The organism is Limnohabitans sp. MMS-10A-192 (genome assembly GCF_003063335.1).
Lineage (GTDB): Bacteria > Pseudomonadota > Gammaproteobacteria > Burkholderiales > Burkholderiaceae_C > Limnohabitans_A.
The window spans coordinates 56,251-170,153 of record NZ_NERX01000002.1 but is presented as its reverse complement, the minus strand read 5'-3'; the positions used below and the strand labels follow the sequence as shown (position 1 = coordinate 170,153).

Sequence of the window (113,903 nt, the reverse complement as noted above, 5' to 3'; positions counted from 1 at the left end):
CCAGCGCTTGGGCATCTTTGATCAAGATGCCGTGCTTGGCCGCCACGCCCGTGCCCGCCATGATGGCCACAGGGGTGGCCAAGCCCAAAGCACAGGGGCAAGCGATCACCAACACAGCTACCGCATGGATGAGTGCCGTTTCAAAAATTGCCCCCATGAACAGCCACACGGCCAAGGTCAACAAAGCCACCAACAGCACCACCGGTACAAAAATTTCGGCCACCTTGTCCACCAGCCGCTGGATGGGTGCCTTGGCCGCTTGCGCGTCTTCCACCAGCCGGATGATGCGCGAGAGCACGGTTTCGTGACCGACCGCTGTGACGCGCATCAGCACACGGCCATCGCCATTGATGGAGCCACCGGTCAGGGCGGCGCCCATGGTTTTGCTCACAGGCAAGGGTTCACCGGTCAACATGGATTCGTCCACCTGTGTTTGCCCTTCGATGAGTTCTCCGTCCAGCGGAAAACGCTCACCGGGCCGCACCGCCACCCTGTCGCCCACCAGAATTTCGGCCACCGGCACATCCACCTCGCCGTCGTCGCTGATCCAATGGGCCTTGTCGGGACGCAAAGCGTGCAGCGCTCGGATGGCTTCGGTGGTTTGGCGCTTGGCCCGCGCTTCGAGCCATTTGCCAAGCAAGACCAAGGTGATGACGACGGCCGAGCCTTCAAAGTACAAATGCGGTGCATGGCCTTCATGTGCGTTGAGCCACAGCCAAACCGAAAGCAACCAACCTGCGGTGGTGCCCAAAGACACCAGCAAATCCATGTTGCCCGTGAAGGCCTTCAGGGCATGCCAACCGGCTTTGTAGAAGCGGGCACCCAGGACGAATTGCACCGGCGTGGCCAAGGCAAATTGCAACCACGACGGCAGCATCCAATGTTGACCCCACAAGTCGCCCAACATGGGCAAAACCAGTGGTGCCGACAAGAACAAACCGAACGCCACGGGCGCAAAACCGGCCCAGGCCGAGACTTGATCGGCCATTTCTGCCGCTTCGGGCGTCAAGGGTTCATAACCTGCATCACGGATCGCCCGTCTCAATCGGGCATCGGTGACCTGCGCGGATTGCACAACAATGCGTGCCGATTCCGTAGCCAGGTTCACGGTGGCCGATTCGACGCCGGGCATTTTGTTCAAAGCCTTTTCAACACGCGCCACACATGATGCACAGGTCATACCGCCAATGCCGATGTCAATGGTTTCGGTTTGTGGATTGATGTGTGTCATGTCGGGCGTTGATTTTTGAACTATGCTTTGAGCAGCCCCAGGAGGGTTTCTCTGAAAGGGACATCATGAACCAAATTTTCACCGTTGAGGGCATGACGTGTGGCCACTGCGAAAAAGCCGTGACCAAGGCTTTGCTGGCTGTGGATTCGAATGCCAAAATCGTGATCGACCGCACACACAACAAAGTTGAAGTGGATTCCGACACAACACGCGAAGCCTTGGCACAAGCCATTGCCGAAGAAGGCTACCGCGTCGCGGCCTGATTTTTAAACCCAAAGGAGTTCTCATGACCACAAACATTGGCGGTATGGAGCGCATTCTGCGCATCGTGATCGGTTTGGTCCTGATCGGATTGGCTGCTACGGGACAAGTCGGCGTCTGGGGTTGGATAGGCCTTGTGCCTCTGGCCACGGGCTTGATCGGCTGGTGCCCGCCTTATAGCTTGCTAGGCATCAACACCTGCAAAAACCGCAAGGTCTGAACCACAATCCCCGCATGCAGCGGGGATTGTTTTTGCGGCATCATCCGGGGCATGACTTCTTTTGCCCCCTTTCAAAATCCACGTTCTGTAGAGGCCTTGGTCGCCGGTCGTGCCACACGCGACGGTGCAGGTGTGCGTTTGACCCGTGTGCTCACGGGTGAATTGCAGCAACGCCTGGATCCTTTCCTGATGCTTGACCAATTTGGCAGCAACGACCCCAAGGATTACGGTGCCGGTTTCCCCGACCATCCGCACCGCGGCTTTGAAACCGTGACCTACATGATTGCCGGCCGCATGCGTCACCGTGACAGCGCAGGTCATGAAGGTTTGCTGCAAAACGGTGGCGTGCAATGGATGACGGCAGGCCGTGGTCTGGTGCACAGCGAAATGCCCGAACAGGAAGAAGGCTTGATGGAAGGTTTTCAGCTTTGGCTGAACCTGCCCTCGCATCAAAAGATGTGCACCCCTTGGTACCGCGACATCCAGAGCGATAGCATCCCGGAAGTGCACACCGAGAGTGGCGTTTTGGTGCGTGTGATCTCAGGCCAAAGCCATGGTGTGCAAGGCGCCATGCACAGACCTGCAAAAGACTATCCGACCGATCCTCTTTATTTGGACATCCATTTCAGCGCAGACCAAACGTTCACGCAAAACATTTCGGTCAGCCACAACGCTTTTGTTTATGTTTACCGTGGATCGCTCGCTGTGCAAAGCCATCAAGGCGCTGAAACCGTGCCCCTTCAACGCATGGCCATTTTGAGCCATGGTGGTGACGGCGTGGTGCTGCAGGCTCAGGCGGGCACGCGCGCCTTGCTGATCTCAGGCCAACCTTTGCACGAACCCATCGCGCAGTACGGCCCCTTTGTCATGAACACCCGCGATGAATTGATGCAAGCCGTGGAAGACTTTCAGGCTGGACGTTTGGGTCAATGAACGATGCAGCTTGTTTGCCGAACTTTACAGTGGCACTGCAAACAAGGAACAGGCCAGACACATGGCCACAGCACACTGGAGACATCCCATCACTGAAAGGATGTTTTCCATGAAATTGATTCGCAACACCTTGATCGCCGCGTCTTTGCTAGCAGGTTTGTCCACTTTGAGTTTTGCCCAAATGGGCCCTGCTGCTGGCGGCGAACACATGGCCAAGATGCATGAACACATGTCGCAGCGACATGCCCAGCATCTGACCGATCTGAAAACGCAGTTGAAATTGCAAAACGAGCAAGAAGCGGCTTGGGCCACATTCACGCAAGCGGTGCAAATTCCTGCTCAAGCGCCTGCAAGGCCTGATCGCGCCGCGTTCGACAAAATGAGCACTCCTGAGCGCTTGGATGAAATGCAGGCACATCGGGCCAAAATGGACGTGCAAATGCAAAAGCATGCAGAAGCGACCAAGCTTTTCTACGGGGTTCTGAATACCGAGCAAAAGAAAGTGTTTGACAGCGAAAGCTTGCGATTCATGCATGGCATGCGCAAGGCCTCACACCGTCAACACTGATCAATACTTGTGTATCTGTACCAAGGCAGCCCTCCGGGCTGCCTTTTTGTCTTGACTTGCATCAAATTCAAGCACAGCCATGACCGTTAAGCTCGGCGAATGTTCGAGCCACCAACCCCATCCAAACGTCAAGACAGTTCCACTGTCTTTTTACCGCCCGTCTTGCCCATCGTCTTTGACCAACCTTTGCAATGGTTGGCACTGGGCTTCAAGGATTTCGCACGATCTCCATGGCTGAGCACTTTGCACGGCTTACTCATCAGCCTGTGGGGCTTCATCATCACTTGGGTGGCGCACGATCAATTTTGGTTGTTGGCAGGTTGTTTGTCCGGGTTTTTGGTGATTGCACCTGTATTGGCCACAAGTCTGTACGCTATGAGTCGGGCCATGGAGCGGGGAGAGGTTGTTGACTTCCAGTTGCTGGTCAATACCTGGACTCAATGGCATTTGCGCTTGCGCCATCAGCCAGACAGCTATTGGAGTCTGATCCGTTTTGGCTTACTTTTGGCATTGGCCGCTGTCGGCTGGGTGATCACGTCTGCGGCTTTGATCACCTTGCTGGCGCCAGCACCCATTCACACGCCCATGGATTTTGTGCACCACGTCGTGCTCAGTCCCAACCATTTCTTGTTCGAATTTTGGCTCGGCTTGGGGGGTTTGATGGCGGCTCCGGTTTTTGCTTCGAGCGTGATTTCCATGCCATTGTTACTGGACCGCCAAGTGAGTGTCTTGCAAGCTGTCTTGACCAGCTGGAAAACCGTACTGACCCACCCCCTGCAGATGGCTTTTTGGGCCTTGCTCATCATGGGGTTTTGCTTGCTGGGTATTTTTTCACTGTTTCTGGGACTGATCTTGGTCATCCCAATGCTGGGTCACGCCAGTTGGCACGCTTACCGTCAACTGATCGATGTTTCCAGTCTTGAAGAACGCATGTCAGGACAAGGTGGGCACTGATGTGGGGATTCACTGAAGAACAGTTCGCCTGGTTTGGGCTGACGATTGGCGTCGGTGCCTTCATGCTCTACATGTTGTTCATCATTGGACAACTGGCCTGGGAATCTAAAGCTGGAAAATTTGGCACCTTTGTCATTTTTCTAGGTCTGGCTTTTGGCATGTTGGGTTTTGTGGCCAAAGGTATCATCCAATGGCTCATTGGGAGCTGAGATGGTTGTTGCATAAAGCTGTGGATAAGAAAAGAGCAAAGCATCAGTTATCCACAGATACATGGATTTTTCAGAAGTTGTTCATGTCCGCGTGCTTTTGCAAAACCAGAGTGACACACAAGCACTCAAACGCTCTAAGTGTTTGTTATTAATAGGAAAAATTGGCTTATCCACAAGTACGGGATCGCCTTATCTACTACTACTAATTTAAAATCTAAATCTATAGAAAACTAACAAATAACAAGTGCGCTGGTAAGATTTGCATCTTTTCCCCCATCTCGGCACCATGGCCTTCGATTCAGACGCTCCTTCCTCACTGTGTTACGACATCAAAAGCGCTGATTTGCCATTGGTTGCTTTGTTGCTCAAAACATCCAGCATTGATGCCGTCTCAGCGGCTCTGAGTCAGCAATTGTCTGACAGCCCCGGGTTCTTTGATCACGATCCTGTTGTCATTGATGTCTCTTTACTGTCTTCAGATTTACCAGCTTCTGAATTTGATTTAGCAAAACTTTTATCAGTCCTTCGTCAACATGGCTTGGTTCCCTTGGCCATCAAAGGGGCAAGCAACGAGGTATTGCTTGTTGCACAAGGGTTAGGGTTGGTTGACGCCTCAGATGCCCGCATACGCCGTTCTGTGCCCCTTGCTGAGCCTTCAAGACCAACACCCGAGATGATTGCGCCAGTGGCATCCCCCATTTTGGGTGCGATGGTGATTGATAAGCCGCTCCGCTCTGGTCAGCAGGTTTATGCCAAGGGCCGGGATTTGGTGGTTTTGGCAGTGGTCAATCCTGGTGCTGAAGTCATTGCCGATGGATCTATCCACATTTACAGCAGTTTGCGTGGTAAAGCGATTGCTGGCGCGCGCGGTAACACCAACGCAATGATCTTTGCTCATTCGATGTCGCCCGAATTGATTTCAATTGCAGGTGTGTACCGCACCAGCGAAAATCCTTTACCTGCCGAGGTTGCTGGCTTGCCTGCTCAGGTTTGTTTGCAATCAGGCCTTGATGGCGACAAATTGTTGATTTCGCCTCTGATATCCTGAATCCGCTTTTTATCTCTGTCCCTAGAAAGAAAACCCCATGGCAAAAATCGTCGTAGTGACTTCCGGCAAAGGCGGCGTTGGCAAAACCACGACCAGCGCCAGTTTCGCCACCGGCTTGGCTTTGAAAGGCTTTAAAACAGCTGTGATCGACTTTGATGTGGGTCTGCGCAACCTGGACTTGATCATGGGTTGCGAGCGCCGTGTGGTGTACGACCTGATCAACGTGATCCAAGGTGAGGCCAATTTGAACCAAGCCCTGATCAAGGACAAGCAGTGCAGCAACTTGTTTGTGTTGGCGGCCTCTCAAACCCGCGACAAGGAAGCTTTGTCGCAAGAAGGCGTTGCAAAAGTGCTCAACGATTTGAGCGACATGGGTTTTGAATACATCGTGTGCGATTCGCCCGCCGGCATCGAAACGGGTGCTTTGATGGCCATGCATTTCGCCGACGAGGCCTTGGTCGTGACCAACCCCGAAGTGTCTTCGGTACGTGATTCGGACCGTATTTTGGGCATGTTGGGCAGCAAGACCAAGCGCGCGATTGAGGGCTTGGAGCCGATCAAAGAGCATTTGCTCATCACCCGTTACAACCCCAATCGCGTGGAAGACGGTCAGATGTTGTCTTTGCAAGACATCCAGGACATCTTGCGCATCAAGCTGCTGGGTGTGATCCCTGAGAGCGAAAACGTTTTGCAAGCTTCGAACCAGGGCACGCCTGCGATCCACATGGCTAACAGCGATGTGTCGGAAGCTTACAAAGATGTGATCGATCGTTTCCTGGGTGAAGAAAAGCCGATGCGTTTCACCGAAGCCGAAAAACCTGGTTTCCTGAAACGTCTTTTCGGAGGCAAATAAACCATGTCCTTTCTTTCCTTCCTGCTGGGCGAAAAGAAGAAAACCGCCAATGTGGCCAAAGAACGCTTGCAGATCATCTTGGCGCATGAGCGCAGTGGTCGCAATGCAGCCGAGCCAGATTACCTGCCTGACTTGCAGCGCGAGTTGGTCGCCGTGATCAGCAAATACATCAAGATCAATCAGGACGACATCAAGGTCAATCTGGAACGCCAGGATAACCTGGAAGTTCTGGAAGTGAAGATCGAGTTGCCCGACGCACGATGATCTTTCATTCGATCCACCTTGTGGGTGAATCGAATCCATCACCAAAGGCCACCGCAAGGTGGCCTTTGTTTTTCAGGCTTTGCTCAGCGATGTCCAAAGACTGCGTGCAGCTTGGATGTTGCGTTCCTTGACGTGACCAAAACCCTTGATGTTTTCTGGCACACGCGCCACGTCCACCGCATGTGCATGGGTCTGCGCATTAAGCCCTTGCAGCGCTGCTTCGACATGCTGCAGGTATTCACCGATCAACGCACGTTCGGTTTTTCTTTCTTCACTGCGCCCGAGAATATCCAAAGGGGTACCTCGTAAACTTTTGAGTTTGGACAGCAACTTGAAACCCGTCAGCATGGTCGGGCCAAACTTTTGTTTGATCAATTCGCCCTTGGCATTGCGTTTGGCCAACAGAGGAGGTGCCAGGTGGTAATGGACTTTGAAGTCGCCTTCAAAACTGTCCTTGATGCGTGACAGAAAACCTGACTGGGTGTGCAGGCGCGCCACTTCGTATTCGTCTTTGTAGGCCATCAACTTGTAAAGCTGGCGTGCGACGGTTTCACTCAGCAAAGTTTTACCCAGGGGTGCTTCTGCCGTTTTGACACGTTCCACGAAAACGCGGTAACGCTCGGCGTAAGCGCTGTTTTGGTAGTCGGTCAACCGCACCATGCGGTTTTGCACCAGATCGTCCAATGTTTCACGCTTTTTGAAGTGCATCGTTTGTGCAGGTTGCATCTTCTGCATCAACACATCCAAATGGTGTGCAGCATGACGGCCCCATTCAAAAGCCGTCAGATTGTTTTGGACAGCGACTTCGTTGAGTTCGATGGCACGGATCAGCGATTCACGGTGCATCGGTATCCAGCCCTTTTGCCACGCATAGCCCAAGATCATGGGGTTGACGTAAATCGTGTCTCCCATCAATTGTTTGGCCAGCAGATCCGCATCAAAAGCGCTGACGCCGGTGCTGCCCACTTGCTTGGAAATTTCAGCAAGGCATTGCTCTGCCGGGTTCTGCCAATTGCTGTTTTTCACGAAAGCGGCTGTGGGCGTGCTGCTGCTGTTGAGTGCCACATGGGTGCGGCCTTCGCGCATGCGCAGCAGGGTTTCCTTGGAAGCCGTCACGATGGGATCGCACCCCAAAATCACATCGGCTGCGGCCATGCTCACGCGTGTGGTGCGGATGTCATTTTGAGAATCGGCGACCAGGATGTGGCTCCAAGTGGCGCCACCTTTTTGGGCCAGGCCTGCTGCGTCTTGTGTGACGATCCCCTTGCCTTCGATGTGTGCGGCCATGCCCAGCAATTGGCCAATGGTGATGACGCCCGTGCCGCCAACACCCGCCACTACCGTGCCCCAAGGATGGGAGGTGTCGGGCAATGTGGGCTCAGGCAGGGCCCCCAATTCTGAGGGCGACAGCGTGCTTGTGGCTTTGCCCGTCTTTTTCTTGAACTGGCCACCTTCTACGGTTACAAAGCTGGGGCAAAAGCCCTTGAGGCAACTGGTGTCCTTGTTGCAAGTGCTTTGGTTGATGGTGCGTTTGCGGCCGAGTTCTGTCTCCAGAGGTTCGACCGAAAGACAGTTCGATTGCACACCACAGTCGCCACAACCTTCGCAGACTTCTTCGTTGATCATCACGCGCACAGCCGGGTCCACCATGGTGCCGCGTTTGCGCCGGCGGCGTTTTTCGGTGGCACAGGTTTGGTCATAAATGATGACGGTGGTGCCTTTGATCTCGCGCATTTCCCGCTGGATGCGGTCGAGTTCGTCGCGGTGGAACACGCCCACGCCTTCGGCCAAAGCCACGCCATCGTATTTTTCGGGCTCGTCGGTGACGACCGCGATGCGCCCAGCACCTTCTGCCCGCATGCTCATGGCGATTTGCACCACACTGTGGCCTTCGGGGCGTTCGCCCACTTGCTGGCCACCGGTCATGGCCACGGCATCGTTGTACAAAATTTTGTAGGTGATGTTGACACCTGAAGCCACGCTTTGGCGCACCGCCAGGATGCCGCTGTGGAAGTAGGTGCCGTCACCGATGTTGGCAAAGATGTGCTGATCGGTGCTGAAGGGTTGTTGCCCCGACCATGGCACACCTTCACCGCCCATTTGGGTGAAGCCCACGGTGCTGCGGTCCATCCAGATGCTCATGAAATGGCAGCCAATGCCCGCCATGGCGCGTGAGCCTTCGGGCACCTTGGTGGAGGTGTTGTGCGGGCAGCCTGAGCAGAACCAGGGCTGACGATCAGCGCTTGCACCCAGTGTCAAAGCCTGCATGTGTTGTTCTTTGCCATCGAGCACCGCCAGATGCGCGTCGATCAGTGCAGTGGTGTCGCTGTCGATGCCCAGTTTTTTCAGCCGTTTGGCAATGGCCCTGGCGATGATGGCGGGCGTCAAATCGGCATTGGCGCGCAAGAGCTTGCGATCGCTCGGATTGGGAATGGACCATTCCCCACCCGACACATCGCCTTCGCTTTCGTCAAATTTGCCCAGGATGTTGGGACGGACATCGTCGCGCCAGTTGTACAGCTCTTCCTTGAGCTGGTATTCGATGACCTGGCGTTTTTCCTCGACAACCAAAATCTCGCGCAGACCGGTGGCAAATTCACGTGTGGTTTGGGCTTCCAGGGGCCAAACCACGTTCACTTTGTGCAAACGTATGCCCAATTGTCGGCATCGGTCGTCATCCAGGCCCAAGTCCAGCAGGGCTTGACGGGTGTCGTTGTAGGCTTTGCCGCTGGCGATCAGGCCAAAGCGGTCGTTGGCGCTGGCGATCACGTTGTGGTTGAGGCGGTTGGCGCGGATGTAGGCCAAAGCGGCATACCACTTGTAATCGAACAAGCGGGCCTCTTGTTCCAAGGCCGTGTCCGGCCAGCGGATGTGAACGCCGCCGGGTGGCATCACGAATTCGGGCAAGACGATTTGCACACGTTCAGGGTCGATGTGTGCCGTGGCGCTGGATTCGACAATCTCCTGGATGGTTTTCATGCCCGACCAGATACCCGCAAAGCGGCTCATGGCCAGTGCATGGAGGCCTTGGTCGAGGATGTCTTGCACGCTGGCCGGAAAGAACACCGGCAGGCCACAGGCCTTGAAGATGTGGTCGCTCTGGTGCGCCGCCGTGGAGCTTTTGGCCACATGGTCGTCGCCGGCCACGGCCAGCACACCACCCCAAGGGGTGGTGCCTGCCATGTTGGCGTGCTTGAACACGTCCGAACAGCGGTCCACGCCAGGGCCTTTGCCGTACCATATGCCGAACACGCCATCGAACTTGTTGGTGCCGGGTGGTGCAAAGCCCAGTTGCTGTGTCCCCCACAGGGCGGTGGCGGCCAGCTCTTCGTTCACGCCCGGCTGGAAGACGATGTTTTGGGCCTTCAGGTGGTCTTTGGCTTTCCACAGCGACTGGTCGTAATTGCCCAGCGGCGAGCCCCGATAGCCACTGATGAAGCCAGCGGTGTTTTTGCCTTGCAGCGCATCGCGTTGGCGTTGCAGCATGGGCAACTTGACCAGGGCTTGCACGCCGCTCATGAAGGCACGGCCGACATCCAGGCTGTATTTGTCGTCGAGCGTCACCGTCTCAAGAGCTTGGCGAATCGAGTCGGGCAAAGGGGCGTTCATGGCGGAGTCCTGCAAGTGGAAATTCACAGTCAGTGTAGAGCGGGCGAGCCGACAGGTGCTTGCTTTATGCGACAGGATTTCCCCTATGATTTGAAAGAATCTTGCTCAAAAGGATAAATTATGGAAACACTGGACAAATTTGATTGGGCGATTTTGAATGAACTTCAAAATGACGGTCGCTTGACCAATGCTGAACTTGCCCAGCGCGTGGGTTTGTCGGCGGCGCCATGTTGGCGACGGGTTCGCGCACTGGAGGAGTCGGGCGTCATCAAAGGGTACCGTGCCGAGATCGATCGTCAAAAGGTCGGGCTGGATGTATTCGCATTCGTCCGGCTTGATGCCGAGCGCAATCGCGGTGATGTGACGCGTCAATTGGAAGAGGCCATTCTCAAGATCCCGGAAGTGATTTCCTGTCATTACATCAGCGGCACAGGCACCTTTGAATTGCAGGTCGTCAGCAAAGACTTGAACACCTTCAGCCAGTTTGCCCGGGATGTCCTCATCAATTTGCCCAATGTGAAAGACCTGCACACGAGTTTTTCATTGGGTGAAGTCAAGGCCGCGGGTGCTTTGCCCTTGAAGACCTGAGCATGGTGACGATTCAGGGTGTGCCTGTAAAATAAGCAACTTCAGCCGATCCCGTGGCAGGGCGGCCCACGGCGCAGGCGGCGCCCATTTTTTGGCCTCGACCAGAGGCAGACATTCATGCTTTACCCTCAAGAATTCGATGTGATCGTGGTCGGTGGTGGCCATGCCGGAACAGAGGCCGCGTTGGCCGCTGCGCGCATGGGTTGCAAGACCTTGCTCCTGTCGCACAACATCGAGACGCTGGGTCAGATGAGCTGCAACCCCAGCATTGGCGGCATCGGCAAGGGTCACTTGGTCAAGGAAGTCGACGCGCTTGGCGGTGCCATGGCCTTGGCCACCGACGAAGGCGGCATCCAGTTTCGCATCTTGAACTCATCCAAGGGTCCGGCTGTGCGCGCGACCCGCGCCCAAGCCGACCGCATCCTCTACAAAGCAGCCATCCGCCGCATCCTGGAAAACCAGCCGAACTTGTGGCTGTTTCAACAGGCGGTGGACGATCTGATGGTGGAAGGGGACCGGGTGGTGGGGGCGGTCACGCAGGTGGGCATCCGTTTCCGTTCGCGCACCGTGGTGCTGACGGCGGGCACATTCCTGGACGGCAAGATCCACGTGGGCTTGCAAAACTATGCGGCTGGTCGGGCAGGGGATCCGCCTGCCGTCAGCTTGTCGGCTCGTCTGAAAGAGTTGAAGTTGCCGCAAGGTCGTTTGAAGACGGGCACTCCGCCGCGCCTGGATGGTCGAACCATCGATTTCAGCCAATGTTTTGAGCAGCCTGGCGATGGCATGCCAGGTGGCATGAATCCGGACGATGGTGTGCCGGTGTTCAGCTTCATGGGCCGTGCCGACATGCACCCGCAGCAGATGCCATGCTGGATCACCCACACCAACGAACGAACGCACGAGATCATCCGCTCCGGCTTTGACCGCAGCCCCATGTTCACCGGCAAGATCGAGGGCGTGGGCCCGCGTTACTGCCCGAGTGTGGAAGACAAGATCAACCGCTTTGCCGACAAGGACAGTCACCAGATTTTTCTGGAGCCCGAAGGTCTGACGACGAACGAGTATTACCCCAACGGCATCTCGACCAGCCTGCCGTTCGACATCCAGTACGACCTCGTGCGCTCGATGAAGGGCCTGGAAAATTGCCACATCCTGCGCCCCGGCTACGCGATCGAATACGACTATTTCGACCCCCGGGCGCTGAAGAACAGTTTCGAGACCCGACAGATCAACGGTTTGTTTTTCGCGGGCCAGATCAATGGCACCACCGGTTACGAAGAGGCTGCGGCGCAGGGCTTGTTCGCTGGCATCAACGCCGCGCTGCAATGCCGGGGTGAAGCGGCCTGGACGCCCGCACGCGACCAGGCCTATTTGGGCGTGCTGGTCGACGATCTGGTCACGCAAGGCGTGACCGAGCCATACCGCATGTTCACCAGCCGAGCCGAGTTCCGTTTGCAGCTGCGCGAAGACAATGCCGATGCCCGCTTGACCGAAGTGGGCCGTCAGATGGGCTTGGTCGATGACGCGCGTTGGGATGCCTTCAGCCGCAAGCGCGATGCTGTTTCACGTGAAACAGAGCGCCTCAAGTCCACCTGGGTGAACCCGCGCAACCTGCCTGCCGAAGAGTCGGTGCGGGTTTTGGGCAAAGCCATTGAGCATGAACACAATCTGTTTGACTTGTTGCGCCGTCCAAATGTGACCTATCAGGCTTTGATGTCCCTGGACGAAGGCCGCATGGCCAGCGCCGATGTTTCACGTGAAACGTTGGGCGACTTGAGTGCCCCGGTGATCGAGCAGGTTGAGATTGCGGCCAAGTATTCCGGCTACATCGACCGCCAAAAAGGGGAGGTGGAGCGCGCTGCTTTTTATGAACACCTGCGCTTGCCCGATAGTCTGGATTACATGCAGGTGTCGGCCTTGTCGATTGAGGCCCGTCAAAAGTTGGCCAAGCACCGGCCCGAAACTTTGGGGCAGGCCTCGCGCATCTCGGGCATCACGCCCGCCAGCGTGTCGTTGCTGTTGATCCACCTGAAGAAGGGCGGCTTCAAGGGCTTCATGCATCCCGCCGAAGAAAGCCAGTCCGCATGAGCACGAACCTGGCCGAGGGCTTGCGTGCGGGTATCCAAGCCTTGGGCTTGGACCTGTCTGCTGAACAGCAACAACGCCTGCTGGATTACATGGCATTGATTCAAAAATGGACCAAGGTGTACAACTTGACCGCTGTGCGCGATCCTGCGGAGATGCTGACGCACCACCTGCTGGACAGCTTGACGGCGATTGCGCCATTGACGCGGCACACACTGGGCCAGCCGATCCGTGTGCTGGATGTGGGTTCGGGCGGCGGTTTGCCCGGCGTGGTGTTGGCCATTTGCATGCCCGAATTGAATGTGACCTGTGTGGACACCGTGGCCAAAAAGGCCGCCTTTGTGCAGCAGGTGGCCGTGAGCTTGAAGCTTTCCAACCTGCGTGGGCTCCATGCCCGGGTGGAAACTTTGACCGACCCGTATCAGGTCATTTGTTCCCGTGCCTTTGCCTCCTTGCCCGACTTCGTGACCTGGTCTCGCTCGGCCTTGGCAGAAGGGGGCGTCTGGATGGCCATGAAGGGCAAGCACCCCCAAGATGAGATTGAGGCCTTGCCAGTGGACGTGAAAGTGTTTCACGTGGAACCATTGACGGTGCCAGGCCTGGATGTGGAGCGCTGCATGGTCTGGATGCGCCCGAACGCCGGCGCGGCTTGATCGGAGTTGTCAGGCCATGTCGCCTGGCAATGGCCTCAAAACAGGCGTGTCTTCCGCTTGATCACGAGGGCTGCGATCAACGTGTTTCACGTGAAACCGGTTTGCTTGACGCTGGATTTGTGACCCCATCACTTACACTCGCCATATTCCCCCAAAAAGAGTGCCCATGTTTTTCGGTATTTCGGATTACGGTTCGTTTGTTGCGGCGATTGTTTTGTTCCTGGCCATACCCGGACCGGGCAATCTGGCGCTCATTACCTCGACCAGCAAAGGTGGCATGGCTGGCGGCTTGGGCGCAACTTTGGGGGTGATCGCCGGGGACCAGGTGCTGATGTGGTTGGCCGTGGCCGGTGTGGCGGCGGTCTTGTCCACTTATCCCGCGGCATTCGCGGCGGTGCAGTGGCTGGGTGCCGTCTATCTGGCCTGGTTGGGCTGGAAGATGCTGTCGGCCAAGCCCGGTGATGCGCCTGTGCTCAACATCCGTCCGCGCCATTATTTCCAGCAGGCCTTGGCCATCACTTTGCTCAACCCCAAGGCCATCGTTTTTTACATGGCGTTTTTCCCTTTGTTCGTGGACCCCAAGCACCATCTGGGCCTGCTCAGTTTTGGCGTGATGGCGGCCACCATAGCCTGCCTGACATTTCTTTATGGTCTGGGTATGACCTTGTTGACCCACCATCTGGCCGAGCGCATGCGGGCCAATCCACGCATCGGACGCTGGCTGGAAAAGCTGGCGGGCGTTTTCCTCATTGGCTTTGGCGTCAAGCTGGCCATCTCCAAATAAACCGGACGTTTCACCATGGCCAAGATTTTCTGCATTGCCAACCAAAAGGGTGGTGTCGGCAAAACCACCACCACCGTCAACTTGGCCGCGGGCCTGGCCAAAGTCGGTCAGCGTGTGCTGTTGGTGGATTTGGACCCCCAAGGCAATGCCACCATGGGTTCGGGCATCGACAAACGCAATGTCGAACTCAGCGTGTACGACGTGTTGCTCGAGTCCGCCTCGATCAAAGAGGCCGCCGTGAAAGCCGACAAGTGCGGCTATGACGTGCTCAGTGCCAACCGCGAATTGGCGGGGGCTGAGGTGGAGTTGGTCGATCTGGAGCACCGCGACCAGCGGCTCAAGATGGCCTTGGCTGCAGTCGATGCAGACTACGACTTTGTCCTGATCGACTGCCCGCCATCCCTGTCGATGCTGACCCTCAATGGCCTGTGTTCAGCCCACGGCGTGATCGTGCCGATGCAGTGCGAATACTTTGCTTTGGAAGGTTTGACGGATCTGGTCAACACCATCAAGCAGGTGCATGCCAACCTGAACAAGGACCTCAAGATCATCGGCCTCTTGCGCGTCATGTTCGACCCGCGCATCACTTTGCAGCTGCAAGTGAGTGAGCAGCTCAAGGCCCACTTTGGCGACAAGGTGTTTGACGCCGTGATCCCGCGCAACGTGCGCCTGGCCGAAGCGCCCAGTTATGGCTTGCCCGGCGTGGTGTTTGACCCATCGGCCAAGGGCAGCCAGGCCTATGTGGAATTTGCCCGCGAACTGGTGCAACGCGCGCCCACCCTCTGAGCATGAGCGGCACTGTATTGATCTTGCCCGGTTGGCAGGGCAGTGGACCCGGGCATTGGCAAATGCATTGGGTGCGCCGTTATGGCTATGCCGTGGTCGAGCAAAACGATTGGCTGCGGCCAAGGCGTGGCGATTGGCTGGCTCGCCTGGACGAGGTGGTGGTCGACACGCCAGGCCCTTTGGTGCTGGCTGCTCACAGTTTGGGCTGTCTGCAGGTGGCGGCTTGGGCCGCTTTTTCTCGTCACGTCGGGCGCGTGCGTGGCGCTTTGTTGGTGGCGCCGGGAGATGTGGAAGCCCCTGAGCTGAAAGAACAATTGCCGGGCTGGTCGCCCATCGTGCGCCAGCCTTTGCCGTTCAAGAGCATCCTGGTGGGCAGCCAGAACGATCCGTATTGCACCGCAGCCCGCGCCCAAGGGCTGGCCCATGACTGGGCCGCTCAATGGGTGGATCTGGGCGAAGCCGGACACATCAACGCAGAAACATCGCTGGGCGATTGGCCTGAGGGCCACGCGCTTTTGCAAACTCTTTTGAAGGAATGACCATGGTCACCAAAAAACCCAAAGGCCTGGGCCGCGGACTCGAAGCCCTGTTGGGCCCCAAAGTCGCTGATGTGCCCGCCGCTGTTGCAAACGCTGAAACCGGCTTGCCCAGCCAGTTGAATGTGGACCAGATGGTGGCCGGTGTTTACCAGCCACGCACCCGCATGGACGAGGGCGCTTTGTACGAATTGGCCGAGTCCATCAAGGCACAGGGCATCATGCAGCCCATTTTGGTGCGCCAGCTCAGCGATGGCCCAAACGCGGGCAAATACGAAATCATTGCCGGTGAGCGGCGCTTCAGAGCCTCCAAATTGGCCGGCCTCAACGTGGTTCCCGTGTTGGTGCGCGATGTGCCCAATGAAGCTGCTGCGGCCATGGCGCTGATCGAAAACATCCAGCGCGAAGACCTGAACCCGCTGGAAGAGGCTCAGGGTTTACAACGCTTGGTGCGAGAGTTTGGGCTCACTCACGAAGCGGCGGCGCAAGCCGTTGGGCGCTCGCGCAGCGCCGCCAGCAATCTTTTGCGTCTGCTGAATCTGGCCGAGCCGGTGCAGACCATGTTGATGGCCGGCGACCTGGACATGGGCCACGCCCGCGCCTTGTTGGCCCTGGACAAAGCAGCCCAAATCACAGCGGCCAACCAGATCGCCGCCAAAAAGCTGTCGGTCCGCGAGGCCGAAAGCCTGGTCAAGAAACTCAGCGCTGAATTCAACCTGGTGCACCAAAAACCCAAGAAAGAAAAGTCACGCGACATCCGCCGAGTGGAAGAGGAGTTGTCCGACTTGCTGATGGCCGAAGTCGAAGTGCGCGTCAAAAAACGCGTCAAGCGCATGGGCAAGATCGAAGAAATGGGTGAACTCAGCATCCAGTTTGGCTCACTCGATGAGCTCAACGGCCTGATTGATAAATTGCGCGCCTAAGAGACATCGCAATGAGCCGCTTGGAAGCGCTGACGTGGCGTGGGGACGCGCGATCACCGCGTGTGTCGATTTTTGAGAGCAAAAACCTGCTGGCGATTTATTTGCTGGCCATTGGTTTGAACTCCTGCGTCTTCTATGTTTTTCCTTCCGGCTATTACGACCGCAACGTCAACCTGGCTTTCAGCCTGACGTGTTTCGGATTGCTGCCATTCACCAGGGTCGAGAAGCTGTTTTCCACCGTTCTTCATCTGGCTTCTTTGCTGTGCGTGGTCCTGGTGGGCTATGTCGCGATGAATTCAGGTGGCGTCAATTCAACGGTGCTGGTCTGGTTGAATCTGGTGTCCTTGCCGGTGTTGATGCTGCTGGGACCGGCCCCCGCGATCAAATGGATTGGCGTTGTTCTGGCCGTCATCTGGGGTCTTTGTCAGGCCACCGAAAGCGGCTGGATCAGCGGGCATGCCATGGTCAGTCCTCAAGCGGTGCCTTGGGCGGTGATGCAGAACGTGATGGGCCTGGGCAGTTTGATGCTCTGCGTCTGGTTGTTTGATCAGCTGCACGACAAACAGCTGCAGCAACTGGATCTGCGCAACAAGGAACTCCAAGCGACCCATGAAGCCTTGCTCAAGGCACAAGCGCACAAAGACGAATTTTTGGCTGCGGTGGGCCACGAACTGCGCACCCCCATGAATGCGATCTTGGGCTTCAACGGCGTGCTGCGAGAAGAGCTGTCCAGCGAACCCGAGGAGGTCGAGGTCGTCGACCACATTCGCCGTTCGACCCAGCACTTGCTCCAGGTGGTCAACGACATTTTGGATTTTTCGCAGCTACAAGCCAACAAGCTGGCACTTTTCAATGTGGATTTCTCACTTGCAGAGTTGATGGAAGATGCTTTGCAGCCCTTGAGGGCGCGGGCGCATGAAAAGGGCATTGAATGGCTCGGAGAGCTCGATCCGCATTTGCCCGCGCGCATCCATGGCGACCCACAGCGCTTGCGACAAATCTTGAGCAAATTGCTGGACAACGCCTTGAAGTTCACCGCATCGGGTGCCGTGCGTTTGCGCATACAGGCTCAAGGCGAAGACATCTTGTTCCAAGTGAGCGATGCCGGTCGCGGCATTGCGCTGGCACAGCAGGTCAACATCTTTCGGCGTTTTGAGCACGCCGATGTGCAGACCACACGCACCTACGGCGGCACGGGTCTGGGCCTGTCGATTTGTGAAAAGCTGGTGCTGTTGCACGGCGGCCAAATTGGGGTGAACAGTCAAGAAGGACAGGGCGCCACATTCTGGTTCCGCATACCGAGGGTGGATGCCAAAGTGGCGCAGCCGGAGCAACCCCTTGTCATTCCAGCGGACCAGGCGCTGCGGATTTTGGTGGTGGACGACAACGCCCTGAACTTGATGGTAGCCCGCATGCAATTGCAAAAATGCTGGCCCAAAGCGCAGATCGTCACGGCCGATGGCGCTGCACAAGCGCTGGTCTTGCTCGATGCGCAAAGTTTTGATGTGGCGCTGATCGACATGGTCATGCCGGAGATGGATGGCATGGCCTTGACCCAGCAAATTCGCCGACAGTTTCCCGCCATGACGCAAGCCATGCCCATCATTGCTTTGACGGCCAACACCAACCCGGTGGACCGACAACGCTGCCTGGATGCCGGCATGGACGATGTGATGGACAAGCCCATGGACCTGGATCGACTGACCCGCTGCGTCAGCCAGCATTTGCAAAGAATGCGGGGTTAAGACGATGCGCGCCTTGAGCCAATTCCGCCAGCTGCGACAGCTGAGGCCTGTGCACCTGAAAAATGGGTGGATGCAACAAGTGCAATGGTTGGTGCGCCATTTTCCGCGTGCTTTCAGGCAGGGCAAGATGCCCTACATCTTTTTCTTTGTCACCGTGATCATCGCGGTGTTGTTGATCTACTCCGCGGTCAGCCCCTACCGCAATGCCGCCGTCTTGTTCAACTCCATGGCAGTCTGGCTGGCGCTTTTACTGGTCTTCATCAACCGCGGCATGCCGCTGAATTGGGCCGTCCATCTGGGGACCGTTGCAGGGGCCTTGGTGCTTTTTTATGCAGCGTTCAGTGCTGGCGGCGTTTTTTCCCCGCGCTTTTCCTGGCTGCTGATTTTGCCCTTGACCCCCTTTTTTGTGGTCAGCCGCAAGGCTGGAGCCTGTTGGTTGGCGATCGTTTTCACGCTGCAGGCTGTGATGGCTTATGCAAGTTACAACACCTTGTTGCCCGCTTTCGAAATGGGCCAGGTGCATGCCACGACATCATGGCTGACATTCAGCCTTATCACGGGCATTTTGATGATCGTGCCGATGATTTATGCGCGGCTGCACCGAGAGGCTTTGCAAGAGAGCTTGCACAACCAAAGTCAGCTCGAGGCCAAGCGGCAAGAGCTGGAGCAGACCATGCAAATGCGTGAGCAATTCATCGCCACGGTCAGCCATGAATTGCGCACGCCCATGAATGCCATTTTGGGTTTCAATGCCTTGCTCTTGTCGCGTGTCGAAAACAAACCCGCTGCGCTCAAGGTGCTCAACCACACGCGTCAGTCGGCCGAACACCTGATGACGGTGATCAATGACATCCTGGACTATTCGCAATTGCAGGCCGGGCATCTGATCATCCAACCCGAAGACTTTGAACTGCGGCGTGTGGTGGAACACGCGTTTGAATTGTTCAGCCCCCGGGTCAACAGCATGGAGCTCGATTACCGCTTGGAGGTCGATGCCACATTGCCGCAATGGGTGCACACCGACCGGCACCGTTTGATGCAGGTGCTGGTGAACTTGCTGGGCAATGCCCTGAAGTTCACACACGAGGGTTCGGTGGTGTTGCGTGTGAAATGGGCCCCGCCCAACGTGTTGTTTGAAGTCGAAGACACCGGAATTGGCATTGCCAAGGACCGGCAGGCCAAAATCTTCCAGCGCTTCAGTCAGGCCGATGGCGACATCCACGCCATCTATGGTGGCAATGGACTGGGCTTGGCCATTTCTCAAAAACTGACGGATTTGCTGGGCGGCCAGATGGGCTTTGAAAGCGAGCTGGGCAAGGGTTCACGCTTTTGGTTGCGCTTGCCGGTGGTCGCAACGGCTGCGCCTGCGGCAAAAACGCCATCGACCAGCCTCGAAGTGAAAACGGCCGACAAAGCCTGGCGCTTCCTGGTGGTCGACGATCATCCATTGAACCGTTTGCTGGTCAGGCAAGTGCTTCAGAACGCTTGGCCAAGCTGTCAGGTGCTGGAAGCCGTCGATGGCCAAAAAGCGCTGGAGGTCTTGGCCGCGCAAGCCGTGGATTTGGTCTTGATGGACATGGTCATGCCGGTGATGGATGGCATTGCGGCCACGGCAGCGATACGGCAAAACGCGTCCGAACGACTTCAAGACTTGCCCATTTTGGGCCTGACGGCCAACGTCACGCCGCAAGATTTGGAGCGCTTTGAGTCGGCGGGTCTCAGTGACCTCATGCTCAAGCCGTTTGAGCCCGCACAACTGTGCGACAAGGTTGAAGCCTTGCTGCGACAGTCTGCTGTTTTGACGCCTGCGATCTGAACGGCGCGGTTTTTCCGCGACCATTCACATCGAGAAAATCTTCCCCGGATTCATGATGTTGTGCGGGTCCAGCGCCCGCTTGATGGTGCGCATCATGTCGACTGCGCCTTCGCCGGTTTCGGTGCGCAAGAAGTCCATTTTGTGCAGGCCAATGCCGTGCTCACCGGTGCAGGTGCCACCCAAGCGCAGGGCGCGGGTGACCAGTTGCTGGTTCAGTGCTTCGGCGGTGGCGCATTCCTGCGGGTTGTTCGGGTCGATCAAATAACCAAAGTGGAAGTTGCCGTCGCCCACATGGCCGACCAAAAAGTAAGGAATGCCGCTGGCATCGGTTTCGGTGATCGAGTCCAGCAGGCAGTCGGCCAGGCGGCTGATGGGCACGCAGGTGTCGGTGCTGATGGCGCGGCAGCCGGGACGGCTTTGCACGGCGGCAAAGTAGGCGTTATGCCGTGCGGTCCACAGGCGCGTGCGCTCTTCAGGCGTCGTGGCCCATTCGAACGCATTGCCACCGAATTCGCTGGCGATTTCTTGCACCGTCTCGGCTTGTTCTTTCACGCCCGCAGGCGAGCCGTGGAACTCCATCAGCAGCAGCGCTTCTTCGCGCAGGCCCAGCTTGGCATAGGCATTGACCATGCGCACGGTGTTGTGGTCGATCAGCTCCACGCGGGCAATCGGCACGCCCAGCTGGATGGTCTGGATCACGGTGCGTACAGCGGCTTCGATGCTCGGGAAGGAGCAAATGGCAGCAGAGATGGCTTCGGGCAGCGGGTACAGGCGCACGGTGATTTCGGTCATCACGCCCAGCGTGCCTTCACTGCCCACCATCAGGCGCGTCAGGTCGTAACCGGCGCTCGACTTTTTGGCGCGGGTGCCGGTGCGGATGATTTCGCCCGACGAGGTGACCACTTCCAGGGCCAGCACGTTCTCGCGCATGGTGCCGTAGCGCACGGCGTTGGTGCCGCTGGCGCGTGTGGCGCTCATGCCGCCAATGGTGGCGTCCGCGCCCGGGTCGATCGGGAAGAACAGGCCCGTGGACTTGATCTCTTCATTGAGTTGCTTGCGCGTCACACCCGGTTGCACCGTCACCGTCAGGTCTTCGGCGTTGATGGCCAGCACCTTGTTCATGCGCATCAGGTCGATGCTGATGCCGCCTTGTACCGCCAGCAAATGGCCTTCGAGTGACGAACCCACGCCAAAGGGAATGACCGGCACTTTGTGCTCGGCGCACAACTTGACGGCGTCGGCCACGTCTTGCGTGCATTCCGCAAACACCACCGCAGCCGGTGGCGGCACATGGGTGAAGGCCGATTCGTCGCGGCCATGCTGCTCGCGCACCACCAAGGCGGTGGAGCAGTTGTCGCCAAAGCGGGCTTTGAGGGCCGTCAAAAAAGCATCGGGCACAGCGCGTTGCGCGATTTCGGGGGCCAGGTGGGCGGCAGCGGTGGGGGCGTTCATGGGGTGTCTCCTGGTCAGCGGATCAAAGCCGCCAAACTGATGAAGACGCAGTTTACGCCGCTTGTCGCACCGGGCTTGTCCTGTGTCAGACAAGCCAAGGGAACATGGTCGACAATCGTCAGCCAGAATACGAGACCGAACAGAGGACGCATCCATGGGCAACCGACTCACACAAATCGCCACCCGCACCGGCGACAACGGCACCACCGGCTTGGGCAACAACCAGCGCGTGTCCAAAAACAGCTTGCGCGTGCACGCCATGGGCGAGGTGGACGAGCTTAATTCCAACATCGGCGTTTTGCTGTGCGAAGACATGCCCGTTGATGTGCGCGATGTGCTGGTCGAGGTGCAGCACCAGCTGTTCAACCTGGGCGGCGAGCTGTCCATTCCCGGTTTTGAATTGCTCAAGGAAGAGGCTGTGGCCGCGCTCGACGACGCCTTGGCCACCTACAACGCCCAGTTGCCCAAGCTCGAAGAATTCATCTTGCCCGCAGGCACCCGTGGCGCAGCCCATGCCCATGTGTGCCGCACCGTGGCGCGCCGGGCCGAGCGTGCCTGCGTGGCCCTGGGCAACGAAGAGTCGATCAACGACACGCCGCGCCAATACCTCAACCGCTTGTCAGATTTGATGTTCGTGCTGGCCCGTGTGCTCAACCGCATGAACGGCGGCGACGATGTGTATTGGAAAAGCCAACGCATGAAGCAAGGCTGAGCGTTCGCAGTTTTCACGCACCTGTCACCTAGGTGCATGTTTTCAGGGTTGTCGGTCGTGACAGCTGGGCATTGGCGCTGATACCCTCATTCCCATGAACACTGCGACCTCGACCCCAGCACCCTATGTGCCCCAGATCCGTCTGTACCAAAACTGGCTGCGCGATCAATGCGGCCTGAGCTTTGAGCACTACAACGACCTTTGGCAATGGTCGGTGTCCGATCTGGAAGGCTTTTGGCAAAGCATGTGGGATTACTTCGAGATGGAGTCCCCCACGCCGCACAAGGCGGCCATCTCCCAAAACGTCATGCCCGGTGCCGTGTGGTTCGAAGGCGCCAAGACCAATTACGCGCACCAGGTGATGCGCCATGTGCAGCCGGCCGATGCGGCAGGGTTCCCGGCGGTCATCAGCCTCAATGAAAAAGGCCTGCGCCGCGAAATGAGCTGGCCCGAGCTGCGTCGCCAAGTGGCCGCCTTGGCCTTGCACCTGCAAGCGCAAGGCCTGCAGCCCGGTGACCGGGTGGCGGCCTATTTGCCCAACATTCCAGAGGCCATGGTGGCGTTTTTGGCCACGGTCAGTGTGGGCGGCGTGTGGAGCATTTGCGCGCCCGACATGGGCACCAACGCCGTGCTGGACCGCTTCAAGCAGATCGAGCCGAAGATCCTGATCGCCGTCGACGGCGTGAGCTACGGCGGCCGTGACTTCGACCGCATGACCGTGGTGCAGGAACTCAGGGACGCGTTGCCCAGCTTGCAGCACGTCATCATCCACGACAACCTGGGCACGGTGGACATCGCCCAATGCGATGTGGCCGCCAGCACGCCTTTGTCGGTCATCACGGCGCGTGACGATGCCGAGGTGCAGGCCTTCGAGCCGCTGTGGCTGCCCTTTGACCACCCGCTGTGGATTGTGTATTCGAGCGGCACCACCGGCCTGCCCAAGCCCATCGTGCACGGGCACGGCGGCACCGTGATCGTGGCGCTGGCCAACAAAATTTTGCACAACGACGTGGGCTGCAGCTACCACCCCAACAGCTTTGGCGAGCGCTTTCACTGGTACAGCTCCACCGGCTGGGTCATGTGGAACGCCCAAGTGGCGGGCTTGCTCAACGGCGTGACCTGCGTGATCTACGACGGCAACCCCGGCGGCAGCAAAGACAACCCCGACTGGGGCATCTTGTGGCGCATGGCCTCCGAAGAAAATGTCACCTTCTTTGGCGCCGGTGCGGCCTTCTTCGCCAACTGCCACAAGGCTGGTTTGGACATTTCCCGCTGCGGCGATCTGTCGCGGGTGCGCGCTCTGGGCACCACCGGCTCGCCCCTGTCGCCCGAGACGCAAAGCTGGGGCACCGAGCAATTCAAAAACATCGGCACCGACATCTGGTGGTGCAACATTTCGGGCGGCACCGACTTTGCGGGCGCCTTTGTGGGGGGCCACCGCGAGCTGCCGCAAGAGCCCGGCGTCATGCAATGCCGCATGCTGGGTGCGGCCGTCGAGTCGTGGAACGAGGCGGGTTTGCCGGTCAAAGGCGAAGTGGGCGAGCTGGTCTGCACACAACCCATCCCGTCCATGCCGCTCTTCTTTTGGGGCGACAAAGAGAATGCCCGTTACCTCAGCAGTTATTTTGAGATGTACCCTGCAGGCCATGGCCGCATGCCCGGTGGCGGCGACGGCCCGGCCAGCATGGGCGGCGTCTGGCGGCACGGCGACTGGCTGCGCATCGGCAACGGGAACCCGGAAACAAAGGGCGAGGGCGAAGGCTGCGTGATCTTTGGCCGCAGCGACGCCACCATCAACCGCCACGGCCTGCGCATGGGCACCAGCGAGCTGTACAGCGCTGTGGAGGCCCTGCCCGAAGTGATGGACTCCATGGTCGTGGACCTGGAGTACCTAGGCAAGGAAAGCTACATGCCGCTGTTTGTGGTGCTGCGCCCGGGCACAGCGTTTGACGACGCGCTCCAGGCCAAGCTCAACAACGCCATCAAGGTGGCATTGAGCCCCCGCTTCATCCCCAACGAAATTTTCCAGGTCGCTGAGATCCCGCGCACCCTGTCCGGCAAAAAGCAGGAGCTGCCGATCAAAAAACTCATGCTCGGTCAGCCCCTGGAAAAAGTGGTCAACAAAGACGCCATGGCCAACCCCGGCTGCCTGGACTGGTACGTGGAGCTGGCCAAGCAGCATTTGGCCAAAGCCTGAGGGCCCGCGCATGAGCGAAGATAAATTGCTTGAACAGGCGGCTTTTTCTGAAAAAAGCTTTTGGGACAAGCTCAAGCACTTTGCCAAGGCGGCAGGCCAAGATGTGGTCGAACGCGCCCTGTGCCTGTACTACGCCGCCCAAAAACCCGACACCCCGCTGTGGGCCAAGACCGTCATCTATGGCGCCTTGACTTACTTCATCTCGCCCATCGACGCGGTGCCCGACATCACGCCGGTGTTGGGTTATTCGGACGACCTGGGCGTGCTGGTTTCGGCCGTGTTGACGGTCGCCATGTACGTGACAGATGAGGTCAAACAGCAAGCCCGTGACAAGGTGGGCAGCTGGTTTGCCTGAGCGTTTCAACTTTGCAGGCATCGCGCATCTCGATTGATTCGATCAACCGCGTTGACTTCCGCCCTTTCTGCTGTGGTCCAACGAGTCACCTTGCCTTTAAAAACCATTCAATCATTTCTGCAAATTGGGAATTTGTAGAATAAATTCTTTGAATGACAATAACTTGGGCGTCTTGTATCATTGAAATATCTATTCAGATATCCATTCAGTGAACACCTCTGACCCCTTGATCGCAGCCTTGCGACGCTACAACGGCCATGCCAGCAGCCCCCAGCTACAGGCGCAGCTGGATGTGAGCCAACCCACCGTCTCGCGCTTGCTCGCGCCCTTGTTGGCTTCAGGGGCGGTGGTGAAGGTGGGCGCTGCCCGCGCGCAGCGATATCTGTTGCCACGCGATGTGCCGGGTGTGGGGCGGCAGGTGCTCATTCACCAGGTGCTGCCCAGTGGTGAGCTGCAAAGCTTTGGCACGATGTACCCGCTGGCCGGAGGCGGCTTCTGGATGGAAGAAGCCGACAAGGCCCATGGCCGCAGTGAGTTTCACCACAGCTTGCCTTGGTTTTTGATGGACACCCGCCCCCAGGGTTTTCTGGGGCGGGCTTTTCCACAAGCCCATGCCGAGTTGGCCTTGCCCCCGCATCTGGCGCACTGGAGCGATGACCACATCCTGCTGGCGCTGGTGCGTGCCGGTGAAGACCTGCCTGGCAACCTGTTGGTGGGTGCTACGGCCTTGGACCGTTACCTGACCTTACCGCCCAACCGCAGCGCCGCACCGGCAGTGACCGACCCTGAGCAGGACTACCCCCGTTTGGCCTTGCAATCCTTGGGCAGCGCAGCCCCTGGCTCCAGCGCGGGCGGTGAGCAACCCAAGTTTTGCGCGGTGACGGATGGCGTGCCCGTGCTGGTCAAGTTTTCGCCCGCAGGCGATGCCCCAGCCGACCAGCGCTGGCGCGATCTGCTGGTGTGCGAGGCACTGGCCCTGCACACCTTGCAAGCCGCAGGCATTGCCGCCGCGCACACCGACATCGTGCAGGCCGGTGGCCGCGTCTTTTTGCAAAGCCGCCGATTTGACCGCACGCATCAGGGCCGCGTGGGCATGGTGTCTTTGGAGATGTACGACGCGCATTACATCGGCATCGGCTCGCAATGGGCCGCCACCGCCATGCAGACCGGCCGCGCAGGGGCCGAAAGCCTGAGCGCTGCCGACATTCAGACCCTGTGCCTGCTCGACGCCTTTGGTGCCCTGATTGCCAACACCGACCGCCACCACGGCAATGTGTCGCTGCTGCTGCACCAACACCGCTGGCAACTGGCCCCCGTTTACGACATGCTGCCCATGTATTACGCCCCGGTGGCAGGCGAGGTGGTGGCGCGAGACTGGTCCAGCCAGCTGCCGCGCCCCAATGCCCATACCTTGGGCGTCTGGCCGCAAGCGCGGGCATTGGCGATGCAGTTTTGGCAACGCGCTGCGGCGGATGAGCGCATCAGCGATGCGTTTCGTGCGGTGGCACGGGTCAATGGCGACTTGACCCAAGCGCTTTGAGCCGCCTGCAAAGGCACGCTGCGGGGGCGGAATTCAGACATGGCGCCATTGCCGTCAAAAGGCTTCTTGTCCCCCGATAAACTCAATCCATTTTTGGGTCTGGGAGTCGGTCATGAAAAAATCCGCATGGATTGCTTGTTTGTTGATGGCGCACGGGTGTGCCGCCTTGGCTGCCGACGAAAAGGCCAAAGGCTCGCAGCCCGCCAAACCCAGCCTGACGGTGACGGTGGCCACGCCTCAAACGGCCAGCCTGGCTCAAAAAATCAGCGCCAACGGCAGCTTGGCCGCTTGGCAAGAAGCCATCATCGGCGCTGAGGCCAATGGCCTGAAGATCACCGAAGTGCGGGTGAATGTGGGCGACCGGGTGCAGCGCGGCGATGTGTTGGCAACTTTGCAGTCCGACACCCTGCGTGCGGAATTGGCGCAGGCCGAAGCGGCCCTCGCCGAAGCAACGGCCAGTGCGCAAGAAGCCAAAGCCCAATCTGACCGCGCCCGCAGCTTGCAGCAGCAGGGCTTTTTCAGCAACGCGCAACTGAGCCAGACCTTGGCCGCCGATGCTTCGGCGCAAGCGCGTGTGCAATCGGCCCGTGCCATGGTGCAGTTGCAAACCGTGCGCTTGTCGCAAACCCAAGTGCGTGCGCCCGATGCGGGCGTGATCTCGGCGCGGCAAGCCACCGTGGGCAGCGTGGTGGGCGCAGGCACCGAGTTGTTTCGCTTGATTCGCCAGGGCCGCATCGAGTGGCGGGCTGAAGTGACCGCCGCCGAGATTGGCCGCATCCAGGTGGGCGCGCCGGTGCAGATCAAAGCCGCCAGCGGCCAGCAGCTGCAAGGCAAGGTGCGCATGGTCGCGCCTTCGGTGGACGCGCAAACCCGCAACGCCATCGTGTATGTGGATTTGCCCGCCGTCACCGGCAGCGCCCGTGCCGGCATGTACGCCCAAGGCGAGATCGCGCTGGGCCAAAGCCAGGCGCTCACCGTGCCGCAAAGCGCCGTGGTGGTGCGCGATGGCTTCAGCTACGTTTACACCGTGGGGGCCGACCAAAAAGTCAGCCAACTCAAGGTGCAAACCGGACGCCAAAACGGTGACCGTGTGGAGGTGACCAGTGGCCTGAAAGCCGATGCCCGCGTGGTGGCCAGCGGCGGTGCATTTTTGAACCACGGCGACACGGTGCGTGTGGTCGATGCGCCTGCCGCTCAAGCTGCTCCCGCCGCCGCCACCAAATAAAAGGGACGCCATGCTCAACGTCTCTTCCTGGTCGATCCGCAACCCCATTCCTGCCGTCATGCTGTTTGTGCTGCTGACGGTGGCCGGCTTCATCGCCTTTGGGTCCATGAAAGTGCAGAACTTTCCGGATCTGGACGTGCCCACCATCAGCGTCACCGCCAGCTTGCCCGGCGCTGCGCCTTCGCAGCTCGAAACCGATGTGGCCCGCAAGCTCGAAAACGCGCTGGCCCCACTGCAGGGCTTGAAGCACATCACCACCAAAGTGCAAGACGGCGTGGTGTCAATCACCGCCGAGTTCCGCATGGAAAAGCCCACGCAAGAAGCGGTGGACGATGTGCGTTCCGCCATTCAGGGCGTGCGCGCCGACCTGCCCGGCGACCTGCGCGACCCGGTGGTGCAAAAGCTCAACTTGGCCGGCTCGCCCGTGCTGGCTTACACCGTGCGTTCTTCGCGCATGGACGACGAGGCGCTGTCGTGGTTGGTGGACAAAGACATCACCCGCAAGCTCTTGTCGCTGCGCGGCGTGGGCGCCGTCAACCGCGTGGGCGGTGTGACGCGCGAGGTGCGCGTCGCTTTGGATGTGAACCGTTTGCAGTCGCTGGGCATCACGGCGGCCGAGGTGTCGCGCCAGCTCCAGCAGGTGCAGCGTGAAGGCTCGGGCGGCCGCATGGACATTGGTGCCGGTGAGCAACCTGTGCGCACGCTGGCCACCGTCAAGACGGCGCAAGAAGTGGGTCAAATCGAGTTGTCCACCTCGCGTGGTGGGCGTGTGCGGCTGGACCAAGTGGCCACGGTGAGCGACACCCTGGCCGATGCCCGCTCGGCCGCCACCTTGGACGGTGTGCCCGTGGTGGGTTTTGAGGTGGTGCGCAGCAAAGGCGAAAGCGAAGTCGCTGTCGGCCGCTTGGTGCGCCAGGCCTTGGCCGACTACCGCTTGCAAAACCCGGACATCGAGATCACCGAATCCTTTGACTTTGTGACCCCGGTGGAAGAGGAATACAACGGCTCATTGGTGCTGCTCTACGAGGGCGCAATTTTGGCGGTGCTGGTGGTGTGGCTGTTTTTGCGCGACTGGCGGGCCACTTTTGTGTCAGCCGTGGCGCTGCCGCTGTCGGTGATCCCGGCTTTCATTGGCATGGCCTATCTGGGCTTTTCCATCAACGTGGTGACTTTGCTGGCGCTGTCTTTGGTGATTGGTGTGCTGGTGGACGACGCGATCGTGGAGGTGGAAAACATCGTGCGCCATTTGCGCATGGGCAAGTCGCCTTATCAGGCGGCGATGGAAGCGGCCGACGAGATTGGTTTGGCCGTGATCGCCACCACCTTCACCCTGATCGCGGTGTTTTTGCCCACGGCTTTCATGAGCGGCATTCCGGGCAAGTTCTTCAAGCAGTTTGGCTGGACGGCGTCGCTGGCGGTGTTCGCCTCGCTGGTGGTGGCGCGGGTGCTCACGCCCATGATGGCGGCCTACATCCTCAAGCCCATCGTCACGGCCGCGCACGAACCCGGCTGGCTCAAGCGCTACATGGTCTGGGCCACTTGGTGCATGAAGCACCGTTTGGTCACCATGGTCTTGGCCACGCTGTTTTTCATCGGCTCCATCATGCTGGTGCCTTTGTTGCCCAAGGGCTTCATTCCGCCGGACGACAACTCACAAACCCAGGTGTATGTGGAGCTGCCCCCAGGTTCGACCTTGGCGCAAACCCAGGCCAGTGCCGAACACGCCCGCATGTTGCTCATGGCGGTGAACGACGTGAAAAGCGTCTACACCACCATTGGCGGCGGCAGCGCGGGCAGTGACCCGTTTGCCGGTGGTGGCGCGGCCGAAGTGCGCAAGGCAACGCTCACCATTCAGCTGACCGAGCGTGGTCAGCGCCAACGCAAGCAGGCGATTGAAAACGACATCCGCACCGCGCTGCAGCAATTGCCCGGCGTGCGCAGCAAAGTGGGTTTGGGCGGCTCGGGCGAGAAATACGTGCTGGTGCTCACGGGCCAAGACCCGCAGGCCCTGCAAACCGTGGCCATGGCCGTCGAGCGTGACTTGCGCACCATTTCTGGTCTGGGATCGATTGCGTCCACCGCCAGCTTGGTGCGCCCCGAAATCGCGGTGCGCCCCGACTTTGCCAAAGCCGCCGATTTGGGCGTGACCAGCGCCGCCATCAGCGACACCTTGCGCGTGGCCACCTTGGGTGACTATGACGCGGCCTTGCCCAAACTCAACCTGTCCGAGCGGCAAGTGCCCATCGTCGTCAAGCTGGGCGACGAGTCCCGGCATGACCTGGCCACGCTCGAGCGGCTGATGGTGCCCGGCAGCCGTGGCCCTGTCATGCTGGGCCAGGTGGCCAGCATCGAGGTGGCGGGTGGCCCTGCGGTGATCGACCGCTACGACCGCCAGCGCAACATCAACTTCGAAATCGAACTCTCGGGCATGCCCTTGGGCGACGTGACAGCGGCGGTGCAAAAACTGCCTGCGCTGCAAAGCTTGCCGCCGGGTGTGAAGGTGGTGGAGGTGGGCGACGCCGAAGTCATGGGCGAACTGTTTGCCAGCTTCGGCTTGGCCATGCTGATTGGCGTGATGTGCATCTACATCGTGCTGGTGTTGTTGTTCAAAGGCTTCTTGCACCCGATCACCATTTTGGCGGCGCTGCCGCTGTCTTTGGGTGGCGCGTTTGTGGGCTTGTTGATTGCGCAAAAGAACTTCTCGATGCCCTCGCTTATTGGCCTGATCATGCTCATGGGCATCGCCACCAAAAACTCGATCTTGTTGGTCGAATACGCCATCGAAGCGCGGCGCGGCAAACCCGCCGAGGGCGACCATCCTGCCGTGCCACCCATGAGCCGTTGGGACGCGATCTTGGACGCTTGCCACAAGCGCGCCCGGCCGATTGTCATGACGACGATTGCCATGGGCGCGGGCATGCTGCCCATTGCCATGGGCTGGGGCGCGGCCGACGCGAGCTTCCGCTCGCCCATGGCCATTGCCGTGATCGGCGGCTTGCTCACCAGCACGGTGCTCAGCTTGCTGGTCATCCCGGTGGTGTTCACCTACCTCGATGATTTGGGGCAGTGGTCGGGGCGGCTGTGGGGGCGTTTGACGCGGCGGCCGAGGTGATGCGGGAAATCGCTGACTTCGCCCAAAGCCTGGACCGTGCCCGTAAGAATGGGCAAAAAATGGGGCGCAGCGAGAAGTGGATTCAGCAGCGCATGACCGGGCAAGCGGCGCGCAACAAGCTCACCGATGATTGGCAGACGCGCCAAACATAAAAAACGGCGTGCCGCTCACGCGTGCACGCCGTTGTCTTTAGACAAGAATCAAAAATCAGTTCTTGTGCAGCTCAGCGTTCAGCTCGCCCCAGCTCTTGTTGCGTGGAATGGCATGCAGCGCGCCCGACTGTGAATCGCGGCGGAACAGGATGCCGTTTTTGCCGGACAGTTCTTTGGCTTTCATCAGGCTGCCGTCGGGCAGCTGCACGCGGCTGCCGCCGGTGATGTAGCAGCCCGCTTCGACCACGCAGTCGTCGCCCAGCGAGATGCCGATGCCGGCGTTCGCGCCCAGCAGGCAGCGCTTGCCGACCTTGATGACTTCTTTGCCGCCACCCGACAGCGTGCCCATGATGGACGCGCCGCCGCCGATGTCGCTGGCGTCATCGACCACCACGCCTGCGCTGATGCGGCCTTCAACCATGCTGGCGCCCAAGGTGCCCGCGTTGAAGTTGCAAAAGCCTTCGTGCATGACGGTGGTGCCGCTGGCCAGGTGCGCGCCCAGGCGCACGCGGTCGGCGTTGGCGATGCGCACGCCCGACGGGATCACGTAGTCGGTCATCTGCGGGAACTTGTCCACGCCTTTGACTTCCAGCACGCGGCCGCTGGCGCGGGCTTTCATGCGGGCGGCGGGTACATCGGCCACGGCGCAAGGGCCGAAGTTGGTCCAGGCCACATTGGCCAGCAGGCCAAAGATGCCGGTCATATTCGCGCCGTGTGGCTGAACCAAGCGGTGGCTCAGCAGGTGCAGGCGCAGGTACGCGTCGTGGGTGTCGGCGGGCGCGTCGGCCAGGCTTTTGATTTCGGTGCGCACAGCCACCACGGTGGTGCCACGCACAGCGCAGGCACTCAGGGCCTTGGCCACGTCAGCGCCCAGGGCGGCGACGGCCTCGGCTTCGGTCAGGCGGGTGCTGCCGCTGGCGGCAACGCCTTCGGCCAGTTCGGGGGCTGGGAACCAGGTGTCCAGCACGGTGCCGTCAGCGGCCAAGGTGGCCAGGCCCGTGGCGCGTGCGCCGGTGGTTTGGAAAGTGCTCATGTTCTTCTCCGTAAATGGTCAAGCCACCTTGGTGGCTGTAGCTGAAAAATCAAAACCTCGATTATCTGCGAGATACCCAATAGCCCGGACTGGGAGGCATGTTCGCTGCTGGTTTGAGTCAGTGCCCCGAGTTGTTTACAGCTCATGCCAATGAGGCCTCGATCGATCACATCAGAGCCAGACCTGGGTTCGACTTGGGCGTGTCGCCTGCACGCTTGCAGCTGGCTGCAGAACAGGACACGATGTATTTGATGCGCTCAGCATTTAGCGATTGATGTTGATGAAACAGTGAAAGGACAGAGGCGCGACTGCTGACAAGGTCACACAGACGCATTCAAACACCCGCAATCCCAGAGTTCGGCAATCCGAAAGACCCGCTTCAGCATTTGAAGATTGTTCAGAATCACTGAACGCCGCAAGATACATCAACCCCCAGTGGGGTGACGCTGGCCCGCCAGACGTTCGCCCCACGACCTGAAGGAGAAAAAATGAGCAAAGCCCGATTGGTAGAAGACAAAGTCGTCGTGGTCACCGGCGCTGGCGGCGGCATTGGCCGCGACATCGCGTTGGCCATGGCACGCGAAGGCGCCAAAGTGGTGGTCAATGACATCGGCGCGTCCGTGTCGGGCGAAGGCCAGGACGCAGGCCCCGCGCAAAAAGTCGTGGACGAAATCAAAGCCATGGGCGGCCAAGCCGCGGCCAACACCGACAGCGTGTCCGACGCCGCAGGCGCAGCCCGCATCATCCAGACGGCCATCGACAGCTTTGGCCGCATCGACGTGGTGGTCAACAACGCGGGCATCTTGCGTGACCGCTTCTTCCACAAGATGAGCATGGACGAGTGGGACGCGGTGCTCAAGGTGCACCTGTATGGCGCGTTTTACGTCAGCCGCGCCGCAGCCACGCACTTCAAGGAACAAGAAAGCGGCAACTACATCCACATGACGTCGACCTCGGGCTTGGTGGGCAACTTTGGTCAGGCCAACTACTCGGCGGCCAAGCTGGGTGTGACCGCGCTGTCCAAGTCGATCGCGCTTGACATGCAAAAGTTCAAGGTGCGCTCGAACTGCATTTCGCCCTTTGCCTGGAGCCGCATGATCGGCTCGATCCCGACCGAGACACCCGAAGAGCAGGCCCGCGTGGAACGCATCAAGCAGATGACGCCCGCCAAGATAGCGCCCATGGCCGTGGCCCTGGCCAGTGACGCCTCGGCCCATGTGAACGGCCAGGTCTTTGCCGTGCGCAACAACGAAATCTTCTTGATGAGCCAGCCGCGCCCCATCCGCTCGGTGCATCGCAGCGAGGGTTGGACGCCGCAGTCGGTGCTGGACCAAGCCATGCCCGCGCTCAAGTCGAGCTTCTTTGACTTGGAGCGTTCGGGCGATGTGTTCAGCTGGGACCCGATCTGAGGAAAACACGATGAGCGACAACTCAAAAGGGGTGCTCGCGCAGCACCAAGCCGCCCTCGATGAAGGCCGCTTCATGGTCCAGCAGTGCAAGGGCTGTGACCAACACATTTACTTCCCGCGTGAGGTCTGCCCGCATTGCGGCAGCGACGACCTCGCGCTGGTGGCCCCCACGGGTTTGGGCACGGTGTATTCCGTGACCACTGTGCGCCGCAAGCCCGACGCGGGTGGCGACTACAACGTTTGCCTGATTGACCTGGACGAAGGCGTGCGCCTGATGAGCCGCGTGGACATGGACCCTGTCGACGCCGTGCAGGTGGGTCAGCGTGTGCAGGCCCGTGTGGTGGTCGACAAGGGCCAAGGCATGGTGGTGTTTGACCCGGTCAGCACAGCGGCAACAGTGGCCAAGCCCGTGCCCCGTGGCCCGGCCGCTTCGGCAGCCGTGCACACCTCGTCGGGCCTGAAAGCCTTGCGCGGCAGCGCCGCCATTGCGGGCGTGGCCACCTTTGGTTGTGGCGAAGCCACGGGTTTTACCGAGATGGAAGTGCTGGCCCGCGCTGCGCGCACAGCCGTGGCCGATGCTGGCCTGAAGATGAGCGACATTGACGGCCTGTGCACCGCCAGCGTGCTGTCCACCATGTGGCCCATGCCCGTGACCGAGTATTTGGGCATCAACCCCCGTTACATCAACGGCACCATGCTGGGCGGCTCCAGCTTTGTGGCGCACATCTTGCCAGCCATGATGGCTTTGCAGTCGGGCCAGTGCAACGCGGTGCTGGTCTGCTACGGCAGCACGCAGCGCACCTCCACCTTTGGCCGCGCCGAGATCGCGCAGGCGCGCCGCGTGATGGACCCGCAGCCTTACGAAACCCCCTACGCCCCGATGCAGCCGCTGAGCGCCTATGCGTTGGCCACGCGCAGGCACATGCACCAGTACGGTACCACCCGCCGCCAGCTGGCCGAAGTGGCCGTGGCCGCCCGCGCCTGGGCGCAGCGCAACCCCGAAGCCTTCATGCGCGATCCGCTGTCGATTGACGAGGTGCTCAAGGCCCGCATGGTGTCCGACCCCTTGTCGGTGCGCGACTGCTGCCTAGTGACCGACGGCGGCGGCGCCTTTGTGCTGGTGCGTGCCGACCGTGCGCGTGACTTGCCAAAGAAACCTGTTTACGTGCTGGGCAACGCCACCGCCAACTGGAACCGTCAGGTCTCGTCCATGCACGACCTCACCGTCACGGCCGCCAGCCAGTCCGGCCGCGAGGCCTTTGCCATGGCGGGCATGAAGCCCGCCGACATGGGCGTGGTGCAGCTGTACGACGCGTTCACCATCAACACCTTGCTGTTTCTGGAAGACCTGGGCTTTTGCAAAAAAGGCGAAGCCGGTGCCTTTGTGGAAGGCGGCGGCATCGCGCCCGGTGGCCACCTGCCGGTCAACACCAACGGCGGCGGCTTGTCGTGCACGCACCCGGGCATGTACGGCATCTTCACCGTGATCGAAGCCGTGCGCCAGTTGCGCGGCGAGGGCGGCGAGCGCCAAGTGCCCGGCGTGCAGACCGCGCTGGCCCACGGCAACGGCGGCACGCTGTCGAGCCAGTCGACTGCCATCCTGGGCACTTTTGAAACTTTGTAGATGCACCACAGGGACACGTCAACCCACCGCCCCTCTGATCTCGGCAAAGATACCGCCATGAACACAACACCCACCAACCTTGATGCCGCCCAGGTTGCGCACTTGCGTAGCTGGGAAGGCCGCAGCGAAACGCTCGACGACGACATCAGCGCCGCCCCCTTGCGCGGTCAAAGTGCGCTGCTCGACCGTGACGATGCTCGCCAAGCCGCTGGCAGCGAAGTGCCGCCCTTGTGGCACTGGCTGTACTTTTTGCCGCAGGCCCCACAAAGCCAGATCGGGCCAGACGGCCACCCCTTGCGCGGTGGCTTTTTGCCGCCCGTGCCGCTGCCGCGTCGCATGTGGGCCGGGGGCCGCTTGCAGTGGCAAACCCATAACCCCTTGCGTGTAGGTGACGCCGCACAAAAGCATTCGCGCATCGCTTCGGTCAAACACAAGGCTGGCCGCACGGGCGACTTGTTGTTTGTCGAAGTCGAACACACTTTCAGCAACGCCCAAGGCCTGTGCCTGACCGAAACGCACGACATCGTGTACCGCGCCGCCGCAGTGCCCGGTGCACCCGAAGTGCCACCCACTGCGGCCGAAACCGGCGCGCCCTGGCAGCGCGAGTTTGTGCCCGATCCGGTGTCGCTGTTTCGCTATTCGGCGCTCACCTTCAATGGCCACCGCATCCACTACGACCGCAGCTACGTCACGCAAGAAGAAGGCTACCCCGGCCTCATCGTGCACGGCCCGTTGATCGCGACCTTGCTGGTGGACCTGGTGCGTCGCCAAATGCCCGATGCCCGCGTGGCCTCGTTCAAGTTCCGCGCCGTGCGCCCCACGTTTGATCTGCACCCCTTTCACCTGAACGGCCGGCCGTCAACTGATGGCAAAACCATTGACCTTTGGGCCTGCGACCACGAAGGCTGGCTCACCATGCAGGCGCAAGCCACCCTGGCCTGACATTGCGCTGCATGTTCATCCTTTTTTGACCCATTCATTCCCACCACCACCATGCACGCACCCGACCTATACCAGGACATCCGCGACGCCGTGCGCGACCTCTGCGCCCAGTTTCCTGACGAGTACCACCGCAAGATCGACGAAAAACGCGCTTACCCCGAAGAATTCGTTGACGCGCTCACCAAAGCCGGCTGGATGGCCGCGCTGATCCCGCAGCAATACGGCGGCTCGGGCTTGAGCATGTCCGAGGCCTCGGTCATCATGGAAGAGATCAACCGCTCAGGCGGCAACTCGGGCGCTTGCCACGGCCAGATGTACGTGATGAATTCCATCGTGCGCAGCGGCTCCGAATCCCAAAAAAACACGCTCTTGCCCAAGATCGCCACGGGCGAGTTGCGCATCCAGTCCATGGGCGTGACCGAGCCCACCACGGGCAGCGACACCACCAAACTCAAAACCACCGCCGTCAAAAAAGACGGCCGCTGGGTCATCAACGGCCAAAAGGTCTGGATCTCGCGCATCCAGCACAGCGACCTGATGATTTTGTTGGCGCGCACCACGCCCGCTGACCAGGTCACCAAGCGCTCCGAAGGTCTGTCGTGTTTCCTGATCGACCTCAAGCAAGCGATCGGCAACGGCCTCACCGTGCGCCCGATCCTGAACATGGTCAACCACGAAACCAACGAGCTGTTTTTTGACAACCTCGAAATCCCCGAAGACGCGCTGCTGGGCGAAGAAGGCAAAGGCTTCAAAACCCTGCTCGACGGCCTGAATGCCGAGCGCACGCTGATCGCCGCCGAGTGCATTGGCGACGGCTATTGGTTCATCGAACGCGCCCGCAAATACGCGGGTGAGCGTGTGGTGTTTGGCCGCCCGATTGGCCAAAACCAGGGCGTGCAGTTCCCCATTGCCGATGCGTTCATTGAACTGGAAGCGGCCAACCTGATGCGCTGGAAAGCCTGCGAGAAAATCGACGCCATGCAAAACGCCGGGGCCGAGGCCAACATGGCCAAGTACCTCGCAGCCAAGGCCAGCTGGGAAGCGGCCAACGTCTGCCTGCAAACCCACGGCGGTTTTGGCTTTGCGTGCGAATACGACATCGAACGCAAGTTCCGCGAGACGCGCCTGTACCAAGTCGCCCCGATCTCGACCAACATGATCTTCAGCTACGTGGCCGAGCACATCCTCGGGCTGCCTCGCTCTTTCTGACATGAGCGCGCCAAGACCTCTGGACGGCATCACCGTCGTCTCACTCGAACACGCGATTGCAGCGCCGTTTTGCACGCGCCAGCTGGCCGACTTGGGCGCACGCGTCATCAAGGTTGAACGCCCCGGCGCGGGCGACTTTGCGCGGGCTTATGACACGCGGGTGCGCGGCCAGGCCTCGCACTTTGTGTGGACCAACCGCTCCAAAGAAAGCCTGACGCTCGACCTGAAAAACCCCGACGCCATGGCCGTGCTGCGCGAGCTGCTCCAAGACGCCGACGTGCTGGTGCAAAACCTCGCACCGGGCGCCGCTGCCCGCATGGGCCTGTCGTTTGAAGCGCTCAGCGCCACGCACCCCCGGCTCATCGTTTGCGACATTTCGGGTTATGGCGAAGACGGCCCCTACCGCGACAAGAAAGCCTATGACCTCTTGATCCAGAGCGAAGCGGGTTTGTTGTCGATCACCGGCACGCCCGAAGCCCCGTCCAAGGCGGGCAACTCGATGGCCGACATCGCGGCCGGCATGTACGCCTACACCAACATCCTGTCGGCCCTGCTCTTGCGCGGCAAGACGGGGCAGGGCAGCCACATCGACGTGTCCATGCTCGAAGCGCTGGGTGAATGGATGGGTTACCCGCTGTACTACGCCTATGAAGGCGCGGCGCCGCCACCGCGCACGGCCGCATCACACGCCAGCATCTACCCCTATGGCCCCTTTGCGGCGGGCGACGGCGGCACGGTGATGCTGGGCTTGCAAAACGAGCGCGAGTGGAAAGTGTTTTGCGAAGTGGTGCTGGGCGATGTGGCGCTGGCCACCGATGCGCGTTTTCACACCAACGCCTTGCGCAACGCCAACCGTGCCGAGCTGCAGCAACTGATTTTGGGCGTGTTCGCGGCCATGAACACCGCCGAAGTCGAAGCACGCTTGGACCAGGCGCAAATCGCCAACGCCCGCATGAACGACATGGCCGGTGTTTGGGCGCACCCGCAGCTCCAGGCCCGCCAACGCTGGCAACAAGTGGGTTCACCCGCTGGTGACATTCCGGCCCTGCTGCCACCCGGGCGCAACAACCGCTACGACTACCGCATGGACCCCGTGCCCGCCGTGGGCGAACACACCGAAGCCATCTTGCGCGAGCTGGGCCTGGACGACGCGGCGGTGCAAGCCTTGCGTGACAGCCAAGCGATTTGAGACAGAACACAAGGAGACAGCATGACATCCCACACCGCCCAACTCGCCGCCTCGCATGTGGACGGCAAGATGGTTGACCCGCCGGTGCTGCTGTTGGCGCGGCAGATGCTCCAGACCCCTCGCGCTTCGCTCGCTTGAGGCCTTAGCCCTGGTGCTGTGGGGCGAGGGATGTGCATTCTGATCGGCGACAATCAGAGCTCTGCCCATTCAAGTCATGCACACCAAGACCTCCCCCCTCCTTCCCCTGATCCTCGCCATCGCCGCAGGCGCTCTGGCGCCCAGCTCGGTGGCCTTTGCCGCCAAAAACGCCACAGGCAAACACGCGGCCAGCAAAGCCGCTGTGCCCAAGAAGGCTGCGTCCGGCAAAAAATCTGCCGCCGCCGCGAACGCGCTGCCGCCACTGGCAGCGCAAGTCGCACTGGCCGACAACGCCCCCGCTCTGCCCGCCAAGGCTTGGTTGCTGATGGACTACGACTCCGGCCAGGTGCTGGCCGCGGCCAATGCCGACGAAGCCCTGCCGCCTGCGTCGCTCACCAAGATGATGACCAGCTACATCGTCGAGCAGGCGCTGCGCTCGGGCAAGCTCAAGACCACCGATTTGGTCTCTGTCAGTGAAAACGCCTGGTGCCGTGGCACCAGTGCCGAGTCGTGCATGTATTTGCCCCTCAACAGCCAGGCCACCGTCATTGACCTGCTGCGCGGCATCATCGTGCAGTCGGGCAACGACGCGTCCAAGGCGATCGCCGAGCACATGGCCGGTTCCGAAGCGGGCTTTGCCAAACTGATGAACGCCGAAGCCCAGCGCTTGGGCATGACGAAGACCACCTTCGTCAACCCCACGGGCTTGCCCGACCCTGGGCACAAATCTTCGGCGACTGACCTCGCCATCCTGGCGCGCGCCATCATCAAGGACGGCTCCGAGTACTACCCCATCTACGCCGAGCGCGAGTTCAAGTACAACGGCATCAAGCAAGGCAACCGCAACGCCTTGCTTTACACCGACCCCACCGTGGACGGCCTCAAAACCGGTCACACCGCCGAGGCGGGCTACTGCCTGGTCACCTCGGCCAAGCGCAACGACATGCGTTTGATCACGGTCATTCTCAACACCCACAGCCCGCAGGCGCGTGCCGATCAGTCACGCGAACTGCTCGGCTGGGGCTACAGCCAGTTTGAGAAAGCCACACCCATCCAGCCAAGCGCTGTGGTCACCACCGCCAAGGTCAGCTTTGGCAAGGCCGACACGGTTGCCGCTGTGCTGGCCGCACCGTGGATGCTGACGGTGCCGCGTGGCCAGCAAGTGCAGACCACGTTCGAGCTCAAGCCCGGCCTGGAAGCGCCGATTGCCAAAGGCGCTGTGATCGGCAAAGTGATCGCGACGTCGAACGGCAAGCTTGTGGGCGAAGCCCCGCTGGTGGCGCAAGCCGAAGTGGAACGCTCGGGCTGGTTGCTGCGCGCATGGCAGCATCTGCTCCAGCTGTTCGGCAAGTGATGTTCGGCAGGTCAACCAGCGACTGCCCATGTCTGTGCACTTTGACCTGGTTGACCTGCGCCTGATGGTGCGGGTGGCCGAAGCCAACAGCCTCACCAAAGGGGCCGAGGCTTCGCACATCTCGCGGCCTGCCGCATGATCTAAGCGGGCGTGGGCGTGCTGCCCGAATCGGCCGCCCGCCGCCACGCCCGCAGCATGGCCATCCGCCTGGTGCCCCTGTCTGATGCGTGGGCGATTCGCTCCATGCAAATTTGCGTGCGCAGCCTGGACGAGCTGCCCAACTTTGCGTGGGACTTGATTGATTTGTTGTCAGAGGATGCGCGCTTGGCGATGGCTTGAGTGCTGGCCTTTTGTTTGGACAAGTTTGATCGAGGGCATGTCCGCAAACGGCCAAAAGCGGTCATCGATTCTTCAAATTTAAAGGGCAGGTTACGCTTGGAATCAGTCGGCATCATCGGTGTGATGCTTGCTGCATGGCGGGCGGTTTCCGCTTAGCAGTAATTTTTATTCTTCCTCGGGTTACCGCTCCTAATTGTTCTTGCAAACATACGCCCATCAGCGCACTAGGCCTTGGCAGGTAGCACAGTACCCAAGCACTCGCCAAAGCCAATGCGCGCTGCGCCCGCTTTTTCGCACCAACCGCGCAGCACCACGCTGTCACCGTCTTCCAGCCAGGTGCGCTGCTCGCCATTGGGCAGCGCGATCGGATTTTTGCCACCAGTGGTCAATTCGATCAACGCACCGGCTTGGTCCAGCGTGGGGCCCGACAGCGTGCCGCTGCCCAGCAGGTCACCCGGTTGCAGGTTGCAGCCGTTCACGGTGTGGTGCGTGAGCATTTGCGCCACCGTCCAATACGCGTGGCGGTAGCTGGTGCGGCAGATGCTGGCGTCGGCCTGGCCGGCGGCGCGCATCGTGGCCGTTTGCAGGCTCACTTGCAGCTGGATATCGAACGCGCCGCCGCTGCGGTTGGCAGGTGAGTTCAGATAGGCCATGGGCTGCGGGTCACCTTCGGCCCGGGTGAAGGCCGTGCGGTAAGGGGCCAGCGCTTCGAGCGTCACCACCCAGGGCGAGACCGTGGTTGCAAAGTTCTTGGCCAGGAAGGGGCCTAGAGGTTGGTATTCCCAACCCTGAATGTCGCGGGCCGACCAGTCGTTGAGCAGGCAGATGCCAAACACATGGTCTTCGGCTTCTGTGATCGGCACGGACTCGCCCAAGGCGTTGCCGCTGCCCACAAAGATGCCCAGCTCCAGCTCAATGTCCAGCCGCTTGCAGGGGCCGAACGACGGCTCGGTCGCGCCGGGCGGCATGGTCTGGCCCACCGGGCGGCGGAACTGCTGGCCCGATACGCCAATGCTGGACGCACGGCCGTGGTAGCCGATCGGCACCCATTTGTAGTTGGGCAGCAGCGGGTTGTCGGGGCGGAATTGCTTGCCGATGTTGGTGGCGTGGTGCACCGAGGTGTAGAAGTCGGTGTAGTCGCCGATGCGGGCGGGCACGTCGTATTCGGCCTCGGCTTGTGGTACCAGGCATGCCTGCAGCGCAGCTTGATCGGCAGAGCCTTCACGCAGCGCACGCGACAGGGCCAGGCGCAACGCGCTCCAGGCCTTGGTGCCCAGCGCCATCAGCGCGTTGAGCTTGTCTTGTGCGCCCGCTTGCGCGGCAGCAGCAGCTTCGCCTGTCAGCACGCCTGATTGGGCAACAGCAGCCAGATCCAGTATCTGGTCGCCAATGGCCACACCGCCACGGAAGGCTTCTGCAGAGCCCTTGCGGCGGAACACCGCGAACGGCAGGTTCTGGATGGGGAAGTCGGTGCCAGCCGTGTTGGCCGAGGGGACCCAGCTTGTGAGTGCCGAGTTGTGGGTTTCGTTGAGCATGGTCATCGAGCGGCTTTCAGGCGGACATGCTGCCGTCGTGCATCCAGGCGGCGTGTTTGGGCGCGCGCTTGGTTTGGCTCCATTCTTCGAGCATGTCCCACTTCACTTCGTCGAGTTTCTTCATCATCTCGGGTGTACCGCAGTCGGCGGCCAGCTCCAGGCGGTGGCCGCTCGGGTCAAAGAAATAGATGCTCTTGAAGATGGTGTGGTCGACCGGGCCGAGAACCTCGACACCGCCCGCCACCAGCTTGTCCTTGGCGGCCAGCAATGTTTCCATCGAGTCGACTTTCAGCGCCAGGTGCTGCACCCAAGCGGGGGTGTTTTCGTCGCGGCCCATCTCGGGCTGGCTGGGCAGCTCAAAGAAAGCCAGTATGTTGCCGTGGCCTGCATCCAGAAAGACGTGCATGTAGGGGTCTGGCGCTTTGGTGGATGGCACTTCGTTTTCGGCGATCGCCAGCACGAATTTCATGTCCAGGTGCTTTTGATACCACTGAACGGTTTCTTTAGCGTCTTTGCAGCGGTAAGCGACGTGGTGGATTTTTTGTATGAGTGACATATTGCCTTTCTGTTTGGCGTCAATGCGAGACGTGTCAATCACCGCTTCATGCGGGAGTATGCGAGGGGGCAACGGGCGCGATCGCTGTGCGTCCGGCCAGGGATACGGATTCGGCAGCAGCTGGCTTACCGCGGGCAAGGCCTAACGCCTCCTGGAGCACTCCGAGGTCACCGATGTGGTTGGAAAGCAGGAGTACCAGGCGTGCATTCATTGCATGGCTCTCCTCCGTCTCCAAACCTTGATGGGCTGTGATGAGCGCCTCGTAATAGTCATCGTAAGAGGCCATGTTCGGTTGGGTATTCAGCATGTTGTCTCTTTGAGGATCAAATTTGGGTACAAGTGGTTTTTGCCAATGCGGCGCGCACAGCCTCTTCATTAGGCTTGCGCCATCGACCGCTTACATGCTGATCCGGTCGTATCAGGTAAGCCGTGCCAGGAGTGGCATCTAACCTTTGAGCCAGTAAGCCCTGGGTATCAAGCAGGTCCATGCCAATCCGCAATACGGTTACGTTAGACAGGCTGGGAGCCCAGGAAGGCGCATCGCCAAATACCAGCAAGGTGAACTCTGGTCCCAGTGAACGCAGCAGCCATGTATCCCGGCTCGCGCGCTGCACTGGTGCATCGGTCAGGGGTGCTCCCGGGACCATGCGTCCCTTGAAGGCGTCCACGTCAGGTGTGTTCAGTGAGGTCTCATGAAGCGTAGCAGGTACCGACAGTCGGCCGCTGTTGACAATGCGGCGTGCAAACTCATGGTCACGTGCCAGTCCCAGCACCTGATCGCGGAACATACGACTGATCTCGCTTTTGGGCGTGATGAAATCGGTGGCGCGCGTAGAGTTGAGGATATTTTCGTCGGCCGCGTATTCACGCTCCGTTCCGTAGCTGTTGAGCAACTCCACACCGGCACGCCCTTTGAGAACCCAGTCCAGCTTCCAGGCCAGGTTGTCGGCGTCTTGCACGCCGCTGTTGGCGCCGCGAGCTCCGAAGGGTGATACACCGTGTGCTGCGTCTCCCGCAAAAATCACTCGGCCGTGTACGAATTTGTCCATGCGAAGGCAGGCAAAGGTGTAGACACTGGCCCATTCCAGTGTGAATTCCACGTCCTTGCCCAGCATGGCCTGCACCCGGGGCATGATGTTCTCGGGTTTTTTCTCTTCTTCCGGATCGGCATCCCAGCCCAGCTGGAAGTCGATACGCCAAACGTTGTCAGGTTCGCGGTGCAACAGCACGCTCTGGTTTCGATGGAAGGGGGGATCAAACCAGAACCAGCGCTCGGTGGGGAAGTCCGCCTTCATCTTGACGTCAGCAATCAGGAATCGGTCCTGGAAGATGCGGCCCTTGCTGTCCAGGCCCATCATGTTGCGTACAGGCGAGCGACCGCCATCACAGGCGATGACCCAACTGGCATCTATCTGGTAACTTCCTTCGGGCGTATCCAGCGTCAGTAAGGCTCCATCGTCCCGAGTTTGCAAAGCTGTAAGGTTATTTTTCCAGCGGATTTCGATGTTGGGGAGCTGCAGTGCACGCTCGACCAGATACGCCTCACAGTAGTACTGCTGCAAATTGATGAAGGCCGGACGCTCATGGGCCGATTCTGGTAGCAGGTTGAACTGGTAGACCTGCTCGTCGCGCAAAAAGACCTTGCCCACGTTCCAGGACACACCCTTGTCCACCATGGAATCACCCACGCCAAGACGGTCCCAAATTTCAAGTGTGCGCTTGGCAAAACACAGCGCACGCGAGCCGAAGGAGAGCCTGTCGTCGTTGTCCACAACCAGTACGGGCTGGCCACGCTGTGCGAGGTCGATGGCCGCTGAAAGGCCGACCGGTCCTGCCCCCACGATCACTATGGGGTGACGGGCCGGTTGCGCCGCATCTTGGTCGGGCGAACGCACATAAGGGAACTGTATGGCTTGCACCTGCTCACCGGTGCCGCGCAATTCATGAAGGGGAAGGTCGTCGAGTTTCATTAGGATTCCTGATGAGTAAATGAATACGCCTGCTCCTCAGCCTTCCAGCGTTTGCCACATTTGCTGGTCACGTTCGGCAGTCCAGATTCGAGGGTCGGGGTATTGCGTAGCCTCGTCGTAGGCGCGGGTGACGTCAAAAGGCATGCAGTGGTTGAAGATCACCCAGCTGCCGTACTTGGGCTGAAGCTTGGCAAAGGTTTCCTCATAGACTTTGCGCAGGTCACGGCCTGCGTCGGCCCCAGCCTTGACACTATTCCACACGTCACTAATGAAGTCGCGCGTGCACTCAAGGCCCGCCTTGACTTGCAGCTCACCCAGCAATGCAGGGCCACGCCCAGGTACCAACGCACGTGGTTTGAGTGCAGCGATGTTGTCCAGAGTTTGTGGCCAGTCCTGAAAGTAGGCGTCACCGGCATAAGGCGTGGCGTCAAATTCAACCAGATCCCCCGAAAGAAGTGTCTTCTCACTCGGCAGCCAAACTACGGTGTCGCCTTTGGTGTGGCCACGGCCCAATTGCAACAACTGCACTTCAAGCTTGCCTAGCCACAGGGTCATCTTGCCGTTGAATGTCATGGTCGGCCAAGTCAGTCCCGTAGGAACTGTTTCTACGTTTTGAAATAGGCGAGGGAAGCGCCCAATTTCACTGGCTTTGTCCTGCTCTCCCCGCTCGACGATTAGGTCGTAGGTGTCCTGACTGGCCAGAATTTGTTGAGGTTGGTATGCGCTGGCGCCTAGAACGCGCACGGCGTGGTAATGCGTGAGTACGACGTATTTGATGGGCTTATCGGTGACCTCGCGGATTCGACGGATGACGTCTGCTGCCATGGCTGGGGTGGCCTGGGTGTCGGCGACCAGAACGGCGTCGTCGCCAATGATGATTCCAGTATTGGGGTCTCCCTCTGCGGTGTAAGCCCAGGCGTGTTCAGAGATCTGGCTAAAGGTGACCTTTTTCTCTTCGAGGTCGGCTGCGGATGCGAATGTCTTGGTCATGGTGTCTAAATCTTATATTTGCAAATAGCGAATCTATTTGTCATTGATGAATATACTGAGATAGTTGGTTTGTGTCAAACTCATTCGTTCTATGCGAAAAAAATCTGAACCTACCCAAGTGCTCTCGCTTGAAATCGAGGACAAATCACAACGCGCTGTTCAGTCGGTTGAAGTTGGTGGCCGTCTGTTATTGGCTCTTGCAGACAGCGGCTCGGCCCTGAGTCTCAAGGACTTAGCCGCACGTGCTGAAATGACGCCATCCAGGGCCCATCCCTACTTGGTGAGTTATGGTCGACTCGGCTTAATCGAACAAGACTCTTCGGGCCGATACGACCTGGGACCGGCAGCTTTGCGCGTGGGTTTGGCCAGTCTGCAAAGACTTGAACCCATGACGGTTGCTGAACCTGTGATCCGACAACTTGCCGCACAAACAGGACATGCCATTGCGATTGCAGTTTGGGGTAATTTCGGACCCACTGTGGTGCGTTTGATTGAGGCGCAGCAGCAACTGCACGTCTCACTGCGGATCGGCAGTGTGTTGTCGCTTTTCGATACGGCGACGGGAAGAGCGTTTGCCTCAGTCTTGCCTCAAGAGCGGCTGCTACAAGCGATTGCAGGCCCTTTGGGTGAGGCTATGCCGCAGGAAAAATGGCAGCAGCGCCAACCGGAGATTCAAGAAATTGTTCAGGAAGCACGCCGGCATGGCGTCAGTCGAGCGATCAGTAACCCTATTCCCGGCGTGAATGCATTCAGTGCACCGGTCTTTGACTTGGAGGGTAACCCCGTGATGGTGATCACGATGACCAACCACGAAAACCGGCTTCCCGCAGCTTGGAAAAACGAAGCGGTATCCATGTTGGCCGAGGCCGTTAAAGAGCTGACTTTGCGTCTCGGTGGTCAGCAACCAGCGCAGGCTTAACGTCTCAGGTCGCGTGATGGCCCAGAGCTTCCGCGAAGGGCGTGGCTTCACGCACAGGGTTCAGCGTTTGCAAGCTGGTCAGCCCCAACTGGATGGCCATGGGGCCTAAGAGGTAATAGCCCGTAAAAGGGTCCTGCGCGACCAGGCCAATTTTCGCAAAACTCACCAAATACGGGTGAATTTTTCCCGAAGGCATGTTTGCCGCCTTCACCAAGTCTTTCAAGGCCATCGGTCTTGGCTCTGATGCGAGCACCTTGAGGATTTCCCCCCCCACCTCAATCGACTGGATACCACGCCGCTCGCGCTCGGGTGCGTGTTCCGGTTCGTTCTTCAAACTGATTGGCTGGACTTTAGACATGGGTGGAATCATACGCACCAATTATTCACTATTGTTTAGCGCGCTAGATCAGGGTAAGTCCCTAGATAAGGTTTAGCGCGCTAGGTTTAAATTAGCAGACATGCGAGGAGCAATCGCTTTCTCGTTCATTTCTTAGGAGAAATTTCAATGTCGGTAGCAAATCAGCTTGACTGCGATGTACTGGTTGTGGGTTCGGGTGTGGCAGGCATGTCTGCTGCGATTACGGCCGCCAGCCGCGGGTTGAAAGTCGTGGTGGCAGAAAAGGCCGCTTTTTATGGAGGGACGACCTCCCGTTCGGGCGGCTGGCTCTGGATTCCGAACACTCAGATGGCTAAAGCCTTGGGCCATGTGGAGCGCCCGGATCAGGCGCTCACCTACATCAAGGATCAGGCTGGTGACAACTTTGATGAAAAGCGCGTGCGCGCTTTTATCAAAAATGGCCCCAAGTGCGTCGAATTTTTCACATCTAAGACGGTGCTGCAGTTCGACATGCCGCTGACATTCCCGGACTACCATGCAGAGGCACCAGGCGCTGCACAAGGCGGTCGCTCATTTGTGACACGCCCCATGGACGCACGCGAGATGGGGCCGCTGCTTAAAGACCTTGGCCCTGTGCTGCCTGAGTTGACGGTCTTTGGCCTCACGATCGGTTCGGGCAAAGACATCATCCATTTCATGCGGGCTTCACGATCTTTGGAGTCTGCCTGGTACGTAACCAAGCGTCTGACCAAGCATTTCATGGAGGTCTTGCGTTACGGACGCGGGATGACGCTGACCAATGGCAATGCCTTGGCTGCTCGTCTGGCCAAATCGGCTGCGAATTTGTCGGTGCCGGTTCTGCTGTCTTCTCCTGTAACTCAGTTGTTGCGCGACGGAGAACGCGTGACGGGCGCGGTGCTGGAGCAGCAAGGTCAAAAGGTTAAGGTCAATGCCAAGATGGGTGTGGTGTTAGCCAGCGGGGGCATTCCACATGACGAGGAGCGCAAGAAAAAGGTCTACGCTCACGTTCGCTCAGGCCATCAGCATTGGTCACCGACCCCCGAGTCCAATACTGGCGATGGCGCACGCATGGCCGAAGCTGTCGGTGGCGTGTTTGATGACACCTTGCAACAAGCCGCAGCCTGGACTCCGATGTCGCTGGTTCCGCGCAAGGACGGGAGCACGGGCATCATGCCGCACTTCATCGATCGCGCTAAACCGGGTGTCATCGCGGTCAATCAGGATGGCAAGCGTTTCACCAACGAAGCCAATTCTTACCACGATGTCGTGCAAGCCATTGTGGAGTCTTCTGTCGGAAAGCAAAACAGTTTCTGCTGGCTGGTGGCTGATCACCGCGCGATTCGTCGTTATGGACTTGGCTTTGTCAAGCCGTTCCCCATGCCTATGGGCGAACACCTGAGCAATGGGTATCTGAAAAAAGGCCGCACGGTGGCTGAACTCGCGCAGAAAATTGGTGTTAGCGCCGCCTCACTGGATGAAACGATTAACCGTTACAACGAAAACGCTCAATACGGTCGTGATCCCGAATTTGGTCGTGGCAGTAAAGCCTACAACCGTTACCAAGGCGATGCACTACACAGTCCTAATCCTTGTGTGGAGCCACTGAAGACCGGTCCTTTTTATGCCATCAAGCTGGTGCCAGGCGACATTGGTTCATTCATGGGGCTGAAAACGAATGGAAACGGCCAAGTGATCCGCACCGATGGCAGTCCGATTGAAGGCCTCTATGCCGCTGGTAATGATGCAGCCAGCATCATGGGTGGCGAGTACACCGGGGCCGGCATCACATTGGGACCAGGTCTTACCTTTGGCTATATCGCAGCAAATCACATTGCCGATCAGGTTCAAGCCACACAATCCGCTCCTGCTTACGCTGCCTGAAGATAAACCATGAAAATGCCAAAAATTCTCAAAGGTCGTACGGTTTTCATCACGGGTGCAGGACAGGGAAATGGCAAAGCTATCGCCATAGGATTAGCAGACGCGGGCGCCAAGATAGTGGTCACAGACCTCAATCGGGAAAACGCTGATGTGACGGCCGAAATGATTCGAAGCAAAGGGGGACAAGCCTGGAGCTATGGCCTGGATGTAACTTCGGCTGAGCAATGCGCCGAAACTGCTCGTCGTGTCGCCAAGGACGTGGGCGCTGTGGATGTGTTGGTCAACAACGCCGGCATTCTGATCCGCGAAGGCATTGACAGCCCGAATGCATCCAAAAATCTGCAACTGATCATGAGAGTCAATGTCGAGGGTACTTTCAATGTCACGCATGCGTTTCTCTCTGATCTCCGGAAAACGAAAGGCACGATCGTCAACGTCGCTTCTGTAGCTTCCTTTGCTGGCTGGCCAAACACTCTGGGCTATGCCCCATCGAAAGGGGCCGTCAAACAGCTCACACAATCGCTGGCTGTTGATTTGGCAAAGGACGGTGTAAGGGTCAATGCGATCGCGCCGGGTGTTATTGCCACAGCTATGTCCGCCTCTACGCGGGCTGATCCAGCCAAACTGGAAAAATTCCTCACCCGCATCCCGATGGGGCGGGTCGCGGAGCCTGAGGAGTTAGTGGGAGCTGTTTTGTTCCTGGCATCCCCTATGTCCTCCTATGTGACTGGAGTGACGATTCCTATCGACGGCGGATTCTTAGCAGCCTGACTTCCACTGCGGCCTGAACCTCGCGCAAGGTCGCAATTTTTCAAAGCGAGTACCTCAACCAACTAAGGAGACAACCATGTCTAAATTCAAAATGAGCCGCCGTATGGCCATCCTCTCGGCTGCATCTCTGATGAGCTTGGCTACTGCAGCGCAGGAAATCAAGCTCGGCTTTAACGGGGACCTGTCGGCATCTCCCTCGGCACAGAGCGGTGCTGCTGGCGTTCTCGGCATTCAGGCTGCAATCGAAGACATCAATGCTGCCGGTGGTATCAATGGGCGCAAGCTGACCTTGGTCATTCGAGACGATCAATCTCAGCCGCCCAAATCGATTCAAAACATGAGCGATCTAATTGATAACGAGAAGGTAGTGGCCGTCTTTGGCCCAACCAACTCTGGCAATGCGATGGCATGGAAGCATATTCCGAATCAGAAAAAAGTTGTTTCCATGGGCATGATCGGTGGCGGCACAGACATCACCAAAAACACTGGCGGTGACAACTACATGTTCCGTGTGTCGATGGTTGATCGCGAACAGGTCGCAGGTATCATCGCCTACGCTCAAAAAGCCGGCTATAAGAAAGTCGGTCTGCTGACCGAAACCACCGGCTATGGCGCAGGTGGTCTCAAGGACATGCAGGAGATCGGAAAACTTCACGGCATTGACGTTTCAGTGACTGAAAAATTTGCTGTTGCGGATACCGACATGACTTCTCAGCTCAACAAAATGAAAGCGGCAGGCGTGGATGCCGTTGCGGTCTGGGCGCAAGGTACTCCTACCGGACAGCTCATGCGCTCGATGGAAAAGATTAATTACTTCCCTCCTGTGCTGTCCTCTTGGGCTGCTGACAACATTACGTTCCACGATGCCGCAGGCAAGACACTGGCAGAAAAGCCGATCTTCATGCGTACCATGGTGGACCCTTCGACGCCAAAGCAAAAACAGCTTTTCGAGCGGACCAAGGCCAAGCTGGCTGCCGCTAGTGCATTTCCGTTCGTCGTACACGGTTATGACGCAGTGCAACTGATTGCAGCTTCGATTCGCCAAGCTGGTAGTACCGATGGCGAAAAAATGCGCGCTGCATTGGAAGATTTGAAAGAACCCGTGGCTGGCGCAATGAAGTCTTACAGCAAACCTTTCAGCAAATTACAGCATGAGGCACTCACTGCCGCTGACTTTGCATTTGTGAAGTGGAATGCCGGCAAACTGGTCCAGGTGACTGATCCAGTCATCAAATCGTTGACCACGGCTGACTTCAAGCGCTGATGGTTATGGGGGCCGCGAGAAAAAGCGGCCCCTCCTCAACAGGAATTTAAAAATGGAAATCGCTCTGTTGCAGGCATTGCTGAGTGGCGCTGCCGTAGGAAGCGCGTATGCGTTGGTCGCTTTGGGTTTTAGTGTCACATTCACCACCACCAAGACATTGAACTTTTCTCACGGTGAGTTCGTCTCTGCCGGTTCATTTATTGGCATGAGTGTTTTGTTTTTGGCACTTGGTAAGCCCATCACCTCGACCTCATTTGGAGGCGAGGTCACAGGCGATGGTGCGCAGCTATTAGCGCTTTTGGCAGCGTTGGGCGTGATGGGTGTTCTTGGTTGGTTGTTGTATTTGCTGGGTGTGCGGCCTTTTTCGCGCAAACCAGGCATGTCCTGGGTCATGAGTACGCTCGGATTTGGCGTGATTTTGCAAAGCATTGGATTGGCTATTTGGGGGCCTAAACCTGTCGTGGTGCCGGGCCCCGTCGGCGATGAAGTTGTGCGTTTGTGGGGGATCGGCATCCGTCCACAGGAAATTTTGATGTTGGTAGTTTCCGTATTCGTCATGGTTCTATTCGATCACGTCATGCGAAAGACCATGGTCGGAAAAGCTATGCGTGCAGTAGCACAGAACCCCAGTGTTGCCAGTCTGATGGGCATCAACGTCAACGCGATGATGATTGGCGCTTTCGTGGTCAGTTCTGCGCTGGCAGGCTTGTCCGGCTTCATGCTAGCGCCCATTGCGCAGGCTTCGTTATTTATGGGGCTGGCGGTCGGCTTGAAAGGTTTCTCGGCCGCGATGGTGGGCGGGTTAAACAACGCTCGCGGCTGTGTTTTGGGTGGCTTCGTATTGGGAATTCTTGAGTCCATGGTCAACCTGTGGTCGGCTCAGTGGCGCGAAGTGGCGATTTTTGCGCTAGTGATTGCGGTTTTGGCTGTGCGGCCCACTGGCCTGTTCGGCACCAAGATGGTGGAAAAGGTATGAACAACCTCAAACATTTCCTGGGAGTTTCCCTCTTTGTTTCGATACTGTGCGCTATCACGGCCCAGATCGGAAACGACTATTACCTTCGCATCATTTTCATGATGTGCATTTACTACCTCTGTGCGGTCGGCATGAACGTTTTGGTGGGGTATGCCGGCCAAAAATCGTTAGGTCAGGCAGGGTTGTTTGCTGCCGGGGCTTACGCTGTTGCATTGGTGACCACTCGAACTGAAATTGACGGGGCAACAGCATTGCTTTTAGCAACTGTGATTTCCGGTTTGTGCGGCGTCTTGATTGCCTTACCTTCATTGCGCGTCAAGGGACCTTATCTTGCAATGGTCACCATGGCTTTTGGCATCGTGATCGAAAAATTAGTGTCGGAGTGGTCGGATGTGTTTGGCGGTGCCACGGGTATATATGGCATCAAGCCACTATCTTGGGGAGGCCAGCCTTTCACCATCCAGCATTGGGTATGGTTTGCGATCGTTATTTCTGCTGTGGCCCACCTGTTGATTCGTAACTTGATGACGGGGCGCTTTGGCCGCGCAATGCTTTCCTTGCAGGCAGATGAAATTGCCTCTGCCTCGGTGGGTGTCCGGGTCTATCGTGCAAAAGTGGTGGCTTTTGTGATTGCGGCCATCACTTGCGGCTTGGCGGGTGCTCTTGTAGCCCAGCAAAACCAGTACATCAACTCCGACTTCATCAGCTTCCACCTGTCAATTTTCATCCTGCTGCTTGTCTTGTTCGGCGGCGTTGGCAATTTGTATGGCCCCCTGGTCGGTGCAGTCTTGCTCACGGCCATCGATGCCGCTTTGGCACGCTGGCCATCGGTACAGCATCTGGTGTATGGCGCACTCTTGCTATTTGCGATGTTTGTGATGCCAACGGGTGTGATGGGTGTGTTGCAAAAGTGGTTCAAACGTCATCCCTCCAGCTTCGGCGCTGAAAAGTCCACGATCTCAGAATCGGGTCTGCGAATGAATTCTGGCGGGGCTGGCGATTTGTTGGTTGTCGAGGGTGTCAGCAAGGCCTATGGAGGGGTCAAGCCTGCACAGAATGTGAGTTTCAAGCTTCAATATGGCCATGTGCACGCCCTGATCGGCCCGAACGGCGCCGGCAAATCCACCATGATCAACATGCTCAGCGGTGTGGTCACGCCTGATGCTGGCAGTATTCAGTTTGACCGCCACAACCTCATCGGAGAGGAAGCGCATCGCATCTGCACATTTGGCATGGGTCGGACTTTCCAGAATCTTCGATTGTTCGGAGACCTGTCTGTTTTGGATAACGTGATGCTGGGGCGCCATTCCCGCATGCGAAATGGATTTTTCTCGTCGCTATTTGCTTTGCCTATGGCTAAAAAGCAAGAATATGCTGCACGTCAGCATGCTCTGGCAGTGCTTGATCTGGTTGGTTTACCACAACTGCAAGGGGCGCCTGCGGGAAGTCTGCCCTATGGCCTGCAGCGCAGGGTAGAGCTGGCGCGCGCATTGGCAACTGAACCCAAACTCTTGTTACTGGATGAGCCAGCAGCAGGTTTGAATCCTCAAGAAACTGCAGAACTTGGCCAGTTGCTGGTCAAGATCAGCCGCCTAGGAACAACCATTCTTATGGTTGAGCATCACATGGACCTGGTCATGGCCATATCGGACCATGTGATTGTTCTCGACTACGGGATCAAAATTGCCGAGGGTAAGCCCTCTGAAATTCAGAGCAATCCCAAAGTGATCGAAGCCTACTTGGGCGGTGAAGCTGTCTTGGCCGCATGAAGCACAAGGAAAAGAAAATGCTCAAGTTACAAGACATTCGTATCTCCTACGGTGCCATCGAAGCGGTCAAAGGGGTCAATCTGGAAGTACGAGAAGGAGAAGTGGTGACCATCATCGGTGCCAATGGCGCTGGTAAATCTACACTGCTCAAAAGCATCGTCGGACTGGAAAAACCGCAAAGCGGCACCATCCATTTCAATGGACAAGACATCACCCATACACCCGCTCACAAACGCGTGGGTATGGGTGTGGCCTTGTCGCCTGAGGGTCGCGGAGTGTTTCCGGATCAGACCGTGCGTGAAAACCTGATGCTCGGGGCTTATGCTCACCAGGGGAATCCGGCACAGGTAGAGGCTCTGATCGAAAGAGAATTTCAAAGATTCCCCAGATTGAAAGAGCGTCAAAATCAGCTGGCAGGGACGATGTCTGGCGGTGAGCAACAGATGTTGGCAATTTCTCGGGCACTGATGAGCGAGCCCAAGCTCCTTCTGCTCGATGAGCCCTCATTGGGGTTGGCGCCTCTAATCATTGCTGAAATTTTTCGTTCTATTCGTCAGCTCAGTGCCTCTGGCTTGACCATTTTGCTGGTGGAGCAGATGGCCAACCAAGCCTTGTCAGTGGCTGAGCGCGCCTATGTCTTGGAAACCGGAAAAATTACTCTTCAAGGTTCAGGGTCTGATCTCCTGAAAGATCCAGCAGTTCGGGCTGCTTATCTTGGTGCCCATTGATACAAGGGGCACCCCATGGGCAAGCAAGAAACTGCACCGGCGATGACTACCGTCAATGACTTTGAAGGACAGGTGGCTTTGGTCACAGGCGGGGGATCAGGAATTGGTGAAATCACATGTGAAACGCTGGCCGCGCGTGGCGCCAAAGTGGCGGTGATTGACTTCGATCTGAGTGCAGCAGAGCATGTAGTTACCCGAATTCAGGCGCATAAGGGCAATGCTGTAGCGATACAAGCGGACGTCACAAAGGCGGCAACTGTGGAACAGGCCATACAGCAAGTTCTAAAACGCTGGGGTGGTTTGCACTTGGCGGTCAACAACGCTGGTATTCCTTCGCCCAAAGCTGCAGTGGCCGATACCGATCTGACGCTCTGGAGCCGAGTGCTGGACGTCAATTTGACAGGCATGTTTTATTGCTTACGCAGTGAAATTCCAGCGATTTTGGCCAGTGGCGGTGGCGCCATTGTGAACCTGTCTTCGATTCTGGGACTCAATGGCATGGCTGGTCGGGCTGCCTATGTTGCTGCCAAGCATGGCGTGGTAGGCCTGACCAAGTCGGCCGCGCTTGACTATGCCGAAACAGGGCTGCGCATCAATGCGGTTGCACCAGGTTATGTCGACACCCCCCTTTTGAAGGATCGCACCGCTGACGAGCGCAAAAGCATTGCTCAGATGCATCCAATGGGGAAGATGGCAGAGCCTCAGGAAATCGCGGAGGTCATTGCGTTTTTGCTGTCCCCCCGAGCATCTTTCGTCACTGGGCAAACTTATTTGGTTGATGGCGGCTACTCAGCACGCTGACCATTGTTCTAGCTATGTCTAGTTTAATTTTCAGAGATATTGAATGAACGAGAGCAGTGTGATCGTTTCCAAGGAAATTGATGCAAATCGGTCCGAGTGTGTCGAGCCTTGGTTCACCTTTGTGATTTCCGGCTTGCTGATTGCGATATTTCTTGCTCTGTTCATCGCGACTTTTTGATGCGACTACAGAAATTTGCTATGAAATTGACCGTTCGAATCGTTTAGAGATGGTCGGATGTGATTCACTCTGTACGTGCCAGAAGTCGTCATTCAGGTAACTCAAGCTAAAGACCCCTTTGGGTCGCAAGCGGTCCTTCTTCAGTCTCTGCGAAAGCTAAGAAGACATCCTCGACAACACATCAAACACCGCCGCTGTGTCGTGCTCGGCGTGGCCCAGGGCCATGGCCGCGTTGTAGACGGGCACGGTGGCGGCAAACAGGGGCGCGGGCACTTGGGCGTCGGCCAGTGCGGCGGCGATCAGCTTCATGTCTTTTTGCCAGATGCCGACTTTCATGGTGGCGGTGTGCCAGCCTTCGCCTTCCATCAGGGGGCCGCGCACTTGCAGCATGCGTGAGCCGCCTGCGCCGTCGCTGAGCACCTTGACGGCGTCCTTGGGCGCGATGCCCCAGCGCTGGCCCAGCAGCAGCGCTTCGGCGGTCGACACGTTGTGGATGGCCACCAGCAAATTGGCCATCAGCTTCATCTTCATGCCCTTGCCAAAGGCGCCCAGGTCAAAAGTGCTTTTCGAGAAGCCTTCAAAGACGGGCGCCAGTTGCTTGATCGCCGCTTTGGGGCCGCTGGCATAGACCGTGAGGTCTTTGTGAACGGCTTGCGCGCCGGTGCCCGACAAGGGGCAGTCGAGCATGACGATGCCTTGGGCTTTGAGGGTGTCGCGTGCGGCGGTTTTGTCGGCGATGTCGAGCGTGCTGGTTTCCACCACCAGCAGGCCGCGCTGGCCGACAGCCGCGATCTGTTGCGCCGCACCGTGCAAGGCCTCGGGCCCCGGCAGTGAGCAGATGATGACTTGGGCATCGCCCGCCAAGTCACCTGCCGATTTGCGCGCTGTGCCACCGGCTGCTTTGAAGCGCTTCATGGCTTTGGGGTCGGGGTCGTAGCCCGTGACTTGAAAGCCAGCCTTCATCAGGTTCACGGCCATGGCCAGGCCCATGATGCCGACGCCCAACATGCCCACGCGTTCTATGGGCGCATTCTGTTTGACGGGTTGAGCCTTTGGGGCAGCGCGGGGTTTGGGGGCCGGAGTGCTCATGCGGTTTGCTGCGGGTCGAAGTCGATGGTGGGTGAGAAGGCCGTGGTGCGCAAGATTTTGGTGCTTTGCTCGATGACCACGTCCAGCTCCAGCAGCGCCTGACGGTAGACCGGCCAAGCGGGGTCGGCCTCCATCAAGGCGCGGCGGCGCTCGCGTTCGGCCAGGCTGGCAAAGCCCCACAGGTGCACCACCTCGTTGAGCGGGCCGATCTCTGACACATAAAACCCGATCAGGTGCCCGAGGTACTGGTTTTGCAGCGGCAGCGCCGCTTGCTCATACAGCTTCAGAAAGGCACCCGTGTGCAGGGCTTTGAGGGTGTAAGTGCGGTGCTCAACGATCATGGGGCGTCCTCAGTCGACCTTGATGCCCAGGTCGTTGATCACCTTGTTCCAGAAGGCGTAGTCGCCGTTGGCCACGGTGTCGAGCGCAGCGGCACTGGTGCCCGTGGGCGTGAGGCCCAGCTCAATCAGGCGGGCCTGGATCTCGGGCAGCTTCACGATCTTGACGATCTCGGTGTTGAGCTTGGCGATGATGTCGTTGGGCGTGCCGGTGGGCGCAAAGATGCCGTGCCACGAACTGCCGATGACGCCGTTGACGTCGAGGTTGGCGTCAAACTCGGTCATGGTGGGCACGTCGGGCAGGCCGGGGATGCGCTGCGCACCCGAGATGCCCAGGGCCTTGACCTTGCCGGACTTGATCAGTGGAATCGCCGTGGTCGATGCTTCGACCGAGAGGCTCACCACGCCACTCATCACATCGGGCGAGGGGTTGGTTTTGTAAGGCACGTGGTTGAGCTTGATGCCCAGGCGCTGCGACCACACCTCCAGCGCCACATGGGGCTGCGAGCCGACGCCCAAGGAGGCAAAGTCGATCTTGCCGGGGTTGGCCTTGGCGTACGCCACCAGCTCCTTCATGTTGTTGTAGGGCGCCTTGGGTGTGGCGGTCAGCACATGGGGCACTTGCAGAATTTGGGCAACGGCCTTGAAGTCACGCGGGGGGTTGTACTTGGCATCCCTGTACACATTGGGCGCGATGGCGTGTGTGGCCTTGACGCTGAAAAACAAGGTGTAACCGTCAGCCGGTGCGGTGCCTGCCGCCACGGCGCCGATCATGCCGCCCGCGCCGGGCTTGTTGTCCACCACCACGGGCTGGCCCAGGGCCGCGCCGAGCTTGTCGCCAATCAGGCGTGCCACCACATCGGGCGAAATGCCGGCCGGAAACGGCACCACCAATTTGATGGGGCGATTGGGGTAGCCCGCAGATTGCGCAAAGGCACTGGGCATGGCGCTGAGCGTGGTGGCGGCGGCGAGGGCGAGCAAATGACGGCGTTTCATGGTGTTGTCTCCTGTTGGTATGGTGGTTGCGCGAAAGAAAAAGGGGGGGTGAACGTTGGCAGATGTGTCAGCACAGGGTGGCGAAATGCGCCACGCCTGCAGCGGCCACAACGCCGTCTTCGTGCGACTGCACGCCCGAGATGCCGATGGCGCCGACAAACTGGCCATCGCGCACCAAGGGCAGGCCGCCCTCGATGGGCGTGGCGCCGGGCAGCATCATCATCACGCTGCGGCCTTTGGTCACAGCGGCTTCGATGGCTTGTGTGGGCCGCTTGAACAGCAGGGCGGTCTTGGCCTTTTCTTGGGCGACCACGCTGGAGGCTTTTTGGGTGCCGTCGAGCCGTTCGAGGTACATGGTGTGTCCGCCGTCATCGACGATGGCGATCACCACGTTCCAGCCGTTCTGCACGGCGCAGGCTTTGCAAGCGGTGGCGATGTTTTTGGCGTCGTCGATCGAGAGGGCCCATTGGCTGTACATGTGTGTTCCTGTTGGTGTTGAAGGGTTGCGAGATGCGAAAGGTTCAGAAGTTCACCTGCTGTGCGCCCTTGAGCGCCAGGATTTGTCGGGCCTCGTCGGGCGTGGCGATCTGCAGGCCCAGGCCTTCGATGATCTGGCGCGCTTGGCGCACCTGCTCGGCATTGCTTTTGGCCAGCGTGCCCTTGCCCAGCCACAGGCTGTCTTCCAGGCCCACGCGCACATGGCTGCCCATGCTGGCGCCCATGGCAGCGATGCGCATCTGGTGACGCCCTGCGCCCAAAACAGACCACTGGTATTGGTCGCCAAACAAACGGTCGGCGGTGCGGCGCATGTGCATCACGTCTTCGGGGTGGTTGCCAATGCCGCCCAAAATGCCGAAGACCGACTGGATGAAAAATGGCCCCTTGATCAGCCCTTTGTCGGCAAAGTGCGCCAGGTTGTACAGGTGCCCGATGTCGTAGCACTCGAGTTCAAAACGGGTGTTGTTTTCCGCGCAGGCCCGCAAGGCGTATTCGATGTCCTTGAAGGTGTTGCGAAAGATCAGGTCGCGGCTGTTTTCCAGGTGCTCGCGTTCCCACGCGTGCTTGAACTCGGTGAAGCGGTCCAGCATCGGGAACAGCGCGAAGTTGAAGGACCCGAGGTTGAGCGACGCCACCTCGGGCGCAAAGCGCATCGACGGCTGAATCCGTTCATCAATGGTCATGAAGGGCGAGCCGCCGCTGGTCAGGTTGAGCACGGCGTTGGTGCGACTTTTGATCTGCGGCAAAAACTTGCCAAAGGCTTCGGGGCTTTGGTCGGGCTTGCCCGTGACCGGGTCGCGTGCGTGCAGGTGGATGATGGCTGCGCCGGCGTTGGCTGCTTCGACCGAGGCTTCAATGATTTCCTCGGGCGTCACCGGCAAGTAGGGTGACATGGAAGGCGTGTGGATGGCGCCTGTGACTGCACAAGTGATGATGACTTTGTTCATCGAATGGACCGCTGAGTTTGAATGTCAGGCCATCGTAAGGACGAGTCACTGTGCGGCACATCGCGTTAACCCCTAAGGGCAGACACATGGGTTACAGCTGCGCTGCGGCTTGCAGCGCAGCGGGGCTCGTCAGGCGTTGACGTTGACCACCACCCGCCCGCGCACCTGACCGGCCAGAATCTCGGCGCCCAGAGCGATGGCGTCGGCCAGGCCCACTTCGCGGGTGATGCGCTCCAGCTGCGCGCCGTCCAGGTCTTGGGCAAGTCGCGCCCAAGCGGCTTCGCGCACGGCACGCGGGGCCATCACGCTGTCGATGCCCGCCAGCGTCACGCCGCGCAAGATGAAGGGTGCCACGCTGGATGGAAAGTCCATGCCTTGGGCCAGGCCGCAGGCGGTGACCACGCCGCCGTACTTCGTGCTGGCGCAGGCGTTGGCCAGGGTGTGGCTGCCCACGGTGTCGACCACGCCCGCCCAGCGCTCTTTGGCCAGCGGTTTGCCGGGGGCAGAGAGTTCCGCCCGGTCCATGACGTCGGCTGCGCCCAGCTGGCGCAGGTAGTCGGCCTCTTGCAGGCGGCCTGTGCTGGCCACCACGCGGTAGCCGAGCTTGGCCAGCAACGCAATCGCCACGCTGCCCACGCCGCCGCCCGCGCCGGTGACCAAAATGTCGCCGCTGGCGGGTGTGACGCCGTGCTTTTCAAGCGCCATCACGCACAGCATGGCGGTGTAGCCTGCGGTGCCAATGGCCATGGCCTGGCGCGGGGTGAAAGCGGCAGGCAGTTTGACCAGCCAGTCGCCCTTGAGGCGCGCCTTTTGCGCCAGACCGCCGCTGTGGCTTTCGCCCACGCCCCAGCCGTTGAGCACCACTTTGTCGCCCGCCTTGAACAGCGGGTGCTGGCTCTCGGTCACGGTGCCCGACAAGTCGATGCCGGGCGTGAGCGGGAATTTGCGCACCACCGGCGATTTGCCGGTGATGGCCAGGCCGTCTTTGTAGTTGAGGGTGGAGTAGTCCACCTGCACCGTCACATCGCCCTCGGGCAAGGCGCTGTCGTCCAGCGTCTTCAGGGTGCAGCGGTAACCGGCATCGTCTTTTTCAATTTGCAGGGCTTGGTAGCTCATGGCTCTCTTTCGGGTTCATCGGGTGGAGGGGTGGATGCCCGCGTTCGCGGGCACGACGAATCAGGGTGTCACGGGGATCAGGCGGTTCATATCAGGGGCTTCATTTGCGGTTGACCAGCACAATGCCCACCGCCACCAGGCCCAGCGCCATCAGCAAGGTGGGGGTGGCCGACTCGCCCAGCCAAAGCGTGCCGAACAGCAAGGCAAACAGTGGGGTCAAAAACACGAAGACCGAAATCTTGGTGGCCGGGTAACGGCCCAGCATCCACATCCAGGCCAGGTAGCTGGCAAAAGCGCCGATCACGGTTTGCGCCAGCATCGAGCCCCAGGCCATGGGGCTCCATTGCAGGTTCCAGCTTTCGCCCAAAGCCACCGACAGCCAAGGCACGGCCAGCGCGGTGGCGGCGATTTGGTAGAAGAGCAATTTTTCGGGTGAGATGCGCGTCAGGTTGTTGGCCCGGATGGCCACCGTGGTCAGGCCCCACAAAGCGCCAGCCGCCAGGCCCAGCAGGTCGCCCAGGGCGCTGTTGTTGCCCGCGCTCAGGCCCTCGCGCATGGCAAAGGCCACGGCCACAAAGGCGCAGGCCATGCCCAGCCATTGCAGCGGGCGCAGGCGTTCGGACTTCACAAACAAGGGCACCAAAGCCGCCACCCAAAATGGGGAGGTGTACAGAAACACCGTCAGGCGCGAAGCGGTGGTGTATCGCAGGCCCAGGTAAATGCAGGCGAATTCAGCCGCGAATAAGCCACCGGCCAAAAGGCCTGCCCACAAGGAGCCGTCGCGCTCGAACAGGCGAATGCCGCGCACGCGGCACCAGACCAGGAGCAACACGCATGCGCCCATGCAGCGCAAGCTGGCCTGAAACAGCGGCGCCACCTCGTCCATGATGGACTTGACCAGCACCTGCTGCAGACCCCAAAACATGCAGCAGACCAGCAAGATGCCGACCGCCAAACCGTCCAGATGCTCTTTGCGTGAATTCATGGCGGCCATTGTGCCGTGCCCCAGAGGGGCGGGCTGTCACCTTGGGCATGTACCGTGCAGGTAATATGCCTGCACAAGGTTTTTTGAATTCACGCGACATGTTGCTTCCCCATTTCACCGCGCTGGGCGCTGGCCCGATTGTTTTGATGCTGCACGGGGCAGGCGGCAACTTCCGCAGTTTTGCACCGCAGGTGGAGCGTTTGGCGCGTGCGGGCTACAAGGCGGTGGCTTGGGACATGCCGGGCTACGGCCACAGCGTGCCGGTAGAGCCTTATGGGCTCAAGGGCCTGGCGCGCAGCGCCATCGCTTTGATCGAGGCCTTGCTGCCCGCCGACGCCCCGGCCCCCAAGCGGTCGGTGCATCTGGTGGGCCATGGCCTGGGCGGCATGGTGGCGCAAGAGCTGATCATGCGCAGGCCCGACCTGGTGCGCCGCTTGGTGCTGGTGGGCAGCACCAGCGGGCCCGACTCGGGCTGGGCAGAAGATGCCGTCAGTCAAACCTTGCTGCTGGATGCCGCTGCGGATGCCGATCGGCCGCAATGGGCGCAGACCGTGGTCGCTGCGCAGACGGGCCCCCAGGCCCTGGCTGAAGGGGTGATGCTGGCCAGGCATTGCATGGCGCAGGTCTCACCCGTCACTTACCGCCACGCTTTGCAGGCGCAGGCCGCTTTTGACCGCGATGCGGCCTTGTCACACATCCATGTGCCCACCCTGTTGATCAGGGGCGAGCACGACCCCTTGGCGCCGATGGCCGCGCTCGAACGCATGGCGAAACGCATCCATGGCGGCCGCTGGGTGCAGATGCCCGGCGTGGGCCACTGGCCACAGCTGGAGTCGCCCGAGGCCTTTGAGGCCTTGTTGCTGGATTTTCTGGATGAGCCGCCTGTGCATTGGACGCATTGAACGTAGGACGCAGGGAGCGAGAAAACAATGAACGCATTTGAAAAACACATGGCCGCGCTGCCAGCGGGCCCTTTGAACCGCCGCGACTGGCATCGCTTGGCCTTGGCGGCGGCCATGACGCCTTGGCTGGGCGCTTGTGCCCAAGCGCAGGCTGTGGGCAGTTCGGCCGAAGCCGCGCAAGGCCCGCGCTGGCAGGTCGATCCTTTCAGCCTGGGTGTGGCCAGTGGTCAGCCCCAGCCCGACAGCGTGGTGCTTTGGACGCGCTTGCGCATCACTGAGGCCGATGCGGCGCAGATGGGCCAGTCGGTCGGTGTGGTGTGCGAGCTGTTTGCCGATGCCGCCTTGCGCCAACCGCTGCGCCAGTGGCGTGTGCAGACCGATGCCGGCCGTGGGCACAGCGTGCATGTGGTCGCCAATGGTCTGCAAGCCGGGCGCCATTATTGGTACCGCTTTGTGTGCGGCAGCGCCACCAGCCCGGTGGGCCACACCCGCACCAGCCCGGGCGTGAACGACGCGGTGGACCGCTTGCGCATCGCTTTGGCTTCTTGCCAGCATTTTGAGCAGGGCTACTTTGTGGCACACCGCGAAATGGCCCAGCGCGATCTGGACTTGGTGCTGTTTGTGGGCGACTACATCTACGAAAGCACCAACCCGCAGTACATGTTGCGCAAGCACGAAGGCGGTGTGCCCAAGCAGCTGGACGAATACCGCGAACGCCATGCGCAGTACAAGGGCGATGCGGACTTGCGCGCCTGCCATGCCGCGCACCCCTGGGTGATGACCTGGGACGACCACGAAGTGGTGAACGACTACGCCAACGACCTGGACCGCAACTACACCGACCCGCAGGTGTTTTTGCGCCGCCGTGCGGCCGCCTACCAGGCCTACTTTGAACACATGCCGGTGCGTCTGGGGCCCGATGCGAACAACGCCAGCCAGATGCGCATCCACGACCGCATGGCCTGGGGACGCTTGGCCGACCTGTGGACACTGGACTGCCGCCAGTACCGCGACCACCAAGCCTGCCCCGACCCGATGCGCGGCGGTGGCCGTGTGGTGGTGGGCTGCGATGCGCTGGCCGACACCTCGCGCACCATGCTGGGTGCGGCGCAAGAACAATGGTTCACCGACGGCCTCACCCGCAGCAACAAGCGCTGGAAGCTGGTGGCCCAGTCCACCCAGATGAGTTCCAGTGGCCTCAACACCCCGCTGGGGCGCAGCGCTTTCACCGATGGTTGGGATGGTTATCCGCAGGCGCGTGCCCGCTTGCTGGGCAGCGTGGCGCAAGCCGGCCTCAAAGACGTGGTGCTGCTGGGCGGCGATGTGCACATGAACGTGGCCGCGCAACTGCGTGTGCAGTCCAATGACGAGCGCTCGCCGATTGTGGCCAGCGAACTGGTGACCACCTCGATCACTTCACGGGGCTTGGGCGAAAAGTTGCTGGCGCAGATCCGGGACAGCAACCCCGACATCCTGCATGCGCGCTCGGATGAACGGGGCTACACCCTGCTGGACGTGAAGCCGCAAGGCATCAGCGCCCAGTTCAGGACCACACCCAACCCGGCCAAAGCCGACGGGGTGCTCAAGACCCAGGCGCAATTCCAGATCCAGGCGGGTGTGGCGGGCGTTCAGAAAGCTTGAACGCTTTACGCCTTTGGCGCGTTACGCCGGATTCTTTGCATGTCGTCCCGGACACCCTGCACGTCATAGCGGATAACCTGCACGTCATCCCGGACACCCTGCATGTCATCCCGGACTTGATCCGGGATCCATGACTTGCCCGACTTCAGCGCACCAGCAGCACCGGCACTTTGCAGTGCGCCAGCACCTGCGTGGCGACCGAGCCCATGACCAGGTTGCCCAGCGTGCCGTGGCCGTGCGAGCCCATGACCACCATGTCGAATTTGCCGCTGTCGGCGGTCTTCGAGATGATCTCCCCAGCGTGACCGACTTTGGTGATGCTTTTGGCTTCGATGCCGTGGCGTGTCAAAAAGGTGGAGACCGGGGCCAGCACTTTTTCTGCTTCTTCGCGTTGGTAGGTCTCGACCACTTCTTTGCCCACCGCCGAGCGTGCGCGTGGCGGCAATTGGGGCTGCACGGTGATGAGGGTGTACTTGTTCGATGCGCTGAACAGTTCATCGTGCGTGGCCAGATAGGCCAGCATTTTTTTCGTGTAGTCGCTGCCGTCAACGGCCAACAAAATTTTCATGGTGTGCTCCTTGATTGGTGAGGCTTCCAGCTTAAGCCGGCGTCCTCACCACGCTATTGATGCAAGTCAAGAAAATCCGTTGGCCAGGTGCCTCAAGGTTGGCCAGCGCACCGTTCAAACGGCGATCAGCTGCTGTGCCTTGAACCGAAGCTGTTCGCCTTTGTGCGCATAGCCCAAGGGGTTGGCCACCACACGGCAGCCGTCCACCGCATAGTCGCTCGGGCAATGCAAATGGCCGTGCAGCCAAAGCTGCGCTTGGGGCAGCAGGGCATCGAGCGCGTTGCAAAACCCGGCCGTGCCCGGTGTCTCGCCATAGCGCGGGTCGGCGCTGCGCAGGCTGGGGGCAAAGTGCGTCACGACCACGGTGGGGCCGTCAAATGGGGCATCCAAGGCCGCGCTCAACCAGTCCTGGCACAGCAGGGCATGTTCGCGCATGCCCTCGGCCAGCCAAGGCGCGTTCGTCCGCGTGGTGCCGGTTTTGCGCAAGTAATAGTTGGCGGCCCGAAAAGCCTTGTCGCGTGCTTTCAGCTGGCGGGTGTACTGGCTGTTGGGGTGGCTGAAGTGCGCCGGGATTTTCTCGGGCAAAGGCTTGCCCGCCAAGGGGCCGAGCGCGTCAAAGTCGGACCACAGCGTGGTGCCGACAAAACGCACCCCACCGAGTTGCACCACTTCGCGCTCCAGCCAGGTGATGCCCAAGCGGGCGCAGGTCTCTTGCAGGCGCTGATGCGCTTCGTCAAAGTCCATGCCGTCGTACTCGTGGTTGCCGGGCACAAACAGCACCGGCGTGGGCCAGCCGTTTTGCGGCGAGAAGCGGCCCAGGCCAAAGTCGGCATCGCCCGAGGCGCTCAGCGCCGAGTTGTTTTGGTAGGAACCGATGTCACCGGCCAACACCAGCACATCGGCACCGGGGGCGGGCGTGGGCATGAAACCGGGGTTGCTTTCCAGGTGCAGGTCCGACAGAAGCTGAATGTTCATGGGGTGCTCTCGGGCATGAAGGCTTGTTGTGCCACTTGCAGCAACTGGCTGCGCAGCCATTGGTGGGCGCTGTCGTGCTGCAGGCGGCGGTGCCACAGCGCTTCGACGTGCACCGGCGGCACGTCAAAGGGCAGCTCGCGCAGCACCAGTTGGTCGGCCATGCCGGTGGTGGGCACAAAGTGGCGGGGCAGCACGGTGAGCAAATCGGAGTTGACCACGACTTGCCCGGCGGTGAAAAACTGGTTGACGGTGACCACGATGCGCCGCTGCTGGCCGATGGAGGCCAGGGCCTCATCCACAAAGCCATAGGGCCTGCCGGAAAAGCTCACCAGCAGATGCCGTGCGGCGCAGTAGCTTTCGGTGCTCAAGGGCAGGTCGGCCATCGGGTGGCCTTTGCGCATCACGCAGACGTATTCACCGGCGTACAAGCGCTGGTGTTCAAAAGTGACGGCCTCACCGGCTTGGGCGCGTGCGGTCAAGTCGGTCAACACCGCGGGAAAGTAGCCCAAGGCCATGTCGGCCGCGCCATCGCTGAGCAGGCGGCGCGGGTCGCGTGTGGTCAGCGGCACCACGCGCAGCGAGACGCCCGGTGCGTCGCTCTCCAGCCGCCTGGCCAGGCCGCCCATGAGTTCGGCGGCCGTGGCATCGGCCATGGCCAGCACAAAAGTGCTGCTGGCCTGGGCGGGCACAAACAGGCTGGGCACGATGGCCGCTTGCAATTGGCGCAAGGCCTCGCGCACGCTGGGCCACAGGGCCAAAGCGCGGGGCGTGGGCTCGATCCCGTGGCCGTGGCGGCGCACCAGCTCGTCGTCCAGCGCATCGCGCAGGCGGCGCAGCGCGTTGCTGACCGCAGGCTGCGTGAGCGACAGGTTGCGCGCCGCCCGGGTCAGGCTGCGTTCGGCCATGACCTCGTCAAAGACCCGAAGCAGGTTCAGGTCCAGGGTGCGAAAGGAGGCGGGAATGGGGGTGTTCATGGGGCGGTCAGGGGTCGATGGCTCAACTCATCACCAATGTGAATGATACACATCATGAATATAAAGTTGAACAATACCCGTATTAACCCTAATATTCGATCCAAGGTTTTGATCTCTTTGCTTTGCAAACACATACAAAACCCTTTTGAAGGGAATACAAAATGGACACAACTGTTTCGAAATCTGTCTTGGGCCAAGTGCCCGCAGCCTCTGCCCAAGCGGTGGCACCCGCCACTTCTGCCAAGGCCTTGGCCACTTTGTTGCTGGCCGCCGGGGTCGCGGCCTTGGTCGTCATGACCGACCAAATGATCGACGACTGGGCGGAAACCCATGTCATCGCTTCCTGGTTGGCCCTGTGGGCCGTGGCGGTGCTGGCCATTGGGGCCTTGCGCGGCGTGACCCGCATGCTGGCCCAAAAAACAATGGCCAATTTGGACGGCTGGTCGGCCCATGTGGCGCGCCGCCGCGCTGACCAGCGTCTGTGGGCCATGGCCCAGAACGACACCCGCATGATGCGCGACCTGCAAACCGCCATGGACCGCGCCGATGACGACAGCGCGCCTGCCAAGGATGTGCACGCGCTGATGAGCCGCCGCGTGGCCCGCATGGTGGCAAGCCGCCTGTACTACATCTGATCTGCCGACAGGCGGGTCCATTCGAGCCTCCTTCGGGAGGCTTTTTTCATGGGGCTTGCGGTTTCAGGGTTCGGTCGTCTCAGGCGCGGACCTGGAGGCCAGGTAAATGCCCGGCAAGATCAGGCCTGCGCCCAGGATGTGGTGCCAACCCATCGGTTCGCCCAGCACGGCCCATGCGGTCAAGCCGCCATACAAAGGCCCCAGGTAGAGGCTGGCGGCCACGCGGCTGGCACCGAGCACTTTCTGGCAAAAACCATAAGCCCAGTAAGCGCCGATGCCCGGCACCACGGCTGCAGCCAGCACCAGCCCAGTGGCGGTGGCGGACCAGGCGGGCCGGTCGGCCGACCACCATTCGGCCACGGCAAAAGGCAGCAAGACCAGCGAGCCGCCCCAAGCCGTGGTGGCCAGACGGGCCGTGGCGCCCAGTGGGCTGGGCCATTTCTTGAGCAACAGCGCATATGCGGCCCAGGCCGTCATGCACAGCACGATCCAGCCATCGCCCGCCACCCACTGCACCTGACCGAGCGACAACCATTGGCCTTTGACCACCACATGGAAGACCCCCGCCATGGCGATCAGCACCCCAGCGGCTTGCCGCCACGAAAAGCGCTCGCCCAGCCACAAGACCGCGCCCACGGTGATCAGCACGGGTGAGGCGGCGTAGATCAGGGCGATGTTGATGGCCGAGGTGGTCTGCGCCCCTCGGTAAACCCAGGCGCCGCAAATGAGCATGCCCAAGGCGCCCAGCACCAGGTACTGCCATGCCACTTTCAGGGTGTTTTGGCGTTGGCACCACAGTTCGCTGCGGGCCACAAAGGCCAGCACCAGCCCGGCCAGCCCCCAACGGCCCAGGGCCAGCACATGGGGTTGCACCACGCCGGGCGCGGTGCGCGCCACGATGTAATTGACCGACCACATGGCCGGCGTGAACCAGAGCAGCCACAGGGCCAAACGGTGGCGGGATTCAGGGGTTTTCAAAAATGACATATGCCAGCGATTGTGCCGGGCAAAAAAAACGCCCCGGTTTGTGGCCGGGGCGCTTGGACAGTCTGGCACCGATGGGGCGCAGACCGTTGGGTTTAAGCCAGACGGGCTTGCAAAGCAGCCTTGGTGTCCAGCAGCGCTTGGGGCAGGTGGAAAGCCAATTGGGCAAAGTGCTCGTCGTGCAGCTTGAATTCGGCTTGCCAAGCGGCCTTGTCGATGCTGGTGACGGACTTGAACTGTTCGGCCGAGAAGCTCACGCCGTTCCAGTTGATTTCGGCATATGTGGGGGCCACGCCGAACATGGTCTGCTCGCCTTGGGCCTTGCCTTCGATGCGGTCGATCATCCACTTGAGCACGCGCATATTGTCGCCGTAACCGGGCCACACGAAAGAGCCGGTCTCGTCCTTGCGGAACCAGTTCACGCAGTACATGGCGGGCAACTTGAAGCCTGCGGCCTGGGCCTTGGCGCCGGTGTCCAGCCAGTGCTGGAAGTAGTCGCTCATGTTGTAACCGCAGAAAGGCAACATGGCGAAAGGATCGCGACGCACCACACCTTGCGCGCCAAAGGCAGCGGCGGTGGTTTCCGAGCCCATGGTCGCGGCCATGTACACGCCTTCGGTCCAGCTGCGTGCTTCGGTCACGAGTGGCACGGTGGTCGAGCGGCGGCCGCCGAACATGAAGGCGTCGATCGCCACGCCTTTGGGATCGTCCCAAGCGGGGTCCAAGGCGGGGTTGTTGATCGCGGCCACGGTGAAACGGGCGTTGGGGTGCGCGGCCTTGGTGCCTTTTTCTTTGGCAATGGCGGGGGTCCAGTCATTGCCTTGCCAGTCGATCAGGTGATCGGGCAGCTTGCCGGTGTCCTTGTCCATGCCTTCCCACCACACGTCGCCATCGTCCGTGAGGGCCACGTTGGTGAAGATCACGTCCTTGTGCAGGCTCAGCATGCAGTTGGGGTTGGTCTTCATGTTGGTGCCAGGGGCCACACCAAAATATCCGGCTTCGGGGTTGATGGCGTACATCTTGCCGTCGGCGTTGGGCTTGATCCAGGCTATGTCGTCACCGATGGTGGTGACTTTCCAGCCTTCGAAAGCTGCTGGAGGCACCAGCATCGAGAAGTTGGTCTTGCCGCAGGCGCTCGGGAACGCCGAGGCCACGTGGTACTTTTTGCCCTCGGGGCTGGTCACGCCCAAGATGAGCATGTGCTCGGCCAACCAGCCTTGCTCGCGGCCCATGTTGGAGGCGATGCGCAGCGCAAAGCACTTCTTGCCCAGCAGCGCGTTGCCGCCGTAGCCCGAGCCGTAAGACCAGATCTCGCGGGTGGTGGGGAAGTGAACGATGTACTTGGTGGTGGGGTTGCAAGGCCAAACGGTGCTGTCCTTTTGACCAGCGGCCAAAGGTGCGCCCACGGTGTGCATGCAAGGCACGAACTCGCCGTTGCTGCCCAACACGTCGTACACGGCCTTGCCCATGCGGGTCATCAGTTTTTGGTTCACGGCCACGTAGGCGCTGTCGGTCAGCTCGATGCCGATGTGGCTGATGTGCGAACCCAGCGGGCCCATGGAGAAAGGCACCACGTACATGGTGCGGCCGGCCATGCAACCGTCAAACAGCGGGTTCAGGGTGGCGCGCATTTGCGCAGGTTCCATCCAGTTGTTGGTGGGGCCGGCGTCTTCTTTCTTGTCCGAGCAGATGTAGGTGCGGTCTTCCACGCGGGCCACGTCCGAAGGATCGGTCCAGGCCAGGAAAGAGTTGGGGCGCTTGGCGGGGTTGAGCTTTTTGAAGGTGCCCGCTTCGACCAGCTCGGCGCACAGGCGGTCGTATTCCTCTTGCGAGCCGTCACACCAATAGATGTTGGCGGGCTTGCACAGGGCGGCCATTTCGGCGACCCAGGCGATCAGCTTGGCGTTTTTGACGTAAGCCGGTGTGTTCAGGTTCAGGCCCTGCATCACGGGTGAGTTCATGGGAAAGCTCCAAAGTTTAAAAATCGTTTTTTCAAAGGCTCTGGGCAGGGGCTTTGAAAAAACGAATCAGGGCGTGGGTGGTGGCGGCACACGGGCATGTAACCGCTTGGTAACCGCGGGCCTCGATTTTAGGGAGGCTGGCCGTTGCGTGCCTGTCATTTCGGCCGAAAACCGGTCTAAATCTATGCAAAAGATGCATGACATTATGCCAAGGCCTTGGCGGCGGTCTGTTTTCAGGCGGCAAAGGGCGATCAGGCAAAGGCGTTGGCCAAGGGGCGCAGAAAAAACAAAACCCGCAAAGCCAAAGCTGTTGCGGGTTGTTGGCGGAGCAGACGCGTGGCCTGCACCCAAGGGCTGAGAAGCTCAGGCCATGAAGACGGCAATGAAGGCCAGCAAGAAGATCAGCACAGCGCCAGCGGCCGGAATGATCACGGGAATGTGCTTGACCACGTTTTCCACGGGATCGTCAGATGTGTGTGCGTCGTTGTGAGCGGACATGGGTTACCTCAAAACAAGAATGCTCGTATTGTAGCCAAGCCCGGCCAGCGCTTGCCTTACATCAAGGCATAGGTCGTGCTGGCCCGGAAAACGCTCTTGCCATCGTCGGCCCCGGCCAGGTCGATTTCACCAAAGGCCATGGCCTTGCCGGCCCGCAATACCCGGGCGGTGATCAGTGCATCTTGCCCAGACAGGGGTTTCATGAAGGTGCTGGACAGCTGCACCGTGCTGCAAGGGCGGAACTCGCCAAAGTGCCGAATCAGGGCCAGCACCATGGCCGTGTCGGCAGCGGCCATCATGGCCTGGCCGCACAGCATGCCGCCCACACGCGAGAGCTGATCGCTTTGAGGCAGGCGCAGGGTCACGCCATCGGCTTGAAGGTTTTCGACGCGCAAATTCAGGGCCTGTACCCAGGGGGCGAACAGGTCTGCAAGCGATTGTTGGAGCTGATCGGCATGGATTTCAAGGGAGCTCATGGGCGACTTTCAAAAGCGGCGATGGGCTATTTTCGCTTCACAATGTCTGAACTTCTTCAATGAGCTATCCCATGCATTCCAAACAGACCCCGAACCTAAAGCGCCGTTATTGGGTAGCGATGACCTTGGCATTGACGGGTATGACCGCTCATGCGAACGATGGCTGGCCCAGCAAAGCGATCCGCATCATCGTGGGTTACCCGGCGGGTTCGTCGCCTGATGTGCAGGCCCGTTTGGTGGCCGAGCCCCTGTCACGGGCCTTGGGTCAGTCGGTGGTGGTCGAGAACAAGCCTGGCGCCAGCGGCAACATCGGCGCTGACGCCATCGCCAAAGCCGCAGACGGTCACACGATTGGCGTGATCGGCAATGGTCCGCTGACCAGCTCGAAATTCCTGTACGCCAAGCTGCCCTACGACCCCAGCACAGACTTTGCCCCGATTGCGCTGATCGGCACGGCGCCCCTGGTGTGGGTGACGGCCAAGCCCGCAGCCGAGCGCACACCGGCGGCTTTCATCGGCCAGCTCAAGGTCGACGGTGACAAGCAAGCTTATGGTTCAGTGGGCCCCGGCTCGGGCGGGCATTTAGGCATGGAGCTGCTCAAGCAGGCGCTGGACATCGGGCCCATCCATGTGCCATTCAATGGGGGGCCAGCCATCCTGAACGCCATCCTCGGTGGGCAGGTGCAAATGACGTTGTTGCCTGCCTCGACTGTCAGTCCGCTGGTGCAATCGGGCAAGCTCGAAGCCGTGGCGGTGTCCTCTGCCAAGCGCACGCCGCTGGCACCCACTTTGCCGTCCATGGAAGAGATCGGCGCCAAAGGTGTCAACATCGAAGTATGGAACGCCGTGATGGCCCCGGCCCGCATGCCTGCAGCGCATCAGGCCAGGTTGAGCCAGGAACTCGAAAAAATCCTCAGCTCGCGCGAGATCCGCCAAAAACTCTTTTTGCAAGGCTGGAGGGTGGACGACGCCAGTGCCAAAGGCTTGGCCGCCCGCATCCAGCAAGACACGAAGATCTACCAGGACATCATCGTGCGCAACAAAATCAAGATCGACTGATACAGACTCAAATATGCTTTCCACCCAAGACAAAACCCGCATCGACGACACCCGCATTGCTTCGGTGCGCCCGCTCATGACCCCGGCCTTGCTCGAAGAGCGGCTGCCCGCATCGCCCGCCCATTTGGCATTGGTGGAGCGTTCGCGGCAAGACATCTCGAAGGTGCTGCAGGGCCAGGACGATCGCCTGGTCGTGGTCGTCGGGCCATGCTCGATCCACGACCACGAGCAAGCCATCGCTTACGCCAAGCTGCTCAAGGCTGAAGCGGACAAGCACGCCAAAGACCTGCAGATCGTGATGCGTGTGTATTTTGAAAAACCCCGCACCACCGTGGGTTGGAAGGGTTACATCAACGATCCGCACCTGGACGGCAGCTTCGCCATGAACCAGGGCCTGGAGATGGCGCGCAAGCTCTTGCTGGAGATCATTGACCTGGGCTTGCCCGTGGCCACCGAGTTTCTGGACTTGCTCAGCCCGCAGTACATCAGCGATCTGGTGACCTGGGGCGCGATCGGTGCGCGCACCACCGAGAGCCAAAGCCACCGCCAGCTGGCCAGCGGCTTGTCGTGCCCGGTCGGTTTCAAGAACGGCACCGACGGCGGCGTCAAGGTCGCGGCCGACGCGGTGGTGGCCTCCAAGGCACCGCACGCCTTCATGGGCATGACCAAGATGGGGCAGGCGGCGATTTTCGAAACACGCGGCAACCAGGATGTGCACATCATCTTGCGTGGCGGCAAAGCGCCCAACTATTCAGCCGCCGATGTGGATGCCGCTTGCAAAGCACTGGAGGCTTCGGGCATTGCACCGCAAGTGATGGTGGACGTGTCGCACGCCAACAGCAGCAAGCAGCACGCCAAGCAGATTGAGGTGGCGCACGATGTGGCCGCGCAAGTGGCGGGCGGCGATCGCCGCATCATGGGTTTGATGATCGAGAGTCACCTTCAAGAGGGCAGGCAAGACCAAAAACCCGGCCAGCCGCTGCAACACGGCGTGTCCATCACCGACGCCTGCATCAGCTTTGCGCAGACGGTGCCGGTGCTGGATGCCTTGGCGGTGGCGGTGCAAAAGCGGCGGCAATACCGCTGAACAGCGTTCTAGGGCTTCAGCCCGCCAGACCCACAAACACGTTTTGCACGTCGTCGTTGTTGTCGATGGAACCCAGAAAGGTTTCGACTTCTTCGAGCTGTTCGGCGCTCAGGTTGGCGGGGTCGACCGGGTTTTTGGGTTTGTAGCCCAACTTGGCCGACACCACGGTGAAGCCGTGCGCGGGCAGGGCGCGGCTGACCAGGTCCAGATCGGTCGCTTCGGTGATGAACACCGTCACGCCGTCTTCGTCGGCGGGCTCAAAGTCCTGTGCACCCGCTTCGATGGCGGCCAACTCGGCGTCCGCTCCGGCTTGGGCAGGTTCGGCCTCAATGAAGCCCACATGGTCAAAGTCCCAGGACACCGAGCCCGAGGTGCCTTGCTGGCCCTTGCGGAACAAGACGCGCATCTCGGACGCCGTGCGGTTGACGTTGTCGGTCAGCACTTCGATCATCACCGGCACCTGATGGGGCGCAAAACCTTCGTACACCACGCGCTCAAAGCTGACCGCATCGCCCAAGAGGCCAGCGCCTTTCTTGATGGCGCGTTCCAGCGTTTCCTTGGGCATGGAGACTTTGCGGGCCTGCTCGACCACCAGGCGCAAGCGCGAGTTGGCGGCCGGGTCGGCGCCGTTGCGGGCCGCGATCATGATGTCCTTGGCCAGACGGCCAAACAATTTGCCTCTGGCGTCTGCCGCTTGTGCTTTGCCTTTGGCTTTCCATTGCGCGCCCATGGGGTGTCTTTCTAGGTTGGTGGCCGCGCTCAAGGCACTGGCCGGGTCATCGGGCGCCAGCTCAGCAAGTCTGGCGCGTGTTGCAAGGCTGCCAGTTTAATCGCCTGGCTGTCGGGGGCTGGCGCGATGGCTCGGATGTGGGCACCCGTAAGCAAAACAGGGCGCCATTTGAGATAAAGTCTCGGGTTAATCCGCCTTAAAAGGGCGGTTTAGCGAATTTGCTCGACACACCGCCGGGCACACATTCTTTTTTCACATCCCTGATGACGAGACGATCCATGGCAGCAGACAAATCCAAAATCATTTACACCCTGACCGACGAAGCCCCTTTGTTGGCCACCGCCTCCTTCTTGCCGATCATCCGCACCTTTGCGGCCCCTGCCGGCATCGAAGTGGCCGAGAGCGACATCTCGGTGGCCGCGCGCATTTTGGGTGAGTTTTCCGATTTGTTGCCCGCCGAGCAGCGCGTGACCAACAACCTGGCCGAGCTGGGCAGGTTGACCCTCAAGCCTGAAGCCAACATCATCAAGCTGCCCAACATCAGCGCATCGGTGGGCCAGTTGACCGCCGCCATCAAGGAGTTGCAGGCCAAGGGTTACGCCCTGCCCGACTACCCTGAGAACCCCAAGAACGACGAAGAAAAGGCCCTCAAAGCCCGCTATTCCAAGTGCACCGGCTCGGCCGTGAACCCTGTGCTGCGTGAAGGCAACTCGGACCGCCGAGCCCCCCGCGCCGTCAAAGAGTTCGCCCGCAAGAACCCCCACAGCATGGCCGAGTGGAGCCAGGCTTCGCGTTCGCACGTCTCGCACATGCACAGCGGCGACTTCTACCACGGCGAAAAGTCCATCACCCTGGACCGCGCCCGTGACGTGAAGATGGAGCTGATCACCAAGAGCGGCAAGGCCATCGTGCTCAAGCCCAAGGTTTCTTTGCTCGACCGTGAAGTCATCGACAGCATGTTCATGAGCAAGAAAGCCTTGGTCGAGTTCTACGAAAAAGAAATCGAAGACGCGCACAAGACGGGCGTGATGTTCTCGCTGCACGTCAAGGCCACCATGATGAAGGTCTCGCACCCCATCGTGTTCGGTCACTGCGTCAAGATCTTCTACAAAGAAGCGTTTGAAAAACATGGTGGCCTGTTCAAAGAGCTGGGCGTGAACGTGAACAACGGCATGGCCGATCTGTACAACAAGATCGCCACCTTGCCCCAGTCCAAGCAAGACGAGATCAAGCGCGATCTGCACGCTTGCCACGAAGGCCGCCCTGAGCTGGCCATGGTGGATTCGGCCAAAGGCATCACCAACTTCCACTCACCCAACGATGTGATCGTGGACGCCTCCATGCCCGCCATGATCCGCAACGGCGGCAAGATGTGGGGCGCCGATGGCCGCCTGAAAGACGTCAAGGCCGTGATGCCCGAGTCGACTTTCGCCCGCATTTACCAGGAGATGATCAACTTCTGCAAATGGCACGGCGCCTTCGATCCCAAGACCATGGGCACCGTGCCCAACGTCGGCCTGATGGCCCAGCAAGCCGAAGAGTACGGCTCGCACGACAAGACCTTCGAAATCTCCGAAGACGGCGTGGCCAACATCACCGACTTGAACACCGGCGAAGTGCTTTTGAGCGAAAACGTGGAAGCCGGTGACATCTGGCGCATGTGCCAGGTCAAGGACGCTGCGATCCGTGACTGGGTCAAGCTGGCCGTCACACGCGCCCGCAACTCCGGCATGCCCGTGGTGTTCTGGCTGGACCAGTACCGCCCACACGAAGCCCAGCTGATCACCAAGGTCAAGATGTACCTGCACGAGCACAACACCGCTGGTCTGGACATCCAGATCATGAGCCAGGTGCGTGCCATGCGTTACACCCTGGAGCGCGTGGTGCGCGGTCTGGACACCATCAGCGCCACAGGCAACATCCTGCGCGACTACCTGACCGACCTGTTCCCGATCATGGAACTGGGCACCTCGGCCAAGATGCTGTCGGTCGTGCCTTTGATGGCGGGCGGCGGCATGTACGAAACCGGTGCCGGTGGCTCTGCCCCCAAGCACGTGCAGCAGTTGGTCGAAGAAAACCACCTGCGTTGGGACTCGCTGGGCGAATTCCTGGCGCTGGCCGTGAGCTTCGAAGACCTGGGTCTGAAAACCAACAACGCCAAAGCCACCGTGTTGGCCAAGACGCTGGACGCCGCCACAGGCAAGCTCTTGGACAACAACAAGAACCCTTCGCCCAAGACCGGTCAGCTGGACAACCGTGGCAGCCAGTTCTACTTGGCCATGTACTGGGCCCAAGAGTTGGCCGCGCAAACCGAAGACGCTGCACTGGCCGCCCAGTTCGCGCCTTTGGCCAAGCAACTGACCGACAACGAGAAGAAGATCGTGGACGAGCTCAACGCGGTACAGGGCAAGCCTGTCGACATCGGTGGTTACTACATGCCTGACCAAGCCAAGCTGGCCGCCATCATGCGCCCCAGCGCGACCTTCAACGCGGCTTTGGCCAGCGTCAAGGCCTGATCGTTTCGGCGCTCAGCCCCAAAGCCATCCCGGTGAAAGCCGGGGTGGCTTTTTTCATGGGCAGTGCGACTTAAAGGCTGTACGCCAGGCCTGAGGCCACGCCGCCAAACAGATCGCCTTCGACCAAGGGCACATCCGCAAACGCCGCTTGCAAAGCGCGCTGGAAGGTGCGCAGCGCCGAGGAACCCCCGGTGAGGTAAATCGCATCGATCTGCTCGTCGCGCAAGCCTGCGGCCTGCACGCATTCGCGGGCGCACGCCACGGTGCGGTCCAGCAAGCTGGCCAGGTGGGCCTGCATGTCGCCCACACCCAAAGCCGCCGCCAAGCGGGGCGCGATCACCGACAAGTCAATGGCGGTGTCGGCATCGGTGACGGAGCAACGGATCTTGGCCTGCTCCACCTCGTGCGCGATGTGGTGGCCGTGCCGCTCGGTCAGCACCTGCATCAGGCGTTCGTGCATGCTTGGGTCGCTGTAATTGCTGCGCAGGGTCTTGGCGTGGCTGATCGCCTTGGGCTGGTACTGCCAGTGGATCAGGTGCCAGGTCGACAGGTCAAAGAACACCCGGCTGGGCACCTCGCGGTGCTCGGGCCCCAGGTGCCGGTAGCCCAGCAGCGGCATGACCTGCTCCAGGCTGAGTTTTTGGTCGTAGTCGGTCCCGCCAATGTGCACGCCGGTGGTGGCCAGGATGTCGGCGCTGCGGTCGGCCTGTTGCATGCGCTCTGGCCCCAGGCGCACCACCGTGAAGTCCGAGGTGCCACCCCCTAAGTCCACCACCAGCACCGTGCTGTCCTTCGTCAAGCGGCGTTCGTAGTCCAGCGCCGCCGCGATGGGCTCCAGCTGAAAAGACACGTCCTCAAAACCCACGGCCTGTGCGGCCTGGCGCAGCGAGGCTTCGGCCTGTGCATCACGCTGTGCATCGTCGTCCACAAAGTGCACGGGCCGACCCATCACCACCCGCGTGGGCGCAAAACCCAGAGCCGTGGTGGCGCGTTCGCGCAGCGTGGTCAAAAAGGTGCCGATGATGTCCTGGAAGCTGATCTGTTGGTGGTTGACCAGCGTGGTCTCCATCAGCAGTGGGCTGCCCAGCAGGCTTTTGAGCGAGCGCATCAAACGCCCTTCGGTGCCTTCCAGGTAATGGCCAATGGCATCGCGCCCGAAATGAGTGGTGCTGTCTTCGGCGTTGTAAAACACCGCGGTGGGCATGGCCAGCGCATCGCCCTCCAGAGGGATCAAGCGCGCCGTGCCTTGGGGCGTGGCCCAGGCCATGGCCGAGTTGGATGTACCGAAATCAATGCCGAGCGTGCCGGAAAGCGTGGGGGTCATGAGCAAGAGAAATGAGCACAGGCATGTGCTGGGGTGTGCAGGGCATCGACACCGCGGGTGCGTCGATGCTTTTTGAGGACCGGCGATTGTGCCACCCCCTGGGGCCGTTTCCGCTCGGGCGGGTCTGTAAATCGTGGAAAATCGGAACCCGTTCGTATTCCACTCTCAAAGTCATCCATGACCGAAGCCACACAGCGCCCTGAATTGCCCGATCACCTGTCCATCGACCCGCGCAGCCCCTTCCACATCCGCGCCGTGTTCGAGCACGACATCGGCATCCGCTTCAACGGCAAAGACCGCAACGATGTGGAGGAATACTGCGTCAGCGAAGGCTGGGTGCGTGTGCCCGCTGGCAAAACGCTGGACCGCAAAGGCCAGCCCCTCTTGATCAAGCTCAAAGGCAAGGTCGAGGCGTTTTACCGCTGATATTTCCGGGCGGTATCACGCCGCTCCGTTGCACACCCGCAGCACCTGCTCGCCATAGGCTTCGAGCTTTTTCACGCCGAGCCCGCTGATGCCTTGCAGGTCGGCCAGGTTTTGCGGTGCGTGCTCGGCAATGGCCGCCAACGTGGCGTCGTGGAAGATCACATACGCGGGCAGGTTGTGCTCTTTGGCCACTTCGGCGCGCCAGGCTTTGAGGTTGATGTAGCGCACCATCGCGTCTTGGCCCAGGTTGGCCGCGGCCGGGCTGGGGGCGCTGCGTGAGCGGCTTTTCTTGTCGCTGCGCTGGCTGGTGCTTTCGCGCAGCTGCACAGGCACATCGCCCTTGAGCACGGCGCGTGAGGCCTCGGTCAGGTGCAGGGTGCTGAATCCGTCTTCGGTGTGCACGTGCAAAGCGCCAATCGCGATCAGCTGGCGCATCACGGCGCGCAGTTGCTGCTCGCTGTACTCGGCGCCCAGGCCAAAGGTGCTGATGCCTTCGTGGCCGCGCTGCACCACCTTGTCGGTCTTCTTGCCGCGCACGATGTCCATGGTGTGGCCCGCGCCAAAGCTGTGGCCGCTGATCTGGTGGGTGCGGTAAACGGTCGACAACAGCTTGCGTGCGGCATCGGTACCGTCCCACACTTGAGGCGGGTTCAGGCAGTTGTCGCAGTTGCCGCAAAAGGGCATGTACACGCCTTGCGTGTCGTCGCCCTTGGCATAGGCTTCACCAAAATAACCCAGCAGCCGCACGCGGCGGCAGTCGGTGGCTTCGGCCAGGGCCAGCAGTGCGTCGAGCTTGCCACGCATGACTTGTTTGAATTCTTCTTCCGCCGGGCTTTCGTCGATCATGCGGCGCTGGTTGACCACGTCTTGCAGGCCATAGGCCATCCAAGCGTCAGAGGCCAAACCATCGCGCCCGGCGCGGCCCGTCTCCTGGTAGTAGCCTTCGATGTTTTTGGGCATGTCCAGGTGCGCCACAAAGCGCACATCGGGCTTGTCGATGCCCATGCCAAAAGCCACGGTGGCCACCATCACCACGCCTTCTTCGCGCAGGAACTCGTTCTGGTGGCGTTGGCGCATGCCCGCGTCCAGACCGGCGTGGTAGGGCAGCGCATGGATGCCCGACTCGACCAGCATGGCCGCGATGTCTTCCACCCGCTTGCGGGACTGGCAATAGACCACGCCCGCTTCTTCGGGGTGCTCACGCTCGATGAAGCGCAGCAGCTGGGTGCTGGCGTCTTTTTTCTCGACGATGGTGTAGCGGATGTTGGGCCGGTCAAAGCTGCTGATGAACAGCTCGGCGCTTTCCAGTTGCAGCCGCTCGACGATGTCGGCACGCGTGAGCGCATCGGCCGTGGCCGTGAGCGCCACACGCGGCACGCTGGGGTAACGCTCGTGCAAGACGGCCAGGCCCCGGTACTCGGGCCGGAAATCGTGGCCCCACTGGCTCACGCAGTGCGCTTCGTCGATGGCAAACAGGCTCAGCAGGCCGCGTTCAAGCAGCGAATCCATCTGCGCCAGAAAACGGGCGTTGGTCACGCGCTCAGGGGCGGCGTACAGCAGGGTGATCTCGCCGCGCAGCAAACGGCGTTCGATGTCGCTGGCTTCTTCGCTGCTCAGGGTGGAGTTGAGAAAAGCGGCGTTCACGCCTGCTTCGTGCAGGGCGCCCACCTGGTCGTGCATCAGCGCGATCAGCGGTGAGACGACCACGGTGATGCCGTGGCCCGCACGTTGGCGCGCGATGGCCGGAATCTGGTAACACAGCGATTTGCCGCCGCCCGTGGGCATGAGCACCAGCGCATCACCCCCAGCCGCCACATGGTCGATGATGGCTTGCTGCGGGCCGCGAAAGGCGTCGTAGCCGAAAACTTCGCGCAGGATGGGCAGGTGAGGGGACAAAAGCGGGGTCTGTGACAGCAAAACAGCCGATATTGTGCGCTACCGATTACCATCCTCGCCATGCACACCTCTGCCCTTGTTCTGTTTTCCGGTGGTCAGGACTCCACCACCTGCCTGGCCCATGCGCTGGCCCGCTACGAGCGCGTCGAAACCCTGGCGTTTGACTATGGCCAGCGCCACAAAGTCGAGCTGGACGCCCGCCTGAACGTGCTGGCGGCCATCAAGACGCGGTTTCCGCAATGGGCTGCCAAGCTGGGCGAAGACCACCTGTTGGATGCGGGCATCTTGGGCCAGATCAGCGAAACGTCTTTGACCCGCGACACGGCGATTGAGATGGAAAGCTCGGGCCTGCCCAACACCTTTGTGCCCGGGCGCAACTTGCTGTTCCTGACCTTGGCGGCAGCTCTGGCTTATCGCCGTGGCTTGCAAGTCATCGTCACGGGCGTGTGCGAGACCGATTTTTCGGGCTACCCCGACTGCCGCGACGACACCATGAAGGCCATGCAGATTGCCTTGTCGCTGGGCATGGACCGCAAACTGCTGATCGAAACGCCCTTGATGTGGATCGACAAGGCGCAGACCTGGCAACTGGCGCACGACCTTGGCCAAAAGGCCGATGCGTCTGGCGGAGGGAAAGCGTTGGTGGACCTGATCGTGGAGCACACCCACACCTGCTACCTGGGCGACCGCACACAGCGCCACGAATGGGGCTATGGCTGCGGGCAGTGCCCGGCTTGCCAGTTGCGAGCGGCGGGGTTTGCGCGGTTCGTCAAGCCTTAAGGCCTGCTTGCGCCCACATGGACCCCGGGTCTTCGCCCGAGGTGACATTTGAACAGCGCCCGGAGTTGGTGAATCGCACCTCAGACTCGTTGCATGTCGTCCTGCACAGGTTGCATGTCATCCCCCACGGGTTTCGTGTCATCCCGGACTTGATCCGGGATCCATCTGGGCCCCCGCCGACTCTTTTTACAATACACCCCATGAAGACCCCTGCTTACACCCGCGCCCAAGCCCTGCCTGAGATCCTGAAAACCCGTATCGCCATCCTGGACGGGGCCATGGGCACCATGATCCAACGCTTCAAACTGAGCGAGGCCGACTACCGGGGTGAGCGTTTCAAGGACTTTCCCAAAGACGTCAAGGGCAACAACGAGCTGTTGAGCCTGACCCGCCCCGACGTGATCCGCGACATCCACGAAGGCTATCTCGCCGCCGGGGCAGACATGATCGAGACCAACACCTTTGGCGCGACCACGGTGGCCCAGGCCGACTACGACATGCAGCACCTGGCCCGCGAGATGAACCTCCAGTCTGCAAAAATAGCCCGCGCCGCTTGCGACAAGTTCTCCACCCCCGACAAGCCGCGTTTTGTGGTCGGCGCATTGGGCCCCACGCCCAAGACCGCCAGCATCAGCCCCGACGTGAACGACGCCGGTGCCCGCAATGTGACCTTTGAAGAATTGCGCGCCGCCTATTACGAACAGGTCGAAGCCCTGGTCGAAGGCGGCTCCGATGTGCTGCTGGTCGAAACGATTTTTGACACGCTCAACGCCAAAGCCGCGTTGTTTGCCATCGAAGAATTCTTTGAAGCCAGCGGCCAGCGCCTGCCGCTCATCATCAGCGGCACCGTGACCGACGCTTCGGGCCGCATTTTGAGCGGCCAGACTGTGACGGCGTTTTGGCACAGCGTGCGCCATGCGCAGCCGCTGGCCATTGGCCTGAACTGCGCGCTGGGGGCCACGCTCATGCGACCCTACATCCAGGAGCTGAACAAGGTCGCGGGCGATACGTTCATCAGCTGCTACCCCAACGCCGGCCTGCCCAACCCCATGAGCGACACCGGCTTTGACGAAACCCCCGAAGTGACCAGCCGCCTGCTGCACGAGTTCGCCGCCGAAGGCCTGGTCAACATCGTGGGCGGCTGCTGCGGCACCACGCCCGATCACATCGGCGCGATCAGCAAGGCGGTGGCGCCTTTGGCCCCGCGCGGTGTGCACAGCGGTTTCTTCTACAAAGAAGCAGCCTGATCAATCTTCCAGCAGCAGCTTTCGCAACTCGGCCAGTTCCTGTGGGCTGAGGCCAATGGCGCCTTGCAGATAGCCTGTCATGCCACCGTGCCGGGTGTCCACCTCGTCAAATGCTGCCTGCATAAATTCGGGCTGCACTTGCCAAAGCACCTTCATCACATGCGGATGCCCCTGGCCCTCCAATCGGGCATCGCGCTTGTAGAGCTGGTTGGTCAGCAAATAGTCGTGCTCGATGGTGTCACGCGCAACGCCCAGCGCTGACAACAGCAGCGCTGCCGCAAAGCCTGTGCGGTCCTTGCCGGCGGTGCAGTGGAACACCTGCGGTGTGGGCTGCTCCAGCAAATGTTTCAAGAAGCGCCCGAATGTGCCCGCATTGCGGTTCACAAAATCGCGGTAGGTCTCGCGCATCAGCTCGACCGTCTCTTCGGTGGTGGGCACGATGCCTTGGGCCACCAGCGCCTGCATGCGGGCAATCACGGTGGGCTCGATGTTCAGGGCCACACGTTGCACGCCCGGAATGTCGTAAGGCGTGGCGGTGTACTCGGCCACCCCACGAAAGTCCAGACTGTGCCCCACGCCCATCGCCTGCAAGCGGGCTACATCGGCATCGCTCAAGCCGGCCAGATGGTCTGAGCGGAAGACCTGACCACGGCGCACGCGTTGGCCGTTTGACGTCAGATAGCCGCCGACATCGCGGAAGTTGGAGGCGCCTTGCAGCAGAGCGGGGGTAACCGGGGTCATGGGCAGAAAATCCTGGATGAACGATGCATGCATTGCATTGTCGTTGCCCCGCAGCGGCCAGCTTGTTGCTGCAGGCGACAAACCCCGCCTGGCCAAGGTGAAAGTGCGGGCATGCCCCTTTTGTGGCACACCGCTTGCTTGTCTGGTGCATGCACCTCGATTTGAACCCGCTCCAACCCGTCGGCCCGGGTGTCTCCAGCGCCTGGCGTGACCCCTTGGGCCTCATGCTGGCATCCACCGGCGAGGGCGTGTTCGGGGTCGATCTGGAGGGGCTGTGTGTCTTCATCAACCCGGCCGGGGCCCGCATGATCGGCTTGGAGCCGCAGCAGGTGCTGGGCCAAAACATGCATGTGCTGACACACCATTCCCATGGCGACGGCGCGCATTACCCCATGGATGACTGCCCGATTTACAACGCCTTTCGGCGCGGTGAGCCTTGCCGCATCGACAGCGAAGTGTTCTGGCGTGCAGACGGCAGCAGCTTCCCGGTGGAGTATTCGAGTTATCCCGTCTTTGACCAGGGGCAGGTGCGCGGTGCGGTGGTCACGTTTGTGGACATCACCGAGCGCAAGCGGGCCGAAGACGCTTTGCACCAGGCCAAAAACGAACTGGAGGCGCGGGTGGCCGAGCGCACGCGTGCGCTGGAAACGGCCTTGCAGCAACTGCGCGAACTGGCCGCCTGGTCCGAGGCGGTGCGCGAAGAAGAACGCACCCGCATTGCCCGCGAGGTGCACGACGAATTGGGCAGCTTGCTGGTGGCCCTGAAGATGGATGTGGGCTGGCTGGACAAGCGTTTGTCCGAGCAAGAGCAGCGCGCCTTTGAGGAGGCGCAAAGCATGCGTGAAAAGATGCGGGGCAAATGCCAGAACATGAGCCGCTTGATCGAGAACGCCGTGGTCAACGTGGGCCGCATCATCACCGACTTGCGCCCCAGCATCCTGGACCACCAGGGCCTGTGGGGGGCGCTGGAGTGGCAGGCGCAGGAGTTTGTGCAGTCGGCTGAACAACAACTCAAATGGTGCATGGAGGTCAACGAGCAGCGGGCGTTGCCCGAGCCCATGGCCATGGCGGTGTTCCGCATTTTTCAGGAAATGCTGAGCAATGTGGGCCGCCACGCCCAGGCCCGCACGGTGGATGTGGACATGGTGGAGCGCGAGGGCTGGCTGCACTTGTCCGTAGAAGACGATGGCTGTGGTGCTTTGCCACAGGTGTTTGAGTCACCGCAGGCCTACGGCATCCTGGGCATGCGCGAGCGGGCGCGTCACTTTGGCGGCGTGATCGACATCGACAGCCAACCCGGCAGGGGCACCCGCATGCGGCTGTCCATGCCTTTGCCGGTCATGGAGGCCGCGCCATGAACGCGACAGTGCGCGTGCTGCTGGGCGACGACCACAAGATCGTGCGCGAAGGCCTGAAGATGGTCCTGGCCGATGACCCCTTGCTGCAGGTGGTGGCCGAAGCCGATACCGGCCCCGGCGTGCTGGACGCGGTGCAACAACTGCAAGGCCCGCAGGGCATTGACGTGGTCTTGCTCGACATCGCCATGCCCGGCATGGACGGGCTGGATGTCTTGCAGGCTTTGCGGCGCGACTGGCCGGGCTTGCCGGTGCTGATGCTCAGCACCTACCCCGAAAAACAATACGCCGTGCGTTGCATCCAATTGGGTGCATCGGGTTACTTGAACAAAAGCACCGATCCCGATGACCTGATGGCGGCGCTGCGGCGTGTGGCGGCAGGCGGCATGCACGTCACGCCCACCACGGCCGAGGCGCTGGCCAGCCTGGTGAGCCAGGGCCGCACCAAAAGTGGGATCGAACTGCTCTCGCACCGTGAGCACCAGGTCTACCTTTTGTTGACGCAAGGCCACACCGTGACCGAAATTGGTGCGCAATTGAGCTTGGCCCCCAACACGGTGAGCACTTACCGTGCACGCATCCTGGAAAAGACCGGCACCAAGAACGATGTGGAACTGGCTTTGTACGCACAAAAAGTGACTTTGTCGTCCCGGGCGTAGACACGGGGACCATCGTCCAGCGCGGTCGTTTGCAAACGCCAGCGCCACGCAGTGGATCCCGGATCACAGTCCGAGATGACAGCAGCGACAGCTTTGCTTTGTAGGGCCAGCCCTACACCGCGTCGACAAGCGCGGCACGAAATGAAGTCCTCCGCGCTCAATGGCATGCCAAACCCGTTTTCTGGCCCGCAGCTTGCATGGAGACAAACATCTTCAACCCCGTGAGGCCGCCATGTCTGAATTCTTTGATCCGTACAACGCCGACCGCCCCTTGATGCTCAAGTGCAGCTGCGGCCGTGACCATTCACCTGCAGACCACCACGCCGAGGTGGCCGCCGATGCCGCCGCCGCCCAGCTGCGTGCCCGCTCGGAAACCGCTGAGTTCGAGGCCTACAGCCAGGAGTTCATCGAAGCCACCTTGGTCAAATCGCTGTTCCCGCAAGATGAAGAGCGCCGCATGTTCTTGCGCGCCGTAGGCAAGAAAACCGCCATGGCCGCCATTGCCAGCGTGTTGCCCGTGGCCAGCTTGCAGGCCATGGCGCAAAGCAAAGGCCCACTGGAAAAAACCAAGCTCAAGATCGGCTTCATTCCAATCACCTGCGCCACGCCACTCATCATGGCGCACCCCTTGGGCTTTTACCAAAAGCAAGGCTTGGAAGTCGAAGTCACCAAAACCGCAGGGTGGGCTTTGGTGCGCGACAAGATGATCAACAAGGAATACGACGCCTCGCATTTCCTCTCGCCCATGCCTCTGGCCATCAGCATGGGGCTGGGCTCGAATGCCACGCCCATGAACGTGGCCACGGTGCAAAACGTCAACGGCCAGGCCATCACACTGGCCATGAAGCACAAAGACAACCGCGACCCCAAGAACTGGAAGGGCTTCAAGTTCGGCGTGCCGTTTGATTACTCGATGCACAACTTTTTGCTGCGCTATTACCTGGCCGAAAACGGCGTCAACCCCGACACCGATGTGCAGATCCGCGTGATCCCACCCGCCGAGATGGTGGCCAATTTGCGTGCGGGCAACATCGACGGTTTCCTGGGCCCCGATCCGTTCAACCAGCGTGCGGTGTTTGACGAAGTCGGCTTCATCCACATCCTGACCAAAGATTTGTGGAATGGTCACCCTTGCTGCGCCTTTGGCACCAGCACCGAGTTCATCCAAAAGAACCCCAACACCTTTGCTGCGCTGTACCGCGCTGTGCTCACGGCTGCGGCCATGGCGCGTCAAGCCGACAACCGTGAATTGATCGCCAAGGTGATCGCGCCTGCGCAGTACCTGAACCAGCCGGAAGCCGTGCTCAATCAGGTGCTGACAGGCAAGTTTGCCGACGGTCTGGGCAAAGTCATGAACGTGCCCGACCGCGCTGACTTTGACCCCATGCCTTGGCAGAGCATGGCGGTGTGGATGCTCACGCAAATGAAGCGCTGGGGTTATGTGAAGGGCGATGTGAACTACAAACAAATCGCCGAAAAGGTGTTCCTGATCACCGATGCGCGCAAGCACATGAAAGACCTGGGTCAGCCCTTCACCGCAGGCCCTGCCTATGCCAAGCACACCATCATGGGCAAGCCCTTTGATGCCGCCAAGCCTGAGGAATACCTCAAGAGCTTTGCGATCAACAAGATGGGTTGATCCACATGAAAACCTCTCACCTCAATTTGCGAGCGGCCATGGTGTCGCTGCTCATGTTCCTGGTGTTTCTGGGCGCGTGGCAACTGTCGGCCACCGCACCGTCGGTGGCCGGTGCGTCCAAGGCGGGCATGACGGCCGATGAAATCGAGTACCAGAAGATGATGGGCAAGGACCCGGGTGCGGTCAAAAGCACGGGCTTTCCGCCGCCTCTCGAAGTGGGCAAGGCCATCGTCGGGCACCTGTCCGATCCGTTTTATGACAAAGGCCCCAACGACAAGGGCATTGGCATTCAACTGGCGCATTCGCTGGGCCGCGTGGGCTTGGGCTTTTTGCTGGCCGTGCTGGTGGCGCTGCCCGTGGGTTTCATGATTGGCATGTCGCCGCTCATGCGCAAAGCGTTTGACCCCTTTGTGCAGGTGCTGAAACCCATCAGCCCCTTGGCCTGGATGCCCTTGGCGCTGTACACGCTGAAAGACTCGGAGGTCAGCGGCATTTTTGTCATCTTCATCTGTTCGGTCTGGCCCATGCTCATCAACACCGCCTTTGGTGTGGCCGCTGTCAAACGTGAATGGCTCAATGTGGCCAGCACACTGGAAGTGCGTCCTTTGCGCAAAGCGTTTCAGGTGATCTTGCCCGCCGCAGCGCCCACCATCGTCACCGGCATGCGCATCAGCATGGGCATTGCGTGGCTGGTGATCGTGGCCGCCGAGATGCTGGTGGGCGGCACAGGCGTGGGTTACTTCGTGTGGAACGAGTGGAACAACCTGTCGCTGGTGAACGTGATCTTTGCGGTGCTGGTGATTGGTGTGGTCGGCATGTTGCTGGACCTGGCTTTTGCCCAAGTGCAAAAGGCGGTGACCTATGTGGAGTGAAACCACGGAACGCGAGCTGATCGCGCCTTTGCCCACCGACATTTTTGCACCCCAACCCAAGGCCAAAGCCATGAACGCTTTCCTCAAAATTGAAAAACTGGGCAAGGCCTACCAAAGCGACAAACCGGTTTTTGCAGACGTGAACTTCACCATCGACAAGGGTGAGTTCGTTTGCATCATCGGCCACTCGGGCTGCGGCAAGACCACCATCCTGAACGTGTTGGCGGGCTTGGACACCGCCAGCGAGGGCCACGCCTTCATGGACGGCCGCGAGATCGCAGGTCCGAGCCTCGAGCGCGGCGTGGTGTTCCAAAGCCACGCGCTCATGCCCTGGCTCACCGTGCGGCAAAACATCGCGTTTGCCGTCAAGTCCAAATGGCCTGAATGGAAGACGCCGCAAATCAATGTACATGTGGAAAAGCATGTCGGCATGGTGGGTTTGCTGCACGCCATCGACAAAAAGCCCAGCCAGTTGTCGGGCGGCATGAAGCAACGCGTGGGCATTGCCCGGGCCTTCGCGATCCAGCCCAAGATGCTGCTGCTCGACGAGCCCTTTGGCGCACTCGATGCGCTCACGCGCGGCACGATTCAGGACGAGTTGATGACCATCGTGCGCCAGACGCAGCAGACGGTCTTCATGATCACGCACGATGTGGACGAAGCGATTTTGTTGTCGGACCGCATCTTGCTCATGAGCAACGGCAACGAGTCGGGTGGCAGCTATGTGCCTGGTGGCCTGGCCGAAGTGGTGGTCAACCCGCTGCCGCGCGAGCGCACCCGTGCCCAACTGCACCACCTGCCGGGCTATTACGACATGCGCAACCACATCGTCGACTTTTTGGTGTCCCGCGCCAAAGCCCATTGAATTGTTTCACCCCTGATTTTTCATCAACCCCCTCAAGAGGTCTTTCATGAACCGTTTAGAAGTTACCGAAAAAATCATCTCCACCAAAGTGGCCAAAGGCATCAAGTGGAGCGATGTCGCCGACAAAGTCGGTCTGTCCAAAGAATGGGTCACCGCCGGGTGCCTGGGCCAAATGACCTTTGACGCCAAGCAAGCCAAAATCATCGGCAAGATCTTTGGCCTCACGGCCGACGAGATCAAGTGGCTGCAAGTGGTCCCCTACAAAGGCTCCTTGCCCAGCCAGGTGCCCACCGACCCGCTGATCTACCGCTGGTACGAAATCGTCAGCGTCTACGGCACCACCATCAAGGAACTGATCCACGAAGAATTTGGCGACGGCATCATGAGCGCCATCGACTTCAGCATGGACATCGTGCGCCAGCCCGACCCCAAAGGCGACCGCGTGAACGTGGTGCTGTCGGGCAAGTTCTTGCCTTACAAGCAGTATTGAGCAGCCCAAGGCCCTGCGGGGCCTCCCTTATAAGCCGTGCAGGTCCAAGGCCTGTACGGCTTTTTTACGTGTTTCATGCCGTGGACGTTGCTTGCGGGTAAAAAAGCCCACAAAGTGATTAAAAATAGAAGCTCCCGCCCCGCCTTTTCACCAAAAGCCCCGTGAGCCCAGCTTGGACAAGAAAAAACTCTCCGAAAGCGACATCTGCGACAAGTTCATCCGCCCCGCCATGGAGCAGGCCGGGTGGAACGGGCTCGACCAGATTTACCGCGAGTTTCCGCTGCGTGCTGGCCGCGTGAGTGTGCGGGGCAACAAGGCCCACCGCGACCAAAGCACCGTGCTGCGGGCCGACTACGCCCTGTTTTACAAAGCCAACATCCCCATCGCGGTGGTCGAGGCCAAAGACAACAACAAGTCCATGGGCTCTGGCATGGCGCAGGCCATCAACTATGCCGAGCTGCTGGGCGTGCCCTTTTGCTTTGCCAGCAATGGCGACGGTTTTGTGTTCCGTGACGCCACGCTGGCCGATGGCGTGCTGGAGAAAAACCTCAGCCTCGAAGAATTTCCCTCGCCACAAGACCTGTGGGAGCGTTATTGCGCCTGGAAGGGCTGGACGCCCGCTGTGCGCCGCGTCACCGAGTTCGACTACGCGCCCAGCAAAACTCCGCGCTACTACCAAATCAATGCCATCAACCGCACGGTGGAAGCCATTGCCCAAGGTCAAAACCGCGCCATGCTCGTCATGGCCACCGGCACGGGCAAGACCTACACCGCATTCCAGATCATCTGGCGTTTGTGGAAGAGCGGGGCCAAAAAACGCATCTTGTTTCTGGCCGACCGCAACATCCTGATCGACCAGACCATGGTCAACGACTTTCGCCCTTTCAAGGGCGCGATGGCCAAGCTCAGCCCCAACGCCAAAGGCGTGGAGCGGGTCGATGCCCAAGGCCAGATCACCGTCGAAGACGTGGACCTCGCCGTCAATAAAACCACCAAGCTGGTCGACAAAAGCTACGAGATTTACCTTTCGCTGTACCAAGCGGTTACGGGCACCGAAGAAGAGCGCAACATCTACAAGCAGTTCAGCCCCGACTTTTTTGACCTGATCGTGGTGGACGAGTGCCACCGGGGCAGCGCCAACGAAGACTCGGCCTGGCGCGAGATCCTCAACTATTTCAGCAGCGCCGCACAGGTGGGCCTGACGGCCACGCCCAAAGAAACGCAAGACACCTCCAACAGCGACTACTTTGGCGAACCCATCTACACCTACAGCCTCAAGCAAGGCATTGAAGACGGCTTTTTGTCGCCCTACAAAGTGGTGCGGGTGGACCTGGACAAAGACACCTTTGGCTGGCGGCCCACGCAGGGCATGACCGACAAGCACGGCCACCTGATCGAAGACCGCATCTACAACGCCACCGACATGAACCGCAAACTGGTTCTGGAGCAGCGCGACCAAGTGGTGGCCGCCAAGATCACCGAATACCTCAAGGCCACCGACCGCTACGCCAAGACCATCGTGTTTTGCGAAGACATCGACCACGCCGCCCGCATGCGCCAGGCGCTGGCCAACGCCAATGCCGACATCTGCAAAGACCAGCCCCGCTATGTGGTGCAGATCACGGGTGACAACGCAGAGGGCAAAGGCCAGCTCGACAACTTCATCGACCCCGAAAAAACCTACCCGGTCATCGCCACCACCTCCAAGCTCATGAGCACCGGGGTGGATGCGCAAACCTGCAAGCTCATCGTGCTGGACCAAAACATCAAGTCCATGACGCTGTTCAAGCAAATCATTGGCCGGGGCACCCGCCTGCGCGAAGACCTGGGCAAAACCTGGTTCACCATCCTCGACTTCAAACGCGCCACTGAGCTGTTTGCCGACCCAAAGTTTGACGGTGAGCCGGTGCAGATTTACCAGCCCAAAGGCGATGAACCCGTCAACCCGCCTGAAGAAGCTGGCGCACCGGGCATCACCGATCCATTGGCTCCCGGCCAGCCCGACCCATTTGGCGAGCAGCCCGGCGGCCACACCGCGCCCGGTAGCGGCGGCGACAACGGCGAACCCAAGAAATACGTACTCGGCGGCATGGTCACTGTGGCCGTGGCGCGTGAGCGCGTGCAATACCTCAGCGCCGAAGGCAAGCTCATCACCGAAAGCCTGCGCGATTACACCCGCATCAACCTGGCCAAGCAATACGACTCGCTCGACAAGTTCTTGCAAGCCTGGAACGACGCCGACCGCAAAGCCGCGCTGGTCGAAGAGCTAGAAAAGCAAGGTGTCTTGATCGAAGCGCTGGCCGAAGAAATCGGCAAAGACCTCGACCCCTTTGACCTGCTGCTGCATGTGGCCTACAACCAGCCGCCACTGACCCGCCGCGAACGCGCCAACCGCGTCAAAAAACGCAACGCCTTCACCCAATACGGCCCCGTGGCCCGCAAGGTGATTGACGCACTCATCGACAAATACGCCGATGAAGGCATCGCCACCATCGAAAGCAACGAAGTCCTAAAGGTCCAACCCTTCACCGACTTTGGCAGCCCGGTCGAACTCATCAAAAGCTTTGGCGGTCGCCCCCAATACCTGGGCGCACTGCAAACGCTGGAGCGCGAACTGTACGCGCCTCAAGTCACTGTCATGCCCGCGAACGCGGGCATCCATCCCCCGGACTCACGCGCCTGAAGCCTTAATTTCTGGATTCCCGCGTTCGCGGGAATGACAGAACCGAACCCATAAAAACATGTCCAACCTCTCATCTGTCATCAAATCCATCCAAGACATCATGCGCCAAGACAGCGGCGTGGATGGCGACGCGCAGCGCATCTCGCAGCTCACTTGGCTCTTGTTCCTCAAAGTGTTTGACGCGCTCGAAGAAGAGCTGGAACTGACCCGCGACGACTACAAAAGCCCCATCCCCGAAGCCATGCGCTGGCGCAACTGGGCTACCGATGCCGAGGGCATCACCGGCGACGCGTTGCTGGATTTTGTGAACAACCAACTCTTTGCCACCCTCAAAAGCCTGAGCGGTGACGCCCAGCGCAACCCCCGTGGCTATGTGGTGCGCGGCGTGTTTGAAGACGCGTACAACTACATGAAAAGCGGCCAGCTGCTGCGCCAGGTCATCAACAAGCTCAACGCGATCGACTTCAACCGCCAAGCCGAGCGCCACCAGTTCAACGACCTCTACGAAAAAATCCTCAAAGACCTGCAAAGCGCCGGTAACGCGGGTGAGTTCTACACGCCCCGCGCCGTGACGCAGTTCATGGTGGACATGGTCAACCCCCAGCTGGGCGAACGCGTGATGGACCCGGCCACCGGCACGGGCGGTTTTTTGGTCTGCGCCATCGAGCACCTGCGCAAACAAGTGCACAACACCGCAGACGAAGCTGTTCTGCAAAACAGCATCTTGGGCGTTGAGAAAAAGCAAATGCCCCACATGCTGTGCGTGACCAACCTCATGCTGCACGGCATCGAAGTGCCCAGCCTCATTGCCCACGGCAACACACTGGCCCGCCCGCTGCGCGACTACACACCCGCCGAGCGCGTGGACGTCATCCTGACCAACCCGCCCTTTGGCGGCATCGAAGAGCCGGGCATCGAGCACGGATTTCCGGCCGATGTGCGCACCAAAGAAACGGCGGACTTGTTTTTGGTGCTCATCAAACACATCCTCAAAACCAATGGCCGCGCCGCTCTGGTGTTGCCCGACGGCACGCTGTTTGGCGAAGGCGTGAAGACCCGCATCAAAGAACAACTGCTGGCCGAGTGCAACCTGCACACCATCGTGCGCCTGCCCAACGGCGTGTTTGCGCCCTACACCGGCATCAAAACCAACCTGCTGTTCTTCACCAAAGGCAAGCCCACCGAACACGTTTGGTACTACGAGCACCCCTACCCAACGGGCGTGAAAAACTACAACAAAACCAAGCCCATCCGCATCGAAGAGTTCGACGCTGAAAAAGCCTGGTGGGGCACCGAGGCCGACGGCTTTGCCGCCCGCGTGGAAAACGAGCGTGCCTGGAAGGTGAGCCTTGAGCAGATCAAAGCCGCCAACTACAACCTCGACCAAAAGAACCCCCACGCTGCTGAAGTGGTGAGCCACGACCCCGAGCAACTGCTGGCCGACTACGCCCGCCTGCAAACCGAGGCGCAAAGCCTGCGCGACCAACTCAAAAGCATCCTCGCCCAATCGCTGGGAGCCCCAGCGTGAGCGCAGTGCTGACAGCGCAAGAACCCAGCGCCAAATACCTGGTGAATTTGCAACCGCCACTGGTGCGGCATTTCGACCTGATCGCCCAAGCCCCCGGCGGCGTGGCCCGCCTGCGCGAACTCATCTTGACGCTGGCCGTGCAAGGCAAGCTGGTGCCGCAAGACCCGAGCGATGAACCTGCAAGTGAATTGCTCAAGAAGATCAGGGCGGAGAAAGACCGACTGATTGCAGAAGGCAAGATCAAGCGGGACAAGCCGCTGGCGGAAATCACTGACGAGGAAAAGCCGTTTGACTTACCGACTGGCTGGGAATGGGCACGGATACCTGAGATTACCCACGGACTTGGTCAAGGCGAGCCAACAGCGTCTTTCAGCTATATCGATGTGGCTGCGATTGACAACGCCAAGGGACGAATTGCACTAGAAGTTCAAGTACTTGAGGCCTCTGATGCGCCTTCACGTGCGCGAAAAAACGTGGCGCAAGGTACGGTCATTTATTCCACTGTGCGACCGTATCTCAAAAACATTGCAGTCGTTGAATATGAGTACGTGCCACGCGCGATTGCAAGTACCGCCTTCGCTGTGATGCACCCACATACAGGGGTGCTATCGAAGTACCTGCTGCATTACCTTCGTAGTGAGCCGTTTACTGAGTTCGTGAATAGTAAAGCGGTTGGTGTGGCCTATCCCGCCATCAACGACGCGAATTTTTTTCAAGGCGTTATTGCGTTACCGCCTGCTGCCGAACAATCCCGCATCGTCACCCGCGTTGAAGAACTAATGCAACTCTGCGACGCCCTCGAAGCCAGCGGCCAGCTCGAAGCGCAACAACACGCCCAACTCTTGGGCACCCTGCTGGCCACGCTCACCCAAAGCGAAACGCCCGAGGCACTGGCCGACAACTGGCAACGCATCGCCACCCACTTCGACGTGCTGCTCGACCGCCCCGAAGCCGTGGACGCCCTCGAACAAACCATCCTCCAACTCGCCGTCCGCGGCCTTCTCGTCCCCCAAGACCCCACCGACGAACCTGCCAGCGTCCTCCTGCAAAAAATCCGCACCGAAAAAGACCACCTCATCGCCCAAGGCAAGATCAAACGCGACAAACTCCTGCCGCCCATTACTGACGAAGAAAAACCGTTTGAGTTGCCGCAGGGGTGGGAGTGGGCGATGGTCGGTCATATTGCCGAAACAAATACCGGCTTTGCGTTCAAGAGTTCTGAGTACAAGTCAGAGGGTACGTTGGTTTTTAGAGTTACGAACATCAGACCAGACGGCTCAGTTGACTTGTCCGATTCAAAATTTATCGATCCGATATCAGCAGAAAGCACATACAAGGGGTTCAAACTTCAAGCGGGGGATGTGTTGCTTGTGATGGTCGGTGGCAGTCTTGGAAAAATAGGGGTGGTTGACGAGAAGTGTTTACCTGCAGTTTTAAATCAAAACATGTGGAAAATTGTCATCAATAAAAATGTTGATCGTCAGTTTTTTGTTTTATGCATGCGGTATATCAATCGCTATCAGCTTAAGGTTACTAGTTCAACGCATGGGCATTTGGCACAAGGTGAATACCTTCAAAAGCTAGTCGGACTGCCCCCCTATGTTGAGCAAATACGTATCGTCAACCGTGTTAACGAACTCAGCAGCCTTTGCGCCGATTTGCGCCAACGTCTAGCTGCTGGTCAAGCGGTTCAGTCGCATTTGGCCGATGCCTTGGTGACGGGTTAAGGCGCGCAATCAAGCCATGGCTTCACGCAACGAAAAACCTTGGTTGAGTGTGGACGACCAACTCGCGCAGTTGGTCGAACGGGGCATGGCGATCAGCGACCTTGCAAAAGCCCACGACTATCTGGAGCGCATTGGCTATTACCGCCTCAGTGGTTATTGGTATGACATGCGGGTGCGCGATGTTCCGTTTTGTCCGCTAGACCCCAAGACAGGACGCAAACCCCAAAAGGTGGTGATTGAGCGCCCCGTTTTAGATGAGTTCAAACTTGGCACGCGCTTTCAAGATGCGGTGGATTTGTATGTGTTCGACAAGAAGCTGCGCTTGCTCACGATGGATGCACTGGAGCGCATCGAGATTGCTTTGCGGGTGGACTTGTCCCATTGCTTGGGCAAGTTAGACCGCTTCGCGTACATGAACCCATCGATTTTTCACAACACCTTTGCAAGTGACATCAGCCTTGACTCGGGTTTGACTAAGCACCACGAATGGTTGGTCAAGCACGCGAAACTGATCAATCGGTCTCGTGAAGAGTTCATCAAGCACAACAAACAAAAATACGGCTTGCCTCTGCCCATTTGGGTGGCTTGCGAGGTGTGGGACTTTGGCTGTATGTCGACCTTGTTTGCCGGCTTGCCCACCGAGATGCAAGACAACATTTCAGCTGCCTATGGCGTGAGTGATGGTCGGGTGTTTGCCAGTTGGCTGCGCAGCTTGAACTATTTGCGCAATGTCTGCGCGCATCACAGCCGCCTGTGGAACCGCAACGTGGTGGATCAGCCTAAATTGCCCGCTGTGGGTGAGGTGCCAGCACTGGATGGTTTTCAGGGTGACCCAAACGCCAGTTTGCGTGCCCGCCCGTTTGTGTTGCTGTGCATCTGCCAGCATTTGATGACGGTGATTAACCCATCATCAGGCTGGGGGCAGCGCTTGGTGACCTTACTGCAAAGCGATTTTCCAGATTTGCGCCACGTAGGCCTGACGCTGCACGGCATGGGTGTCGATGCTTCGTGGGAACAGCGAACTTGGTGAGCGGCCAAAGAAAAACCCCCAAGCAGCTTGACGCCGAAGCGTTTTACCGAAGGGGGCCGTGTTAGAGGAAGTTTACCAAATCCGCCGGTGGATATCCAAAATTGACCTTTGAAAAGTCCTCAGTTTGTTATCTGGTGCGTGAGAAAACAACACGCCCTATCGGGAAAACTTCAAATAATTCAATGACTTGCGTCATTGGTTGTTATCTTTGACGCCAACTGAAAGAGCCTATGTCCATCCAACACGCCATCTGGCAAGTCGCCGACCAGCCCGCCATCTTGCCCGCCGCCAAGCTCGCCAGCGAGCAGTTGTTGGAATCCATGATCGTGCGCGAGCCGCGCATACTTTCCAGCGAATGGATGCTGATCGGCCAGCAAGAAGTCACCTCGCACGGCGGGCGCATTGACCTGTTGGCCATTGCGCCCGATGGTTCGCTGGTGCTGATCGAACTCAAGCGCGACCGCACCCCGCGCGAAATCGTCGCGCAGGCGCTGGACTATGCCTCTTGGGTGGTGGACCTGACGGCCGATCGCATCGTGCAGATTTACCAGCGCTTTTCTAAGGGCGGCAGTTTGCAGGCCGATTTTCAAAAGCGCTTTGGTGCGGTGCTGGACGAAGACACGCTCAACCATTCGCACCAAATCATCATTGTGGCCAGTGAGTTGGACCCATCCACCGAGCGGATCGTGGCGTATTTGAATGCCCGTGACATTGCCATCAATGTGGTGTTCTTCAAGGTGTTTGAGCACGGCGGCCAGCAGCTGCTCAGCCGCGCCTGGATGATCGACCCAGGCGAAACCCAAGCCAACGCGGCAGCCACCAACACCGCCAAAGGCGAAGACAAAGAACCGTGGAATGGTGAGTTCTATGTTTCGTTCGGTTCGAATGAACACCGCAGCTGGGAAGACGCTCGGCGCTATGGTTACATCAGCGGCGGTGGCGGCACTTGGTACAGCCAGACGCTCAAGCTCTTGTCCCCCGGTGACCGTGTGTGGGTCAAGATTCCGCAAACGGGTTTTGTGGGTGTGGGCGAGGTGACTGAATCCGTGCAGTCAGCCAAAGACTTTATGGTGCCCACCCCCGAGGGCGACCGCCCCGCGCTCGACGTGTTGCAACATGGCCCGCTCTACAGCGCCACAGCCGACGACCCCGAGCAAGCCGAATACTTTGTGCGCGTGAAGTGGCTTCACGCCGTAGACACCACCCATGCCTTCAACGAGGTCGGTCTCTTCGGCAACCAAAACACAGTCTGCCAACCCCGCGCCGCCAAATGGCGGCATACGGTGGAGCGGTTGAAGGCGGTGTTTGTGAATTGGAATGGAGTCATTTGAATGTTCATAATGCGTCATCAGACAGCCAAGGAAAAGACATGACCATTGCCGATCTTTTCGGTGATTCCGATCAGAAAAAAAGCGCCAAATCTCCACGGCCAGCCGCTACGAATAAGTCTGTGCGCAAAACCAAGCCACCGCGTTTGCAAGTGAATCACTTGGGCCCCGTTGCTTCTGCTGATTTGGCATTTGGCGACCTCACGGTGATCGTCGGTCCACAAGCCACGGGCAAGAGCATCTTTTTGCAGACGCTCAAATTGCTGGTTGATCGGGACCAGATTCATGACACATTCAAGCACCACAGCATGTCTTTCAATGACAAGGCGGGGGCATTCATGGAGGGCTATTTTGGGCGCGGCCTTTCGGGGGCATGGAGCGCAAAGTCGAGCCTGACATGGAAAGGCAAGTCTGTTGATCTCGCCGACTACGCCAAGCCATCCAAGTCCACAACGCGGCATGAACGGATGTTCTACATTCCGGCGCAGCGGGTGATGAGTTTGCCTGGTGGTGTCTCCCAAAACTTTGGCCAGTTCAATTTTGGGGACCCCTACACCTTGCGGGCTTTCAGCGATGCCGTGCACGATCTGATTCAAAACGAATTTGGCGCCAAGGGTGAGCTTTTTCCCGGGCCGAACCGATTGAATGACACTTTGCGCAAGCCCATCCAGAACCATTTGTTTGGCGGCAATCGTTTGGTGATCGATGACAAGGATTTCACCAAACGGCTGGGGCTGCATGTCAAAGGGCAAGACAAGCCCCTTGGCTTTTTGTCCTGGTCGGCAGGGCAGCGTGAATTCACGCCTTTGCTCATGGGTGCGTATTGGCTTTGCCCCACCACGAACCGCCGCAAGACGGGCAAGACGGTGGATGAGTGCATCGAATGGGTGGTGATTGAAGAGCCCGAGATGGGCTTACACCCACAGGGTATTTCTGCGGTTTTATTGCTGGTCCTGGAGCTGATGAGGCGCGGTTATAAGGTTGTTTTGTCCACCCACTCGCCTGTGGTGCTCGACATGGTTTGGGCGTTGCAGGAGTTTAAAAAATTGGGTAGCTCCGAGGCATTGGTTCGTCAAGTGTTTGATTTGCAATCGACGCCAGATGCCAAAAAAATTGCGCAGTCCGCACTGACCAAAGACTATGCAGTTTATTACTTTGACCGTGGTGGTTCGGTTCAGGACATTTCCAACCTCAATCCCGGTGCCATGGACACAGCAGAGTCTGAGTGGGGTGGCATCAGTGGTTTTGCAACTCGCACCAACAATGCCATTGCAGATGCCGTTGCCGAGTCGGAGTCGAGACCGAGCAAAAGGCGAAAGGCCAGGAAACAGGAGTCGATCTGATGGCTGCCAAGGGAGTGAAACAAACAAAAAACGCCAGCAAAAAGAAAATCAGCGGTTTCGATTCAGCGGCATGTGACGCTGGTCTGTTGCCGAAAGCTGGCAAGGAAGCGGTCGAAAGCTCGTACCGCGCACAAATTCAAGTGAACAAAGGTGGTGCGTTCTCTGGCAGCGTTGATGTTGACGGCCATTTCAGGGCTGTTGAACCGCAAAGCCACCGCTGGGATTACGGCATTGGCGTTCAGTTGATGAACGGTCAGGAGCTGGTGTGTTGGGTGGAGCCGCATCCTGCATCCAGCACTGGGCAAGTCGCCAAAATGCTGGAAAAGCTCGCGTGGCTCAAAAACAAGCTTGAGACACCGGCCTTCAAGAAATTGAAAGCCATGACGCACGCCCCTGGACACACTGGCTCGCCTTATTACTGGCTGCGAACCGTGAGTGGCGAATGCCGAATTTCGGCCAACAGCCGAGATGCGAGATTGCTGGCGTTGAATGGTTTGCGAATGCCAACGCAACATCTCAGATTGCCCTGATGCGTATCCGTCCAGCAACCGTCTGGTGCTCGTATAAGGCTGAAAAATTAGATTTGTCTTCAACTAAGAAAGCGGGTCTCTCTCGGCTAAGTGACTGATTTCATTGATGTCTAAATGCACAAGTCTGAAATTACTAGACAAGAGAACAGCAAGTCTTAGGTTGTTCATCCTGAGTTGTCAGCAATTGCGATAGGGCTTGGCCAGTTGACCTTTCTTGTTCAGGATGCCCGCTCGGATGAGGAATTCTTGAGCGGTTTTTTTGGATTCGCGAATTTCTCGGCCAAATGCCTGCATGTCGGCAATGCGTTCATCGGGCGTCATGACGACCACAAATTTGCCGTGAGGCGGTGAGGCCACTTTGTTGGGGCTTGTGTTGGTGGTCATGAACGAATGGCTCCGAATAGCTGCTTTCGAGCGACTCTACCTTGTCATTTGAGGGTTGAGAATTAGAAGGGCTTAAAATCCCCCCTTCCCCAAGGAGCGTTGCAGCCCGCCGCCTTATAGGCGCAGCAGGTCAGGCTTGGGGCCTTCAATTCCTGATTGTTTTGCACAACGACGCTCACCTGTAAGCCCAAGGTGAGCCTGTGTCTGTTGTCGCGTCTTCCATCGTGTCTGTCCCCCCCATGAAGTTGTCCGGTCTGGAGCCTGTCTCCATCGGCACCGGGTCGCTGTTTGTCAACGTGGGCGAGCGCACCAACGTGACCGGCTCCAAGGCCTTTGCCCGCATGATCTTGAACGGCGAGTACGAGCAGGCTTTGGCCGTCGCACGCCAACAGGTCGAAAACGGTGCGCAGGTGATCGACGTGAACATGGACGAAGCCATGCTCGACAGCCAAGCCGCCATGGTGCGGTTTTTGAACCTGATGGCCGGTGAGCCCGACATCGCCCGCGTGCCGGTGATGGTGGACTCGTCCAAATGGACGGTGATCGAAGCCGGTTTGCGCTGCATCCAGGGCAAAGGCATCGTGAACTCGATCAGCATGAAAGAGGGCGTGGACGAGTTCAAACGCCAGGCCAAGTTGGTCAAGCGCTATGGCGCGGCAGCCGTGGTGATGGCGTTCGACGAAAAAGGCCAGGCCGACACCTACGAACGCAAGATCGAGATTTGCGAGCGCGCTTACCGCGTGCTGGTCGATGAGGTGGACTTCCCGCCCGAAGACATCATTTTTGACCCGAACATTTTTGCCATCGCCACCGGCATCGAAGAGCACAACAACTACGCGGTGGACTTCATCAACGCCACGCGCTGGATCAAGCAGAACCTGCCGGGTGCCAAGGTTTCAGGCGGCGTGTCCAACGTGTCGTTCAGCTTCCGCGGCAACGACCCGGTGCGCGAAGCGATCCACACCGTGTTCCTGTATCACGCCATCCAGGCGGGCATGGACATGGGCATCGTCAACGCGGGCATGGTCGGCGTGTACGACGACCTGGAGCCCACACTGCGCGAGCGTGTGGAAGACGTGGTGCTCAACCGCCGCCCCGATGCCGGTGAGCGCTTGGTGGAAGTGGCAGACAGCGCCAAGGGCGCGGCCAAAGACGAAAGCACCAAGCTGGCCTGGCGCGGTACGCCCGATGCGCCTGTGGGCGTGGCGCAGCGCCTGAGTCATTCGCTGGTGCACGGCATCACCGACTTCATCAGCGACGACACCGAAGAGGCTTACCAAGAGATTCTGGCCAAGGGCGGTCGCCCGCTGCATGTGATCGAAGGCCCGCTGATGGACGGCATGAACGTGGTCGGTGACCTGTTCGGCCAGGGCAAGATGTTCTTGCCGCAGGTGGTCAAGAGCGCCCGCGTGATGAAGCAGGCCGTGGCGCATTTGCTGCCCTACATCGAGGCTGAAAAACTGGCCAAGGAAGCGGCGGGCGAAGATGTGAAGGCCAAGGGCAAGATCGTGATAGCCACCGTCAAGGGCGACGTGCACGACATCGGCAAGAACATCGTCACGGTGGTCTTGCAGTGCAACAACTTTGAAGTGGTCAACATGGGCGTGATGGTGCCCTGCCACGAGATTTTGGCCAAAGCCAAAGAAGAGAATGCCGACATCATTGGTCTGTCGGGCCTGATCACGCCCAGCCTGGAAGAGATGCAGTACGTGGCCGCCGAGATGGAAAAAGACCCGTACTTCCGCGAGCGCCAGATGCCGCTGCTGATCGGCGGCGCCACCTGCAGCCGCGTGCACACGGCTGTGAAAATCGCGCCCAACTACTCAGGCCCGGTGGTCTATGTGCCCGATGCCTCGCGCAGCGTGAGCGTGGCGCAAGGCTTGCTGTCCGAGCAAGCTGCGAACTACATCGCCGAGCTGAACGCCGATTACGCCAAGGTGCGCGAGCAGCACGCCAACAAAAAACAAACCCCCATGTGGACACTGGCGCAGGCCCGCGCCAACAAGACGCCCATCGATTGGTCCCAAGGCGTGCCCGCCGCGCCCAAGTTCATAGGTCGGCGCGTGTTCAAGAATTACGACCTGGCCGAGATCGCGCAATACATCGACTGGGGCCCGTTCTTCCAGACCTGGGATTTGGCTGGGCCTTTCCCTGCCATCCTCGACGACGAAGTGGTGGGCGAGCAGGCGCGCAAGGTGTATGCCGACGGCCAGGCCATGCTGCAAAAAATCATCGACGGCCGCTGGGTCACGGCCAATGCGGTGCTGGGCCTGTACCCCGCCAACAGCGTTCATGATGACGACATCGCGCTCTATGCCGATGAATCCCGCCAGCAGGTCGCCATGACCTGGCGTGGCCTGCGTCAGCAGACCGAAAAACACATGATCGATGGTGTCATGCGCCCCAGCCGTTGCCTCGCCGACTTCGTCGCGCCGCAAGGCACAGCGCCAGACCATGTGGGTGTGTTCGCCGTCACCGCAGGCATTGGCGCCGACAAACGCGCAGAGGCCTTTGAAGCCGCGCACGACGACTACAGCGCCATCATGCTCAAGTCATTGGCCGACCGCCTGGCTGAAGCGTTGGCCGAGTGCCTGCACAAAAAAGTGCGCACCGACCTGTGGGGTTACGCCGCTGGCGAGGCCCTGAGCAACGAAGAGCTGATCGCCGAAAAATACCAGGGCATCCGCCCCGCACCCGGCTACCCCGCCTGCCCCGACCACAGCGCCAAACAAGCGATGTTCGACTTGCTGCAATGCGAAGACATTGGCATGGGCCTGACCGAAAGCCTGGCCATGACGCCTGCGGCCAGCGTGAGCGGTTTTTACATCGCGCACCCCGAGGCGCAGTATTTCAACGTCGGCAAAGTCGGTGACGACCAAGTGCAAGACCTCGCGCAGCGCAGCGGAGTGCAAGTCAAAGACCTGCAACGCTTGCTGGCCCCCAACCTGTAAACACCATGCAACACATCTGGACGGCTTGCGGCCACCAACACCTGAGCCCCAACGAGCGGGGTTGGCTGGTGCCCAGTCCAGACTATTGGCGGCTGTGGCTGCAGCGCCCTGAAATGGCGCTGGTGCCTGAGTCGTGCAAGGAAGAAATTCGCTTGCACAAAGCGCTGCTAGAGGCGCCGCTGATACAGGTTGCCCCCGCGAGTCTCAAAGCCTTCAAGGACGAAGATGCGCGCGAAAACTACGCGCTGTTCTTGCGTTTCCGCGACGATGTGGAAAACGCAGGTTCGCTGGAGTCGGCCTACATGGGCTGGATGAAAAGCGGCCACATCCAGCTGCCGCCCTTGTTCATCGATCTGGTGGTGCAGGCCATCGTGTGCCAGGTGCTCAGCGATGTGGACGATGCCTGGGTCTGGCGTGCCGCAGAGCTGCTGTTCCGTCGCCAACGCATCACCGTGCAAGAGGGCCGTGTGCTGTCGGGCGACAGCGACACGCTCGACACCTTGCAAGCCACCGGTGGCCTGGGCGAGATGGGTCGCTTGTTGATGGAGGGCGGTGCGCCGCTCAAGGCGGTTGATGTGAAGGTGCTGCACCAGGACAACGAAGACCGTTACCTGGCGCAGCGCGAAGGCTTGGGGCGCTACGCCTTTTTGCTCGACATGACGCACGAAATCCAGAACGAATTGCCGCACGGGCTGATCCTGAAAATGGTCAACGCCCGCTCAGGCCTCAAGGCCTTGTCGGTGGTGCTGGCCCGCTGGGTGCAACACTTTTTGGGTGTGGCGGTGCAGATCGAACCGGTGCAAAAAGTGGACGACCCCGCCTGGCGCTGGCATGTGGGCCTGGACGCCACGGCCACCGCTTTGCTCAACGATTTGTACCAAGGCACCGAGCTGTCAGCCCAACGCCAGCAACAACTCATCAGCCTGTTCAAGCTGCGCTTTGACAACCCCCAAGACATGCGCGCCGACGTGCAGGGCAAGCCGGTGTATTTGGGCTTGGCCATGAACGAGCAGGGCCTGCTCAAGCTCAAGCCGCAAAACCTGTTGCTCAATTTGCCCTTAACCCTTTCGGCCTGAGCTTGTTCCGCTCAGGTTTTGTTGTCCTTAACCTACCCAGCGCATCATGAAAACTTCCCTTCGCCTTTCGTGTCTCGCCATTGCTCTGTTGGCCCAAGTGGCCATGGCGCAAAACGCGGTGACCACAGCCGCCGCCAAGGAAGACGGCGCTGTTGTGACCCCCAGTGGCCTGGTTTACCGAAGCCTGAAAGACGGCAGCGGTGCCAGCCCCACGGCCAGTGACAAAGTGACGGTGCACTACAAAGGCACCTTCCCGGACGGACGCGAATTTGACAGCTCTTACAAACGCGGCCAGCCCATCGACTTCCCCCTCAACCGCGTCATCGCGTGTTGGACCGAAGGCGTGCAGCGCATGAAAGTGGGCGGCAAAGCCAAGTTGACCTGCCCACCTGAGATCGCTTACGGTGCGCGAGGCGCGGGCAACGCGGTGCCGCCCAATGCCACGCTGTTGTTTGAAGTTGAGTTGCTGGGCATTCAAGGCAAGTGATGCCTCTGGCGCCATTCACAGCACCGCCGCGCCCTGCCTGACACGATAGGCCTGACATGACACACCAGACTCCTTCCCCCACCGAAACCCCGCAGCGGCGGTGGAATCGTCGGCAAACCTTGGCTGCTTTGGGGGCGGTTTCGGTGTTGCCCGCCACGGTGGCTGTGCGCCCGGCGGCGGCGCAAGTTGCCAACACCGCTTGGCCCGACACCTTGCGCGCCACACGCGGTCAAACCGTTTACTTCAACGCCTGGGCGGGTAGCGAGCGCATCAACGCTTACCTGCAATGGGCGGCGGGCGAATTGCAGCGCGACTTTGGTGTGAAGCTGCAGCACGTCAAGATCAGCGATGCGGCCGATGTGGTCAAGCGTGTGCGTGCCGAAAAGCAAGCCGGGCGCAAAGACACCGAGGGCACGGTGGACCTCATCTGGATCAACGGCGAAAACTTTGCCGCCATGAAACGCGATGCTTTGTTGTCTGCGCCCTTTGCCCAAACCCTGCCCAACTTCCAGTGGGTGGACACAGCAGGCAAGCCCACCACGCTGGTGGATTTTTCGGTGCCCACCGACGGGCTGGAATCGCCCTGGGGCATGGCGCAGCTCACGTTTTTTGCAGATCGCCAGCGCCTGCCCCAACTGCCGCAAAGCATGGCCGAACTGCTGGCCCTGGCCCGCAGCCAACCCGGGCGCATCACCTACCCGCGCCCGCCCAACTTCCATGGCACCACCTTCATCAAGCAGGCGCTGATCGAGCACGCGCCCGATGTGAAAGCACTGGCCCAGCCCGTGACGCCGTTAGCACTGGAAGCACAAGCCGCACCGCTGTGGCGCTTTCTCGATGCGCTGCACCCGCACCTGTGGCGCGGTGGCAAACAGTTCCCGCAAAACTCGGCCGCGCAGCGCCAGATGATGGCCGACGGTGAGTTGGTGATGGCGCTGACGTTCAACCCCAACGAAGCGGCCAACGAGATCGCCGCCAAGCGCCTGCCCGCCACGGTGCAGAGCTGGCAGTTCGCCAAGGGCACCATTGGCAACACGCACTTTGTGGCCATCCCCTACAACGCACCCAGCAAAGCGGGCGCACAAGTCGTGGCCAACTTTTTGCTGTCGCCGGTTGCGCAAGCGCGCAAGGCAGACATCGACGTGTGGGGCGACCCCACGGTGCTCGATGTGGGGCGCCTGCCCGCCGCTGACCGCGCTCGCTTTCAGTCCGCACCCCACGCCGGGCAAGTGCGCCAAAGCGCCCCCGTGCTGCCCGAGCCCCACGCCTCGTGGGTCGATGCGCTCGAAAAAGAATGGACCCGCCGCTACGGCGTGTGACACGTCGCTGCGCAAAAAAACGGTCATCCCGAATTTAAAGCGCGTCATGCCTGGCACGCTTCATTGTCATCCCGGACTCGATCCGGGATCCATGCATTGTCATCCCGGGCTTGACCCGGGATCCATGTCTGCAAGGGAGCTGGACCCCGCATCAAGTGCGGGGTAATAAAGAGTTGCCATTGCGAGCACGCTTCATTGTCATCCCGGGCCTGACCCGGGATCTATGCTTGCAAGGGAGCTGGACCCCGCATCAAGTGCGGGGTGACAGAGAGTTGCCATTGCGAGCACGCGTCATTGTCATCCCGGGCTTGACCCGGGATCCATGACCCGCCACCTCAGCATTCCGTAGGGTTAACATCAGCGCTCACCAATATGGTTAGCCCACGCAGGCCGCGCCGTTTCTGGCCCTGCCCTGCACCCCCGGCCCTTCATGCCCCGCAAGCTGTCTTTTTCTGCCGTTCTTCTCACGCTGGCCTTGCACGCGCTGGCTTTGGCGTGGGCTATGGGCTGGGTCTTCAAACTTTCGGATTCCCAACCCTCGCCCAAAACCACGGTGGTGTATCTGAACCTGCTCAAGCCGCCGGACTTGCCGCAGCGCGAGCCCATCCAGCGCAAGCCCATCACCGCCCCGACTCAGCAACCAGCCCCCGCCTTGCCGCCGGTCACCACCACGCCCGCCGCACCAGTCACCCAGCTCGCCACCCCGCCCAACACCCCCCGCGCCACCATGGCCGCGCCCCCGCCGCCCACGGCCGAAGAATGGGCCTTTGCTGCCGGCTACACCAACAAAAACAGCAAGGGCTACCGCTACAGCTGGGGCCAGCAAGTGCGCAGCATGATGGGCACCGCCGTCGAAGGCCCCGACCAAGGCTTTGTGCGCTTTCGCATCGAGATCGCGCCCAACGGCACGCTGGTGCAACTGCAAACGCTGTGGACCACCTCGCCCGTGGCCGAAAAGCTGGCGCGTCAGGCCATTCAAGCCATGCCCCCGCTGCCGCCCACGCCCACGGGCAAACCGCTGGTGTTTGAGAAAACCATTTCGTTTTCGCCCTTCGCCAGCGATGGCCCGCCGCTGTACAAAGACGATTGCCTGCCCGACCCGCCGGTGTTCCGCAACCCCTTTGCTTGGGACGGCCAATCGCCGCAAGTGGCCCCAGCGCCGGTGCAGGCGGCACCGCCCGATCCGCAAGCGCTGGCCGACTGCTTGCGCCAACTGCCCAAAGACTCCATCGAGGCCGAAAGTGCCCACGACCGCAGGCTGATGGAGCAATGGGGCTCAGGTCAACTCAAGCGCTGAATTTGCTTGATACTCCAGCCACATCCAAATGAGAAACCCCCATGACTTCACGCATTTTTGAATTTGGCCAAACGCTGCCCGGCTACGACGTGCCGGTGCTCAACGAACGCGCGGTGCGGGCCAGTGCGGGCATCTTGTTTTTTGTGGCCATGGTCACCTTCATGCAGGCGCTGCTGCTGGGCAACTTCAAACCCACGCAAGTGTTTGTGGTGGCCTTCCTCATCGAGTTTGCCATCCGCTTGTTCGTCAACCCGCGTTGGGCCCCGGCCATGATCGTGGGCCAGTGGGCGGTGCGCGCCCAAATGCCCGAGTACGTGGGCGCACCGCAAAAGCGCTTCGCCTGGAGCATCGGTCTGGTGCTGGGCTTGTCCATGTTTTATTTGATCGTGGTGCAAGGCGTGATCGGCCCCATCAACATGCTGGTGTGCGGCACCTGTTTGCTCTTGCTGTTTTTGGAGTCGGCTTTTGGCATTTGTGTGGGCTGCAAACTGCACGACCTGCTGCGCCCCCAAACCGCCCAGCTGTGCCCCGGTGGCGCATGCGCCTACACACCGCCCGCAGGGGCCGGTGGGCAGTGGGGTCACTTGGCTTTGCTGGTGGTGTTTGCGCTGGTCATGGTCGGGGTGGGGCGTTGGGTCAGCCACGGGCCTGATGTGCGGGGCATGCACCACCCCAGCATGCACGGGCAGGGCACGGTGCAGCCAGCCTTGCAGTCTGAGCAAACCCCCGCATCCGGGGCCGACGCCGAGCGCTGCAAGGTGCCCGAGTTTGCCAAAGCCATGGGCCACGAAACCATCTGGAAACAGCACAACGGTTGCCTGTGAGCGCCTTGGCCCTTTTTGCTGCGTGGCTGCTGGCGCTGATCGCGGCCTTGCCCATCGGCGCAGCGCTGTGGGCGGTGGGCGCGCAAATGCTCGACGCCGCTGCCTGGCAAGCCCTGTGGGCCGACCCGCAAACATGGCGCGCCTGGGGCATGACGCTGTGGACCGGTTTGGCCTCGACCGCATTGGCGTGGATCACCGTGGCGCATGTGCTGGCCAGCGGCTTCATCCGCCAACAACTGGGGCGCTGGCTGTCGCATCTGCCTGCCTTGTTGGCCACGCCGCACGCGGCCATGGCCATCGGGCTGGTGCTGTGGCTCTCGCCCAGCGGTTGGGCGCTGCGACTGGTGTCGCCGGGCCTGACCGGCTTTGACGCACCGCCGCCCTGGTTCACCACACAAGACCTTTGGGGCCTGGGGCTGATCCTGGCGCTGTGGCTCAAAGAGGTGCCGTTTTTGCTGTGGGTGGCCGCCACCCAAATGCAGCGCGAAGAACTGCGCCGCCGCTGGCAAGCCGAATACGCCCTGGCCCAAACCCTGGGTCGCACCCCCGCACAAGTCTTTGCGCAAATCATCTGGCCGCAACTGGCCCCGCGCCTGCGCTGGCCGCTCTTGGCGGTGCTGGCCTATGGCCTCACGGTGGTGGATATGGCGCTCATCATCGGCCCCGCCACACCGCCCACCTTGGCGGTGCTGGCTTGGCAATGGCTGAGCGATGCCGATCTGCTCACGCAATCGCAAGGCGTGGCGGCAGCGGGGTGGTTGACGGGCACGGTGTTGGTGGCGGGCGTGGTTACGGCCTGGCTTGTAGGAGTCGCGCCCTCGCGGCGAATGCGGGGGTATGGCAAGCGCTTGATCGGTGTGGTACTGCCGCATTCACCCAAGGATGGACTTGTAGGAGCCGCGCCCTCGCGGCGAATGTTGGGGTATGGCCAGCGCCTGATGCTGGCTTGGGCAGCGTATCTGCCAAAGCCAGGTTTTGTCGGGGGGTGGCCGCCGAATGTCGTTTGGACGCTGATCCTCACCACCTACGCCGCCATCTGGTTCGCCCTGACCGTGGGCAGTGTCTCGGGCGTGTGGCCTTTTCCCCAAGTGTGGCCCGAGTTGTGGACGCTCAATGCCTGGCAACAAGTGGCCAGCAGCGCGCACACCGTGTGGACCACCTTGGGCTTGGGCGTGGCCTCGGCCAGTGTGTGTTTGCTGTGGTCGGTGGCTTGGTTGGAGCTGGCGCCGCGCCGTTGGCAGCATGCCTTGCAACCCTGGTTCTTGTTGCCGCTGGTTTTGCCTTCGGTGCTGTGGGTGGTGGGCTTGTACAGCCTGGCGCTGCACACACGGCTTGAAGGCCAATGGCTGGGCCTGTGCCTGGCGCACGCGGTCATGGTCTTGCCCTATGTGCTGCTGGCACTGGTGCCCGCCTACCAAGCGGTGGACCCGCGCCAAGCCGCGCTGGTGGCCAGCTTAGGCCATGGTCGTTGGGTGTATCTGTGGCGCGTGAAGTGGCCTTTGCTGAAACGCGCCATCGCCTCGGCTTGGGCCGTGGGCTTTGCGGTCAGCGTGGCGCAATACCTGCCCACGCTCTATGTGGGCGCGGGCCGCTTTGCCACCGTCACCACCGAAGCCGTCACCTTGGCCGCGGGTGCGCAACGCTCGCTCATGAGCGCCTACGCCGCGCTGCAAATGCTCTTGCCCATCGCTGCCTTTGCGCTGGCCGCGTGGCTGGGCAGGCCCCGCCGATTTGAGAAGATCGCCCCCATGAAAGCCACACCATGACCGACACCCCACAAGATGGTCTGCATCACGGCATGAACGACGGCCTGCACGTACACATCGAACGCTTGGGCAGCGCGCGCCATGCTCTGGTGAGCGGCCTGCGCCTGCATGTGCCGCCCGGCGAAATCCTCACGCTCATGGGCCCGAGTGGCTGCGGCAAAAGCTCGGTGCTCGCGTCAATAGCGGGCACGCTGGCCAGCGTGTCCGAAGGGCTGCAGCCCCTGCAATTGCAAGGCTCGGTGCAACTCAATGGCCGCGAACTTGCGCAGCTGCCCACCCATCAACGCGGCGTGGGCCTGGTGTTTCAAGATGCCTTGCTCTTCCCGCACATGACGGTGACCGAGAACCTGCTGTTTGCCGTGCCCGCTATTTCCACAAACGGCATCAGCAGCACCAACGCGCAGCGCCAAGCCCGCGTGCAACAAGCGCTGCAAGAAGCCGAGCTGAGCGGCATGGGCGATCGCGACCCATCCACCCTCTCGGGCGGGCAGCGTGCGCGTGTGGCGCTCATGCGCGCCTTACTGGCCGAGCCGCAAGCGCTGCTGCTTGACGAGCCGTTTTCCAAACTCGACGCCGCCTTGCGCGCCCAGCTGCGCCCGTGGGTGTTTGCGCATGTGCGCGAGCGGCGTATCCCGGTGGTGCTGGTCACGCACGACGAACAAGACGTGGCCGACCCGCAGCGCGTGCTGCACTTGCGCGCCACCGAAGAAAGCACCAGCCATGTTTGACCGCCACGCCCAAACCCTCTTGCGCCCCGCGCTGAACGCCGCCGCACGCGGCTTGGTGCGCGCAGGCATCAGCGCCGATGCGCTCACCTGGCTGGGCTTTGCCATCGGCATGGCCGCCGCCGTGGCCATTGCGCTGCAAGCGTGGTGGTGGGGCTTGGCGCTGCTACTGACCTCGCGCTTGCTCGACGGGCTGGACGGCAGCGTGGCCCGCCTGACCCAGCCCACCGACGCAGGCGGCTTCCTCGACATCGCGCTCGACTTCGTCTTCTACGCCGCCATCCCCCTGGCCTTTGCGGTGGCCAATCCCGCCACCAACGCCCTGCCCGCCGCGGCCTTGCTGGCCAGCTTCATCGGCACCGGCAGCAGCTTTTTGGCATTTGCCGCGCTGGCCGAAAAACGCGGCTTGACCGACACCGCCCTGCCGGGCAAAAGCTTTTACTTCCTGGGCGGCCTGACCGAAGCCACCGAAACCATCACCGTCTTCGCCGCCATGTGCATCTGGCCTGAACACTTTGCGGTGTTGGCTTATGGGTTTGCGGGCTTGTGCGCCATCACCACGGGGATGCGGGTTGGGTGGGGGTATTGGCGGTTGGGGTGAATTGCAGCGGCCATGCGATCGGCTGGGGTGGGGCAAATAAGCATGGACATTTAACGCCAAGCTCAGCCCAGGAGGCGCGTTAGCGCCGACGTCGGTTGGAGCGTCGTGTTATACGCTCACAGGTAACTTTGAATTGAAGGAACATCCGGGTCTTCCGCCGCAACCAATGAGGCGTATTTCCTTGCCTGGGCTTGATCACCTTTCTCTTTGGCAGCATAAAAGGCTTCTAGCCAAGCATTGAGCTTGATTTCGTCATCAATCGCGTCGATGGTTGACTCAATTTGCGCTATTGCCTCATCAAATTTTCCTTGCCCGCGAAGGGCAGCACTTTGCTGAATGATGTTTTCACCTGACATTCTTTGTCTCTCCTTTATCTTTGTTGTTTATTGCGTATAACGTTGGAGATGAGGAGCAAGCAACGGCGGCACGGCCTTGGCAAAAGCGAGCAAACGTTGCACGCCGTTGTTTGTCGCCTCGATTGACTGGTTAGCCATCTCTCATAGAGGAGGAATGGAGTTGGAAGGAAGTGATGAGAGCTTTGCATCAAGCTGTTGACGCGCCACATTCAGCTCCCCTTTCGTGAGTCGTGGTCGCCATGTCTTGTACAGCTCAACAATGTTTTCCCAGTACCCGTTCGAATTTCCGTGTCGAACTGTCGCGATAAGGTCGTAGTTGTCTTCTACCGTACTACAGAAGGTACGGCCGAAAATTCTGAATGCGACCTCTTCATCTGCCACACCAGTCGTAAGGCGGGCCGATATTGACTCTAGGCGGTTTAGTGCGGGGAGCCATTCGAGTATGGCGAAGCGCGTTGCGCACTCACTCAAGAGTTCTTTGGGTACGGAGTTGAATGAAAAATCTCCAATTGGCCCGGCATAGCTACGAATGTTCTTCTCACGCTTTGCGTCGGAGTGCTTCGCTATGAGAGACACATACTCGCAAAAATACAGGTCAGCAGCTTCTATCGCGTGTTCTGCGGCCGCACGTCGGCTTCGACTCAGAATGTCGGCCTTGAGCAGAGCAAGTTGCTTGTAGGCAAAGGCTAATCCGATTGTGAGCGCTATGGTGCTCGCAAACGAAAGGACTTCTAGATAAGGGCGAATCTGAGCAACAAGTGCGTCCATGTGGCCTCAAGGATGGCTAACGCGATGTAGACCGCAAAGCCCGCTTCATACACCCGGCTCGTGTCGATACATCTTTTTGTTGAAATCGTTGCAAGCGGCCTGAGTCATGAGATTTAGGCCAGGCGTTGTATGTGCATGCAGGTATAAATTTGCAGCCCAAACCCGGCATTCAGCCGCTCGCAACTTTCCTCCTGCACCATTTAGCGCAGCAGGCATGAGGCGTCCAACTATACCCAAATAAATACAAATAAAGAGCTACAAATCTCCTTTGCGTGCAAACTCCCATGAGCCCCCTCAAATCCACCCAGAAACCAAAGCTGGGCGTAATCATTCACGTCCCCGCTGGCCACCTAGTCCAAACGCCCCTCTGTAAATCTCCAAAAACAACAATCAGCCCCCGTACAGATGACCGCCAACGCCTTCCGCAACATCGCGCAAAATGAAACCAGCCTGTGGGAAGCCGCCTATCAGCTCCGTGCCAACTCCAACCTCACGGCCACCGAATAGTCCATGCCGGTGTTGGGCGTGATCTTTTTGCGGCACGTCATCAACCGTTACCAGACCGAGCTGCAAGCTTTTTGGTGAGTAGTGCGGTGAATCACTTCACAATTCACCGCAAAATATGCGGTGAATAAGGCGCATAATCGCCGCATGTTCCCCGACAAGCCCACCCGCAAACGCACTTACCTGTGGCAGCGCACCGACTGGCCGCAGTGGCGTTATGACGCGACTGCACTGGCGGGGCCGTTGGCACAGTTGCACCGTGCGCAAGGCGAGTTGGTGGGCAGGATGGCCCATTTGGGTTTGGCGCAGCGCGATCTGGCGACTTTGCAAGCTTTGACGCAAGAGGTCATCACCACCAGCGCCATCGAAGGCGAAACGCTCAACCTGGAGGCGGTGCGCTCGTCCATCGCCCGGCGCATGGGGGTGGATATTGGCGCGCTCGCACCCGCTGACCGCCATGTGGATGGTGTGGTGGACATGGTGCTGGACGCCACCCAGCAACACGCGCAGCCGCTCACGGCTGAGCGCTTGTTTGGCTGGCATGCGGCGCTGTTTCCAACCGGTTTCAGTGGCCGTGTACGGATTCAGGTGGGCACTTGGCGCAACGATGCAGCGGGGCCGATGCAAGTGGTCTCGGGTCCGGTGGGCCGAGAAAAGGTGCACTTTGAGGCACCACCTGCCCACACCTTGCCCGCACAAACAGCTGCGTTTTTGGAGTGGTTCAACGCCGGGCCGGTGGGTGATGCGCTGGTCCACGCGGGTTTGGCGCACTTGTGGCTGGTGACTTTGCACCCGTTTGATGACGGCAACGGCCGCGTCAGCCGAGCTGTGGGCGACATGGCCTTGGCCCGCGCTGAAGGCTCTGCGCAACGGTTTTACAGCCTGAGTGCGCAAATTCAGCGCGAGCGCAAGCAGTATTACGAGCAACTCGAAATCACCCAACGCGGCACGCTGGATGTGACCCCGTGGCTGGATTGGTTTTTGGGCTGCTTGCTGCGCGCGGTGCAGGGTGCTGATGGTTTGTTGGTGGGCGTGCTGGACAAGTCGCAGTTTTGGCAAAGGTGGGCAGACACGCCGATGAATGCTCGGCAGACGCTGGTGCTCAACCGCATGCTCGATGGCATGGACGGCAAGCTGACCAACGCCAAATGGGCCACCATCGGAAAGTGCTCGGCCGACACGGCGCTGCGAGACATCAATGACTTGTTGGCGCGTGGCGTGTTGCAGCGGCTCGAAGGCGGTGGGCGCAATACGGCTTATGGTTTGGTGAAGTAGAAAAGCACGCTGCGCTGGAGATGAAGGCGCCAATCTATGGGGAGTTGTGTGATGCGTTTTCGTCAAATTCTGTTGTTGCTCTTGCTGGCGCTGGCCATCGGGGCGTTTGTGGCGCTTGACCTGGGCCGCTTCTTGAGCTTTGAGCAGCTCAAAGCCAGCCAGGCCAGTTTTGCGCAGCTGCACGCCGAGCAGCCGCTTGCGGTGGCGGTGGTCTACTTCCTTGTCTATGTGCTGGCCACGGCGTTGTCGTTTCCCGGCGCGACCATCATCACGCTGGCGGGGGGCGCGGTGTTTGGGCTGTGGCAAGGTTTGTTGATCGTGTCGTTTGCGTCCACCGTGGGCGCAACCTTGGCGTTTTTGGCATCGCGCTTTTTGTTGCGCGATTGGGTGGAGGCGCGCTTTGGTCAGCGCTTGGCCGACATCCACTTGGGCGTGGACCGCGAGGGCGGTTTTTACCTCTTCACTTTGCGCCTGATTCCGGTTGTGCCTTTCTTCTTGATCAACCTGCTCATGGGTCTCACGCGCATGAAGGTGTGGACGTATTACTGGGTCAGCCAGATCGGCATGCTGGCGGGCACGGCGGTGTATGTGAACGCGGGCACGCAGTTGGCGCAGCTTGATTCGGTGAAGGGCATCTTGAGCCCCGCGCTCTTGGGCAGCTTTGTGCTGTTGGGCCTCTTCCCGCTGGTCGCGCGCCGCATCGTCGCGGCTGTGCAAAAGCGCAAGGTCTACGCCCGCTGGGCCGACCAGCGTCCCCAAACTTTTGACCGCAACCTGATCGTCATCGGCGGCGGCGCGGGCGGTTTGGTCAGTGCCTACATCGCGGCAGCCGTCAAGGCCAAGGTCACGCTGATCGAGGCGCACAAGATGGGCGGCGACTGTTTGAACTACGGCTGTGTGCCGAGCAAAGCGCTGATCAAAAGCGCCAAGCTGGCCCACCAAATGCGCCACGCGTCGAGCTACGGCCTGAGCGATGCGGCCCCGAGCTTCAGTTTCAAGGCGGTGATGCAGCGCGTGCACGACGTGATCAAAGCCATCGAGCCGCACGACAGCATCGAGCGTTACACCGGCTTGGGTGTGGAAGTGTTGCAGGGCTACGGCAAACTGGTGAACCCGTGGACGGTGGAAGTGGCGTTGAACGACGGCACAACTCAACGCTTGACTGCCCGCAGCATCGTGATCGCCGCTGGCGCCCGCCCCTTTGTGCCGCCACTGCCCGGCTTGGACGACGTCGGCTATGTGACCAGCGACACGCTGTGGGACGAATTTGCGAAGCTCGATGAAGTGCCCAAGCGCCTGGTGGTGCTGGGCGGTGGGCCGATTGGCTGCGAGTTGGCGCAAAGCTTTGCGCGACTGGGCTCACACGTCACCCAAGTGGAAATGGGCGCA

The 113,903-nt window shown here is 60.0% G+C and carries 104 protein-coding genes, 2 pseudogenes and 1 riboswitch (2 of these 107 only partly in view); of the genes and pseudogenes, 75 read left to right on the top strand and 31 right to left on the bottom strand.

Features of this window, described 5'->3' with window-relative positions; all coding sequences use genetic code 11:
* A protein-coding gene (locus tag B9Z43_RS05660; protein WP_108323585.1) for a cation-translocating P-type ATPase crosses the window boundary here: on the bottom strand, positions 1-1,231 show its 5' portion. It extends 977 nt beyond the left edge of the window; the window shows 1,231 of its 2,208 coding nt (coding positions 1-1,231); the start codon lies at positions 1,229-1,231; the stop codon falls past the left edge of the window.
* A 65-nt stretch (positions 1,232-1,296) separates the two neighbouring features.
* Here B9Z43_RS05660 and B9Z43_RS05655 point away from each other — a divergent pair, with 65 nt between their 5' ends.
* The 9 genes from B9Z43_RS05655 (at position 1,297) to minE (ending at position 6,541) form a co-directional block, all read left to right on the top strand.
* A complete protein-coding gene (locus B9Z43_RS05655; protein ID WP_108323583.1) occupies positions 1,297-1,494 on the top strand; it encodes a heavy-metal-associated domain-containing protein in 198 nt (65 codons plus the stop codon).
* A 23-nt stretch (positions 1,495-1,517) separates the two neighbouring features.
* Positions 1,518-1,712 (top strand): DUF2892 domain-containing protein, encoded by a 195-nt coding sequence (locus B9Z43_RS05650; RefSeq protein WP_108323581.1) that lies wholly within the window; start codon positions 1,518-1,520, stop codon positions 1,710-1,712.
* Between the two features lie 51 nt (positions 1,713-1,763).
* Complete coding sequence (locus B9Z43_RS05645) at positions 1,764-2,645, top strand: pirin family protein (RefSeq protein WP_108323579.1); 882 nt, start codon at positions 1,764-1,766, stop codon at positions 2,643-2,645.
* Positions 2,646-2,754: 109 nt separating this feature from the next.
* Positions 2,755-3,213, top strand: a complete 459-nt coding sequence (locus B9Z43_RS05640; protein ID WP_158270073.1) for a Spy/CpxP family protein refolding chaperone — start codon at positions 2,755-2,757, stop codon at positions 3,211-3,213.
* 99 nt (positions 3,214-3,312) lie between these two features.
* Positions 3,313-4,167: a DUF2189 domain-containing protein gene (locus B9Z43_RS05635; protein ID WP_108323574.1), complete on the top strand. Its 855-nt coding sequence runs from the start codon at positions 3,313-3,315 to the stop codon at positions 4,165-4,167.
* Entirely contained in the window at positions 4,167-4,376 is a 210-nt protein-coding gene (locus tag B9Z43_RS05630) for a DUF2788 domain-containing protein (RefSeq protein WP_199222256.1), read from the top strand. Before B9Z43_RS05635 ends, B9Z43_RS05630 begins: the two co-directional genes overlap by 1 nt.
* Before the next feature lie 286 nt (positions 4,377-4,662).
* Complete coding sequence (gene minC, locus B9Z43_RS05625; RefSeq protein ID WP_108323570.1) at positions 4,663-5,424, top strand: septum site-determining protein MinC; 762 nt, start codon at positions 4,663-4,665, stop codon at positions 5,422-5,424.
* A 37-nt stretch (positions 5,425-5,461) separates the two neighbouring features.
* Positions 5,462-6,277: a septum site-determining protein MinD gene (minD, locus tag B9Z43_RS05620; RefSeq protein ID WP_108323568.1), complete on the top strand. Its 816-nt coding sequence runs from the start codon at positions 5,462-5,464 to the stop codon at positions 6,275-6,277.
* Positions 6,278-6,280: 3 nt separating this feature from the next.
* The gene (minE, locus tag B9Z43_RS05615) at positions 6,281-6,541 is read left to right on the top strand and encodes a cell division topological specificity factor MinE (protein ID WP_108323565.1); all 261 of its coding nucleotides are present in this window, start codon (positions 6,281-6,283) and stop codon (positions 6,539-6,541) included.
* A gap of 72 nt (positions 6,542-6,613) precedes the next feature.
* Here minE and B9Z43_RS05610 read toward each other — a convergent pair whose 3' ends face one another.
* A complete protein-coding gene (locus B9Z43_RS05610) occupies positions 6,614-10,150 on the bottom strand; it encodes an indolepyruvate ferredoxin oxidoreductase family protein (RefSeq protein WP_108323563.1) in 3,537 nt (1,178 codons plus the stop codon).
* Positions 10,151-10,270: 120 nt separating this feature from the next.
* On the opposite strand from B9Z43_RS05610, the gene B9Z43_RS05605 reads away from it, so the two are divergent.
* From B9Z43_RS05605 to B9Z43_RS05565, 9 genes are all read left to right on the top strand, one after another.
* Positions 10,271-10,738: an Lrp/AsnC family transcriptional regulator gene (locus B9Z43_RS05605; RefSeq protein WP_108323561.1), complete on the top strand. Its 468-nt coding sequence runs from the start codon at positions 10,271-10,273 to the stop codon at positions 10,736-10,738.
* Positions 10,739-10,855: 117 nt separating this feature from the next.
* A complete protein-coding gene (gene mnmG / locus B9Z43_RS05600) occupies positions 10,856-12,826 on the top strand; it encodes a tRNA uridine-5-carboxymethylaminomethyl(34) synthesis enzyme MnmG (protein ID WP_108323559.1) in 1,971 nt (656 codons plus the stop codon).
* Complete coding sequence (rsmG, locus tag B9Z43_RS05595; protein WP_108323557.1) at positions 12,823-13,476, top strand: 16S rRNA (guanine(527)-N(7))-methyltransferase RsmG; 654 nt, start codon at positions 12,823-12,825, stop codon at positions 13,474-13,476. The genes mnmG and rsmG overlap by 4 nt, the downstream gene beginning before the upstream one ends.
* Before the next feature lie 166 nt (positions 13,477-13,642).
* Positions 13,643-14,260: a LysE family transporter gene (locus tag B9Z43_RS05590; protein ID WP_108323555.1), complete on the top strand. Its 618-nt coding sequence runs from the start codon at positions 13,643-13,645 to the stop codon at positions 14,258-14,260.
* 15 nt (positions 14,261-14,275) lie between these two features.
* Positions 14,276-15,046 carry a ParA family protein gene (locus tag B9Z43_RS05585; protein ID WP_108323552.1) on the top strand — a complete coding sequence of 257 codons (771 nt, stop codon included), beginning with the start codon at positions 14,276-14,278 and terminating at the stop codon, positions 15,044-15,046.
* A 2-nt stretch (positions 15,047-15,048) separates the two neighbouring features.
* Positions 15,049-15,585: an alpha/beta hydrolase gene (locus B9Z43_RS05580; RefSeq protein WP_108323550.1), complete on the top strand. Its 537-nt coding sequence runs from the start codon at positions 15,049-15,051 to the stop codon at positions 15,583-15,585.
* A 2-nt stretch (positions 15,586-15,587) separates the two neighbouring features.
* Positions 15,588-16,505 (top strand): ParB/RepB/Spo0J family partition protein, encoded by a 918-nt coding sequence (locus B9Z43_RS05575; RefSeq protein WP_108324131.1) that lies wholly within the window; start codon positions 15,588-15,590, stop codon positions 16,503-16,505.
* Between the two features lie 11 nt (positions 16,506-16,516).
* Positions 16,517-18,250 (top strand): ATP-binding protein, encoded by a 1,734-nt coding sequence (locus B9Z43_RS05570; protein WP_108323548.1) that lies wholly within the window; start codon positions 16,517-16,519, stop codon positions 18,248-18,250.
* Between the two features lie 70 nt (positions 18,251-18,320).
* Positions 18,321-20,066 (top strand): ATP-binding protein, encoded by a 1,746-nt coding sequence (locus tag B9Z43_RS05565; RefSeq protein WP_158270072.1) that lies wholly within the window; start codon positions 18,321-18,323, stop codon positions 20,064-20,066.
* 24 nt (positions 20,067-20,090) lie between these two features.
* On the opposite strand, the gene B9Z43_RS05560 is transcribed toward B9Z43_RS05565, so the two are convergent.
* On the bottom strand, positions 20,091-21,518 hold the full coding sequence (locus B9Z43_RS05560; protein WP_108323543.1) for an FAD-binding oxidoreductase: 1,428 nt from the start codon (positions 21,516-21,518) through the stop codon (positions 20,091-20,093).
* Positions 21,519-21,672: 154 nt separating this feature from the next.
* Here B9Z43_RS05560 and B9Z43_RS05555 point away from each other — a divergent pair, with 154 nt between their 5' ends.
* The 7 genes from B9Z43_RS05555 to B9Z43_RS05525 all read left to right on the top strand — a co-directional run bounded on the left by B9Z43_RS05555 (position 21,673) and on the right by B9Z43_RS05525 (position 30,811).
* Positions 21,673-22,230, top strand: coding sequence for a cob(I)yrinic acid a,c-diamide adenosyltransferase (locus tag B9Z43_RS05555; RefSeq protein WP_108323541.1), 558 nt, complete (start codon positions 21,673-21,675; stop codon positions 22,228-22,230).
* Between the two features lie 94 nt (positions 22,231-22,324).
* Positions 22,325-24,427 (top strand): acetoacetate--CoA ligase, encoded by a 2,103-nt coding sequence (locus B9Z43_RS05550; protein WP_108323539.1) that lies wholly within the window; start codon positions 22,325-22,327, stop codon positions 24,425-24,427.
* 10 nt (positions 24,428-24,437) lie between these two features.
* Positions 24,438-24,782 carry a YkvA family protein gene (locus B9Z43_RS05545; RefSeq protein WP_108323537.1) on the top strand — a complete coding sequence of 115 codons (345 nt, stop codon included), beginning with the start codon at positions 24,438-24,440 and terminating at the stop codon, positions 24,780-24,782.
* A gap of 208 nt (positions 24,783-24,990) precedes the next feature.
* Entirely contained in the window at positions 24,991-26,322 is a 1,332-nt protein-coding gene (gene yjjJ, locus B9Z43_RS05540) for a type II toxin-antitoxin system HipA family toxin YjjJ (protein WP_233250044.1), read from the top strand.
* Positions 26,323-26,434: 112 nt separating this feature from the next.
* Positions 26,435-27,547 carry an efflux RND transporter periplasmic adaptor subunit gene (locus tag B9Z43_RS05535; RefSeq protein WP_233250045.1) on the top strand — a complete coding sequence of 371 codons (1,113 nt, stop codon included), beginning with the start codon at positions 26,435-26,437 and terminating at the stop codon, positions 27,545-27,547.
* Between the two features lie 10 nt (positions 27,548-27,557).
* Positions 27,558-30,659, top strand: a complete 3,102-nt coding sequence (locus tag B9Z43_RS05530) for an efflux RND transporter permease subunit (protein ID WP_108324129.1) — start codon at positions 27,558-27,560, stop codon at positions 30,657-30,659.
* Complete coding sequence (locus B9Z43_RS05525) at positions 30,659-30,811, top strand: hypothetical protein (protein ID WP_199222255.1); 153 nt, start codon at positions 30,659-30,661, stop codon at positions 30,809-30,811. The genes B9Z43_RS05530 and B9Z43_RS05525 overlap by 1 nt, the downstream gene beginning before the upstream one ends.
* Before the next feature lie 55 nt (positions 30,812-30,866).
* Here the strand turns inward: B9Z43_RS05525 and dapD are convergent, their stop codons facing one another.
* A complete protein-coding gene (dapD, locus tag B9Z43_RS05520) occupies positions 30,867-31,844 on the bottom strand; it encodes a 2,3,4,5-tetrahydropyridine-2,6-dicarboxylate N-succinyltransferase (protein ID WP_108323533.1) in 978 nt (325 codons plus the stop codon).
* 488 nt (positions 31,845-32,332) lie between these two features.
* Here dapD and B9Z43_RS05515 point away from each other — a divergent pair, with 488 nt between their 5' ends.
* From B9Z43_RS05515 to B9Z43_RS05485, 9 genes and pseudogenes are all read left to right on the top strand, one after another.
* A complete protein-coding gene (locus B9Z43_RS05515) occupies positions 32,333-33,253 on the top strand; it encodes an SDR family NAD(P)-dependent oxidoreductase (protein WP_108323531.1) in 921 nt (306 codons plus the stop codon).
* Positions 33,228-33,581, top strand: a pseudogene (locus tag B9Z43_RS17355) (Zn-ribbon domain-containing OB-fold protein); the annotation flags it as partial. The gene B9Z43_RS05515 and the pseudogene B9Z43_RS17355, both read left to right, overlap by 26 nt.
* 33 nt (positions 33,582-33,614) lie before the next feature.
* Entirely contained in the window at positions 33,615-34,877 is a 1,263-nt protein-coding gene (locus tag B9Z43_RS05510) for a thiolase (protein WP_233250058.1), read from the top strand.
* A 57-nt stretch (positions 34,878-34,934) separates the two neighbouring features.
* On the top strand, positions 34,935-35,819 hold the full coding sequence (locus B9Z43_RS05505) for a MaoC family dehydratase N-terminal domain-containing protein (RefSeq protein WP_108324127.1): 885 nt from the start codon (positions 34,935-34,937) through the stop codon (positions 35,817-35,819).
* A 51-nt stretch (positions 35,820-35,870) separates the two neighbouring features.
* Complete coding sequence (locus tag B9Z43_RS05500; protein ID WP_108323526.1) at positions 35,871-37,028, top strand: acyl-CoA dehydrogenase family protein; 1,158 nt, start codon at positions 35,871-35,873, stop codon at positions 37,026-37,028.
* Position 37,029: 1 nt separating this feature from the next.
* Complete coding sequence (locus tag B9Z43_RS05495; protein WP_108323524.1) at positions 37,030-38,217, top strand: CaiB/BaiF CoA-transferase family protein; 1,188 nt, start codon at positions 37,030-37,032, stop codon at positions 38,215-38,217.
* A 214-nt stretch (positions 38,218-38,431) separates the two neighbouring features.
* A complete protein-coding gene (locus B9Z43_RS05490; protein ID WP_108323522.1) occupies positions 38,432-39,709 on the top strand; it encodes a D-alanyl-D-alanine carboxypeptidase family protein in 1,278 nt (425 codons plus the stop codon).
* A 28-nt stretch (positions 39,710-39,737) separates the two neighbouring features.
* Positions 39,738-39,848, top strand: coding sequence for a LysR family transcriptional regulator (locus tag B9Z43_RS17255; protein ID WP_146183914.1), 111 nt, complete (start codon positions 39,738-39,740; stop codon positions 39,846-39,848).
* Between the two features lie 8 nt (positions 39,849-39,856).
* A pseudogene (locus B9Z43_RS05485) lies at positions 39,857-40,048 on the top strand (LysR family transcriptional regulator); the annotation flags it as partial.
* Positions 40,049-40,272: 224 nt separating this feature from the next.
* Here the strand turns inward: B9Z43_RS05485 and fahA are convergent.
* From fahA to B9Z43_RS05460, 5 genes are read right to left on the bottom strand one after another with little or no spacing between them, the layout of a single operon-like run.
* Complete coding sequence (gene fahA / locus B9Z43_RS05480; protein WP_108323520.1) at positions 40,273-41,589, bottom strand: fumarylacetoacetase; 1,317 nt, start codon at positions 41,587-41,589, stop codon at positions 40,273-40,275.
* 10 nt (positions 41,590-41,599) lie between these two features.
* Complete coding sequence (locus B9Z43_RS05475; RefSeq protein ID WP_108323518.1) at positions 41,600-42,139, bottom strand: VOC family protein; 540 nt, start codon at positions 42,137-42,139, stop codon at positions 41,600-41,602.
* Between the two features lie 46 nt (positions 42,140-42,185).
* Positions 42,186-42,446 carry a DUF2783 domain-containing protein gene (locus B9Z43_RS05470; protein ID WP_108323516.1) on the bottom strand — a complete coding sequence of 87 codons (261 nt, stop codon included), beginning with the start codon at positions 42,444-42,446 and terminating at the stop codon, positions 42,186-42,188.
* 16 nt (positions 42,447-42,462) lie between these two features.
* Positions 42,463-44,109 (bottom strand): FAD-dependent oxidoreductase, encoded by a 1,647-nt coding sequence (locus B9Z43_RS05465; protein ID WP_108323513.1) that lies wholly within the window; start codon positions 44,107-44,109, stop codon positions 42,463-42,465.
* Between the two features lie 36 nt (positions 44,110-44,145).
* Positions 44,146-45,099 carry an MBL fold metallo-hydrolase gene (locus B9Z43_RS05460; RefSeq protein ID WP_108323511.1) on the bottom strand — a complete coding sequence of 318 codons (954 nt, stop codon included), beginning with the start codon at positions 45,097-45,099 and terminating at the stop codon, positions 44,146-44,148.
* Positions 45,100-45,190: 91 nt separating this feature from the next.
* On the opposite strand from B9Z43_RS05460, the gene B9Z43_RS05455 reads away from it, so the two are divergent.
* Positions 45,191-46,018: an IclR family transcriptional regulator gene (locus B9Z43_RS05455; RefSeq protein WP_108323509.1), complete on the top strand. Its 828-nt coding sequence runs from the start codon at positions 45,191-45,193 to the stop codon at positions 46,016-46,018.
* A 4-nt stretch (positions 46,019-46,022) separates the two neighbouring features.
* Here B9Z43_RS05455 and B9Z43_RS05450 read toward each other — a convergent pair whose 3' ends face one another.
* A complete protein-coding gene (locus B9Z43_RS05450; protein ID WP_233253949.1) occupies positions 46,023-46,376 on the bottom strand; it encodes a helix-turn-helix domain-containing protein in 354 nt (117 codons plus the stop codon).
* Between the two features lie 147 nt (positions 46,377-46,523).
* On the opposite strand from B9Z43_RS05450, the gene B9Z43_RS05445 reads away from it, so the two are divergent.
* The 7 genes from B9Z43_RS05445 to B9Z43_RS05415 all read left to right on the top strand — a co-directional run bounded on the left by B9Z43_RS05445 (position 46,524) and on the right by B9Z43_RS05415 (position 54,566).
* The gene (locus B9Z43_RS05445; protein ID WP_108323507.1) at positions 46,524-48,257 is read left to right on the top strand and encodes an FAD-dependent oxidoreductase; all 1,734 of its coding nucleotides are present in this window, start codon (positions 46,524-46,526) and stop codon (positions 48,255-48,257) included.
* Positions 48,258-48,266: 9 nt separating this feature from the next.
* Positions 48,267-49,028 (top strand): SDR family NAD(P)-dependent oxidoreductase, encoded by a 762-nt coding sequence (locus tag B9Z43_RS05440; protein ID WP_108323505.1) that lies wholly within the window; start codon positions 48,267-48,269, stop codon positions 49,026-49,028.
* Between the two features lie 76 nt (positions 49,029-49,104).
* Positions 49,105-50,292, top strand: coding sequence for an ABC transporter substrate-binding protein (locus B9Z43_RS05435; RefSeq protein ID WP_233250046.1), 1,188 nt, complete (start codon positions 49,105-49,107; stop codon positions 50,290-50,292).
* 52 nt (positions 50,293-50,344) lie between these two features.
* Complete coding sequence (locus tag B9Z43_RS05430) at positions 50,345-51,268, top strand: branched-chain amino acid ABC transporter permease (protein WP_108323503.1); 924 nt, start codon at positions 50,345-50,347, stop codon at positions 51,266-51,268.
* A complete protein-coding gene (locus B9Z43_RS05425; RefSeq protein ID WP_108323501.1) occupies positions 51,265-53,037 on the top strand; it encodes an ATP-binding cassette domain-containing protein in 1,773 nt (590 codons plus the stop codon). The genes B9Z43_RS05430 and B9Z43_RS05425 overlap by 4 nt, the downstream gene beginning before the upstream one ends.
* Positions 53,034-53,765 (top strand): ABC transporter ATP-binding protein, encoded by a 732-nt coding sequence (locus B9Z43_RS05420; protein WP_369910062.1) that lies wholly within the window; start codon positions 53,034-53,036, stop codon positions 53,763-53,765. Before B9Z43_RS05425 ends, B9Z43_RS05420 begins: the two co-directional genes overlap by 4 nt.
* Before the next feature lie 15 nt (positions 53,766-53,780).
* Positions 53,781-54,566 carry an SDR family NAD(P)-dependent oxidoreductase gene (locus B9Z43_RS05415; RefSeq protein ID WP_233250047.1) on the top strand — a complete coding sequence of 262 codons (786 nt, stop codon included), beginning with the start codon at positions 53,781-53,783 and terminating at the stop codon, positions 54,564-54,566.
* A 334-nt stretch (positions 54,567-54,900) separates the two neighbouring features.
* On the opposite strand, the gene B9Z43_RS05410 is transcribed toward B9Z43_RS05415, so the two are convergent.
* From B9Z43_RS05410 to B9Z43_RS05380, 7 genes are all read right to left on the bottom strand, one after another.
* A complete protein-coding gene (locus tag B9Z43_RS05410; RefSeq protein WP_108323498.1) occupies positions 54,901-55,833 on the bottom strand; it encodes an NAD(P)-dependent oxidoreductase in 933 nt (310 codons plus the stop codon).
* Complete coding sequence (locus B9Z43_RS05405; RefSeq protein ID WP_108323496.1) at positions 55,830-56,174, bottom strand: NIPSNAP family protein; 345 nt, start codon at positions 56,172-56,174, stop codon at positions 55,830-55,832. Before B9Z43_RS05405 ends, B9Z43_RS05410 begins: the two co-directional genes overlap by 4 nt.
* 9 nt (positions 56,175-56,183) lie before the next feature.
* Positions 56,184-57,167 carry a tripartite tricarboxylate transporter substrate binding protein gene (locus B9Z43_RS05400; protein WP_158270071.1) on the bottom strand — a complete coding sequence of 328 codons (984 nt, stop codon included), beginning with the start codon at positions 57,165-57,167 and terminating at the stop codon, positions 56,184-56,186.
* A 67-nt stretch (positions 57,168-57,234) separates the two neighbouring features.
* Complete coding sequence (locus tag B9Z43_RS05395) at positions 57,235-57,645, bottom strand: heme-binding protein (protein WP_108323492.1); 411 nt, start codon at positions 57,643-57,645, stop codon at positions 57,235-57,237.
* Positions 57,646-57,688: 43 nt separating this feature from the next.
* Positions 57,689-58,612: a 3-keto-5-aminohexanoate cleavage protein gene (locus tag B9Z43_RS05390; protein ID WP_108323490.1), complete on the bottom strand. Its 924-nt coding sequence runs from the start codon at positions 58,610-58,612 to the stop codon at positions 57,689-57,691.
* A gap of 129 nt (positions 58,613-58,741) precedes the next feature.
* Positions 58,742-59,728, bottom strand: a complete 987-nt coding sequence (locus B9Z43_RS05385) for an MDR family oxidoreductase (protein ID WP_108323488.1) — start codon at positions 59,726-59,728, stop codon at positions 58,742-58,744.
* Positions 59,729-59,828: 100 nt separating this feature from the next.
* Positions 59,829-60,713 carry a DMT family transporter gene (locus B9Z43_RS05380; protein ID WP_108324123.1) on the bottom strand — a complete coding sequence of 295 codons (885 nt, stop codon included), beginning with the start codon at positions 60,711-60,713 and terminating at the stop codon, positions 59,829-59,831.
* A 98-nt stretch (positions 60,714-60,811) separates the two neighbouring features.
* On the opposite strand from B9Z43_RS05380, the gene B9Z43_RS05375 reads away from it, so the two are divergent.
* Both B9Z43_RS05375 and B9Z43_RS05370 read left to right on the top strand, forming a co-directional pair.
* Positions 60,812-61,615, top strand: a complete 804-nt coding sequence (locus B9Z43_RS05375; RefSeq protein ID WP_108324122.1) for an alpha/beta fold hydrolase — start codon at positions 60,812-60,814, stop codon at positions 61,613-61,615.
* A 27-nt stretch (positions 61,616-61,642) separates the two neighbouring features.
* Positions 61,643-63,256, top strand: a complete 1,614-nt coding sequence (locus tag B9Z43_RS05370) for an alkaline phosphatase (RefSeq protein WP_233250048.1) — start codon at positions 61,643-61,645, stop codon at positions 63,254-63,256.
* A 145-nt stretch (positions 63,257-63,401) separates the two neighbouring features.
* Here the strand turns inward: B9Z43_RS05370 and B9Z43_RS05365 are convergent, their stop codons facing one another.
* From B9Z43_RS05365 to B9Z43_RS05355, 3 genes are all read right to left on the bottom strand, one after another.
* Complete coding sequence (locus B9Z43_RS05365; protein ID WP_108323485.1) at positions 63,402-63,824, bottom strand: universal stress protein; 423 nt, start codon at positions 63,822-63,824, stop codon at positions 63,402-63,404.
* 114 nt (positions 63,825-63,938) lie between these two features.
* The gene (locus B9Z43_RS05360; RefSeq protein WP_108323483.1) at positions 63,939-64,799 is read right to left on the bottom strand and encodes a metallophosphoesterase; all 861 of its coding nucleotides are present in this window, start codon (positions 64,797-64,799) and stop codon (positions 63,939-63,941) included.
* The gene (locus B9Z43_RS05355) at positions 64,796-65,773 is read right to left on the bottom strand and encodes a LysR family transcriptional regulator (RefSeq protein WP_199222254.1); all 978 of its coding nucleotides are present in this window, start codon (positions 65,771-65,773) and stop codon (positions 64,796-64,798) included. Before B9Z43_RS05355 ends, B9Z43_RS05360 begins: the two co-directional genes overlap by 4 nt.
* 161 nt (positions 65,774-65,934) lie before the next feature.
* Between B9Z43_RS05355 and B9Z43_RS05350 the strand changes: the two genes are divergently transcribed.
* Positions 65,935-66,408, top strand: a complete 474-nt coding sequence (locus B9Z43_RS05350; protein WP_108323481.1) for a hypothetical protein — start codon at positions 65,935-65,937, stop codon at positions 66,406-66,408.
* A 63-nt stretch (positions 66,409-66,471) separates the two neighbouring features.
* On the opposite strand, the gene B9Z43_RS05345 is transcribed toward B9Z43_RS05350, so the two are convergent.
* The 4 genes from B9Z43_RS05345 to B9Z43_RS05335 form a co-directional block, all read right to left on the bottom strand.
* Positions 66,472-67,395: a DMT family transporter gene (locus tag B9Z43_RS05345; RefSeq protein ID WP_108323479.1), complete on the bottom strand. Its 924-nt coding sequence runs from the start codon at positions 67,393-67,395 to the stop codon at positions 66,472-66,474.
* A 92-nt stretch (positions 67,396-67,487) separates the two neighbouring features.
* The gene (locus B9Z43_RS05340) at positions 67,488-69,353 is read right to left on the bottom strand and encodes a phosphoenolpyruvate carboxykinase (GTP) (RefSeq protein ID WP_108323477.1); all 1,866 of its coding nucleotides are present in this window, start codon (positions 69,351-69,353) and stop codon (positions 67,488-67,490) included.
* A 363-nt stretch (positions 69,354-69,716) separates the two neighbouring features.
* On the bottom strand, positions 69,717-69,851 hold the full coding sequence (locus tag B9Z43_RS17485; RefSeq protein ID WP_255350435.1) for a hypothetical protein: 135 nt from the start codon (positions 69,849-69,851) through the stop codon (positions 69,717-69,719).
* 56 nt (positions 69,852-69,907) lie between these two features.
* Positions 69,908-70,327, bottom strand: coding sequence for a PaaI family thioesterase (locus tag B9Z43_RS05335; RefSeq protein ID WP_108323475.1), 420 nt, complete (start codon positions 70,325-70,327; stop codon positions 69,908-69,910).
* Between the two features lie 71 nt (positions 70,328-70,398).
* Between B9Z43_RS05335 and B9Z43_RS05330 the strand changes: the two genes are divergently transcribed.
* Both B9Z43_RS05330 and B9Z43_RS05325 read left to right on the top strand, forming a co-directional pair.
* Positions 70,399-71,385 (top strand): tripartite tricarboxylate transporter substrate binding protein, encoded by a 987-nt coding sequence (locus B9Z43_RS05330; protein ID WP_233250049.1) that lies wholly within the window; start codon positions 70,399-70,401, stop codon positions 71,383-71,385.
* A 13-nt stretch (positions 71,386-71,398) separates the two neighbouring features.
* Positions 71,399-72,472: a 3-deoxy-7-phosphoheptulonate synthase gene (locus B9Z43_RS05325; protein WP_108323471.1), complete on the top strand. Its 1,074-nt coding sequence runs from the start codon at positions 71,399-71,401 to the stop codon at positions 72,470-72,472.
* Between the two features lie 16 nt (positions 72,473-72,488).
* On the opposite strand, the gene B9Z43_RS05320 is transcribed toward B9Z43_RS05325, so the two are convergent.
* On the bottom strand, positions 72,489-73,202 hold the full coding sequence (locus B9Z43_RS05320) for a YebC/PmpR family DNA-binding transcriptional regulator (RefSeq protein WP_108323469.1): 714 nt from the start codon (positions 73,200-73,202) through the stop codon (positions 72,489-72,491).
* 278 nt (positions 73,203-73,480) lie between these two features.
* On the opposite strand from B9Z43_RS05320, the gene B9Z43_RS05315 reads away from it, so the two are divergent.
* Positions 73,481-75,718: an NADP-dependent isocitrate dehydrogenase gene (locus B9Z43_RS05315; RefSeq protein ID WP_108323467.1), complete on the top strand. Its 2,238-nt coding sequence runs from the start codon at positions 73,481-73,483 to the stop codon at positions 75,716-75,718.
* 70 nt (positions 75,719-75,788) lie between these two features.
* Here the strand turns inward: B9Z43_RS05315 and B9Z43_RS05310 are convergent, their stop codons facing one another.
* On the bottom strand, positions 75,789-77,042 hold the full coding sequence (locus B9Z43_RS05310; protein WP_108323465.1) for an Hsp70 family protein: 1,254 nt from the start codon (positions 77,040-77,042) through the stop codon (positions 75,789-75,791).
* Positions 77,043-77,219: 177 nt separating this feature from the next.
* Between B9Z43_RS05310 and B9Z43_RS05305 the strand changes: the two genes are divergently transcribed.
* Entirely contained in the window at positions 77,220-77,468 is a 249-nt protein-coding gene (locus tag B9Z43_RS05305) for a DUF3297 family protein (RefSeq protein WP_108323463.1), read from the top strand.
* Between the two features lie 15 nt (positions 77,469-77,483).
* On the opposite strand, the gene recQ is transcribed toward B9Z43_RS05305, so the two are convergent.
* Positions 77,484-79,364, bottom strand: a complete 1,881-nt coding sequence (recQ, locus tag B9Z43_RS05300; protein ID WP_108323461.1) for a DNA helicase RecQ — start codon at positions 79,362-79,364, stop codon at positions 77,484-77,486.
* 60 nt (positions 79,365-79,424) lie between these two features.
* Here recQ and queC point away from each other — a divergent pair, with 60 nt between their 5' ends.
* On the top strand, positions 79,425-80,144 hold the full coding sequence (gene queC / locus B9Z43_RS05295) for a 7-cyano-7-deazaguanine synthase QueC (protein WP_108323459.1): 720 nt from the start codon (positions 79,425-79,427) through the stop codon (positions 80,142-80,144).
* A 200-nt stretch (positions 80,145-80,344) separates the two neighbouring features.
* Positions 80,345-81,391 carry a homocysteine S-methyltransferase family protein gene (locus tag B9Z43_RS05290; RefSeq protein WP_108323457.1) on the top strand — a complete coding sequence of 349 codons (1,047 nt, stop codon included), beginning with the start codon at positions 80,345-80,347 and terminating at the stop codon, positions 81,389-81,391.
* Here the strand turns inward: B9Z43_RS05290 and B9Z43_RS05285 are convergent, their stop codons facing one another.
* A complete protein-coding gene (locus B9Z43_RS05285; protein ID WP_108324119.1) occupies positions 81,392-82,132 on the bottom strand; it encodes a tyrosine-protein phosphatase in 741 nt (246 codons plus the stop codon). It lies immediately after the preceding gene.
* A gap of 149 nt (positions 82,133-82,281) precedes the next feature.
* On the opposite strand from B9Z43_RS05285, the gene B9Z43_RS05280 reads away from it, so the two are divergent.
* From B9Z43_RS05280 to B9Z43_RS05220, 13 genes are all read left to right on the top strand, one after another.
* Positions 82,282-83,490: a PAS domain-containing sensor histidine kinase gene (locus tag B9Z43_RS05280; protein ID WP_108323455.1), complete on the top strand. Its 1,209-nt coding sequence runs from the start codon at positions 82,282-82,284 to the stop codon at positions 83,488-83,490.
* Positions 83,487-84,146, top strand: a complete 660-nt coding sequence (locus B9Z43_RS05275; protein ID WP_108323453.1) for a response regulator transcription factor — start codon at positions 83,487-83,489, stop codon at positions 84,144-84,146. Before B9Z43_RS05280 ends, B9Z43_RS05275 begins: the two co-directional genes overlap by 4 nt.
* 232 nt (positions 84,147-84,378) lie before the next feature.
* Positions 84,379-85,785 (top strand): CmpA/NrtA family ABC transporter substrate-binding protein, encoded by a 1,407-nt coding sequence (locus tag B9Z43_RS05270; RefSeq protein ID WP_108323450.1) that lies wholly within the window; start codon positions 84,379-84,381, stop codon positions 85,783-85,785.
* Positions 85,786-85,790: 5 nt separating this feature from the next.
* Positions 85,791-86,657 carry a nitrate ABC transporter permease gene (gene ntrB / locus B9Z43_RS05265; protein ID WP_108323448.1) on the top strand — a complete coding sequence of 289 codons (867 nt, stop codon included), beginning with the start codon at positions 85,791-85,793 and terminating at the stop codon, positions 86,655-86,657.
* On the top strand, positions 86,647-87,522 hold the full coding sequence (locus tag B9Z43_RS05260; protein ID WP_108323446.1) for an ABC transporter ATP-binding protein: 876 nt from the start codon (positions 86,647-86,649) through the stop codon (positions 87,520-87,522). Before ntrB ends, B9Z43_RS05260 begins: the two co-directional genes overlap by 11 nt.
* Before the next feature lie 46 nt (positions 87,523-87,568).
* Entirely contained in the window at positions 87,569-88,012 is a 444-nt protein-coding gene (cynS, locus tag B9Z43_RS05255; RefSeq protein WP_108323444.1) for a cyanase, read from the top strand.
* A 172-nt stretch (positions 88,013-88,184) separates the two neighbouring features.
* Positions 88,185-90,695: an EcoAI/FtnUII family type I restriction enzme subunit R gene (hsdR, locus tag B9Z43_RS05250; RefSeq protein ID WP_108323442.1), complete on the top strand. Its 2,511-nt coding sequence runs from the start codon at positions 88,185-88,187 to the stop codon at positions 90,693-90,695.
* 58 nt (positions 90,696-90,753) lie between these two features.
* Complete coding sequence (locus tag B9Z43_RS05245) at positions 90,754-92,223, top strand: class I SAM-dependent DNA methyltransferase (protein ID WP_108323440.1); 1,470 nt, start codon at positions 90,754-90,756, stop codon at positions 92,221-92,223.
* On the top strand, positions 92,220-93,950 hold the full coding sequence (locus B9Z43_RS05240) for a restriction endonuclease subunit S (protein ID WP_146183915.1): 1,731 nt from the start codon (positions 92,220-92,222) through the stop codon (positions 93,948-93,950). Before B9Z43_RS05245 ends, B9Z43_RS05240 begins: the two co-directional genes overlap by 4 nt.
* A 16-nt stretch (positions 93,951-93,966) precedes the next feature.
* The gene (locus tag B9Z43_RS05235; protein WP_108323435.1) at positions 93,967-94,980 is read left to right on the top strand and encodes an Abi family protein; all 1,014 of its coding nucleotides are present in this window, start codon (positions 93,967-93,969) and stop codon (positions 94,978-94,980) included.
* A 230-nt stretch (positions 94,981-95,210) separates the two neighbouring features.
* A complete protein-coding gene (locus tag B9Z43_RS05230) occupies positions 95,211-96,311 on the top strand; it encodes a nuclease (protein WP_108323433.1) in 1,101 nt (366 codons plus the stop codon).
* Positions 96,251-97,651, top strand: a complete 1,401-nt coding sequence (locus B9Z43_RS05225) for an AAA family ATPase (RefSeq protein WP_199222253.1) — start codon at positions 96,251-96,253, stop codon at positions 97,649-97,651. Before B9Z43_RS05230 ends, B9Z43_RS05225 begins: the two co-directional genes overlap by 61 nt.
* On the top strand, positions 97,651-98,181 hold the full coding sequence (locus tag B9Z43_RS05220) for a hypothetical protein (RefSeq protein WP_146183916.1): 531 nt from the start codon (positions 97,651-97,653) through the stop codon (positions 98,179-98,181). The genes B9Z43_RS05225 and B9Z43_RS05220 overlap by 1 nt, the downstream gene beginning before the upstream one ends.
* 177 nt (positions 98,182-98,358) lie before the next feature.
* Here the strand turns inward: B9Z43_RS05220 and B9Z43_RS05215 are convergent, their stop codons facing one another.
* A complete protein-coding gene (locus B9Z43_RS05215; RefSeq protein WP_108323426.1) occupies positions 98,359-98,565 on the bottom strand; it encodes a hypothetical protein in 207 nt (68 codons plus the stop codon).
* 85 nt (positions 98,566-98,650) lie between these two features.
* Positions 98,651-98,749: riboswitch (S-adenosyl-L-homocysteine riboswitch) on the top strand.
* A 55-nt stretch (positions 98,750-98,804) separates the two neighbouring features.
* Here B9Z43_RS05215 and metH point away from each other — a divergent pair.
* From metH to B9Z43_RS05170, 9 genes are all read left to right on the top strand, one after another.
* A complete protein-coding gene (metH, locus tag B9Z43_RS05210) occupies positions 98,805-101,516 on the top strand; it encodes a methionine synthase (RefSeq protein ID WP_108323424.1) in 2,712 nt (903 codons plus the stop codon).
* A 5-nt stretch (positions 101,517-101,521) separates the two neighbouring features.
* Entirely contained in the window at positions 101,522-102,592 is a 1,071-nt protein-coding gene (locus tag B9Z43_RS05205; protein WP_108323422.1) for a DUF6352 family protein, read from the top strand.
* A 46-nt stretch (positions 102,593-102,638) separates the two neighbouring features.
* Entirely contained in the window at positions 102,639-103,079 is a 441-nt protein-coding gene (locus B9Z43_RS05200; RefSeq protein ID WP_108323420.1) for an FKBP-type peptidyl-prolyl cis-trans isomerase, read from the top strand.
* Between the two features lie 56 nt (positions 103,080-103,135).
* Complete coding sequence (locus tag B9Z43_RS05195) at positions 103,136-104,398, top strand: ABC transporter substrate-binding protein (RefSeq protein ID WP_108323418.1); 1,263 nt, start codon at positions 103,136-103,138, stop codon at positions 104,396-104,398.
* A 430-nt stretch (positions 104,399-104,828) separates the two neighbouring features.
* The gene (locus B9Z43_RS05190) at positions 104,829-105,695 is read left to right on the top strand and encodes an energy transducer TonB (protein ID WP_108323416.1); all 867 of its coding nucleotides are present in this window, start codon (positions 104,829-104,831) and stop codon (positions 105,693-105,695) included.
* Positions 105,696-105,736: 41 nt separating this feature from the next.
* A complete protein-coding gene (locus tag B9Z43_RS05185; RefSeq protein ID WP_108323413.1) occupies positions 105,737-106,519 on the top strand; it encodes a DUF4395 domain-containing protein in 783 nt (260 codons plus the stop codon).
* On the top strand, positions 106,516-108,285 hold the full coding sequence (locus B9Z43_RS05180) for an ABC transporter permease (RefSeq protein WP_233250050.1): 1,770 nt from the start codon (positions 106,516-106,518) through the stop codon (positions 108,283-108,285). The genes B9Z43_RS05185 and B9Z43_RS05180 overlap by 4 nt, the downstream gene beginning before the upstream one ends.
* Positions 108,282-109,013, top strand: coding sequence for an ATP-binding cassette domain-containing protein (locus tag B9Z43_RS05175; protein WP_233250051.1), 732 nt, complete (start codon positions 108,282-108,284; stop codon positions 109,011-109,013). Before B9Z43_RS05180 ends, B9Z43_RS05175 begins: the two co-directional genes overlap by 4 nt.
* Positions 109,006-109,611 (top strand): CDP-alcohol phosphatidyltransferase family protein, encoded by a 606-nt coding sequence (locus B9Z43_RS05170; protein ID WP_108323411.1) that lies wholly within the window; start codon positions 109,006-109,008, stop codon positions 109,609-109,611. The genes B9Z43_RS05175 and B9Z43_RS05170 overlap by 8 nt, the downstream gene beginning before the upstream one ends.
* A 116-nt stretch (positions 109,612-109,727) precedes the next feature.
* Here the strand turns inward: B9Z43_RS05170 and B9Z43_RS05165 are convergent, their stop codons facing one another.
* Together B9Z43_RS05165 and B9Z43_RS05160 are read right to left on the bottom strand one after the other, a co-directional pair.
* The gene (locus B9Z43_RS05165) at positions 109,728-109,967 is read right to left on the bottom strand and encodes a hypothetical protein (RefSeq protein WP_108323408.1); all 240 of its coding nucleotides are present in this window, start codon (positions 109,965-109,967) and stop codon (positions 109,728-109,730) included.
* A gap of 141 nt (positions 109,968-110,108) precedes the next feature.
* Positions 110,109-110,735, bottom strand: coding sequence for a hypothetical protein (locus B9Z43_RS05160; RefSeq protein ID WP_108323406.1), 627 nt, complete (start codon positions 110,733-110,735; stop codon positions 110,109-110,111).
* A gap of 651 nt (positions 110,736-111,386) precedes the next feature.
* Between B9Z43_RS05160 and B9Z43_RS05155 the strand changes: the two genes are divergently transcribed.
* Positions 111,387-112,514: a Fic family protein gene (locus B9Z43_RS05155; protein WP_108323404.1), complete on the top strand. Its 1,128-nt coding sequence runs from the start codon at positions 111,387-111,389 to the stop codon at positions 112,512-112,514.
* A gap of 51 nt (positions 112,515-112,565) precedes the next feature.
* A protein-coding gene (locus B9Z43_RS05150; protein WP_108323402.1) for an FAD-dependent oxidoreductase crosses the window boundary here: on the top strand, positions 112,566-113,903 show its 5' portion. It continues 933 nt past the right edge of the window; 1,338 of the gene's 2,271 nt are visible here — the first part of the coding sequence; it begins with the start codon at positions 112,566-112,568; the stop codon falls past the right edge of the window.

Coding starts and splice junctions, on each gene's coding strand:
- B9Z43_RS05305 (WP_108323463.1), top strand. CDS start 77,220: ATGACCGAAGCCACACAGCGCCCTGAATTGCCCGATCACCTGTCCATC.
- B9Z43_RS05175 (WP_233250051.1), top strand. CDS start 108,282: ATGACCGACACCCCACAAGATGGTCTGCATCACGGCATGAACGACGGC.
- B9Z43_RS05500 (WP_108323526.1), top strand. CDS start 35,871: ATGCACGCACCCGACCTATACCAGGACATCCGCGACGCCGTGCGCGAC.
- B9Z43_RS05170 (WP_108323411.1), top strand. CDS start 109,006: ATGTTTGACCGCCACGCCCAAACCCTCTTGCGCCCCGCGCTGAACGCC.
- B9Z43_RS05410 (WP_108323498.1), bottom strand. CDS start 55,833: ATGAGCACTCCGGCCCCCAAACCCCGCGCTGCCCCAAAGGCTCAACCC.
- B9Z43_RS05225 (WP_199222253.1), top strand. CDS start 96,251: ATGGCGGCATACGGTGGAGCGGTTGAAGGCGGTGTTTGTGAATTGGAA.
- B9Z43_RS05350 (WP_108323481.1), top strand. CDS start 65,935: ATGGACACAACTGTTTCGAAATCTGTCTTGGGCCAAGTGCCCGCAGCC.
- B9Z43_RS05610 (WP_108323563.1), bottom strand. CDS start 10,150: ATGAACGCCCCTTTGCCCGACTCGATTCGCCAAGCTCTTGAGACGGTG.
- B9Z43_RS05530 (WP_108324129.1), top strand. CDS start 27,558: ATGCTCAACGTCTCTTCCTGGTCGATCCGCAACCCCATTCCTGCCGTC.
- B9Z43_RS05515 (WP_108323531.1), top strand. CDS start 32,333: ATGAGCAAAGCCCGATTGGTAGAAGACAAAGTCGTCGTGGTCACCGGC.
- B9Z43_RS05605 (WP_108323561.1), top strand. CDS start 10,271: ATGGAAACACTGGACAAATTTGATTGGGCGATTTTGAATGAACTTCAA.
- B9Z43_RS17485 (WP_255350435.1), bottom strand. CDS start 69,851: ATGTCCGCTCACAACGACGCACACACATCTGACGATCCCGTGGAAAAC.
- B9Z43_RS05505 (WP_108324127.1), top strand. CDS start 34,935: ATGAACACAACACCCACCAACCTTGATGCCGCCCAGGTTGCGCACTTG.
- B9Z43_RS05630 (WP_199222256.1), top strand. CDS start 4,167: ATGTGGGGATTCACTGAAGAACAGTTCGCCTGGTTTGGGCTGACGATT.
- B9Z43_RS05245 (WP_108323440.1), top strand. CDS start 90,754: ATGTCCAACCTCTCATCTGTCATCAAATCCATCCAAGACATCATGCGC.
- B9Z43_RS05525 (WP_199222255.1), top strand. CDS start 30,659: ATGCGGGAAATCGCTGACTTCGCCCAAAGCCTGGACCGTGCCCGTAAG.
- B9Z43_RS05465 (WP_108323513.1), bottom strand. CDS start 44,109: ATGAAACTCGACGACCTTCCCCTTCATGAATTGCGCGGCACCGGTGAG.
- B9Z43_RS05430 (WP_108323503.1), top strand. CDS start 50,345: ATGGAAATCGCTCTGTTGCAGGCATTGCTGAGTGGCGCTGCCGTAGGA.
- B9Z43_RS05335 (WP_108323475.1), bottom strand. CDS start 70,327: ATGAGCTCCCTTGAAATCCATGCCGATCAGCTCCAACAATCGCTTGCA.
- metH (WP_108323424.1), top strand. CDS start 98,805: ATGAAGTTGTCCGGTCTGGAGCCTGTCTCCATCGGCACCGGGTCGCTG.
- B9Z43_RS05275 (WP_108323453.1), top strand. CDS start 83,487: ATGAACGCGACAGTGCGCGTGCTGCTGGGCGACGACCACAAGATCGTG.
- B9Z43_RS05535 (WP_233250045.1), top strand. CDS start 26,435: ATGAAAAAATCCGCATGGATTGCTTGTTTGTTGATGGCGCACGGGTGT.
- rsmG (WP_108323557.1), top strand. CDS start 12,823: ATGAGCACGAACCTGGCCGAGGGCTTGCGTGCGGGTATCCAAGCCTTG.
- B9Z43_RS05235 (WP_108323435.1), top strand. CDS start 93,967: ATGGCTTCACGCAACGAAAAACCTTGGTTGAGTGTGGACGACCAACTC.
- B9Z43_RS05425 (WP_108323501.1), top strand. CDS start 51,265: ATGAACAACCTCAAACATTTCCTGGGAGTTTCCCTCTTTGTTTCGATA.
- B9Z43_RS05260 (WP_108323446.1), top strand. CDS start 86,647: ATGTGGAGTGAAACCACGGAACGCGAGCTGATCGCGCCTTTGCCCACC.
- B9Z43_RS05370 (WP_233250048.1), top strand. CDS start 61,643: ATGAACGCATTTGAAAAACACATGGCCGCGCTGCCAGCGGGCCCTTTG.
- B9Z43_RS05200 (WP_108323420.1), top strand. CDS start 102,639: ATGAAAACTTCCCTTCGCCTTTCGTGTCTCGCCATTGCTCTGTTGGCC.
- minC (WP_108323570.1), top strand. CDS start 4,663: ATGGCCTTCGATTCAGACGCTCCTTCCTCACTGTGTTACGACATCAAA.
- B9Z43_RS05395 (WP_108323492.1), bottom strand. CDS start 57,645: ATGTACAGCCAATGGGCCCTCTCGATCGACGACGCCAAAAACATCGCC.
- B9Z43_RS05560 (WP_108323543.1), bottom strand. CDS start 21,518: ATGAACGCCCCCACCGCTGCCGCCCACCTGGCCCCCGAAATCGCGCAA.
- B9Z43_RS05640 (WP_158270073.1), top strand. CDS start 2,755: ATGAAATTGATTCGCAACACCTTGATCGCCGCGTCTTTGCTAGCAGGT.
- B9Z43_RS05650 (WP_108323581.1), top strand. CDS start 1,518: ATGACCACAAACATTGGCGGTATGGAGCGCATTCTGCGCATCGTGATC.
- B9Z43_RS05215 (WP_108323426.1), bottom strand. CDS start 98,565: ATGACCACCAACACAAGCCCCAACAAAGTGGCCTCACCGCCTCACGGC.
- B9Z43_RS05345 (WP_108323479.1), bottom strand. CDS start 67,395: ATGTCATTTTTGAAAACCCCTGAATCCCGCCACCGTTTGGCCCTGTGG.
- minD (WP_108323568.1), top strand. CDS start 5,462: ATGGCAAAAATCGTCGTAGTGACTTCCGGCAAAGGCGGCGTTGGCAAA.
- B9Z43_RS05285 (WP_108324119.1), bottom strand. CDS start 82,132: ATGACCCCGGTTACCCCCGCTCTGCTGCAAGGCGCCTCCAACTTCCGC.
- B9Z43_RS05550 (WP_108323539.1), top strand. CDS start 22,325: ATGAACACTGCGACCTCGACCCCAGCACCCTATGTGCCCCAGATCCGT.
- B9Z43_RS05355 (WP_199222254.1), bottom strand. CDS start 65,773: ATGAACACCCCCATTCCCGCCTCCTTTCGCACCCTGGACCTGAACCTG.
- B9Z43_RS05360 (WP_108323483.1), bottom strand. CDS start 64,799: ATGAACATTCAGCTTCTGTCGGACCTGCACCTGGAAAGCAACCCCGGT.
- cynS (WP_108323444.1), top strand. CDS start 87,569: ATGAACCGTTTAGAAGTTACCGAAAAAATCATCTCCACCAAAGTGGCC.
- B9Z43_RS05555 (WP_108323541.1), top strand. CDS start 21,673: ATGGGCAACCGACTCACACAAATCGCCACCCGCACCGGCGACAACGGC.
- B9Z43_RS05440 (WP_108323505.1), top strand. CDS start 48,267: ATGAAAATGCCAAAAATTCTCAAAGGTCGTACGGTTTTCATCACGGGT.
- B9Z43_RS05475 (WP_108323518.1), bottom strand. CDS start 42,139: ATGTCACTCATACAAAAAATCCACCACGTCGCTTACCGCTGCAAAGAC.
- B9Z43_RS05405 (WP_108323496.1), bottom strand. CDS start 56,174: ATGATCGTTGAGCACCGCACTTACACCCTCAAAGCCCTGCACACGGGT.
- B9Z43_RS05415 (WP_233250047.1), top strand. CDS start 53,781: ATGGGCAAGCAAGAAACTGCACCGGCGATGACTACCGTCAATGACTTT.
- B9Z43_RS05420 (WP_369910062.1), top strand. CDS start 53,034: ATGAAGCACAAGGAAAAGAAAATGCTCAAGTTACAAGACATTCGTATC.
- B9Z43_RS05270 (WP_108323450.1), top strand. CDS start 84,379: ATGTCTGAATTCTTTGATCCGTACAACGCCGACCGCCCCTTGATGCTC.
- B9Z43_RS05545 (WP_108323537.1), top strand. CDS start 24,438: ATGAGCGAAGATAAATTGCTTGAACAGGCGGCTTTTTCTGAAAAAAGC.
- B9Z43_RS05280 (WP_108323455.1), top strand. CDS start 82,282: ATGCACCTCGATTTGAACCCGCTCCAACCCGTCGGCCCGGGTGTCTCC.
- B9Z43_RS05655 (WP_108323583.1), top strand. CDS start 1,297: ATGAACCAAATTTTCACCGTTGAGGGCATGACGTGTGGCCACTGCGAA.
- B9Z43_RS05195 (WP_108323418.1), top strand. CDS start 103,136: ATGACACACCAGACTCCTTCCCCCACCGAAACCCCGCAGCGGCGGTGG.
- B9Z43_RS05385 (WP_108323488.1), bottom strand. CDS start 59,728: ATGAGCTACCAAGCCCTGCAAATTGAAAAAGACGATGCCGGTTACCGC.
- mnmG (WP_108323559.1), top strand. CDS start 10,856: ATGCTTTACCCTCAAGAATTCGATGTGATCGTGGTCGGTGGTGGCCAT.
- B9Z43_RS05645 (WP_108323579.1), top strand. CDS start 1,764: ATGACTTCTTTTGCCCCCTTTCAAAATCCACGTTCTGTAGAGGCCTTG.
- B9Z43_RS05165 (WP_108323408.1), bottom strand. CDS start 109,967: ATGTCAGGTGAAAACATCATTCAGCAAAGTGCTGCCCTTCGCGGGCAA.
- B9Z43_RS05185 (WP_108323413.1), top strand. CDS start 105,737: ATGACTTCACGCATTTTTGAATTTGGCCAAACGCTGCCCGGCTACGAC.
- B9Z43_RS05400 (WP_158270071.1), bottom strand. CDS start 57,167: ATGAAACGCCGTCATTTGCTCGCCCTCGCCGCCGCCACCACGCTCAGC.
- B9Z43_RS05585 (WP_108323552.1), top strand. CDS start 14,276: ATGGCCAAGATTTTCTGCATTGCCAACCAAAAGGGTGGTGTCGGCAAA.
- dapD (WP_108323533.1), bottom strand. CDS start 31,844: ATGAGCACTTTCCAAACCACCGGCGCACGCGCCACGGGCCTGGCCACC.
- B9Z43_RS05315 (WP_108323467.1), top strand. CDS start 73,481: ATGGCAGCAGACAAATCCAAAATCATTTACACCCTGACCGACGAAGCC.
- fahA (WP_108323520.1), bottom strand. CDS start 41,589: ATGACCATGCTCAACGAAACCCACAACTCGGCACTCACAAGCTGGGTC.
- B9Z43_RS05460 (WP_108323511.1), bottom strand. CDS start 45,099: ATGACCAAGACATTCGCATCCGCAGCCGACCTCGAAGAGAAAAAGGTC.
- B9Z43_RS05160 (WP_108323406.1), bottom strand. CDS start 110,735: ATGGACGCACTTGTTGCTCAGATTCGCCCTTATCTAGAAGTCCTTTCG.
- B9Z43_RS05495 (WP_108323524.1), top strand. CDS start 37,030: ATGAGCGCGCCAAGACCTCTGGACGGCATCACCGTCGTCTCACTCGAA.
- queC (WP_108323459.1), top strand. CDS start 79,425: ATGCACACCTCTGCCCTTGTTCTGTTTTCCGGTGGTCAGGACTCCACC.
- B9Z43_RS05455 (WP_108323509.1), top strand. CDS start 45,191: ATGCGAAAAAAATCTGAACCTACCCAAGTGCTCTCGCTTGAAATCGAG.
- B9Z43_RS05310 (WP_108323465.1), bottom strand. CDS start 77,042: ATGACCCCCACGCTTTCCGGCACGCTCGGCATTGATTTCGGTACATCC.
- B9Z43_RS05390 (WP_108323490.1), bottom strand. CDS start 58,612: ATGAACAAAGTCATCATCACTTGTGCAGTCACAGGCGCCATCCACACG.
- B9Z43_RS05445 (WP_108323507.1), top strand. CDS start 46,524: ATGTCGGTAGCAAATCAGCTTGACTGCGATGTACTGGTTGTGGGTTCG.
- B9Z43_RS05565 (WP_158270072.1), top strand. CDS start 18,321: ATGCAACAAGTGCAATGGTTGGTGCGCCATTTTCCGCGTGCTTTCAGG.
- B9Z43_RS05330 (WP_233250049.1), top strand. CDS start 70,399: ATGCATTCCAAACAGACCCCGAACCTAAAGCGCCGTTATTGGGTAGCG.
- B9Z43_RS05340 (WP_108323477.1), bottom strand. CDS start 69,353: ATGAACTCACCCGTGATGCAGGGCCTGAACCTGAACACACCGGCTTAC.
- B9Z43_RS05320 (WP_108323469.1), bottom strand. CDS start 73,202: ATGGGCGCGCAATGGAAAGCCAAAGGCAAAGCACAAGCGGCAGACGCC.
- B9Z43_RS05570 (WP_108323548.1), top strand. CDS start 16,517: ATGAGCCGCTTGGAAGCGCTGACGTGGCGTGGGGACGCGCGATCACCG.
- minE (WP_108323565.1), top strand. CDS start 6,281: ATGTCCTTTCTTTCCTTCCTGCTGGGCGAAAAGAAGAAAACCGCCAAT.
- B9Z43_RS05635 (WP_108323574.1), top strand. CDS start 3,313: ATGTTCGAGCCACCAACCCCATCCAAACGTCAAGACAGTTCCACTGTC.
- B9Z43_RS05155 (WP_108323404.1), top strand. CDS start 111,387: ATGTTCCCCGACAAGCCCACCCGCAAACGCACTTACCTGTGGCAGCGC.
- B9Z43_RS05435 (WP_233250046.1), top strand. CDS start 49,105: ATGTCTAAATTCAAAATGAGCCGCCGTATGGCCATCCTCTCGGCTGCA.
- B9Z43_RS05325 (WP_108323471.1), top strand. CDS start 71,399: ATGCTTTCCACCCAAGACAAAACCCGCATCGACGACACCCGCATTGCT.
- B9Z43_RS05230 (WP_108323433.1), top strand. CDS start 95,211: ATGTCCATCCAACACGCCATCTGGCAAGTCGCCGACCAGCCCGCCATC.
- B9Z43_RS05365 (WP_108323485.1), bottom strand. CDS start 63,824: ATGAAAATTTTGTTGGCCGTTGACGGCAGCGACTACACGAAAAAAATG.
- B9Z43_RS17255 (WP_146183914.1), top strand. CDS start 39,738: ATGTCTGTGCACTTTGACCTGGTTGACCTGCGCCTGATGGTGCGGGTG.
- B9Z43_RS05510 (WP_233250058.1), top strand. CDS start 33,615: ATGGTGGTGTTTGACCCGGTCAGCACAGCGGCAACAGTGGCCAAGCCC.
- B9Z43_RS05205 (WP_108323422.1), top strand. CDS start 101,522: ATGCAACACATCTGGACGGCTTGCGGCCACCAACACCTGAGCCCCAAC.
- B9Z43_RS05450 (WP_233253949.1), bottom strand. CDS start 46,376: ATGTCTAAAGTCCAGCCAATCAGTTTGAAGAACGAACCGGAACACGCA.
- B9Z43_RS05575 (WP_108324131.1), top strand. CDS start 15,588: ATGGTCACCAAAAAACCCAAAGGCCTGGGCCGCGGACTCGAAGCCCTG.
- B9Z43_RS05470 (WP_108323516.1), bottom strand. CDS start 42,446: ATGCTGAATACCCAACCGAACATGGCCTCTTACGATGACTATTACGAG.
- B9Z43_RS05220 (WP_146183916.1), top strand. CDS start 97,651: ATGGCTGCCAAGGGAGTGAAACAAACAAAAAACGCCAGCAAAAAGAAA.
- B9Z43_RS05590 (WP_108323555.1), top strand. CDS start 13,643: ATGTTTTTCGGTATTTCGGATTACGGTTCGTTTGTTGCGGCGATTGTT.
- B9Z43_RS05375 (WP_108324122.1), top strand. CDS start 60,812: ATGTTGCTTCCCCATTTCACCGCGCTGGGCGCTGGCCCGATTGTTTTG.
- B9Z43_RS05490 (WP_108323522.1), top strand. CDS start 38,432: ATGCACACCAAGACCTCCCCCCTCCTTCCCCTGATCCTCGCCATCGCC.
- ntrB (WP_108323448.1), top strand. CDS start 85,791: ATGAAAACCTCTCACCTCAATTTGCGAGCGGCCATGGTGTCGCTGCTC.
- B9Z43_RS05580 (WP_108323550.1), top strand. CDS start 15,049: ATGAGCGGCACTGTATTGATCTTGCCCGGTTGGCAGGGCAGTGGACCC.
- B9Z43_RS05190 (WP_108323416.1), top strand. CDS start 104,829: ATGCCCCGCAAGCTGTCTTTTTCTGCCGTTCTTCTCACGCTGGCCTTG.
- B9Z43_RS05380 (WP_108324123.1), bottom strand. CDS start 60,713: ATGAATTCACGCAAAGAGCATCTGGACGGTTTGGCGGTCGGCATCTTG.
- B9Z43_RS05290 (WP_108323457.1), top strand. CDS start 80,345: ATGAAGACCCCTGCTTACACCCGCGCCCAAGCCCTGCCTGAGATCCTG.